Genomic DNA, 110,371 nt, shown 5'->3' on the forward strand with positions numbered 1-110,371 from the left:
AGCCCAGCCCGGCCAGTGCCACCGCGTGGGCGGCCACCGCGAGCGGCGCCGGGGCCGGCAGGGCGAGCGCGAGCAGTGGCAGCCCGTACAGCGCGAGGGCGAGGTTGCCGGCCAGCACCGGGCGGCGGGGCCGCAGCCGTCCGGCGACCAGCGAGCCGGCCAGCAGGCCCACCGCGCCCGCCTGGGTCAGCGCCACCCAGACGCCGTCGCCGCCGAGCCGGGTGGCGGCGATCAGCGGGCCGAGGGTGAGCAGCACGGAGTTCGCGGCGTTCCACATCCCGTGGGCGATCAGGCTGGTCCAGTACCAGTTCCGGGAGCGCACCTCGCTCCAGCCCTCGGCGAGGTTGCGGCGCAGCGAGCGCGGTTCGACGGGGACGCGGTCGACCCGGAGCCGGGTGAGCAGGGCGGCGCTCAGCACGAAGGTGGCGCCGTCCAGCACGAACGCCCAGCCGGGACCGGCGGTGTACACCAGCAGTCCGGCGAGCGCCGGGCCGCCGAACCGGGCCGCGGCGGTCGCGGAGCCGAGCAGGGCGTTGGCGCGCAGCCGCAGCTCGCCCTGGACGGTGGCCGCGACCAGCGGCGCGGCGGTGGGCATGGCGAAGGCGGAGGCGATGCCGCCGACCGCCGAGGCGAGAGCGATGTGCGGCAGGCTCGGGTCCCCGCCGAGCAGTTCCAGGCCGACCAGCAGCTGGGCGACGGCCCGGACCAGGTCGGTGGCGAGGGCGACCAGGCGCGGGTCGAAGCGGTCGCCGACCACGCCGCCGAGCGGCAGCAGGACCAGCCTCGGCACCATCGCGCAGCCCAGGACGAGGCCGAGCGCGCCGGCGGAACCGGTGGCGCGGGTGATGGCGATGGCCAGGGCGGCCGGGACGACGGCGTCGCCGAGGGTGGAGAGCGTGCGGCCGATGAAGAGCAGGCGGAAGCCGCTCAGGCTCAAGGGGTGTCGTGTCACGGGCCGCCACGTTATTTCGGTGGCGAAATTTTGGCAACGAATATTTTGGTGCCGTCGTTTCTGCTTCGGGTTTGTACACTTCTCCCATGGCCGAGCACCCTTCCGAGCAGCGCACTCCGTCCCGCGACCGGACGGAGCGCCGCGGTCGGACGGAGCCTCGTGACTGGACGGACGGCCACGTCGACCGCTGGCAACCGGCGCTGCCCGGGCTCGACCCCGACATCGAGGCCTCCGTCACCCGGATGTCCCGGCTCACCCGCCACCTCGGCCGGGTCCGCGAACAGGGCGTCGCCGACTACGGCCTGCACAAGCACGAGTTCGACACCCTGCACGTGCTCGCCGGCCGCGGCGGCCACGCCGCCCCCTCCGACCTCCGGGCCGACCTCAACCTCGCCCCGGCCTCGGTCACCGGCCGGCTGGAGACCCTGGAGCGGCGCGGCTTCGTCCTGCGCACGCCGTCCACGGAGGACCGCCGGAAGGTCGACATCGTGCTGACCGAGGCCGGGCGCGCCGCGTGGCGCGAGGCCCTGGACGTGGTCGGCCGGGAGGAGCGGCGGCTGCTGGGCGTGCTGTCCGCGGACGAGCGGCGCACGCTGGCCGACCTGCTGCGGAAGGTGATGCTCGCTCAGGAGGCCGAGGGATAGCCTGCCCGTCCCGGCGGCCGGGGTCGACCCGTGGTGCCCGTCCCTGGTATCGATAGGGACGTGCGATTCGAACTTGTGCCGGTGCCGGACGGCGTGGGGGCGCGGCCCCGGGACGGCCGGGGCTACCCGGTGCCGGCGATCACCCCGTGGCAGGACGACGTCCCGCAGTTCGCGCTGACCGACCACGGGCGCAGCGCCGACTGCGCGCTGGAACGCCGGTGCTCGGTGTGCGGGCGGTTCATGGAGCGCGGGCCGGTGTGGCGGGTGGTCGGCGCCGCCGAGAGCGCGGCGATCGCCGGGGCGCTCGCGGCCGGGCAGCCGTACCGCAACCTCGCGCCCACCATGGAGGGCCCCGGCCACCGGGCCTGCATGCTCTACGCCGCCATGGTCTGCCCGTACCTGGCGCGCCCCAACGCCCGGCGGCGGGCGAGCGCCGGGGACGCGGCCGACGAGCTGACCTCGGCCGCCGTCCGGGGTGCGGCGCGCGGCGGTACGGGCGCGGTGGTCGGGTTCGGCGACTACGAGTACGCGGTCACCGAGACCCGGGTGCTGTTCCGTTTCCTGGACGTGGTCGAGTTCCTTCCGCACGAGTCGGCCGACGAGCACCTGGCGGAGCTGCGCGCCGAGTTGGCGAGGACCTGCTAGCACTCCCGCAGGGCTTCGACGTTTTGCCTGTTCGGCGGCTGTGTGCGGTGAGTGTGGCGGGCTGATGGCCCATCGGGGGCGGCTGGTGCCAACGCCGTGCGGACAGCGGCTCTGGCGGCTGTGTCGTACCGGCGTCGACCCCGACCGGGCCGGCTTCACCGTCGGCCTGAACGCCGCCCGCGACCCGGCCATCCCGGGCCGCGGGCGTCGTCGCGGACACCGTCATCGACCTCGTCGGCCATCTCCGGCATTCAAGCGCTTGGCGTGCTTGGCACGCGGCCCTGAGTCCGCCGACAGCCCATGTCGAACGAAAATTTGATTCATCGAAACGTTTGTCGAACGGGAAGGTGCCTCGCTAGCCTCGCAACTGGTCGAAGCGCTTCGACACTTCCGTGAGGAAAGGCCCACCGCAGGGGGGCCAATGCCTCTGCCTCGAGATCCGACGCCGATCCGGCCACACCGGGCGGGCATCGGCCGGCAGTGCCACCAGTAACCAGATCCGCACGCTGGAGGAAGCATGGGCAGACAACGATGTCGATCCGCGGTCGCGACGGCCGGCCTGGAGCGGGCGGCACGCGTCGGCAGGAGGGGAGGATGGATGAGGAAGGCGGCCACGGCGGCGGTCATGGCCCTGAGCGTCATGGCGGGCAGCACGGCGTTGGCATCACCGGCGTCCGCGGCGACGTTGACCCGGGTCGACGACTTCGGCTACAACCCCACGAACATCGAGATGTACGAGTACGTGCCGGCCAAGCTGCCCCGTCATCCGGCGGTGCTCGTGGCCGCGCACTGGTGCACCGGATCCGGCCCCGACATGTTCAACGGCTCCGAATTCGCGTCACTGGCAGACCAGTACGGATTCATCGTGGTCTACCCCTCGATCACCGGCGACATCAAGTGCTGGGACGTCGCGTCGGACGCCGCACTGAAGCACGACGGCTCCAGCGACCCGGCCGGCGTGATGTCCATGGTGCGATGGGAGATCGCGAACCGCGGCGCCGACCCGCATCGGGTCTACATGACCGGCATCTCCTCCGGCGCGATGCTGACCAATGTCATGCTCGCCGACTACCCGGACGTGTTCAGAGCCGGGTCGGTGTTCATGGGCGTGCCGTACCACTGCTTCTACACCGGCACCTTCCGCGGCTGGAACAGTGACTGCTCCACCGGCAAGATCACCAAGACCCCGCAGGAGTGGGGCGACCTGGTCCGCGCCGCCTATCCCGGCTACCGCGGGCCACGGCCGCGTATCCAGCTGTGGCACGGCACCGAGGACAACGCCCTCGACCACCACAACCTGGGCGAAGAGATCAAACAGTGGACCGACGTCCACGATGTCGGCCGGACCCCGGTCTTCACAGACCAGCCCCAGTCGACCTGGACAAGGACCCGCTACGGCAACGCGAGCACGAGGCCACCGGTCGAGGCCAACAGCTTCCAGGGGTACGGCCACGAGCTGCCCAAGCCCGGTATGGCACTGCTGGCCCTGAGGTTCATGGGCCTGGCACCCTAGGTCTGGTCCGGTCCAGGACCGGTACTCCAGCAGGGCTTCGACGTTCTGCCTGTTCAGAGGCTGTGTGCGGTGGGTGTGGCGGGCTGATGTCCGATCAGGGGCGGCCTTCGTGAGGCCGCCCCTCGATCGTGTGCGGCCGACGCTGGTAGTGGCGGTGGCGGGCGACGGCCTGGCGTTGTCGGCGCCAGGTGGACCAGTTCGACGCGTGAGTGCGGGGCCGGGGTCGTCGATGACCAGGACCCCGTCGTCGGCGCCGAGGCGTTCGGCCACGTCGTGCTGGAGCCCGTCGAGGTGGAACGTCGAAGTCCTCTGGAGTGCTGGGGCCTGTGGCCGACGTGGTCCCCGGCGACCCGGCCGGGTCGAAGCGCCCGGGTCAGACCGGGCGGGTCTGCGCCCAGTCGTGGAGGCGGTGGGCGCTGTCACCGAGGCGGGTGGCGTACAGGGTGCCCGCCGGGCCGCCGGCGAGCTCGTCGGTCGTGGTGGTGACGCCGACGACGGTGCCGGTCCCGGTGGCGGGGTCGAAGCGGGCGAAGTGGGGGCCGCCGCTGGCCCCGTGCGACATGTCGCAGGGGCCGCCCCACAGCAGCGGGGCCTTGGGCCCGGGCCGGGCCGGGCCGGCGCAGTGGATCATGCGCGAGCCGGTGTACCTGCCGCGGGGATCGTTCAGCCGGTCCTTGGGATACCCGAAGGCGTGGGTGAACTCGCCCTCGACGGGCGGGGTGAACGCGATCCGCTGGCTCCCGGTGACGTCCGCGACCCGTCGCCCGTCGGCCGACCGGTTCGCCACCAGGACCCCGGTGTCGTAGCCGGCCACGGCGACGTCGTCCGACCCGGTCCCGCCCGGATCGGCGTCCCAGCGGGAGGAGGTGGCCATGGACCTGATGGTGAAGCCGCCGAGGGGCTTGGTGCCGTTGCGGTAGCCGGGCACGAAGTAGAGGTTGTGGTTCCAGGTGTCGTCGGTCGAGGGCGCCCCGACGCCCCGCAGGCAGTGCGCCGCCGTGATGAGGGTGCTGCGGTTCGCGCCGGTGACGACCGTCGCGGTGCAGCTGCCGTCGTAGCCGTCGGAGAAGGTGAAGAAGAGCCGGCCGACGGTCCGGTCCACCGCTCCGCCGTGGGTCCAGACGGCCCCCGGGTCCGGGGTGTCGGCAGGCAGCGGCCGGGGGTCGTCGGGCGTGTCGTCGTCCTCGGGCACGGGGGTGATCTCGGGGACCAGGGCGCCCGCCAGCTTCATCCGGACGGGCGTCCAGTAGGCGTCGATCCGGCTGCGCTCCTGCGCGGTGGTCGCGCCGGAGTGCGTCGTGACGGTGTCCCGCTCCGCGGCGACGGCCGCGTTCGGCGGCAGCACCGCCGCCGTGGTCGCACTCAGCAGGAGGGCTCCCACGGCGGCGAGCCTGCGGGGCAGGGCGCGGTCGGTGGCTGGTGTTCCAGGTGTCTTCGGCATGTGCGGCACGGTAGGCGCGGGACGTCAGGATCGCGTGTGGACCGCGTCTCGGCCCGCCGTCGGAAGGATCAGGTTCCGGTAACGGCGTCTCGGCCGTGTATCGGTCGCCGCCGCCGTGGCCGCCCGGCCGATCGCCCGTCAGGGGCGGTACGAGGGAAGGCCCTTGATGGTGGAGACCTGGGTCGGCGCGGCCGAGCCGTCGGCGGGCAGGGTGCTGACGCCGTCCGGGGTGCGGACCGCGATGGTCTTCCCGTCGGGGGACCAGGCGGGCTGGGTGTAGTCGGTGGCGGCCGCCGGGGTGAGGTCCTTCTCGGCCTTCTGGTCGCCCTGGGTGGAGCGGGTGAACAGGTGGTCGTGCCCGTTCACCGAGCGGACGAAGACGACGTGCTCGCCGTCCGGGGAGAGGGCCGGCTGGGAGCCCTTGCCCAGGTCCCGGGTCACCGGCCGGATGTAGTCGTCGTAGAGGTACACCTCGTTGGCCGGGGTGTTGGCGTAGACGATCTCGCCCCGGTGGCCGCCCGCGTTGGCCCAGGTGTTGCCGGTCTGCGGCGGCTGCGGCACCGGATCGCCGCCGCCGTCGGAGGTGCCCGGGGTGAGCACCTGGGGGGCGGCGCCGGGGGACTTGGTGAGCGCCTTCGCCAGTCGCAGCGTGCCGCCCTTCTCGGAGGTGAAGACGACGGCCGCGTAGCGCTCCAGCGCCTCGGCTCCGGCGGTGACGCTCGGGTCCGCGGTGGCGTGCTGCCAGGTGGGGTGGGACCAGGTCTCGCCGCCGGGGTTCTTGGCGAGGACGACCTTGCCGGTGCCGTCCGGGTTGGCGGTCATCAGGTCGCCGTTGCCGCTGACGAAGGCGGCCTTCTTGCCGTCGGGGGACCAGGCCAGGTCGCGGACGACGGTGCCGAAGTCGACGGTGGTGCCGTTCAGCGCGACGGTCTTCGTGCCGGTGGAGATGGTCAGGTGGTTGGCGGCCGAGGTGCCGTTGACCTCCTTGCCGCCGGGCGCGGCGCTGCCGGATGGGGCGGGGGCGCCGGGCGCGGCCGTGCCCGGCGCCGCCCCGGGCGCGGTGCCGGCCGGGGCGGCCGTGGGGGCCGCGGTGGGAGCGGAGTCGCCGTTCTCCGGTCCGCAGGCGGAGACCAGGACGGCGCCGACGCTGACCATCAGGGCGATCGCCGCGGTGGTGCCGAACCGGTTTCGCACGGAGCTGTTGCGCACGGTCATCTTCCAGGTCCCCCTCTGGTGCTGTTCGCTTCCGAGAAGGAGCCTCGCAGCGCGAGGTCAGCGGCGGATGCGTGCCGTGTCACAGCCGTGGAACAGCACGGGCGGGCCATGCCCCGGGGGCGGTTCGGGATCAGAGCCCGGGATCAGAGCCCGAGGTCGGTGAGGCCGGGGTGGTCGTCGGGGCGACGGCCGAGCGGCCAGTGGAACAGCCGCTCGTCGGGGGCGATCGGCAGGTCGTTGATGGAGGCGTGCCGGTGGGCCATCAGGCCGTCGCGGTCGAACTCCCAGTTCTCGTTGCCGTAGGAGCGGAACCAGCGGCCGGCCTCGTCGTGCCACTCGTAGGCGAAGCGGACCGCGATGCGGTCGCCGCCGTACGCCCAGAGCTCCTTGATCAGGCGGTAGTCCAGCTCGCGCTGCCACTTGCGGGTGAGGAAGTCCGCGATCCGCTCGCGGCCGGTGAGGAACTCCGAGCGGTTGCGCCAGCGGCTGTCCGGTGTGTAGGCGAGGGCGACCCGCCGGGGGTCGCGGGTGTTCCAGGCGTCCTCGGCGGCCCGGACCTTCAGGCGGGCGGTCTCGTCGGTGAACGGGGGCAGGGGCGGGCGCTGCTCGGTGCCGGTCTCGGGCATGGGTGCTCCTCGGAATGGGTGTTCCGTCGGTGAGAACGATCGTTCTCACCGCTGTGGCTACGATAGGAGAACCATCGTTCTCACGCAAAGGGCAAGGAAGATGGAGCAGGAAGACCCCCGGACCCGGATCCTCGACGCGGCCGAGGAGCTGTTCTACGGCCAGGGCATCCAGGCCGTCGGCATGGACGCCGTCCGGGCCGCCTCCGGCATGACCATGCGCCGCCTCTACCAGCACTTCCCGTCCAAGGGCGAGCTCGTCGAGGCCTACCTGCTGCGCCGCGACGGCCGCTGGCGGGCGAGCCTCGCCGGGTACGTCTCGCGCGCCGGGGGCTCCCCCCGGGAGCAGCTGCTCGCGGTCTTCGACTGGCTCGGCCGGTGGTTCGCCGAACCCGGCTTCCGGGGCTGCGCCTTCGTCAACTCGCTCGGCGAACTGGGCGCCGTCAGTCCCGCGGTGGTGGCCGCCGCCCGGCACCACAAGTCGGAGTTCGGCGGCTACCTCGCGGCCCTGGCCGAAGCCGCCGGAGCCCCGCCCGCCACGGCCGTCCACCTGACCCTGCTGGCCGAGGGCGCGATCACCAGCGCCGCCGTGCACGGCGATCCGACGGCGGCGGCCGACGCCCGGGAGGCCGCCCGGGTGCTGCTGGACGCGTTGCCCGCCCGGTAGCCCGGTAGCCCGGTAGCCCGGTAACCCGGTAGCCCGGTAGCGCGGGAGCCAGGGAGCCCCGGCATAACTGACGAGGCGTCATGAGGCTCGAACGTCGCGGGCCGAACCGCAGGCGGCACGTGCTTTCCGCCCGAACACGCGTTTATCGCCCATTGATCGACAGCGCCTAGCCTCGGGCGCATGGACGAGAGAGCGGCCGAGCGGCCGGGGGCGTTGCCCGAGGGGCGGATGACGGAGCAGGACACCGAGCGGTTCCGGCAGTTGCTGGCGCGGCTGGAGGACTCGCTGGTGGTGGACCGGAAGGCGGCGCGGCGTGATGCCTGAGTGCGCCGAGCTGTGCCCGCCGGCGGTGCTGCCGGTTCCGGTGCTGCCGCTGTGGCAGCGCGGCGAGGCCGAGGGGTACCTGGACGCGGACCGGCCCGGGGTGCTGCGGGGGCACCCCGGGCCGGTGGTGGCCGGTCGGGTCGGTCGGCCCGGTCAGGACGGGAGGGCCGGAGCGGAGCCGGCGGGCTGACCGGTCAGCCGCCGCAGTCGCAGCAGCAGCCGTCGCAACAGTCGCACCCGTCGCAGCAACTGCAGCAGTCACCGCAACCGGAGCAGTCGCAGCAGTCGGGGCAGTCCACGTCGTGCCGCTCGCAGAAGCCCTTGCGGGGCTCGCGGGTGAACGGGTGGTTGTGGTCGCAGCAGAGCAGCTGGCAGGTGCAGGCCATCAGCGCCCACACCGCGCACCCGGCGAGCAGGTTGCGCGGGTTCGGCGGCTTCTGGCCGGGCGGGGTGAAGCCGGGGCCCTGCGGCACCCACGGCGGGATCGGCGCCTGGCCCGGCGGAGCCTCCTGAGGCGGCGCCTGGTGCGGGTGCTCGCCGGTGGCGGTGCCCGGCGCGTCCGGGCGGCGGCAGCTCGCGGTGTGCCGGGCCTGGCCGAAGACCCGGTCGACGGCCCGCTCGGTCTCGTGCGCGAGCAGCACGTGCACCAGGGCGCGGTCGGTCAGCTCGACCTCGCGCAGCGCGAGCCGGATGCCGTGGACGGCGTCGCGGCAGAGCCGCTCGGCCTCGGCGCGGTCGGTGCCGGTGGCGGTCAGCGGGTTCCAGGCGCCCGAGGCCGCGTCGGCGGCCTGGTCCTCGGCGGCGTCGAGGAGGTGGGCGAGCCGGCCGAACAGTCGCCCGGCCTCGGCGAGCGGGGCGGCGTTGCCGGGGCGCCCGGCGATCACGGCGGTGTGCGCGAAGGCGGCCGAGGTGGCGGTCTCGGTGGGCTCGGTCACCAGCAGGACGGACCCGCCGGGCCGCAGCGAGCGCTCCAACTCGCCCTGCCGGGAGGCCGCGTCGAGCAGCACGGCGGTGTCGAAGCCGATGGTCGAGGCGCTGCCCGCGCTCTGCCGGTCCCAGCGCCGGGTGACGGCCCGGGCCCCGGCGGCGACCGGGCGGCGGGCGAAGACGCCGTCGCGGTCCTCGACGTGGTCGCGGATCTTGACCGAGGCGAGCGCCAGCGAGACGGCGGCGGCGAGCCGGGCGCCCTCGCCCTTGGCGACGGAGGCGGTCCGCATGCCGCGCAGCGGGCACGGCCCGGCGGTGCGGCGCCAGGAGGAGTCCTCCTGGGCGGCCTGGGCCTCGACCAGCACCGAGATGATCAGGCCGTCGTAGTTGGTCGCCGTCCGGGCGAGCTGTCCGTGGTCGTCCCGCAGTGCGAGGCAGAGCCCGCACAGGTGGGCCATCCAGGAGGTCTGCAAGCGCTCGGACAATCGGTGCCTGCACGGTTTGATGATGCCGAACATGCGGGTCCCCCTCGCCTCACGGGCCGCCGACCGGCCCCGATTCGCCGCACATCATATGATCAGCGCCCCTTTGGGGCCGAGCGCCCGTCGAACCGCGACCCGGCCGGCGGCGGGAGCCCGCGGCGGGCGCGCGCCCCGGCTCGGGCTGCCGCGTACGCCGGGGTACGGCAGCCCGAGGGAGGCTTCCGGTGGTCCGGAGTCCCGCGCCCGACCCCGGTGAGGGGATCTCATATCCGGGATAGCATCGCGAATATGGGAAACGAAACGGCCGCCGACGAGCGGCTGGCGCAGAGGCTCGCCGAGCTGAGGCTGGAACGGGGATGGACCCTGGAGGAGCTGGCGCGGCTGGCGGACGTCAGCCGGTCGACGCTGTCCCGGGTGGAGCGGGCCGAGGTCAGCCCGACGGCCGCGCTGCTCGGGAGGCTGTGCGCCGTGTACGGGCGGACCATGTCGCGGCTGCTCGCCGAGGTGGAGTCCGGTCCGGCCCGGCTGGTGCGGGCCGGGGAGCAGCAGGTCTGGCGGGACGGGACGACCGGGTTCGTCCGTCGCTCGGTGTCGCCGCCGCACGGTTCGCTGCGGGCGGAGATCATCGAGGGCCGGCTGCCGGCCGGTGCGGACATCGCCTACGACCGCGCCTGCACGCCCGGCCGGGAGCACCACCTCTGGCTGTTCGAGGGGAACCTGGAACTGACCGTGGACGGCGAGCCGCAGCCGCTCGGCCCCGGCGACTGCCTGCGTTACGCCGGCGGCACCAGCCGCTTCCGCAGCCTCGGCCCGGACCAGGCCCGCTACGCGCTGGTGGTGGTCGAGCCGTGAGCGCCGCCACCGGGCCGATAGCCGACGAGCCCGAGGAGGCCAAGGGGCCCGAGGGGCCCCGGGAGCCGGGGAAGCCCGAGGAGGCCAAGGGGCCCAAGGAGCGCTTCGACGCCGCCGGGCGCCGGGTCCTGCTGGTCTGCGTCGCGGGCGGCTTCACCACCCTGCTCGACCAGTCCGTCCTCAACACCTCCATCCCCGCCCTGCGCGAGACCCTGCACGCCGGGCCCGCCGACCTCCAGTGGATCGTCGCCGGCTACTCGCTCGCCTTCGGCCTCGCGCTGATCCCCGGCGGGCGGCTGGGCGACGTCAAGGGCCGCAAGTGGTTCTTCGTCACCGGCCTCGCCCTGTTCACCCTGGTCAGCCTGGTCTCGGCGACCGCCACCGAGCCCGGGGTGCTGATCGCCGCCCGGCTGCTCCAGGGCGCGGGCGCCGGCCTGGTCAACTCCCAGATGATCGGCACCCTCCAGGACGTCTTCGACGGACAGCTGCGGGCCCGCGCCCTCGGCATGTACGCCGTCACCGGCGGCCTCGCCTTCGCCCTCGGCCCGCCGATCGGCGGCGCGGTGCTGGCCCTGGCCGGCCCCGAGCACGGCTGGCGGCTGACCTTCCTGCTCAACGTCCCGTTCGGCCTGGCCACCGTCGCCCTGGCGGCCCGTCACCTGCCGAAGCCCCGTCCCAGTGCCCGGCACGCCGACCTCGACATCCTCGGCCTGCTGCTGGTCGGGGCACTCACCCTCGCCCTGATGCTGCCCTTCGTCCGGCCGCCCGGCTGGGCCGGCTGGCTCGCCTTCGCGGCCGCCGCCCTGCTGCTGCTCGGCGCGCTCGCCTGGTGGCAGCGCCGCTACGCCCGCACCGGCGGCCACCCGCTGATCCACCCGGCCCTCACCCGCTCCGCGCCGTACGCGCTCGGGACGGCCACCGCGATGGCCCAGTTCGGCTCCTCGCTCGCCGCCTCGCTGGTCCTGACCATGTTCCTCCAGGACGGCCTGGGCCTCTCCCCGATGGGCGCCGCCCTGGTCGCGCTGCCCTCCGCCGTGGCCATGGGCGTGGCCTCCGCGCTCGCCTGGCGGGTGGTCCAGCGCTTCGGCCGACGCACCGTCACCGCGGGGACGGTCGGCTCCGCGCTCGCCATGCTGCTCAGCGGACTGCTCGCGCACTGGGCGCCCGCCGCCGTCCTGCCCTGGCTGCTGGCGCTGCTGCAACTGCTCGCCGGCGCCTCGGTCGGCCTGATGGGCTCCACCAACCAGGCGTACGTGCTGCGCCACGCGCCCGCCGAGGCGGCCGGGGTGGGCGGGGCGATCCTGCAGATGGCCCAGCGGATCGCGGCGGCCGTCGCGATCTCGGCCCTGTCCGGGGTCTACCTGCGGGAGACCGCCGCGGGCGGCGGGCACCGCTCCGCCTATCTGGCGGCGAGCGCGGTGTGCGCCGCGGTGGCCGGACTGGCCGTCCTGGCCTCGGTGTTCGCAGGCCGGGCCACGGCGCGGGAGCAGCACGAGGGCGAGCCGGCCGCGATGAGCCGAGGGCGAACGCCGGTCCGCTAGCCGGTGGTCGGTGCGTACCGTGGCGGGCATGACCGACGACGTACGGAACCTGACCGTGGACCTGCCCGAGGTGACGCTCGCCTACCGCGAGAGCGGCCGGACCGGCGGCCCGCCGCTGGTCCTGCTGCACGCCCTCGGCGAACGCGCCGCCGACTGGGACACCGTCCTGCCCGACCTCGCCCCCGGACACCACGTGTACGCGCTCGACCTGCGCGGCCACGGCGACAGCGCCCGCACCGCCTCCTACTCGGTGGAGGCGATGCGGGACGACGTGCTGGCCTTCCTCGACGCCCTCGGGCTCGCCCGCGTCGACCTGGTCGGCCACTCGATGGGCGGCGTCGTCGCCTACTTGCTCGCCCAGGCCGCGCCGGAGCGGATCGACCGGCTGGTCCTGGAGGACATCGCGGCGCTGTACCCGCGCCCGGCCGGCGCGCTGCCCGAGGATCCGGACCCGGAGGTGCACTTCGACTGGGCGATGGTCCGGGCGGTCAAGGCCCAGCTCGACGACCCCGACCCGGCCTGGCGGGAGGGGCTGGCCCGGATCACCGCCCGCACCCTGGCGGTGGCCGGCGGCCCGGCCAGCCACATACCGCAGGAGCGGATCGCCGAACTCGCCCGGCGGATCCCGGACTGCCGCCTGGTCACCGTCGAGGCCGGGCACCTGGTGCACGGTGCCCGGCCCGCCGAGTTCGTCGCCGCGGTGGCGCCGTTCCTGGCCCGTTGAGAGCCGCGAGCCGCCGGGCGGGTCAGACGCCGTGCTCGGCCGGCAGTCGCCCGTTGCGCACGGCCGTCAGCAGGTCGGCGTGGTCGGCCTCGGTGCGGTCCGCGTAGGCCACCGCGAAGGCGGCGACCGCCTCGTCCAGGGCCTCGCCCTTGCCGCAGTACCCGGCCAGCAGGCTCGGGTCGGCGGTGTGCGAGTGCGCCCGGGCCAGCAGGGCGCCGGTGATCCGGGCGTAGTCGTCCAGCTGGGACGGTTGCAGCGCGGCCGGGTCGACGCTGCCCTTGCGGTTGCGGAACTGCCGCACCTGGTACGGGAGTCCGTCGACGGTGGTCCAGCCCAGCAGGGTGTCGCTGACCACCTGCATGTGCTTCTGGCCGAGCACCACCCGGCGGCCCTCGTGCCCGTCCGCCGCCGGCCGCGACCCGCTCGGCAGGTACGGCAGCAGCGCGGACGGACGGGCCTCCTTCACCTGGAGCACCAGTGGCTGGTCGCGGTGGTCGGTGAGCAGCACCACGTACGAGCGGGTGCCCACGCTGCCGGTGCCGACCACCCGGAACGCCACGTCCTGCACCCGGTAGCGGGACAGCAGGGTGCGCACCTCGGCCGGCACTGTCTCGACGTACGGGCCGAGCGCGTGGGCGACGGCGCGGGCGGTCGCGTCGGTCACCTCGGTGAGCACCGGGGGCGCGGCCCTGAAGCGCCAACCGCCGTCCGCGGTACGGTCGGTGCTGCGGGCGGCGAACCGCGCACTGGTGTTGCCGAGCGCCTTCGCGCCGACCTTGCGCAGCACCTCGGTGAGGTCGTGGGCCTCGGCGAAGGAGACCAGCTGCTCGTCCGCGATGGCGTTCCAGGCGTCCAGCGAGGGCAGCTTGGCCAGCGTGCGCACGGTCCGGCGGTAGGAGCCGGCCGCGTGCTGGGCGGCCTCGCGCGCGATGGACTCGCTCGCGCCGGCCTCCCGGGCTGCCAGCACCAGGCTGGCGGCGAGCCGCTTGAGGTCCCACTCCCAGGGGCCGGGGACGGTCTCGTCGAAGTCGTTGATGTCCAGCACGATCTGGCCGCGGGCATCGCCGTACAGGCCGAAGTTCGCGGCGTGCGCGTCCCCGCACAGCTGTGCGCCCACCCCGGTCACCGGGGTGCCCGCGAGGTCGGCGGCCATCAGGCCGGCCGAACCGCGCAGGAACGCGAACGGGCCGGCCGCCATCCGGCCGACCCGGATCGGCACCAGCCGGGCTATTCGGCCGGTGTTGGAGGCCTCCAGCGCGGTCACGGCCGTCGGCCGGTCGGGCGCGGGCGTGAACTCCGCGTGCCGCTCCCGGGGCACCCGCGTCCGCAGCTCCTTGCCGCGCTCCCGCGCCCGCCCGTCCTGCGCCGAGGCGAAGCCGGCCACCGCGAACCCGCGCCGGGTCCGCCCGTCCCGCCCCGCCGCCGACTCCGGCCGCGCCTCGGCCACTCCGGCCCCACCCACGTGCGCCACTCGTCCCGCCCGTCCCTTCCGGTCCTCACTCCGCCGCGACCTGCGCGGACGTTCGTCGGGGGAGTGACGATACGGCGTGGCGCGGTGGTTCCGGGGGCCGGGGGTCCGCTTGCGGGAGGGGCGGGCGGCCTCGGGGAGCGTTCCACAGGGCCGGAGCGGCGCCCGTGGGGCGAACGGGTACCGTGGGCCGGATGAACGATCTCGGGGGGAACGGCCGTCGGGCACGCCCGCGGACGCGCCCGGCGGCCGCGGTGGCGGCGGCGCTGACCGTGGCGGCCGGGCTGGGGGTGCGGGCGGTGCTGGGCGGGGACCTCGCCAAGTACGCCGGGGACGCGCTCTACACCGTCCTGCTGTACGCCCTGCTGGTGCTGGCCGCGCCGAGGGTCCGCCCCGGCCGCGCCGCCGTCCTGGCCGCCGCGCTCAGCTGGGCCGTGGAGCTGTTCCAGCTCACCGGCCTGCCGGACGACTGGGGGCGGCACAGCACCCTGGCCCGGCTGGTGCTGGGCTCCACCTTCAATGCGCCGGACCTGCTCTGGTACCTGGTCGGCGCGGGCTGCGCCGGGGTGCTCCACCGGTCGCTGCGGACCTCCCGAGTCGCAGCGACCGGCGGAGCACCCCGGCGCGGACCGAGCTGACGCTCCGTCAGAGCGGGAGCAGGTCCGGCCGCTTGGGCTCGACATGGTCGCCCGAGGACTCCCCGCGCAGCCGTCGGCCGACCCAGGGCAGCAGGTGCTCGCGGGCCCACTGGATGTTCTCCCGCCGCTGGTCGGCGGGGGTGAGCACGCGGGCGTCCGGCCAGGGGGCCTCCGGGTCCTGCTCGGTGCGCAGGCCCAGCGAGCGGGCGGCCAGCAGGGCGACCCGCTGGTGGCCCTCGCCGGACAGGTGCAGGCGGTCCTCGCTCCACGCGCGGCGGTCCTGCACCGCGCGCAGCGACCACAGGTCGGCCACCTTGCAGCCGTTGCGGTCGGCGACGGCGCGCATGTGCCCGTTGTAGGTGGCGATCTTGCCGCGCAGGTGCTTCAGCAGCGGCACGTCCTTGGTGTCGAAGCCGGTGCAGATCAGCACCGTCCCGGCGTTCTCGGCGAGTTGGACGACGGCGGCCTCGAAGCGCTCGGCCACCTCGTCCGGGTCGCTGCCCGGTCGGAGGATGTCGTTGCCGCCCGCGCAGAAGGTGACCAGGTCGGGCTGGAGGCGCCGGACCTCCGGCACCTGCTCGGCGGAGATCTGGTCCAGCAGTCGTCCGCGCACCGCGAGGTTGGCGTAGCGGAAGGCGCCCGGCGGGCGCCCGTCGGCGAGGAGCCCGGCGAGGCGGTCGGCCCAACCGGCGAACCTGCCGTCGATGCCAGGGTCGTTCAGACCCTCGGTGAAGCTGTCCCCGAGGGCGGCATACGAATCGAGGTCAAGGGTCTCCTGGAGATTCGGCATGAAAGAGATAGTTCACCCAATCAAGTGACCTACGCCACCGTAGGTGCCCCCGGCGGCACGTGAGATGGGCCACGTGCGGCCACGTACCCTCGTCGGCCGCCGCGCCCGCAGAGGGCCGGCCCCCGGAAAGCACAAGATCCCCTCCCCCTTCCGCTTTCCGGCCCGTCCGGCGGATGCTCGAAGGGAGCGGCCGCCGCGGCCGCCGTCCGCCTGGGGAGGACATCCATGACCACCGACCTGCGCGCCGACCCGTCCGAGAACTGGTCCATCGACGACCGGTGCACCAACTGCGACGTGGCCCGGCAGCTCGCGCCCGACCTGGTCCGCGAGCACGAGGGCCGCTCCGAGCTGGTCCGCCAGCCGCGCGACGCGGCCGAACGCGGGCAGCTGCTCGCCGCCGCCCACACCTGCCCGACCCGCTCCATCCGTCCCGGCACCGGGCCGCTGGACCCGGCCGAGGACCCGTTCCCGCTGGCCCTCGCCGACGACCTGCTGCTGCTCGGCCACAACTCCCGCCACCTCGCGGGCGCCAACTCCTACCTCTGCCGCCGTCCGACCGGCTGGGTGATGGTCGACACACCGCGCTACAGCGAGGCCCTCGCCGCCCGGTACGCCGAGCTGGGCCCGGTCACCGACGTCCTGCTCACGCACCGCGACCACGCCGCGCACGGCCGGGCGTACGCCGACCGGTTCGGCGCCCGGCTCTGGATCCACGAGGGCGATCTGGACGCCGCGCCCGACGCCGACCGGGTGCTGCGCGGCACCGCGCCGACGGAGATCTCGCCCGGCCTGGTCGCCCACCCGTTCCCCGGCCACACCCGGGGCAGTGTGCTCTACCTCGCGGACGAGCGGTACTGCTTCAGCGGCGACAGCCTGTACTGGTCCCGCACCGCCGGCGACCTCGAGGTGGCGGAGTCGGTGACCTGGTACTCGATCGAGGAGCTCGCCGCCTCGCTGCGGCGCGGCGTCGGCGTGCTGCGCTTCGAGTGGCTGCTGCCCGGCCACGGCGGCCGGCGCCGGATGTCCGCGGAGGAGGCGGACCGCCGGCTGCGGGCGCTGGCCGAGCGGTGCGGGGAGCTGCGGCCGAGGCCCGTGGACTTCGGCGCGGTCCGCTGGTAGCGGACGGGGCCGGTCCGTCGACGGTGGAGGGGCGGTGCGCCGGTTCCTGCGACGGGTGCGCGGGAGCGTGCGACCGCTGAGGGCGCCCGCCCGGGTGTGCGCATGGTCCCGCCGGGGCAACCGCCTTGGGAACGAAGGTGTTCGGCCCTGCGAACCCTGAAGCTCCGTGCGACGAACTCCCCGCGATCCAAGGATGGTTGAGCCATGCTCACGCAGACTCCGGAGCGCCACGCCCGGCCGCGGCGCTACCTGATGTGCCGGCCGACGCACTTCACCGTGGACTACGCGATCAACCCGTGGATGGACCCCTCCCAGCCCACCGACACCGCGCTCGCCCTGCGCCAGTGGGAGCAGCTCTACTGGACGTACCGCCGGCTCGGCCACACCGTCGAGCTGATCGACCCGGTGCCCGGCCTGCCCGACATGGTGTACACCGCCAACGGCGCCACCGTGCTGGACGGCAAGGCCCTGGTCGCCTCCTTCCGCCACGCGGAGCGGGCCGCCGAGTCGGCGGCGTACCAGACGTGGTTCCGCGAGCGCGGCTACCGCGAGGTGCGCCTGGCCGGGCACGTCAACGAGGGCGAGGGCGACCACCTGCTGGTGGGCGGCCGGGTGCTCGCCGGGGCGGGCATCCGCACCTCGCGCGCCGCGCACGCCGAGGTCGGGGAGCTGTTCGGCGTCCCGGTGGTCAGCCTGACCCTGGTCGACCCGCGCTTCTACCACCTGGACACCGCGCTGGCGGTGCTCGCCGACGACCACATCATGTACTACCCGGAGGCCTTCGACGCCGACAGCCGCTCGGTGCTGCGTGCGCTCCACCCGGACGCGATCCTCGCGGACCGGGCCGACGCCGAGGTGTTCGGGCTGAACGCGGTCTCGGACGGCCGGCGGGTCCTGCTGCCGGAGGCCGCCAAGAACCTGGCCGGCCGGCTGGCCGAGCAGGGCTACCAGCCGGTCCCGGTGGACGTCTCGGAGCTGCTGAAGGGCGGCGGCGGGGCGAAGTGCTGCACCCTGGAGCTCAGGCCCTAAGGCGTGTCTGACAATTCCCGCCGGGTGCGCGACGCCGGGGCACGCACCTCGCCGCGTTGTCGTCGGTCACCAATGGCCCCCAGCCTTCGGCCGGGAGGTGCCCCCACCGCAGTGGCTCCCTCCTCCGCCTTGCGATGCACGCACCCCAACGCCGCGCCCTGATCCGACGCGAATTGTCAGACACGCCTTAGCCGGCAGAGCTCTCGGGACCCTGCGCGCCCGCGGCCGTGACCAGCAGCACCTCCAGGGTGCGCGGGCCGTGCACGCCCTCCACCCGGTCCAGCTCGATGTCGCTGGTGGCGGACGGCCCCGAGATCCAGGTCTGCGGCCGGAGCGGATCGAGCCGGGGCAGGGCGAGCGGCACCGAGGCGACGACCTGCTCCGGTGCCCGCACCACGCAGACGTGGTGGTCGGGCACGAGCGAGAGCAGTCGCCGCCCCTGGCCGGGGCCGGCGTCCAGCACGATCGTCCCGGTCTCGGCGACGGCCAGCGCGCAGCCGGTCACCACGCTGTCCGCGGCGTCCAGCCGGGCGGCGGTCAACGTCCCGTCGTCCGGGAGGAGTCCGACTCCCGCGGCCTCGGCCGCGGTGAGCCAGGCGGGCGGCAGTCCAGCCGGCACCACGACCGTCCGGCTGCCCCGACCGACCAGCGACCCGGCGATCCGCCGGGGCAGTTCGTCCTCGGCGCAGCGGTGCACCACGGCCCGGTAGTCGGCCAGGTTGCGGTGCAGCAGGTCGAGCAGCGCCGCCCGGTCGTCGGTCGGGACGTGCGCCGTCAGGTAGTCGCGGGGCAGCGGCTGTTCGGCCGCCCCGGCGGTGTCGCCGAGCGCGGCCCGGATCCGGCCGAGGACCAACTCCCGGGAGCCGCCGGGGCGGTGGGGGACGTGGGGGCGGGCGTCCGGCCCGGTGCGGTCGGCTGCGGTCATGTGCGGTTCCTCCGCCACCAGTCGCGGAACGGTTCGGCGGGTACCTCCGGCAGGTCCCGGGTGTCGGTCCAGGCCCGCCCGGGCCCGGGCAGCCGGCGCGGGTGCAGCGACCGGGTGCGGCCGGCCAGCCGCTCGGCGGCGGTGAGCGCCGCCGGGTGGTCCAGGACGAATCCGGCGGCCGCCATCGCCGCCCGTTCCAGCGGGTGCCCGCCCTGCTCGGCGACCCGCTCGCGCAGGTGCACCAGCACCTCGGGGATGTCGATCGCCACCGGGCAGACCTCGTAGCAGGCCCCGCAGAGCGACGAGGCGTACGGCAGCGAGGCGTCCACCGGGCTGGCGGTGCCGCGCAGTTGGGGCGTCAGGACGGCGCCGATCGGCCCCGGGTAGACCGAGCCGTAGGCGTGTCCGCCGGCCCGCTCGTACACCGGGCAGACGTTGAGGCAGGCCGAGCAGCGGATGCAGCGCAGCGCCTGGCGGCCGACCCGGTCGGCGAGCGCGGCGGTACGGCCGTTGTCCAGCAGCACCAGGTGGAACTCGGACGGGCCGTCGCCCTCCGTCGTTCCGGTCCAGAGCGAGGTGTACGGGTTCATCCGCTCGGCGGTGGAGGAGCGGGGCAGCAGTTGGAGGAAGACCTCCAGGTCCCGCCAGGTCGGCACGACCTTCTCGATCCCGACCACCGAGATCAGGGTGCGCGGCAGGGTGAGGCACATCCGGCCGTTGCCCTCGGACTCCACCACCACCAGGGTGCCGGTCTCGGCGACCATGAAGTTGGCTCCGGAGACGGCGACTTCGGCGCGCAGGAACTTCTCCCGCAGGTGCAGCCGGGCCGCCTCGGCGAGTTCGGCGGGGGAGTCGGTGAGGTCCTCGGGCGCGGGGCGGCCCCAGGCGGCCATCCGGTCGGCGAAGATCTCCCGGATCTCCGCCCGGTTGCGGTGGATCGCCGGCACCAGGATGTGCGAGGGCCGGTCGTCGCCCAACTGCACGATCAGCTCGGCGAGATCGGTCTCGTAGGCGGTGATCCCCTCGGCGGCCAGCGCCTCGTTGAGCTCGATCTCCTGGGTGGCCATCGACTTGACCTTGACCACCTCCGTCGCTCCGGCGGCCCTGACCAGCCCGGCGACGATCCGGTTGGCCTCCTCGGCGTCGGCGGCCCAGTGCACGGTGCCGCCGGCCGCGGTGACGGACTCCTCCAACCGGACCAGGTAGCGGTCGAGATGGCGCAGCGTGTGGTCCTTGATCGCCTTGCCGGCGGCGCGCAGCTCCGCCCAGTCGGAGAGTTCGGCGACGGCCCGGGCCCGCTTGTCGCGGATGGTGTGGGTGGCGTGCCGCAGGTTGGCGCGCAGCCGCCCGTCCCGTACGGCCTCGGCGGCGGCCCGCGGGAAGGCGGGCATGCCGAGGAAGGTACCGGCCGGGTCTCCGGTGCGCTCGCTCCGCTCGCTCATGCGGACGGCCTCCAGGGGTGCTCCTCGGTGCTGGCCAGGATCTCCGCCAGGTGCAGTGGCCGCAGCGGCGCGCCCTGGCGGCGCAGGGTGCCGCCGAGGTGCAGCAGGCAGGAGTTGTCGGCGGCGCACAGGATCCGGGCGCCGGTGCCGAGGGCGTTGGCGATCTTGTCCTCGGCCATGGCCGCCGAGACCGCCGCGTTCTTGACCGCGAAGGTGCCGCCGAAGCCGCAGCACTCCTCGGCCCCGGGCAGCTCGACCAGCTCCAGGCCCCGGACGGCGCCCAGCAGCCGGCGCGGGCGCCCGCCGAGGCCGAGCAGGCGCAGGCCGTGGCAGGACGGGTGGTAGGTGACGGTGTGCGGGAAGTGCGCGCCGACGTCCTCGACGCCGAGCACGTCGGTCAGGAACTCGGTCAGCTCGACCACTCGGGGCACCAGACCGGTGGCCAGGTCGGCGAGTTCGGTGCCCCGGCCCTCGGCGGCGGCCCGGGCGCCGATCCGGGGGTAGTTGTCCCGGACCATCGCCACGCAGGAGCCCGAGGGCGTCACCACGTGGTCGTACCCGGCGAAGGCCTTCGCCGTCCGCCGGACCAGCGGCTCGCAGGCCCTGCGGTAGCCGGTGTTGTACTGGGGCTGCCCGCAACAGGTCTGCCCGGCGGGGAAGTCCACCGTCACGCCCAGCCGTTCCAGCAGCCGGACGGTGGCCACCGCCGTGGCGGGGAACAGCGCGTCGTTGACACAGGTGGCGAACAGCGCGACCCGCATCCGGGCTCCCTTCTGCCGAACTCCCGCGAACGGGCTCCGGCGGACCCGACTCCGGCGGACGGGATTCCCGCGAACCGGGCTCCGACCGAACGGCACCGGGCCGCTCGTGATCGTACCGAGCGGCCCGGTGCCGTGGGGGGACTTCAGCGGCGGGACCTCACGCCCCGGGAGCTCAGGCGCCGAGCCAGAGGTCCGGGCCGAACACCTCGTAGTGGATGTCGGCCGCCGGGACGCCCGCGGTCAGCAGCTGCTCGCGGACGGCGCGCAGGAAGGGGAGCGGGCCGCAGAGGTAGGCGGTGGTGCCGGCCGGGACCTCGACGGTGGAGAGGTCCACCAGGCCGGTGCGCTCGGCCGGCCACTCGCCGAGCGGCTGCTCGTAGAAGACGTGCGCGGTGGCGTTCGGCAGCGTGGCGGTGAGCCGCGCGAGCTCGGCCCGGAAGGCGTGGCTGAGCTGGTCGCGGTCGCCGTGCACGGCGACGACCCGCCGGGTGGAGCCGGTGGCGGCCAGGTGGTCGAGCATGGCGGTCATCGGGGTGTTGCCGATGCCGGCGGAGGCGAGCAGCACCGGGCCGTCGCCGTCGGCGAGGGCGATGTCGCCCAGCGGGGGCGCCAGTTCGACGGGGTCGCCGGCCTTCAGGTGGTCGTGCAGGTGGCCGGAGACCTCGCCGCCGTCCTCGCGCTTGACGCTGAAGCGCAGCGCGCCGTCGGCACCGCCGGAGAGGCTGTACTGGCGGATCTGGTGGGCGCCGTCGGCCAGTTCGGTGCGCACCGAGACGTACTGGCCGGGGCGGAAGGCCGGCACCGGGCCGCCGTCGGTCGGGCGGACCAGGTAGGTGGTGACGGTCTCGGTCTCCTGGACGCGGGCGACGACGGTGTAGCCGCGCCACAGGTCGGCCGGGTCGCCGCCGGCGGCGACCTCGGCGCGCAGCCGGTCCTCGACGGCGATCAGCGCGTTGGCCATCAGCCAGTAGACCTCGTCCCAGGCGGCGGCGACCTCGGGGGTGACGGCGTCGCCGAGCACCTCCACGATGGCGGCGAACAGGTGCTCGTGGACGATCTTGTACTGGTCGTTGCTGATGCCGACCGAGACGTGCTTGTGGGCGATGCGGGCGAGCATCGCGTCCGGCCGCTGGTCCGGGTTGGCGACCAGAGCGGTGGCGAAGGCGGCTATCGAGCCGGCCAGGGCCTCACGCTGGCTGCCGTTGGCCTGGTTGCCCCGGTTGAAGAGGTCGCGCAGCAGCTCCGGGTGCGCGGCGAAGAGCCGGTCGTAGAAGCGCGGGGTGATGTCCCCGATGGCGGCGCCCACGACGGGCAGGGTGGCCTCGATGACCTCGGCGGACTTCGCGGACAGCATCAGTGGGGCTCCTAACTGGAATCTGAGATTCGCATTAAAGGCCGCGAAGTGGCGCGCGGCCCCGGGTGGGCTGATCAGCCGGCGGGTCCGGCGGGTCCGGCGGGATCGGTGGCGCGGGCGGTGCCGGAGGTGTCGGCGCTGCGGGCGGTGTCGGCGGGTCCGGCGGTGAGGCTGAGCAGCACCGGTCCGGTGGGCGAGGCCACCAGGTCGGCGACGGAGAGGTGGTCGAGCGCGGCGAAGAACGCCTCCTGGGCGCCCCGCAGCACCCCGCGCAGCCGGCACGCGGCCCGCAGCGGGCACGGCGGGTCGTCCTCGCAGCCGACCACGTCGCCGACCCCCTCCAGCTCCCGCAGCAGCAGCCCGAGCGAACCGGTCCGCCCGGCGAAGGTGAGCATCAGCCCGCCGCCGCGACCGCGCCGGGCCTCCACCACCCCCAGGTGCTGCAGTCGGCTGACCACCTTCGCCGCGTGGGTGTACGGCACGCCGACCGACTCGGCCACCTCGCGGGTGGTCGGGTTGTCGCCCTCGCCCAGGACCGCCAGTCGCATGGCGATCCGCAGGGCGATGTCGGTGCTCTTGGTCAGCCTCACGTTCGGAACGCTATCGAATGCGACTCTGCAACTCCAATTTCCTGCACGACTTCGATCGAGACGCTGGTCACGTCCCCCGGGAGCCCTCGACCGGGCGGGTCCGAGCGCCCCCGGGTCGGGCTCCGGCCGGTGTGCACCGCCGCGCCCGGCCCCGGCGGAGGGTCGTCCCGTGGTCGGAACCGAACAGTTGGCGACATTAACCGCCACTACCTGACGTCACATCAGGGCTGCTTCTACGCTTCCCCCGGCTCCGAACCCACCACGCACCACCACCACATGTCCGGACGTGCCGAGCAGCTGGAGAGACCCGTGAGCAGAACCCGCACCCCCCGTCGTGCCCGGACGGCCGTGGTCGCGATAGCCGCGACCACGGCCGCCCTGTTGTCGCTGCCCGTGACGGCGGAGGCCGTCACGCCGCCGCCGGCCGTCGCCGCGCACCTGGCGGTGGCGCCGTACCCGGCGGGCGTCGCGCTGACACCGGACGGCGGCCACGCCTATGTGACCAGCCAGAGCAGCGGCGCGGTCAGCGTGCTGGACACCGCGACCGACACCGTGTCCGGCACCTTCACCGCCGGGACCGGCTCGTACGCCGTGGCCGTTTCGCCCGACGGGCACCGGGCCTACCTGACGCACCACCTGGACAACACCGTCAGCGTCGTGGACACCGCCACCGGAGCCGTCACCGCGACCGTCCCGGTCGGTGCCCAGCCCTGGGGCCTGGCCCTCGCGCCGGACGGCTCGCGCGCCTACGTGGCCAACGCCGGGGCCGGCACCGTGAGCGTGCTGGACACCTCGTCCGCCACCGTGACCGCCACCGTCCCGGTCGGCGCCGAACCGCATGGGCTGGCCGTCTCCGCGGACGGCACCCGGCTGTACGTCGCCGCCTCCGGCGACAAGGCGGTCACCGTGGTCGACACCGCGACCGGCACGGTGAGCGGCACCGTCGCGGTCGGCCACGGCGCCTTCGGCCTCGCGCTCAGCCCGGACGGCACCCGGCTGTGGGCCGCCGACGGCGACGACGGCACCGCCGCCGTGATCGACACGGCGGCCGGCACCGTCCTCGGCACCGTCGCGGTCGGCTCCGGCCCCTACGCCGTGACCCTCTCCCCGGACGGCACGGCGGCCTACGTCTCCAACTACTCGGACGACACCCTGAGCGTGGTGGACACCGCGAGCCGGACGGTCACCGCGACCGTGCCGGTGGGCGCCGGCCCCTACAGCCTGGCCCTGACCGCCGACGGGCGGCACGGCTACCTCGCCGACTTCACCGGCGGTGCCGTCGACCTGGTGGACTTCCCGCTGCCGGTGCCGGACGTCACCGCGATCAGCCCGAACAGCGGCTCCGGCGCGGGCGGCACCACGGTGACCGTCACCGGCACCGACCTGGCCGGCGCCACCGCGGTGACCTTCGGCGCGGCCGGCGCCGCCACCTCGTTCAGCTGCACCAGCACCGCCTGCACCGCGACCGCCCCCGCCACCACCGTCACCGGGCCGGTGGACGTACGGGTCACCGCGCCCGGCGGCACCAGTGCGGCCGTCGCCGCCGACCGCTTCACCTACACCGCCCCCGCCGCCCACCTGGGCGTCGCGCTCACCGCGACCCCGGTGGCCGGGCTGTTCTCCAGCCGGGTCGACTACACCGTCACCCTCACCGGCCAGGGCCCGGACCCGGTCGCCTCGGCCACCGTCGCCGCCGACCTGCCCGCCGGGCTGACCGCCACCTCCGGCGACTGCACCGTCTCCGCCGGGAAGCTCGGCTGCGCGCTGACCGCGCCGCTGGCCAAGGGCGCGAGCACCACCCGGCACTTCTCGATCGGGGTCGGCCTGTTCTCGCTGGTCCGCAGCTGGGACGTCACGGTGGCCCGCACCGGCGGAGCGCCCGCCGACCCGTCGCCCGCCACCAGCCGGGCGACCCGCGGCTGCACCGCGGTGCTCGGGCTGCTGATCACCTGCAAGTAGCCCCCGCCCAGCCGCGGGCGTGGCAGCGGCCCCGGGCCCCGCCGAAACCTTTCGGCGGGGCCCGGGGCCGTCCGTCACGGCTGCTGCCGGGAGTGCGCGGGCTCGCTCAGTGCCGGCTCAGCGCCTGCTCAGTGCCCGCACGGCGGCTGCTCAGAGCTTCTGCCAGACCGGCTTGGCCGCGTAGGTGTCGCGGAAGTAGTCGGCGAGCTTGAGGCGGGAGGCGGCCGCCTCGTCCACCACCACGGTGGCGTGCGGGTGCAGCTGGAGCGCCGAGGCGGGGACGACCGCGGACAGCGGGCCCTCGACGGCGAGCGCGACGGCCTCGGCCTTGGCCTCACCGGTGGCGAGCAGGACCAGGTGGCGGGCCTCCAGGATGGTGCCGATGCCCTGGGTGATGACGTGGTGCGGGACCTCGTCGATGCTGTCGAAGAAGCGGGCGTTGTCCACCCGGGTCTGCCGGGTGAGGGTCTTGATCCGGGTCCGGGAGGAGAGCGAGGAGCAGGGCTCGTTGAAGCCGATGTGGCCGTCCGTGCCGATGCCGAGCAGCTGGAGGTCGACGCCGCCGGCCTCGGCCAGCGCACGGTCGTAGGCGGTGGCGGCCGCGGCGATGTCGGACGCGTTGCCGTCCGGGCCCAGGAAGGACTCCTCGGTCAGGCCGAGCGGCTCCACGACCTCGCGCAGCACCACCGAGCGGTAGGACTCCGGGTGGCCGGCGGGCAGGCCGACGTACTCGTCCAGCTGGCAGACGCGCGCCCTGGTGGCGTCCAGCCGGCCGTCGCGGACCCGCTCGGCGAGCGCCTGGTAGATCGGCAGCGGGGTCGAGCCGGTCGCCACGCCGAGCAGGGCGTCGGGCTTGTCGGTCAGCAGATCGGTGATCGCCGCGGCGATGAGTTCGCCGGCCGCACGGGCGTCAGGGACGATCACGATTTCCATACTGGGTCCACCGTTCTGAGGCGAGGCTGAGGTCTAGACCTCCGAGGTCTAGACCAGTTTGCCGTGAAGGGGCGCCCCAGGTCCACCCGGGTCCGGTGCCCGGACGATCTTCCGTCCGCCGCCCCCGGCCGCCCTCCTGCCTGGTGGAGCGGTCGGGTCCTGGTGGAGCGGTCGGGGCCGGCCGTCGGGACGGGATGTCCCGGCGGCCGGCCCCGGTGGTGGTGCCCGCTACTGCTTCCCGCTCCCCGGCCGTCCGGACGGCTGCCCGGTCGTACGGACGGTGTGGGGGTGGCGGGTGCGGCGCTTCGGTCGCCCCGCGGTCAGAACGGCCTGGTGCAGGTGGTGACCTGCTGGGAGACGTCCAGCGCCGGGCCGGCGGTCGCGCAGATCAGGCGGGGCGCGGTGGCGGTCACCCGCGGCGTGACCGCCGTCGCGGAGCCGAACCGCACGGTGGTCGCGGAGGCGACCGTCTCCCACGGGCTGCCCCAGGCTTCCTGGGTGCGGATCTCGACCCGAACCACCGTCAACTGCCCGGGATCGGCGCTGACCTGGGCGACGCCCACGATGCCCCCGCCGTCGGCCTGGTGCGAGATGCAGGGCTGGTTGAGCACCGCGGCGCAGGCCACGGCGTCGGTGTCGGGCGTCGCCGTGGCCGCTATGGCCGGAGCCGCCGTCAGGCCGGTGATCCCTGCCGCCGCCAGCGCAAGAGCTGCGATCCGAGCGCGCATAATGCGAACCTCCTTGGAAATTAAGGGAATCTCACTCCTTGAGATGAGTCTTGCACACATCGTGGATGTCATGCTGTGTGCGTTGCGTCACACCCATGGTGACCGTTCAACTACATCCTGCAACCATTCGCCCTCCGTTCAGCACGCGGACAACTCCCGTCCTGACGGGCGATCAGTTCATGGGCGGCAGCACCATCCGTCGCCCGGCCGTCGCCCCGCCGTCCACCGGCACCGAGGCCCCGGACTGGTAGGCGAAGTCGTCCGAGGCCAGCGCCAGGATCGCCCGGGCGATCTCCGCCGGCTCGGCCATCCGCTCCAACCCCTCGACGTTCAACGGGCCGTAGGCCTGCTTGAACCGCGCCCAGGCCGCGTCCGGGACGCCCGGCGGCCGGACGAAGGCGGTGTCCGTGGTGCCGGGGAGGATCGCGTTGACCCGGATCCCCCGCGTCCCGTACGCCAGCGCCGCCGCCTTGACCAGTCCTTGAACCGCCCTTTTGCTCGCCGTGTACGCGCCGCCGTTCGGCCGGGCCTGCTCGGCGGCGGAGGAGGCGGTGCAGACGATCACCCCGTGACCGGCCTTCAGCATGTGCGGGATCTGGTACCTGAGCGCCAGGAACACCCCGCGGGCATTGGTGTCCAGCACGTCGTCCCATTCGGCCACGCTCAGCTCGTGCAGCAGCTTGGAGCTGCCGACGCCCGCGTTGTTGACGGCGACGTCCAGCCCGCCGTACCGGGCCACGACCTGCTCGGTGAACCGCTCGACCTGGGCCGGGTCGCGCACGTCGGCCGGGAAGTACGAGGCCTCGCCGCCCAGTTGACGGACCTCCTGCTCGACCTGGCGCCCGAGCGCCGCGCGCCGCCCGCAGAAGCCGACCAGGGCGCCCTCCGCGGCGAAGGCGAGCGCGGCCGCCCGGCCGATGCCCGAGGTGGCGCCGGTGATCAGCACGGTACGGCCCTCGAAGCGCGCCCCGGAGCGCCCGCCCGAACGCGCCGCGGACCCGGCCGGGGTCGTGGGTTCGGCCCGGGCCCGCCCGGAGCCCAGGGCGGTGGCCGCCCCGGCGAGGCCGAGGGCGGAGGCGCCGAGCAGCGCCCGCCGGGCCGGTCCGGCGGTGGAAGTCGAGGGGGAGGAGGAGTCGGTGTCCATGCGGCGAGCCTGGCAGCGCTCGCCCGGGGCCGCTTCGGCCGACCGGCCGGACCTCCCGGCCGGAAGGAGGACCCCGCTCCTCCCCGGGGAGGACGGCAACCCCGGCCCCGCCGGGCGGGGTTGGCCGCGCCCTCACTCGTCCGGGTGGTGGTGCGCCTGCGGAGCGGATCGGACGGATACCATCGGCCCGATCCCACGGAGGTGCCGCGTGGACACGGTCATCGTGCAACTTCCCTGCCCAGGGCCCGAGATGGCGCCCGGAGACGCCCCCGGCCTGCTGCGGATGGGCCCGGGCGAGGCCGCGGTGTTCGGTCGCGGGGAGCCCGGCCGCCCGGTCCCCATCCCGCTGCCCGACCAGGGCGTCTCCCGCCGGGCGGGGGAGGTGGTCGCGGCCGAGGACTACTGGCGGCTGTCCAACTTCAGCACCTCGGCCACCTATGTGGTGGAGAACCTGGAGGGCGCGGGCGAGCACGTCAAGGTGGCGCCCGGCCGGCTCGGCGCGCCCGTCCCGTTCGAGCTCTCCCGGGTCCTGCTGCCCGCCCTCGGCGAACCCGCCGCCTTCAAGGTCTTCGCCCCGCAGCACGCCTACCTCGACGGACCGCCCGGCCGCCCCGACGGCGAGCGCACCGTCAGCCCGTTCGCGCTGGACCCGACCGCCAAGTACTTCCTGGTCCTGCTCGCGCTCTGCGAGCCCCGGCTGCGCTCGCCCTCCGCCGCGGCCGTCCCCGGGGTGGCCGAGGTGCTCGCCCGGCTGCGCGCCCTGCCCGGTTGCCGCGGGCTGAGCCGGTCGGCGGTGAACTACCACATCGACTACCTGGTGGAGACCAAGCTGCGGCTGCGCGAGCCGTACGAGGAGGGGGCGGGCGGCGGCAAGCGCGAGGAACTGGTCGCGCTGGCGCTGAGGTTCGACCTCGTCCGGGAGGAGCACCTGGCGCTGCTCCCGTCCCGGCGCGCGGTCGCCCGGCCGTGACGCCCGCCGCCCCGCCCGGGCCCGAACCGGCGTCGCCCGGGTCGGCCTCGCCCGAGCCGACGGCGCCCCGGTCCGCGTTGCCAGGCGGTCCGCCCTGCGAGATTCCGGAGGGCTACCCGATCGCCGGCTACCGGCTCGGCGCCCTCCTCGGCGCGGGCGCCTGGGGCAGCGTGCACGCCGCCGAGGGCCCCGACGGCAGCCAGGTCGCCGTCAAGCTCCTCGGCGCGGCCCGGTTCAGCCCCGGCCAGCGCCGGACGGTGGCCCGGATGGCCCGCAGCGAGCAGCGCTTCAGCCGCAGCGCCGACCACCCCCACCTGATCCGCACCCTCGCCGTGGTCACCGTCGAGGACCCGGACCATCCGGCGCTGGACGGCGCCGTCGCCCTGGTGATGGAACGCGCCGCCCGCAGCCTCCAGGACCTGCTGGCCGAGGCCCGCCCCGGTACGGCGGTGCCGGGGGCCGAGCGCATCCTCACCGAGGTCTGCGCCGGGCTGACCCACATGCACCGGGCCGGCTGGGTGCACGGGGACCTGAAACCGGCCAATGTCCTGCTGATGCCCGACGGCACCGCCAAGATCGCCGACTTCGGCCTCACCGCCGAGCTGGAGGGCACCCACGCCTACGCGCCGCCGCTGGGCTCGCCCGACCACGTCCCGCCCGAGTGGTGGTCCGAGCGCACCGGTGCCCGGGGCGTCGCGGTGCGCCCCAGCGCCGACGTCTGGGCCTTCGGCGTGATCGCCCACCAGCTGCTCACCGGCGGCCTGCACCCCTTCCTCGGCGCCACCGCCCGGGCCCGCTCGCTGGCCGCCCAGGCGTACGCCCGGGGCGCCGCGCCGCTGCGGCTGGACGAGGCGCTGCCGGTGCGCTGGCGGGCCGTGGTGACCGCCTGTCTCGCCCGCGGACGGGAGGAGCGCTCCCGGACCGAGCCGGCCGTTCTGGTGGCCCGGGCCGTCGCCCGGCCGGCCCGGCGCCGCCGTGCCGCCGTCCGGGCGGGGGCGGGCCTGGCCGCCTGCGGGCTGGCCGTCCTCGCCCTGGTGGGCGGGCCGGAGCCCGGCGGGCCGGGGGCCGCCCACCGCGCGGCGCCCCGGCCGCCCGGGGCGATCCCGGCCGGCTCGGACGTCCCGACGGCCTACCGGGGCATGATCGAGACCGCGGCGCGGCGCTGCCCGGAGCCGGAGGTCACCCCGGCGCTGCTGGCCGCCATGCTGAAGGCCGAGAGCGGCTTCGACCCGAACGCCGCCCGCCCGGAGACCGGCGAGTACGGCATCGCCATGTGGACGCCGTCCGTCTTCGAGGCCTGGGGCAGGGCCGCCACCCACCCCGGCCCCAGGTCCTACTGGGACCCGGGCGACGCGATCGCCGCGATGGGCAACTACGCCTGCTGGCTCGACCAGCGGATGAGGCGCCACGGCTTCTCCCGCGACCTGCCCGCCCTGGTCGCGGCGGCGTACCGGACCAGTGACAAGACCGTGACGGCCGAGGGAGGCGTCCCGGAACGCGTTCGGAAACATGTCGACAAAGTGCTTCTGTACCTCCGCGACTACGGCGGGTGAACGGCTAAACAGGATGAGTTATGCCACATCGGCACGTATCCGGCGCGGGCAACCGGGTGACGGGCCTCCGGTCTGGGATCCTCGGCGGCATGATCACGAAGCTCCGCTCCGCTGCCGCGCAATGGACCGTCGTCGTCCCGGTGGTGTCGTTCGTCGTCCTCGCCCTGACCTGGCACAAGGAACTGCCCGGCTGGGTGGTGGCGGTGGTCGCCTGCTTCCTGGTGGGCGCCGTGCTGTCCGCCGTGCACCACGCCGAGGTCATCGCGCACTGGTCGGGGGAGCCCTTCGGATCTTTGGTCCTGGCGGTGGCGGTCACCGTGATCGAGGTCGCGCTGATCGTGACGCTGATGGCCGACGGCGGGGACAAGTCCTCCACGCTGGCCCGGGACACCGTCTTCGCCGCCGTGATGATCACCTGCAACGGCATCCTCGGACTGTCCATCCTGGTCGCCGCCGTCAAGTACCGCACCGCCGTGTTCAACGCCGAGGGCACCGGCGCCGCGCTCGCCTGCATCGCCACCCTGGCGACCCTCAGCCTGGTCCTGCCGACCTTCACCACCAGCTCGCCCGGCCCGCAGTTCTCGACCACCCAGCTCACCTTCGCGGCCACCGCCTCGCTGGTGGTCTACGGACTGTTCGTCGCCACCCAGACCATCCGGCACCGGGACTACTTCCTGCCCGTCACCCCCGAGGGCCGGGTGCTGGACGAGGAGGAGCACGCCTCCCCGCCCACCCTCCGGGCCGCCGGGGTCAGCCTGCTGCTGCTCGCCGTCGCCCTGGTGGCGGTGGTGGGCCTGGCCAAGGGCGTGTCGCCGACCATCGAGAAGGCGGTGGACGACGCCGGGCTCCCGCACGCCGTGGTCGGCGTGGTGATCGCCATGATGGTCCTGCTGCCGGAGACCATCGCGGCGCTGCGCGCGGCCGTCCGCAACCGGGTGCAGACCAGCCTCAACCTCGCCCTGGGCTCGGCGCTCGCCAGCATCGGCCTGACGATTCCGGCGGTCGCGATCGCCTCCAGCTGGCTCTCCGGCCCCCTCGTCCTCGGCCTCGACCCGGCGCACCTGGTGCTGCTGACCCTGACGATCGTGCTGCTCACCCTCACGGTCATCCCGCGCCGGGCGACCCCGTTGCAGGGGGCGGTGCACCTGGCGGTGCTGGCGGGATACGTGGTGCTGGCGCTGAACCCGTGAGCGCCCGCCGGCCGTGGTCGGGAGTGGAAGCCCCTGGCCCGTTCCCCCGTGCCGGCCAGGGGCTTCCGGCGTACCCGGGTCCGGGCCGGGCGGACGGACGGTGCCGGTGGGGCCGGCGCGTCCGACGGGGCCGACGGTGAACCCGGGAGGGGGCGGCGGCCGTGGTTCCGGGTGAGGGCCCTGGCTCACCCCCGTGGCCAGGGCCCCTCGTCGAGCCCGGTGCGACCGCCGGTGAACCCCCGAGGGGGTGCGCGCCGTGGAACGACAGGGAGCCCCTGGTCCCGCAGCTGCTCGCGGGCCAGGGGCTCAGTGGCGCCGCGGCTCAGTCGCGGCGCGCTGCCCGGGACGCGCCCGGGCGGGTACTTCAGCTGGTGCGGCGACGGCGGGCGTAGACCACCGCGCCCGCGCCGCCCAGCAGCAGCACGGTGCCGGCGCCCGCGTAGAGCAGGGTGCCGTCGCTGCCGGTGGTGGCCAGCTTCTTGCCGTCCGAGGGGGCGCCCGGGATCGGGGTGGGGACGCTGACCTTGTCGGGCATGACCAGCGGCTGCTCCGGGTTGACCGGGGTCTCGGTGGTCGGGACGTGGACCGGCACGGTCGCGGTCGGCGCGTCCGACGGGGCCGGGCTCGGGGCGGCGGTGGTGGTCGGGTTCCCGGTGGCCGGAGCGGTGGGCTTCTCGGTGGCCGGGGCGGTGGCCGGAGGCGTCACCGGGGCGGTCGCCGCCGGGGTGGTCGGAGTGGCGGTCGGCGTCACCGGGGGCTTCGGCGTCTCGGTGGGCTTCGTGCTCGCGCTCGGGGAGGCCGGGGTGGTGGCGGGAGGCGTGGCCGGGACCGACGGGGTGTGCGAGGGCACCGCGGTCGGGCTGGTCGGCGGGGTCTTCACCGGGGTCGGCGTCACGCTCGGAGAGGGCTTGCCGGTCGGGGCCGGGGTCTGGCCGCCGCAGTCGACCTTGAAGACCTTGTGCTTGGGGTTGTTGAGCTTGGGCTCCTTCGGCAGCTTGCCGTCCACCAGCTCGACCGACTGCCAGTAGAGCTTGTAGTGGCCGTCCGGCAGGTGGATGTCCTCGGTGCGCACGTGGCCGTGCGGGTCGACCGGGATGTCGCCGAACGCGGCGAGCGTCTCGCCCTTGGGGCCGACGGTGGCGATCGCCCAGACGACGTCCTGGTTGGCGTCGAAGCCGAAGGAGTCCAGGTAGAAGGTGCAGACCTTGGGCTCGTTGCGCACGTCCTCCTGGCCGGTGCCGGCGTCGTGGATCTTGACGGTGCCGTTGTTGCCGGGGGCGCCGCCCTTGCCGCCCGCGACGGCGTGCGCGGCGGGGGCGAGCAGCAGGAGCGCGGCGGCGGTCGGGACGGCCACCAGGGAGCGCGCGGCGGTGGAACGGAGGTGCATCTGACTTCCATCGGGTACGGCAGGCCGGGACGGGCCCGCGCGGCGGGAGGGAGCCTCTGGTCGGCCGTTCGGCGGGAGCCGGTGTCGTGCGACGGGAGGGGCACAAAAGTTCCCGCAGCCGGGAACGTGACGCAAGGGGGGTTTGGTCGAAATGCATCGCTCCAGGTGATTGGTCCGACTAGTCCATTACAACGATCTGATTACCCGGTTGTCAGGGCTTCGGGTGCCTTCGAGCCGGTTGGCCGGTCAACTCCGGGACACGGCCCGGCGGGTGAACCCGCGCCGCCCTGGTGGCCGGTATTGACCGGTTCGCGGCGGCGGCCTGCGTGTCGGGGCGGCGGGCGGGTGCCGGGGTTCTCTATCGTCCGTCCGGAACCGCCCAGTCCGAGGCTTCCGTCGCGTGGACAGCCGATCCGACCCGTGGGAGAGTGCGATGCCCGGTCCAGAGCAGACCGTCCGGCCCGAGCAGACGGCCCGGCCCGAGGAGGCCGCGGGGGGCGAGGAGACCGTCCGGGCCGCGGAGAGCGCCGACGTGATCGTGGTCGGCGCCGGTCCGGCGGGCTCCACCGCCGCCGCCCACCTGGCCCGGACCGGCCTGGACGTCCTGCTGCTGGAGAAGTCCGCCTTCCCGCGCGAGAAGGTCTGCGGGGACGGCCTCACCCCCCGCGTCGTCAAACAGCTCGTGGACCTCGGCATCGACGTCTCGGAGGAGGCCGGCTGGCTGCACAACCGGGGCCTGCGGCTGATCTCCGGGCGCCGCTCGATCGAGTTCGACTGGCCCGAGCTCTCCGCCTACCCCGGGTACGGACTGGTCCGGCGCCGCGCCGACTTCGACGAACTGCTCGCCCGCAGGGCCGCCTCGTCCGGTGCCAGGGTGATCGAACGCGCCAATGTGACGGGCCCGTTGCTGGACGAGCGGACCGGCCGGATCACCGGCGTCACCGCCAAGCTGGGCGAGGAGCGCCGACCGGTCGCCTACCGGGCCCCGGTCGTGGTCGCCGCCGACGGCAACTCCACCCGGCTGTCGGTGGCGATGAAGCGCTACCGACGCACCGACCGCGCGATGGGCGTCGCGTACCGGACGTACTTCACCACCCCGCGGCACGACGACCGCTACCTGGAGGCCTGGCTCGACCTGCGCGACCCCCGGGACCCGGCCCGGCGCCTGCTGCCCGGCTACGCCTGGGTGTTCGGCATGGGCGACGGCACCGCCAACGTCGGACTCGGGGTCCTGGACACCGCCAAGACCGAGGTGGACTGGCGGGAGCTGCTGCGCCACTGGTGCGACGGCCTGCCGCCGGAGTACGGCTACAGCCCCGACGCGGTCACCGAGCCGATCCGCGGCGCCGCCCTGCCGATGGGCCTCAACCGCCGACCCCACTACGCCGACGGCCTGCTGCTGGTCGGCGACGCGGGCGGCACGGTCAGCCCGGGCACCGGCGAGGGCATCGCCTACGCGATGGAGTCCGGCCGCTACGCCGCCGAGACGATCGTCCAGGCCCTCGCCCGCCGCACCGACCGCGGCCGCGAACTCGCCCTGCGCGCCTATCCGCAGGCGCTGCGCTCCGCCTACGCGGGCTACTTCGCGCTCGGCCGGCTGGCCGCCGACCTGCTGGGCCGCCCGAAGCTGCTCGGCGCGGCCGGGGCCGTCGGGCTCGGCCACCCGGCGCTGCTGAAGGTGGCGTTCCGGCTGATGGTCAACCTGACCGAGCCGAACTCCAAGGACGCCCTCGACCGGCTGCTCCACCTGATCGGCCGGGTCGCCCCGGGGCGGTGAGCCGGCGGCACCGGACCGCTCATCCTCGCGGGTGGGCGGGCCCGGCGTCCCGGGTTCGGCCGAATCCGCAGCGTCGAACGCCCAGCTGCACGAATCATGTTGACGAATGATCAGATGATCCGATTGCCTGGTGTCGAACCAGCCACGGAGGGTGAGGACACCACCCCTCCGTGGCTCCCTTTCGACCGCTGACCCGTCCGACGGAGACACCGTGCGCTTTCGCCTTCGCCTGTTCGTCGCGCCGCTCGCCGCGGCCGCCGCCCTCACCGCCGTGAGCACCCCCGCCGCCGTCGCGGCCCCGGCGGCCACCCCCTCCGACCAGTGCTCCGCCGCCTTCCGCGACGACGACGCCCGCCTCGGGCCCGCCGACCTCCCGACCACCGGCCCGGTCGGCCGCCAACTCGTCGGCTACCAGCGCACCGGCGGCGCGAGCGACCAGGACTTCCTGGCCGAGTACTACGACCCGGCTGGCAACGGCGGCAAGGGCGGCTGGACGTACCCGCCGGCCGACGGCTACGTCACCCTGCCCGACGGCACCCCGATCGAGTTCGACCTCACGCTCCACCCGAACCAGAACATCGACCGCTACGGCAGCGAGTACGGCGCCTTCCTCGCCCCCGAGGGCCTGCCCTACGCCAACCGCGCCATCCCGCCGCAGAGCCTGGACGGCAACCCGCCGGCCGCCTGCAACTACCACGACTACAAGGTGGTCAAGGCCTTCACGGTGCACGCCGGCCCGATCGCGCCGTGGTTCAACCAGCCCGGCTGGGGCCTCCAGTACCAGCTCGACGGCGCTCTGCTGCCCGGCGGCCCGGCCAGGCTGAACGTGCTCTGGCTGGTGGAGAACGGCTACCTGGCCCGGATCTGACCCCGCTCCGCCGCCGTACGGCGGCGTCCGATGCCCGAGCCGGGCGCCGGGCGCCGCCGGGACGCCGGGTTATTCGCTGGCGGACGCCGGGCGGCGGGGGATAGGAAGACCGGATGACCACCACCGATCCCGTCACCGACCGGCGGGTCTTCCGCCCCACCGTCCTCGACCTGGGCGACGCCCTGCTGCGCCCGTGGGGACGCGCCCTCGACGTGCCCGGCGGCGTCGTGCCCGCCCTGATCGCCGCCTCGGAGGACCCGGCCGTCGCCCGCTGGAGCCCGCTCAGCGGCATCGGCCCGGTGGCCGCCGAGACCTACCTCGACCGCTGCGACGAGCGCTGGGCCGCCGGGACAGCGGCCTCCTTCGCCATCCTCGACGCCGCCGACGGCAGCCTGTGCGGCAACGTCTACCTGGGGTGGACCGACCGGGACGACGGGGTGGCCATGATCGGCTACTGGCTGGTCGCCGCCGCCCGCGGCCGGGGCCTGGCCTCCCGGGCCGCCACCGCCGTCACCCGCTGGGCCGTGGAGCACGCCGACGTCCGCCGCGTCGAGCTCTACCACGCCGTCGCCAACGAGGACTCCTGCCGGGTCGCCGAGCGGTCCGGCTTCCCCTACGAGGGCACCCTGCGCGGCTCCTACACCTACGGCGGGGGCGTCTACGTCGACGAACACCTCCACGCCCGGCTGGCGTCCGACCCGTTCACGGACTGAGGGCCCGCCCCCGGGTCCCTCGGCCCGCAGGCTGCGCGCGAGGCGGGGGAGCGACCTAACCTGGAAGGGAGCGTTCGGTGCGTCGCCCGCGAACGGAATCGGTGATCATGACGGTGGTCTCGGCGGCTCTCTTCGGTACCGACTGGTGGCAGCCCGCGCTGCCCGGCGGTGCGGAGCTGCTGCGCGAGTGCGCCGCCCGGGGGTGGACGGTGGTGCTGACCGGCCCCGGGCCCGCGGGGGCTCCGGCCCTCACCGTGGCCGACCCCGGAGGCGACCCGGTGCGGGCCGCGCTGGACCTGGTGGACGGCAGGCCCTCGCACGCCGTGGCCGTCGCCGGGAGCGTGCGCGAGGTCCGGGCGGCGCGGCGGGCCGGGGTGCCGTGCGTCGCCCTGGCGGCGGGCCGGGAGACCGGCCCGGACCTGCGGGCGGCGGGTGCGGCCGAGGTCCACCGCGACGCCGCCGCGCTGCTGAGCGTCCTGGACGACAGCCTGCTCGCCCGCCCCCGGGCCTTCGGGCCCGTCGGCGCCGGAACAGGCGGCGCCGCGAACGGTTAGCGCCGGCCCGTACCGGGCAACCGCCGGGTGCGAGCACGTCACCGGAGGTGTCGGAGGTGACCGAGATGGACGGCCCCGCGTTGAGCGGATGGGAGCGGCGGCTCCTCGAGGAGATCGAGTCCGATCTGCGCCAGGACACACGGCTCGACCGGAAGTTGAGCACGATGGGCGCCAAACCGCCCAGCCGGGTCCGGGGCGTGCTGCGCGCGATCGGCCGCAGGATCTCGGCGGGGGTGGTGCTGACCGCCCTGGTGATGACGGCGATCTGCCTCGGGGTGGGCGTACGGGCCCCGGTCGCCGCCGTGCTGGTCGCGCTCGGCGTGGTCTGGGTGGCCACGGTGGCGGCCGCGGTCGCCACCGCGGAGCTGCTGCGCCGCCGGAGGGCGGGCCGCGCCGGCACCGTGACCCTGGACCCGGCGGAGGCCCGGGAACGCCGGGAGCGCCGGGAGCGGCGCCCCTGGGACCGTCCGGAGGCGTGACGCGATGACCACCGACCTGTGGGAGTACCGCCCGGGCTCCCATCCCGCCGCCGACCCCGCGCTGGTCGGGTACGAGGTGCACGCCACCGACGGCCCGGTCGGCCGGGTCGAGCAGGACGCCGGGGACCACCTGCTGGTCGACGCCGGGCCCTGGGTGCCGGGCACCCGGGTGCTCGTCCCGGCCGGGCAGATCGCCCGGCTCGACCACCTGGACCGCGCCGTCCACCTCGACTGCCCGCGCGCGAGGCTGAGTTCCGCCCCGCCCGCCGCCGTCGACCTGACCGCCCCGCATCCGCGCTGAGCGACCGCACCATGGGCTGGCCCGCCACCACGCTCACCGGCCGGACGATCGCCTTCCTGGTCGCGCCGTACGGGGCCGAGCAGGTCGAGCTGACCGACCCCTGGCAGGCGGTCGCCGAGTCCGGCGGCACCCCGCGGCTGCTCTCCACCGCCGAGGGCCGGGTCCAGGCCGTCCGGCACGGCGCCCCGGGCGACACCTTCGCCGTGGACGCCCTGGTCGCCGAGGCGGACCCGGCCGACTACGACGGGCTGGTCCTGCCCGGCGGCGTCGCCAACCCCGACCGGCTGCGCCTGGACCGGCCGGCGGTCGCCTTCGTGCACGCCTGCTGCGCCACCGGCCGTCCGGTCGCGGCGATCTGCCACGCGGCCTGGACGCTCATCGAGGCCGACGCCGTACGTGGGCGCACCCTCACCTCCTGGCCCAGCCTGCGCACCGACCTGGTCAACGCCGGCGCGCAGTGGGTGGACGAGCCGGTGCACGTCTGCCACGACGGCCCCGGCCCGCTCGTCACCAGCCGCAAGCCGGGCGACCTGCCGCTGTTCGACGACGCCTTCGTGACGGAGTTCGCCCACGCGGCGGCGAAGCGGCGGCGGTGACGGCAGCGGTGACGGCGGGGGCGCACAGGACGACCGCGCCCCCGCCGGCTCCGGTCAGCCTCCCGTCAGTCCCCCCGGAGCCGGACGAAGGTGGCGACGGGCGGCCGGCCCGTGAGGGTGAGTTCGGCGCGCAGGGGGGAGGTCAACGGGTGCACCGGGCCGTGGTCGGGGTCGGTGGCGGGCGGGCCGAGCAGCGGGCGGACGACCTCGGCGACCTCGCGGGACTGGACCGGGGTGAGCCGCGGGGCGGTCAGGAACACCCGGCCGTCGTCGAGCTGGAGGACCAGCGCGTGCGGGTGGGCGGCCGGGCCGGTGACGGCGCGGACGGTGGCGTCGAGGGTGTCGCTGCGGCGGTACTTGACCCAGACGCGGCCGGCGCCACGCGGGCGGTAGGGGGAGGCGGCGGCCTTGCAGACCAAGCCCTCCACCCCGGTGTCGGCGAGCCGCTCCATCCACTCCAGCGCCTCCGCCCGGTCGGTGGTGGCCATCACCGGCTGGACCGGCGGCGGGACGTCGGCGAGGGCGGCGAGCAGCAGCCGGCGCCGGTCGGTGAGCGGTAGCCGGCGGACGTCACGGCCGGGGAGCGCCAGCACGTCGAAGGCGATCAGGCCGAGCGCCACCTCGGGCGCGGCCGCGCGGGCCTGGCGGGTGCGCAGCAGCTCGCCGAAGGCGAACCGGCCGCCGCGCCAGGCGACCAGCTCGGCGTCCAGCACCAGCCCCTCGGGCAGCCGGGCGACGGCCGCGGCGATCGGCGGGAACTCGGGGGCGAGGTCGCGGCCGCTGCGGGACTGGAGGTAGGCGGGCTGGTCGCCGCGGGCGAAGGCGACGCAGCGGAAGCCGTCCAGCTTCAGCTCGTACAGCACGCCCCCGCCGCCCAGGCCGTCGGCGGGCGGGACGGCGGTCACGGCGGCCGGGCGCATCACCTCGACGGGCGGGTGCAGCACCTGGCGCGCCTGCTCCGCCCGGCGCGGCCGCGGTGGCGGTTCCGCTCCGGACGCAGAGGACGCCGGGGACGCGGTGGGCAGCGGCCGGGCCCGCTCCCGGTCCAGCAGCGGGGCGAGCAGGTCGCCGTGCGCGGCCAGCCGGTCCGGCACCTCGGCGAGGGTGAAGACCAGGTCCCGCTCGGCGGCGGCCCGCTCCAGCTCCGCCCAGTCCAGCGGGGTGGAGACGGTCGGCAGCGGCCGGGCCCGCAGGGTGTACGGCGCGGCGGTGGTCTTCTTGGCGTTGTTCTGCGACCAGTCGACCAGCACCCGGCCCCGCCGGCGGGCCTTGGCCATGGTGTGCACCACCAGCTCCGGGTGCTCGGCCTCCAGGGCGGCGGCCAGCGCCTTCGCGTACGCGGAGACCCGGGCGCTCGGCGTGGGCTCGAGCGGGACCAGCAGGTGCAGGCCCTTGGAGCCGGAGGTCTTCACCCAGGCCGCCAGTCCGTCCGCGGCGAGCCGTTCGCGCAGCAGCAGCGCGACCGTACGGCAGGTCAGCACGTCGGCGCCCTCGCCGGGGTCGAGGTCCAGCACCAGCCGGTCGGCGAGGGCGGGCGCGGCCGCGTGCCACTGCGGGACGTGCAGTTCCAGGCAGCCCAGGTTGGCGACCGCCAGCAGGGCCGCGCCGTCCTCCAGCACCACCTGGCGCAGCTCGCCGGTGCTGCTCGGCACGTCGACCGTGCGCACCCAGTCCGGGGTGCCGGGTGGCGGGTTCTTGGCGACGAACACCTCCGCCTCGACCCCGTCCGGGCAGCGCAGGAAGGAGACCGGGCGGTCGCGCAGGTGCGGGAGCAGCGCGGTGTGCACGGCGGCGTAGTAGCGCAGCACCTCGCCCTTGGGGGTGCCGGTGCGCGGGTAGTACACCTTGTCGAGGTGGGAGAGGGCGAGGGTGCGCCCGTCCACCGTCATCTGCGGCACGGTCCGCCTCCGGTGCGTCGGGTGGGGTGGCCCCCGCGGCCGTGGCGCACCCGCGTCACCCCCGGGGGCGGGCGACCGGCCGGGGCGCGCCCGGGTAGGTGCCGAAGTACCAGTGGTTGCCCTCCGGGTCGGCGGCGGCGAAGTCGCGCGAGCCGTAGTCCGTCTCGTACAGCCCGGTGGTGATCCGCGCCCCGGCGGCCACCGCGCGGGCGTGCACGCCGTCCGGGTCGGCGGTGACCACGTACGCGGAGAAGCCGCCGGGCCGGCCCGGCCAGGGCTCGGCGCCCTCGGGCGGCTCGCGGTCGGAGCCGAGCATCACGCCGCCGCCCTCGGGCCAGGCGAGTTCGGCGTGCGCGACGAAGTCGCCCTCCCCGTAGGTGACGACCTCCTGGAAGCCGAAGGCGTCGACCAGGAAGCGGATCAGGGCCCGGGCGTCGGTGGCGCGCAGGCTGGGCCAGACCTGCGGGGCGGGGGTCTCGGTGGCGTCCATGGCTCACTCCTCGGGAAGCGCGGGTCGTCCTGCCTCCCACTCTGCGGCCGTCCCCCGCGCCCCGCCCTCGGACGTCCCGGGCCGCGCTGCTCCGGCCCCTGCGCCGTGGGCCAGAGGTCGCGGGCGGCGGCGGGGTTGCTTATGGTGATGGCGCGGTCACACCGCTTCCGCTCGGACGGCGGGAGCCCGGGAGCACCGCCGGGGGGACGCGGGGGGACCAGCGGGGGGAACCATCGACGAAGGAGTCCCCGTGACCACTGCCCGAGACATCATGCACACCGGCGCCCAGTGCATCGGCGCCCACCAGACCCTGGCCGAGGCCGCGCAGATGATGCGCGACAAGAACGTGGGCGCGTTGCCGATCTGCGGCGACGACCAGAAGCTGAAGGGCATCATCACCGACCGCGACATCGTGCTGCGATGTGTCGCGGAGGGCAAGGACCCGGCCCGGATGACGGCGATGGAGCTCTCCGGCCACCTGCACTGCGTGCGCGCCGAGGACAGCATGGAAACGGTGCTGCGCAAGATGGAGCAGCACCAGATCCGGCGCATCCCGGTGATCGACGGGGACCGGCTGGTGGGCATGATCAGCGAGGCCGACCTGGCGATGGGGCACCGCGACGGCCAGCGGCTGACCGACCAGCAGATCATCGAGTTCATGGACAGCGTCTACATGATGCGGTGACCGGCCGGCGCCCGCGCGCCCGTCCCGGCCCCGCTCGTGACCGGCCGGTCCCCGGACCGGCCGGTCCGGGCGTCCGTCGTGCGGGCGTCCGTCGTGCGGGCCGAGCCGTCCAGGGGTCGGATCCTCCTTTCCCACCTGTCGGGATGCGGGCACAATTCCGCCCATGGGAAAGCAGTACGAAAGCATCGACGGCCGGTTGCGCCGGTTCATCGAGCGCCAGCCGGTCTACTTCGTGGCCACCGCTCCGCTGGCCGCCGACGGACACGTCAACCTCTCGCCCAAGGGCCGCTCCGGGACGCTCGTGGTGATCGACGAACTCACCCTCGCCTACCTGGACTTCGGCGGTTCGCAGGCCGAGACCGTCGCCCACCTGCGGGAGAACGGCCGGATCACCCTGATGTGGTGCTCCTTCGAGGGCCCGCCGACCGTGGTGCGGGTGCACGGGCGCGGCGAGCCGGTGTTCCGCGACGACCCGCGGTTCGCCGAACTGCTCGGCCGCTTCGACCCGGCCGCGGACGGCTCCGGCCTGCGGGCGATCGTGCTGGTCAGGGCCGAGCGGGTGAGCGACTCCTGCGGGTACGCGGTGCCGTTCATGGACTACCGCGCCGACCGCGACCTGCACGCCCAGTACTTCGACCGCAAGGACGAGGAGGAGTTCGGCGCCTACTGCGAGCGCAAGCCGCTGGTCGGCACCAGCCTCGACGGCCTGCCGGCCGTCCCGCTGCCGCTGCCGCCCCGGCCGTCCTGAGGCGTCGGGCTCCGGAACGCGACGAGGCCGCCGCACCCCGGACGGGGTGCGGCGGCCTCGTGGCACGCGGTCCTACTTGGTCAGACCGGCCTTGACGGAGCAGACCGGCCAGGCGCCGGGGCCCTGGGCGGCGAGGACCTTCTCGCCGATGGCGATCTGCTGCGCCTTGCTGGCCTGGTGGGCCTGCGGGGCGTACGCGGTGCCACCGAAGGCGGCCCAGGTGCTGGAGGTGAACTGCAGGCCGCCGTAGAAGCCGTTGCCGGAGTTGATGGCCCAGTTGCCGGTCGCCTCGCAGGCGGCGACCTTGTCCCAGACCGACGCCGGCGCGGCGGAGGCGCTGGTGGCCGTGACGAGGCCGGCCACCGGCAGGGCGGTGAGCGCCCCGGCCATCAGAGCCATCCGGACGCGGTTGCGGCGCTTCGGGGTGGCAGTGGTGGTGGCAGCGGCAGTCTCGTTACGGAAGGTCATGGATTTCCTTTCGGAGGGGGTCTGCGAGCGCGCGGAACCAGGCCCTCGGAAGGCCGTCGGTTTCGGGGACACGTCACTCGCGTGGTCCTGCACCGTCCTGCCCGGGGGCGGTCGGCCCGGCCGGAGCGGATCGCTCGGTGCAACGGGTTCGAAGTTACGGGGGTGGCCGTGGCGGTTTCAAGGATTTGAAGGTTTAGCCACGTCAGAGGGCTGTTACCGGGCGTAAGGATCAAGGAAATGTGGCGATTTCGCCCGATTCGCCCCCATTTCCAAGATCAAATCGGCCCGGGAAGTGGCCCGCGCCACTCCGAACCCGCCCGAAAACCGCTGTGAGGCCGCCCACACGGTCGACGGTGCGTGACGACCGGCCAGCCGCCGGTGCGGATTTCGCGGCCCCGGCCGCCGGGCCGGGTGGCCCGCACCACAGCCCTCACCCGGGGCGCCCCCTGTCGTCACTCCGCGTGGCGGGCATAGCCTCGGCCCATGAGCAACGAGAGCGATGCGGCGGACACGGCGGACGCGGGAGAGGCGGCCGGCGGTGCGGGTGGGGCGGCGGGCGCAGGAAGGGGAGGGGCGGGGGCGGCCGGGGTGCCGATCGGCGCCCGGGACCACGAGGCCGCGGCCGCGCCCGCCGGTTTCGAGCTGGGCACCGACGGCCCCAGCGTGGTCCTGGCCGGCCTGGACGGCTCCGACTCCTCCTGGCGCGCCACCGCCTACGCCGCCGGGCTGGCCCGCCGGCAGGGCGCCGTCCTCGCCGTGGCGTACATCCAGCCGATCCTCGGCGCCGCGACCGCCCTGGCCGGGGCCGCGGTGGAGGAGACCACCCAGGAGATCGCCGAGGAACTGCTGGCCGCGCTCCGCGAGGCCGAGCAGCGGGTGCGCGAGGTGTGGAAGGTGGAGTGGCGCTTCCTGACCAGGCGCGGCGACCCGTACAGCGGCCTCGCCAAGCTCGCGGACGAGCTGCGCGCGGACGCCGTGGTGGTCGGCGCCTCCGAGCAGGCCGGGCACCGGGTGATCGGTTCGGTGGCGGTCCGGCTGGTGAAGGCCGGCCGCTGGCCGGTCACCGTCGTGCCGTAGCCGTAGCCGTAGCCGTAGCCGTGGCCGTGGCCGTGGCCGTGGCCGTGGCCGTAGCCGTAGCCGTAGCCGGGAGTCCTGAGGGGTGCGGCCGCGTGGGCGGTGCTTCGTGAGCGGGCAGCCGCCCGAAGGGGGCCGCAGGGGCGGCCGGTAGGGTGCGTGACCATGACGGACACGCGGGGCACGCACCCCTCCGAGCCCGCCCACCCGACCGGCAACGACCTGCACCTCGACCTCCCCGCCGCCGGCGGCCGCCGTGCCGCACTGATGGCGGCCCTGCGCGAGGCGATCCGCAGCGGCAGACTGGCCCCCGGCACCCGGCTGCCCCCCTACCGCGCCCTCGCCGCCGACCTCGGCCTGGCCCGCAACACCGCCGCCGAGGCCTACGCCGAACTCGTCGCCGAGGGCTGGCTCACCGCCCGCCAGGGCTCCGGCACCACCGTCGCCGAACGCGCCGAACCCGTCCCGCGCGCCCGGGCCCGCCGGCCCTCCCGTCGCCCCGGCCCCACCCACGACCTGCGCCAGGGCCAGCCCGACGCCTCCTCCTTCCCGCGCACCGGCTGGCTCGCCGCCGCCCGCCGGGCCCTCACCGCCGCCCCCAACGAGGCCTTCGGCCCCGGCGATCCCCAGGGCCGGCGCGAACTGCGCACCGTCCTCGCCGACTACCTCGCGCGCGCCCGAGGGGTGCGCACCGACCCCGACCGGATCGTGGTCTGCTCCGGCTTCGCCCACGCGCTGCGGCTGCTCTTCGACGGCGCCTCGCCCGTCCTGCCGCCCGCCGAGCACGGCCCGCTGGCCGTCGAGGCGTACGGGCTGGGCTTCCACCGCGGGCTGCTGGCCGCCGCGGGGGTCACCACCGTGCCGCTGCCGATCGACGAACGAGGCGCCCGCACCGGCGAGTTGGCGCGGCACCCGGACGTCCGGACGGCCCTGCTCACCCCCGCCCACCAGTTCCCGACCGGCGGACCGCTGGACCCGGGCCGCCGCGCCGCCGTGGTCGACTGGGCGCGCGGGCGCGGCGGGCTGGTCCTGGAGGACGACTACGACGGGGAGTTCCGCTACGACCGCCAGCCGGTCGGCGCCCTCCAGGGGCTCGACCCCGAACGGGTGGTCTACCTCGGCAGCACCAGCAAGAGCCTGACCCCCGCGCTGCGGCTCGGCTGGATGGTGCTGCCCGACCACCTGGTGGACCGGGTGCTCGCGGCCAAGGGGGAACGCGAGGGCTGGGCCAGCGCCCTGGACCAGCTCACCCTCGCCGAGTTCATCGACTCCGGCGGCTACGACCGGCACGTGCGCCGGATGCGCCGCCGCTACCGGGAGCGCCGCGACCAGCTGGTGGCCGAGCTCGCCGCCCGCGCCCCGCACGTCGAGGTGTCCGGCATCGCGGCCGGCCTGCACGCGGTGCTGCGCCTGGAGCCGGGCACCGAGCGCTCGGTGCTCAAGGCCGCCGCCTACCGGGGCCTGGCCGTCGAGGGCCTCGCCGACTACCGCCACCCGGCGGTGAGCGAGGAGGCGATGCCCGCCGTCGACGGCCTGGTGGTCGGCTACGCCACACCGCCGGACCACGCCTACCCGGCGGCGGTCGGCGCGCTCTGCGACATCCTGCCGCCGTGCGGGTGAGGACGGCGGCAGGGCCCCGGGAGGGCGGCGAAGCATAGGCCCCCGGGCGCACCGGTGGGGGCGGAACGCGGGCGGCGTGGTGCCCGGTGTCCGCTCGCCGCTCCTGCGTCGGTACGGACCGGGGCCGAGGAGCGGAAGCCCGGCGGACGCGGGGCCTACGCTCCATGGTCATGCGCAGAACACATCCGCGTCGCATCGCGCTCGCCGCGTGTCCGGCCCTCGTGGCCGGGCTGCTCCTCTCCGCCGCCCCCGCCGCCAGAGCCGACAGCCGACTGCCCCTCACGGCCGTCTCCGACCGGCAGACGACCGTCCGGGGCGGCGAGTTCACGCTCACCCTGACGCTCACCAACCCGCACGACACCCCGATCCAGTTCGTCTTCCAGAGCGTCCAGGAGACCTACGGCACCAGTCTGGAGGCCGGTCTCAAGTTCACCGCGACCGCCTGCGGAACCCAGACCAACGGGTGCAGCGACAACGTCCACGGCGGCATCGCCCGCTACAGCGTGCCGCTCGCCCCGGGCGCCGGCAGCGCCTTCACGGTGACGTACACCGTGGCCCCCGATTCGGCCTGCGGCCCGGACACCCGGATCGACTTCTACTCCTACCTGTACTACGAGTACCAGGGCGGTGAGTCGAACAACTCGGGCATCGTCGGCGTCCCCGGCACCCAGGTCGCCTGCGCCTGACCTGCCTGACCCGGCGGCACCGGCGGTGTCGTCGCCGGGTCGCCGCGGCCGCGCGAACCTCCCGGTGCAGAGCCCCGACCGCGCGCCCCCCGTTCACCCGTCAGGTGCCGGCCTCCCCCGTGTCGGCACCTGACGGGCCGTTCGCGTTTCCCCGGGTCGGCGTTTCCCGGGGGTTCGCGCTCTCGGCGGCCGGGCCGCCGGAGGCCGGGCGCCGCGCTGCGGGGTGCCGCGCCGCTGCCGGGGCGGTGTGCCGGGTTGACGCCGGGCGACGGCTCCGGGCCGGGCCGGCCGGGCGGCGGCCGGGATGGGAAGGCCGTTGGCAGTACGGGGATCGCAGTGGCGAACGGATGTTCCTGGAGTTTGCGGGGGCATGGGGGCGGACCGGGCGAGATTCACCCTATCGGGGGGTAGTGGGCCTTCGTGCGGGATCCGCCGGGCTTTGGTGATCTAGGGTTCCGGATGGGTCGCCGTGAGACGGTGGCCGATCCTTCGCGAAATTCGCCAACGCCCCCACCGGTATGCGGATCTGATGGTCCGTCACACCATGCGCCAGGGCGGACCGGTATGCCCCTGGACGCGGGACCCGATCACAGGAATGGAGAGCCCTGCCGATGACCGTGGACACGAGCCCGGAGGCAGTGCAGGCCAAGCAGCAGAGCCTTGCGACGGCTGCTGCCCGGAACCTTGCCACCACGACCAAGTCCGCACCGCAGATGCAGGAGATCACCTCCCGCTGGCTGCTCAAGGTGCTCCCCTGGGTCCAGGCGGCCGGTGGCGCCTACCGCGTCAACCGCCGACTCACCTACGCCGTCGGCAACGGGGTGGTGGAGTTCATCAAGACCGGCTCCCAGGTCCGGGTGATCCCGGCCGAGCTGGGCGAGCTGGCCCTGCTGCGCGGTTACGAGGACGAGGATGTCCTCACCGCCCTGGCCGACCGTTGCCAGCAGCGGGACTTCGGCCCCGGCGAGGTGCTCACCACCCGGGGCGACGCCGCCGACAGGATCTTCCTGATCGCCCACGGCAAGGTCAACAAGATCGGCACCGGCAAGTACGGTGACGAGACCGAGGTCGGCGTGGCCGGCGACGGCGACCGCTTCGGCGAGGACGCGCTGCTGAACCCCGACGCCGTCTGGGAGTTCACGGCCAAGACCGCCACCGCCGGTGTCGCCCTGACGCTGAGCCGGGCGGACTTCGCCGCCGTCCGGGACAACGCGCCCGGCCTCCAGGAGCACCTCCAGGCCTTCCTGGCCCTGCCGCTCCAGGCGCAGAACGAGCGCGGCGAGGCCGAGATCGCCATGTCGGCCGGCCACCACGGCGAGTACGAGCTGCCCGGCGCCTTCGTGGACTACGAGCTCAAGCCCCGTGAGTACGAGCTGAGCGTCGCGCAGACCGTCCTGAAGGTCCACACCCGGGTCGCGGACCTGTACAACCAGCCGATGAACCAGACCGAGCACCAGCTGCGGCTGACGATCGAGGCCCTGCGCGAGCGCCAGGAGCACGAGCTCGTCAACAACCCGGAGTTCGGCCTGCTCAACAACGCCGACTTCGACCAGCGCATCCAGACCCACTCCGGCCCGCCCACCCCGGACGACCTGGACGAGCTGCTCAACCGCCGCCGCGACCCCGACTACCTGCTCGCCCACCCGCGGACCATCGCCGCGATCGGCCGGGAGCTGAACGCCCGCGGGCTGTACCCCACCCACGTCGACCTCGGCGGGCAGCAGGTGCCGGCCTGGCGCGGGGTACCGATCCTGCCGTGCAACAAGATCCCGATCACCAAGGAGAACACGAGCTCGATCCTCGTGATCCGTACCGGTGAGGACAACCAGGGCGTCATCGGCCTGCACCAGACCGGCATCCCGGACGAGTACCAGCCGTCGCTCTCGGTCCGCTTCATGGGCATCGACGAGAAGGCGATCATCTCGTACCTGGTCAGCGCCTACTACTCGGCCGCCATCCTGGTGCCGGACGCGGTCGGCGTGCTGGAGAACGTGGAGATCGCGCACACCCGCCGCTGAGCGCGCGAACCGGCGAGCGCGGGCGTAACCGGTCGACTCGAAGATCGTTTGACCTGATGACGGACGGCCTGCCCCCGAGGGCGGGCCGTCCGCCTGACCGTGTCTGATCACTTCTGGTCGTGCCCGATGGAGATTCTGTCACTGCTGCGACCGAATTCGACCGTTCTGCTCGTTCTACCCCTGCTGTCCGTTCCTTCGCGGCCGGTCGGCCCGAGCCCGTTCCGTCCTCCCCGAACGACCCGAGAGGTGTGTGGAGCCCATGCCCCAGCGTCGGCAGATCCGCCGGATACCGCCCGGCGGCGGTGGGGGAGCGGCGCCCGGGCGGCGGGCGCGGCTGACCGGCGCGGCGGCCGGCGTGGTCGCGGTCTGCGCGCTGGTCGGCGGTGCGACCGCCTCCGGCGCCGGGAACTCCGGCGGGTACTCGCACGGCCCGGTGGTGGACGTCTGCGTGTGCGACGAGACCGACGTGTCGATGTCGGTACGGCCGGGCGGACAGGTGACGGTCGGCGTGGACGTGGACGTCCAGGTCGGGGTCAGCGTCGCGCCGAGCATCGGTCCGGGGCACCCCGGGCCCTGGCCCCCGCACGGGCACCACCCCTGCCCCACACCCAAGCCCACGCCGAAGCCCACCGGGTCACCGAAGCCGACCGTGCCGCCGAAGCCCACCGGGCCTTCGAAGCCGACCGTGCCGCCGAAGCCCACCGGGCCGCCGCTCCATTCGCCGTCCTTCTCGTCGCCCTCCGTCCCCTCGCCGCCGTTCTCCTCGCCCTCGCGTCCGTCGGGCCTGCGCGGTGGGACCGGGCAGCCGGTCGCGGCGCAGACCGGGCCCGGGCAGGCGGGGCCGGGCCACGGCGAGGACGACAAGGACGACGACTGGTACGACGACGACTGGTACGGCGGCCACGGCTGGCATCACCACCATCACCACCACCCGCGCCCCTGCCCGAGTCCGAGTCCGAGCCCGAAGCCCACACCCACCCATACGCCGTCGCCGACTCCGACCCCGACACCCACCCCGACTCCCACTCCGACCCCGACTCCCACGCCGACGCCGACGCCCACTCCGACCCCGACTCCCACGCCGACGCCCACTCCGACCCCGACTCCCACGCCGACGCCGACTCCCACTCCGACCCCGACCCCCACCGCGACGCCCAGCCCCACCCCGAGCCCGACTCCCACCCCGACGCCGTCGCCGACCGTGCCGTCCCCCAGCCCGACCGCGGCCCCCACCCCGGCGCCCGCGACACCCGCGCCCCCGGCGTCGCCCGCACCCGCACCGCCGCCGGCACCCGCTCCGGCGCCCGCACTGGCGGCACCGGCCCCCGCGGCGCCCGCCCCCGCACCGGCTGTACCTGTCCCGGCCCCGGCGGCCCCCGCGCCCGCGGCCCCGAGTGCGTCCGCGCCCAGCCAGGCGGCCCCCAGCCCCGCGGCGTCGCCGAGCCCGGCGCGTCCGAGTCCGCTGTGGCCGACCCCGTCGGCGCGACCGGTCTTCCACGCCCCGGCGGCGAAGCCCGCGCCGATGGCCCGGCACCCCCAGGGCCTCTCGATGACCACCACGATGCTGCTGATCATGGTCCCCGCCGTGATCGCGGCGGCGGCCCTGCGACCGGGCCGCGGTGGCCGGGGACGCGGCGGCCGCTCGGGTCCGCTCTGACCGTCCCCTGACGACCCGCCGCCCGGCCCGGGCGGCGGTACGGGGCGGAGCCGGCCCGGACCGGCCGGGGCTCGCCCTCCTCGACCTATCACGTTCCGTCACAAGTCAAGCCAGAGAAGGGAGTTGCCATGTCCGAGTGGGTGGCGTTGATCATCGCCATGGCGTCGGCCTGTGCCGTCGTGGTGGCCGTGGTGGTGCTCAGGCAGCGCCGACCGATCGAGGAGAGCACCGACGAGACCCCGGACGTCATCGAGTACATCACGATGATGATCGGAGTGGTCTACGCGATCGTCCTCGGTCTCGCCATCGCGGGTGTCTGGGAGGGCCGCGGCGCCGCACAGGACGACCTGTTCCGCGAGGCGCAGTCGCTGCGCGAGGTGAGCGACCGCGCGGTGGTCTACCCGGTGGAGTTCCGGGACCAGGTCCGGGCCGACGTGGACGCCTACGTCTCGTACGTGGTGAACACCGAGTGGGACTACATGAAGAAGAACGGTGCGATCACCGAGAAGGGCGACCAGCTGCTCGAGAAGCTCCAGAACGACGTCGCCACCCGGCCGCCCGCCTCCGACCTGGAGGCGCAGTCCTACCAGCCGATGATGGACCGGATCAGCCAGACCTCCGAGGCCCGCGACTCGCGCGGGCAGAACGCCGGGCCGACGATGCCCGGGGTGGTCTGGTTCGGCCTGATCGGCGGTGCGGTGGTGACCGTCGGCATGCTGTTCGCGCTCCAGATCCGGCGTACGCCGAGGGAGTTGGCCCTGGCGCTCTGCTTCAGCGTGCTGATCGCCTTCCTGTTGTTCATGATCTGGGACTTCGACAATCCGTTCTCCCGGAGCGTGTCGGTGACCACCCAGCCGTTCGAGGACCTCTTCCCCTCGCTCAACCTCGGCGACTGAGCGGGTCGGCGGATCGGCGACCGCCGTGCTGCCGGCCCGCAGGTCCGCTGGCCCGCTCAGCCATCGGCCCGCAGGACGGATCCGGGCAGATGGTCTTCGGATAATCTTGCCCGGATCGTCGGGGGCCGGTCCCCGGCGGAGCCAACGAGGGGATCGTCAGCAGTGTCCGACCAGACGCCGGATCCCGGCGCCCACTTTCCGCCGGCCCGCCCCGAGCGCGCCTGGTGGTGGCTGCCCGCCTCGGAGCGGATCCGGCGGAAGAAGCAGCGCCGGGCCTGGGAGGAGTACCGGGAGCGCTACCGCAAGGAGGAGCACGTCAAGGCCAAGCGGCGCAAGCGCCTTCGGAACGAGGGGATCGACTGCTGCGGCGACGGCTGCTGCGAGATCGCCGACCCCTGCATGATCGCCCTGATCCCCGTGATGATGGTCTCCGGTGTCCGCTTCGCCCTCACCGGGGCGCGCAGGCGCCGGACGGCCGACCCCTCCGCCCCCGCCCCGCGCGGGTTCGCGGCCGGGGTGCTGTACGGCGCGGTGCGCTACTACCGCACCGAGGTCAGCCCCCGCCGTCCGGCCTGCTGCCCGTACACGCCGTCCTGCTCGACCTACGCGGTGCAGGCACTGCACCGGCACGGCGCGCTGCGCGGGGCCCGGCTGACGGCCGGACGGCTGCTGCGCTGCCGCCCGGGCGCGGGCGGGGCGGACCCGGTGCCGCCGCGCTGAGCCGCCGCCGAGTCAGGGCGGCTCCCTGCCGAGTCGCGGACGGCCCGCGCGGAGGTTCCGCGCGGGCCGTCGCTCTTTTCCGACGATGCGTCAGCGTAGGCTGCTGTCCATCGAGTTGAGCATCGTGCCGGAGGCGTCGTCGTTCTCCAGGGAGAAGGCGAACAGGCCGCCCAGGCCCTTGTTCTTGGCGTAGGCCCCGCGCGCCTGGACGGCCTGCGGGGTGTCACCGGTCCAGAAGTTGGTGCCGTCGTAGACCCAGCTGCTCTCGGTGACCGGGTCCCAGTGGGTCTGCGCCGCGGTCGGGTTGAGCTCCTTCCAGGCGGCCAGGCCGGCCTCCTGGCTCAGCGGCTTCTTCGCCGTCGGGCCGGTCGCGCTCTGGTACAGGCCGTAGTCGGAGCCGGCCGGGACGCCGGTCCAGCCGCGCCAGTAGAACGGGATGCCCAGCACGATCTTGTTCGCCGGGAAGCCGCCGGGGATGCCGTACTCGGGCAGGCCGGTGGTGTAGGCGGCGAGCGTGGTGTCCACGTTGTACTTGCGGGTGCCCGGGGTGATCGGCGTGGTCGGATCGGCCGGGCTGTCGTGCAGCGGGTCCTGGTGGTTGGTCGGGCCCTTGGCGTCCCACGCGCCGTGCATGTCGTAGGACATCACGTCGGCGAAGTCCAGGTAGGCGCCGATCTTGTCGGTCTCCAGCTGGGCGACCTTGTCCTGGCCGCTGGGCAGCGCGGCGGTCAGCAGGTAGCGCTTGCCCTGGGCGGTGCCGAGGGCGTCCAGCTGGGTGCGGAACTCCTTGAGCAGCAGGGTGAAGTTCTGCTTGTCGGCCGCGGAGTAGTGGTTGCCGGCGTGGCCGCCGGCCGAGCCCGGGTACTCCCAGTCGAGGTCGATGCCGTCGAAGAGGCCCGCCGCCGAGGCCGGACCGCCGGAGGCGTCACCGGCCACGCCGGTCGGCAGGTTCCCCTTGAGGAACATGTCGACGCAGGAGGAGACGAAGGCCTTCCGGGAGCTGTCGGTGGCCGCCGCGTCGGAGAAGTACTTGGAGTACGTCCAGCCGCCGATCGAAATGGTGAAGCGCAGGTTCGGGTACTTGGCCTTCAGCTGGCGCAGCTGGTTGAAGTTGCCCTTGAGCGGCTGCTCCCAGGTGTCGCCGGTGCCGTCCACGCTGGTGCCGGAGTTGTAGTCGGCCTGGTAGTCGGCGTAGGCGTCGCCCGCCCCGTCACCGGCGTTCGGGTTGGACTCGTTGGCCGAGTCGGAGGCCTTCACCGCCTGGAAGCAGGTGAACCTGGTGGGGTCGATGTTGGCGAACGCGTAGTGGATGACGTCCAGCTTGGCCGCCGCGCCGCTGGTGTCGACGTTCTTCGCGTGGTACGCGTTCTCGTAGACGCCCCACTGGTCGAAGTAGGCCGAGCGGATCGGCTTCTGTGCGGGGGCGGCCGCGGTGGTGGTGCTCACCGGTGCGGACTGGGCGGAGGCGTGGCTGCCGGAGTAGCCCTGGACGCTGAAGGTGTAGCTCCTGCCCGGCAGCAGCGAGCTGACCGCGACCGAGGTGCCCATCGAGGTGGCGACCAGCTGGCCGTTGGACCACACCTTGTAGGCGACCGGGCCGTCACCGCTGGTGAGGGTGGACGGCTGCCAGGTGAGCACCACCGCGTTGGACGTCGTCCTGGTGACCGCGAAGCCGGTCGGGGTGGTGACCTTGCCGTCGCCGGCCGGGCCGGTCGCGGTGGCCGTCGGGGTCGGGGTGCTGCTCGTGGGGGTGCCCGTCGGGGTGCCGGTGGCGGTGGGGCTGCCGGTCGCGGTGGGGCTGGCGGTGGCCGTCGGGCTGGCGGTGGGGCTCGCGGTGGCCGTCGGGCTGGCGGTCGAGGTGGGGCCGGCCGGGCCGGTCAGCGTGAGGTCGTCCGCGTAGTAGGCGCCGGTGCCGTACCAGCCGTGGGTGAAGACCGTGACGGAGGTCGTGGCGGCCCCCGTGGTGAAGGTGGTGCTCAGCTGGTTCCAGCCGGTCCCGCCCGGCGTCCAGGCCGAGGAGTTGACCCCGGTGCCGGTGGCGCCCAGGTAGACGTAGCTGCCCTGGACCCAGCCCGCCAGGGTGTATGTGGTGTTCGGCTGGACGGTGACGGTCTGCTGGCACTGCGCGGTGTCGGCGGCCGAGGCGGCGCCGCTGAGCGCGCGGCTCCCGCCGTGCACCGGGGAGGTGACGACGGACCCGTTGGCGCAGCTCCAGCCGGCCAGGGTGCCGGTCTCGAAGTCGCCGTTGGCCAGCAGGTTGACCGGGGCGGCCGACGCGGAGCCGAAGGTCAGGGCGAGGGCCGCGCCGCTGGTGGTCAGGGTGGCGGCCAGGGCCAGTGCGGTGGCCCTTCTGCGGTGGGCGGCCCGGCGGCCGGCGCGCTCCCCGGAGGGGTGAGCGGGCCGCGAGGGCAGGACACGGTCGTGCATGCGGTGGGTCCTCCGGATGTGTGGGGGTTCCGGCGGTGCGGTGGCCCGGGTGGGCCGAGGGAGCCGGCCCGGGCGCGGTGGGGGCGCGCGGGCTGGTAACGCGTGCTGACGAACGGTGCGCGGACCTGCCGGGCCGTCGGCCCGGGCACGTCACGACTGAACAGATTGGACTGGACCAATATTCGCCGTCAAGGGTGTCCGCCCGCTGGACCGTTCCGGGCCGGGGCGGCGGCGGCCCGGTAGGTTGGCCGGTACGAGCAGGCCGCCGAACGGAGGAGGCGCGATGGACAGCCAGGACTGGGACGACCGCTACGCCGCGAGCGAGCTGGTGTGGGGCTCCGCGCCCAACCGGTGGGTGGTCCGCGAACTGACCGGCCGCACCCCCGGCCACGCCCTCGACCTGGCCGCCGGAGAGGGCCGCAACGCCATCTGGCTGGCCGCCCAGGGCTGGGAGGTCACCGGACTGGACTTCTCCGCCGTCGCCCTGGAACGCGCCGAACGGCTGACCGCGGAGCTGCCCGACGAGGTCGCCGACCGGCTCACCTGGCGCCACGGCGACGCCCGCACCCTGGAGGCCGCCGCCGGCGGCTACGACCTCGTCCTGGTCGCCTACCTGCACCTCCCCGCCGCGGACCGCCGGGTGGCGCTGCGCCGCGCCGCCGACGCGCTCGCCCCCGGCGGCATCCTGCTGGTCATCGGGCACGACCTGAGCAACCTCACCGAGGGCGTCGGCGGCCCCCAGGACCCGGCCGTGCTCTTCACCCCGGAGGACGTCCTGGCCGACCTCGCCGACCGCGGGCTGCGCACCGTCCGGGCCGAGCGGGTGCACCGTACGGTCGGCGGCGATCCCGGCCACCGGCGTGACGACGGCGACCAGCGCGGCCGGGTCGCGGTGGACGCGCTGGTGCGGCTGGAGCGGAGCGCGGGCTGACGGTCCCCGGACTCGCCGCGGGTCCGTCGGCACCCGCTGGACGGCGGCGCCGGATCCGCGGGGCGGGCTGATGAGGCCGGGCGGCCCCGAGCGGGTGACCAGCCACACCGACGGCAGCGGCTACCGGGAGCCGGGCTTCTCCCCGGACGGCGAGTGGATCGTCTTCCAGCGGCGCGGGCCGGGAGGACTGGTCGCCTGCTTCACGCGGTACTTGAGCCAGTCGGAGCGGTGTCCCGCCCGGTCCGGGGACGTGCGTGCTCGTGGGGCCGGGACACGAGGTCACGCAGGGCCGAGCATGCTGCTCGGGTTCGCCTGGCCGGTTCGGCAAGATCAACGGACGAAACCACAGACCTTGGCGGGCGGGCACGGCCTGCCACCGCCGGGGTGTGTGGTGAGCGCGATCAGGAAGCACACCGCCACCATCAGCAAAAAGCCGCCTATGGTGACCCACAGCGCATTGCGGCCCCACCAAGCCGTCATCCTCTCGCGCCGGATGCGGCGAGCCGGGCCGGTCGCGTCGTGACGGTCACCCGTCATGATCCCCCCAGGATTGCTCACTCTGTGGACATGAGTACCCGGGCTATTCCCACCTCTGCCAGACGGCATGCGGATCGCCTAGGACAGTACCCCCTGACGCGCCGACGTCAGTACTCGACGGTGATCGTCACCACCGAGTACTGCGCGACGGTCAGCGGCACGCTGACCGTACCGGCGGTGACGGTGTACGGGACGGCCTTGGGCGCCGGGTCGGTGCCGTCCGGGCTGGCGACGGTCACGGCGGTGACGCCCGCGCCGGCCGGGAGGGCGTACGAGAGCGTGCAGTTGGCGGGTGTGCTGCGGAACGCCGCCGGGGTGTCGCCGAAGTTGGTGAAGTTCACCAGGTGGACGACGGTGTCGGCGCCGAGCCGCCGGGCGTCCAGGAAGATCCGGCGGTCCCCGGCCAGGGTGACCGCGGGTGGGGCGGACTGCCGGACGGGGCCGAGCAGTTGGTCCGCCGATGCCTGGTCGGTCCTGGTGAGGTAGCTCAGCCCGGGCAGCCCCTTGACGTACCGACAGCTGCCGCTGCCGTAGGAGTTCTGCCTGCTGGCGGGCAGCGGGTCGGCCCTGCGCAGGCCGAGCACGTCGGAGAGTGCGAACTCGGCGCGCTGGCCGCCCAGTTCGTCCAGCGCGGTGGGCGCCGGGCCGGTGATCACGATCGTCCCGCCGGCCGAGACGAAGCCGCGCAGCAGCGCCGCCTCGGCGTCCGAGACCGCCTGGAGGTTGGGCAGCAGCAGAACCTTGAAGCGGGCCAGGTCCTCGGCGGTCAGGCCGGGGCTGGGCACGGTGTCGAACGGGACGTGGGCGTAGACCAGCGCCTTGACGGTGCCCCGGAACTCGCCGAGCCAGGGGATCGAGGCGCAGCTCATCTCCGGGTCGTCGCCGCCCCACCAGTCGGTGATCCCGGCCGGCGCCGTGGCGTTGACGTACATCCCGTTGCCCTCGCCCGGGGCCACGTAGTCCCGGGACGGCGCCGAGTGGTAGACGCCCACCTGGGCGATCGGGGCCGGGTCGTAGAGCTTCGCCTGGTTGGTGCGCACGAAGCGGTACATCCGGGTGCGCATCGCGGCGTCCACGGTGTCGTTCTTGAACGGGGTCTTCACCTCGTACGGGTTGCAGCCGGCCGCGATCAGCTGCGACATCACCAGCGAGGCGTCGTCGGCCTGCCAGCCGTACGAGAAGGCCCAGGCCGGCTTGGTGCCGCTGGCGGCTCGGGCGTACTTGTACATGGAGATCAGGCAGACCCAGTCGGAGGCGGTGGCGTGCCGCATGCCGTCGTAGTTGCCGAGGATGTCCACCTCCCAGACCTGGCTGACGGCGCCGGGGGCCTGGCGCAGGTAACCGCCGTCCAGGCCGATCGAGGTGGCGTAGCGGTAGTCCATCGAGACGGTCTCGACGAAGGTGACCAGGTCGGGGTTGACCGAGCGGCCCGCGTCGGCGATGTCCAGCTGGAACCCGAGCAGGTTGCGGTGGCGCCACTCCACGTAGCGGCGGAAGACCGGGTCGGCGAAGTTCGCGGCCTTCGGCAGGGCCAGGCCGGTGTCGGCCTTGAACGCGGCCGCGCCCCAGGTGGAGGCGTCGCACCAGGAGAGCACGCCGTCGAAGTAGATCGGGACGTCCGGCCAGATGCCGTCCACGCCGGTCGCGGCCACGCCCTTGATCCGCTTGAGGTAGTAGTCCCGCCAGGGCGAGTTGGGGCTGAGCCAGACGCTCTCGTCGCCCGGGTCGACCCAGACCACCACGCTGCCGTAGAACACGTTGGGCTTCCCGGCGAGGTCGCGCTGGACCCAGTTCCTGCCCTGGTCGTCCTTGTAGAAGGAGCGGCCCTTCTCGCCGCCGGGGGAGATCAGCTCCAGGGACGGGTAGTACATGACGACCTTGAGGCCGGCGGCGTGGGCCAGACCGGTGAACGTCCTCACCTCGGCCATGTGGGCGGCGAACTGAGCGTCGGTGAGCCAGTCGGAGAGCAGGGTGTCCAGCTCGATGACGCTCACCTCCTGCGCCTTGAGGGCGTCCACGTAGCTCTGCATGTCGGCGGGCTCGTTGAAGGTGCCGTCGGCGATGCGGGCGTAGCGGGCCCAGTCCGGCCAGACCTGGGCGGCGGTGGCGGCGCGGGTGCCGGCGCGCAGGCCGGCGTTCCGTGCGGCCGGCCGGCTGCCGTCGTACCGAGCGGTGCCGTGGTCGGTGTCCGGCGTCGTGGCGGCCCGGGCCGTGCCGCCGGGCAGCAGCCGTACGGTGGCCAGGGCGCCGCCCGCGCCGAGGCCGGCCCGGAGCAGCCGGCGGCGGCCGAGGCGGGATCCCCCGGGTCGCTCCGGTGTTGCGTGCCGTTCGGTTCCTTCGTGCTGCTCGGGCATGGTGGTCCCCCCAGCGTGAGCGGGCCGGCGCGGGTCGGCGCGGCCCGGGAACGGTCGTGAGCACGGCGAGTCGTGAGCACCGAGATCGGCGCGCGGGCGGCGCGTCGTCGCCGCCGGGCGCCGTCCCGGGGCCGACCCTAGACCGTGTGCTGCCCCGGTCGTCCGGTCGCGGTCCACGGCTACGCCAGACGTCGGACCGCCGGTTCCCTCAGTGTGCGGACCGTTGTCGGGGTGAGGTCCGGGGGAGTTCGGGGTACAGGTGCTCGCAGGCGCCGTCGATGATCATAAATTCTCTACAGTGCTGTAGATTCGCGGCACGGGCGGTGGCAGAACGAGGAGGACGCGATGAGCGTTTCGCTGGCCAAGGGACAGAAGATCAGCCTGGAGAAGCCGGGAGGTGGGCAGCTGAGCGTGGTCCGGATGGGCCTCGGCTGGAAGGCCGTGCAGCGCAAGGGCTTCATGGCCAAGCTGCTCGCGGCCGGACGGGAGATCGACCTGGACGCGTCGGCGGTGCTGTTCGCCCAGGGGCGCCCGGTGGACGTGGTCTTCTTCCAGCACCTCAACAGCGACGACGGCTCGGTCCGGCACAGCGGGGACAACCTGGTCGGCGGCTCGGGCGACGCGACCGACGACGAGTCGATCACGGTCGACCTGACCGGCGTCGCGGCCGAGGTCGACCAGATCCTCTTCACGGTCAACTCCTTCACGGGGCAGACCTTCCAGGAGGTCGAGGCGGCCTTCTGCCGGCTCGTGGACGAGACCACCGGCGTCGAGCTGGCGCGCTACACGCTCACCGGCGGCGGCCCGTACACCGCCCAGATCATGGCCAAGGTGCAGCGCACGGCGACCGGTTGGCAGATGGCCGCGATCGGCCAGCCGGCCAGTGGGCGGACCTTCCAGGACCTGATGCCGGAGCTGGTCAAGCACCTCTGATTCCCCGTCCGGTTCGAGTCTCTGACCCGGCGCGACGAGATCATGCTGTGCTGGATCCGGGTGCTGCGCCAGGGCGAGGCCACCGTCGGCGTCGGCGCCGTGGCGGGGGCTACTGGGCCGCCGGCGCGAGCACCGCGCGGCCATGCGCGGTAGAGGTCCGCAGGCTGCGCGGAGGGAACGCGTCGTCGACGCCTCCGGGCGGTCGGGCCGGACGGCGCCAGGAGGCGTGACGAGGGGTGGGGCGAGCGGTGGGGCGCGGCTCCCGGTGCGGGAACCGCGCCCCTGGGCTCACTTCGTCGGGGCGGCCGACGGCGAGAACGCCGCGCTGGGCGTGGTGCCGGGTGCGCCGCTCGGGGTGGTGGCCGCGCTCGGGGTGGTGGTGGCCGTCGGGGTGGGGCAGCCCGGGAGCGGCGTCGCCGTCGGGGTGCCGGTGGGCGTGGCGGCCGGGGACGGGGAGCCCGTCGGGGTGGGTGTGCCGGTGGGCGTGGCCGTCGGGTCCGGGCAGGTGGTGGGCGTACCGGTCGGGGTGCCCGTCGGGGTCGCCGTCGGGGTCGCCGTCGGGGAGGTGCCGCCGCTCGGGGTGGTCGTCGGCGTCGCGGACGGTGAGGTCGAACCGCCGGGCGTGGGCGAGGCGGTGGGGCTCGGGGTCGTCGTCGGCCGGGCGCTCGGTGACTGGTCCGGAGTCGGGGTGACCGGGGTGGTCGGCTGCGGCTCCGTGGTGGGCGTGCCGCCGGTGCCCGCACCCGAACCGCCGGCCGGCGGGGCCGGGAGGTACGGCGTGGTCGGCGAGGTGGGCGGGACCGGGGAGCCGGGACGGTTCGGGACGGTGGTCACCGTGCCGCTGCCGAAGTGCGCCATCCAGTTGCGCACCGTCCGCAGGTACTCGCCCGAGTTGTTGTAGCTGAGCACCGCCCGGTCGAGCTGGGCCGGGTCGGCGAGGTCGCGGCCGCCCGCGCACAGGTAGCGGCCGGCGCTCTCGGTGGCGTCGAAGACGTTGTTCGGGTCGGCCTTGCCGTCGCTGTTGGCGTCCACGCCCCAGGAGGCCCAGGTGGACGGGATGAACTGCATCGGCCCGACGGCGCGGTCCCAACGGGCGTCGCCGTCGTAGCGGCCGCCGTCGGTGTCGGATATCGCGGCGAAGCCGTTGCCGTCCAGGGCCGGGCCGAGGATCGGGGTGAGGGTCGTGCCCGTGGCGTCCACCTGGCCGCCGTTGGCCTGGCCGGACTCGACCTGGCCGATCGCGGCGAGCAGCTGCCAGGGCAGGTGGCAGCCCGGCGAGCGCTGCGCCAGCGCGGCCTCCGCCTGCCGGTAGGCGGCGAGCACGGTGGCGGGCAGCGCGGGCCCGGTGGCCGCGAACGGGCCGGCCGAGGGCAGGCCGGGCAGCGCGCCGGGCGGCTGCGGGAACTGGACGGTGCCGCCGCCGTCGGCCGGGACTCCGGTGCCGAAGGTGCCGGGGAGGTCGGTCGAGGGGCCGCCGGTGGGCAGGACGCGGCCGGTGCCCTGGCCCGCGGCGCCGTTCGCCGGGCCTGCGTCGGCGGCCGCGACCGGGGTGAGCCCGATGCCCGTCACCTGAGAGCCGGTCAGTGCGGCCAGTGCGGCGAAGGCCGCCGCCGTGCCCGTGAGCCGCTTGCCGATCCGGAGCTTGCGCCCGCCCCTGGCCGTGCCGATCCGCGCCGTCATCCGCTACCCCTCCCCGTCGCCGCCCGGACCCTCCCGGAACGGTTGAACTGCCGTCATCGTGCCCGTCCCACCGAGGGCTGGACCCACCACCGGGACGATTAGTATCACGACGATCTGACAGGGACAGGGTGACCGGGAGGCGGACCGGAGCTCGCCGAGGGGATGACCCGGCACTTCGGCGGGGGTGCGGCCGGGTTCGTGGAGTCCCGAGGCCTCCGCCGCCTGCTGCTTCCCCGACCGTGGCCGGCCACAACTGCCTTTCAGGTACGGAAAGTTGACCAAGAGGCCAACTGTGGTGGGACGGGCGCTCCCCAGCGCCGGACCGGCGGTTCGGAGCGCGGGGGTGGTGCGTGCGCGGTGTTCCGGGCCCCCGGCGCCGCCTGCGGCCCACCCTCCTGACCTGCCGAAACATCGGGCACCCCGGCCGGCGCCCTCTACCAGGGCGGGCGCCGGGACGCCAGGGGGTGGCCCCGAGTCCGCCCTGGACGGGTGACGTTCTGGTGAAAATGGGCATGCCAGGAATCACCGCCCGGCATGCTGTGCCGCGTGATGATGCGGATGGAGGGCCGGACCGTGAGCGCGAACCTGCCGGAGACCGTCGCCGAGGGAGCGGTCGTCCTGCCGGCTCCCCCTCGGGTGGTGGACGACCTGGCCCGTGACCTGACCCAGGCCGCCGCGGCCGTCCGGGCGGTGTCGCGCACCTGCCGCTCCGGCGGGGACGTCGCGGTCGCCGCCTACACCGCCGTGGTCTGCACCGCACGGTCGGCCGCCGGCGCCCTGGAGGAGGCCGCCGCCTGGTGCCGGCAGGCCCCCGAGGCCGAGGTGCACTCGCTGGCCTGGGCGCGGGTGCCGGGGCACCGGGAGGACGTCCACGAGTACCGCGTCACCATGGCCGTCAGCTTTCCCGACGGCGACACCGGCGAGCACCTCGGTGACACCCACCACGCCAGGCGCTGAAGTCGTATCATCACCCCCATGGTTGAGGGGGGTACGAACGAGATGGTGAACGGTCCGACCACCGATCCGGACGGCACGGGCACCGGGGAGCGGACCGACGGCCCGCAGGAGCTCTCGCGGGCCGCCGCCGTCCTGGTCACCGTGCTCGCGGCGGCGTTCGGGGCCGCGGTGCTGCTGGCGGTGTTCCACTGGCTGGGGTGGTCCGTGCCGTGGATCGGCTGGATCGTCGCCAAGGCCGGGATCAAGCTCGCCGTCGGCGGCTTCGCCGGGCTGGCCGTCGCTGCGGCCTGGCTCCGGGCCAGGCTCCGGGCGAGGCAGTGGAGTTGACCTCCTCGGTGGTCAACCACCCTGCGGGGAGGGGCAGACGAGGTCGCGCTCGGGTGCCTGGTCCGCCAGCAGGTAGCGCTCGACCACCTCGGTGACGCAGGAGTTGGAGCCTGGGTACTGGCCGTGGTCGCCGTTGCCGGTGACGGTGACCAGCCTGGAGCCGTGCAGCGCGCGGTGGGCGCCGAGCGCCGCCTCGTAGTAGGTCGCCGGATCGTGCACCGAGTTGAGCATCAGCGTCGTCGGCAGGTGGGCGCCGGTCACCTTGACCCTGGGCGCCGGGGCGGTCGGCCAGGCGGCGCAGACCGCGCTGAAGGCGAGCGTCCGGGCGCCGGCCAGCGGCCAGCGGGCGGTGTTCTCGGCGCCGCGCTCGATCCAGGTGTCCAGGTCCCTGGTCCACGGGGTGTCATTGCAGGTCACCGCGAAGTACTCGGCGAGGAACTCCGGGCTGAGGTAGCTGTCGAAGGCCTTCGCGGCCGCCGCGCGGGTGGCCGGATCCGCGGCCTGCCAGTTGTCGACGGTGGCCAGGATCCGGGCCAGGTCGGGGAAGTTGGACGCCCGGTAGATCGCCGACATGGCGAGGCTGTCCAGCTGGTTCGGGGCGATCGTCACCGAGCCCTCGACGATGGGTGAGTCGTGCAGCGCGGCGCGCCGCCGCTCCCAGTGGGCCCGTACCTGCTCCGGCGTGGCGCCCCAGTGGTAGGTGGCGTCCCGGGCCGCGAGCCAGGGCACGAAGTCCTCGTCGAAGCGGCGCTGGAAGCTCATCGGCTGGCCCAGCTCGTACCTCTCCCAGGTGCCGTCGAAGCCGATGTTGCTGTCCAGCACCATCCGTTCGACCCGGTGGGGGAAGAGCGTCCCGTAGTAGGCGCCGATCATCGAGGCGTAGGACGGGCCGTAGTAGCTGAGCCTGCGCTCGCCGAGCAGGCCGCGGAACAGGTCGATGTCGTGGGCGGTCTGCTCGGTGTTCAGATAGGGCAGCAGGTCGCCGCTGCGCTCCTGGCAACTCGCGGCCAGCTTCTTGGAGTTGGCGATCACCCGGTCGATCGCAGCGGGGGACCGGTCGCGGTAGTCGCCGGCCAGGAACTCCCGGAACTCCTCCTGGGTCTGGCAGACCGCCCGGGTGCTCTCGCCGACCCCGCGCTGGTCGAAGCCGACGATGTCGTACGCGGCGGCGACCGCCGGGGCGCCGGCGGCCAGATTGGCCGGGCGCAGCAGCCCGGTGCCGCCGGGGCCGCCGGCCGCCATCAGCAGGGTGCCCTTGCGCCGGGCCTGGTCGGTGGCGCGGTGCCGGGAGACGGCGATGGTCAGGTCCGCGCCGACGCCGGGGTGGTGCCAGTCGCGCGGGGCGGCCATGGTGGCGCAGTCCAGGGCGGGCTGCCGGTCGCAGGGCTGCCAGTCCAGGATCTGGCGGGTGTAGCGGGCGGGCGCCGGGTCGGCGTCGCCCGGGTCGCGGCCGGTGGCGGCGTCGGCGGTGGCGGGCGCGGCCAGGCCGGCCAGCACGGCGGCGGCGACGGCCAGGGCGGCGCGCCGGGCGCGGGGCGCGCGCCCGACGGCCGGGGTCCGCCGGGCCGACGTGCGGTCGGCCGAGGCGTGGTGGGCTGCGGTCTGCTGGGCTGCGGCGCTCTGGGCCGGGGGCGTGGTCGTGGTCGTGGTCACGGGCACGATCCTTTCCGAGCCCGGCCCGGTGATCGATCATGCCCACTGCCGTCTTCGGGGTGGTGCTGGGTACACCCCCGCCGGGGCGGGGGCCCAGGGCCTGTCCTCAGTAGCCGGCGGTGAAGCGGGCCCGGCGGTGGGCGGGCCGCTCGACCTCGTCGAGGAGCGCGACGGCGAGGTCCTCCATGGAGATCGCCGAGTTGCCCTCGGCGTCGACCAGCAGCTCGTCGCGGCCGGTCCGGAACCGGCCGGTGCGCACGCCCGGCTCCAGCAGCGCGGCCGGGCTCAGGTACGTCCAGTCGACGTCCGGGCCGGCGGCGCGGTACTGGTCGAGCTGCTCGCCGCAGGCCAGGGCGATCGGCCGGATCTCGTCGGGGAAGCCGGGGCTGTCGACCAGGACGGTCCCGTCGCCGCCCGGGACGAGGAGGCTGCCCGCGCCGCCGACGGCCAGCAGCCGCACACCGGTGCCGGCGACCCCGGCGAGCAGGCCCTTGGTGGCGACGGCCAGTTCGTGCTCGCTGCCGGGCACCGGCCGGGTGGCGGTGACCACCACGTCCTGTCCGGCCGCGATCCGGGCGACGTCTTCGGGGTCGCGGGCGTCGCCGACGACCACGGCGACGGTGGACGGCAGGCCGTGCGGCTTCGCCGGGTTCCGGACGACGGCGGTGACCTGGTGGCCGCGGGCCACGGCCTCGGCCACGACCCGGCTGCCGACGTTGCCGGTGGCGCCGAACACGGTGATGCGCATGGGGTACTCCCTGAAGGTGGTGGAGACGGTGTGGTGGGACGGGGTCAGACGTTCTCGCGGACGGACCGCGCGGTGGCCGTCGGATCGGCCTCGGGCGCCGCTCCGGCTTCGGCCTCGGGCGCCGCTCCGGCTTCGGCCTCGGGCGCCGACTGCGGTGCGGTGCGCGGCCGTTGGGTCTGGGCGGCGACCAACGAGCCGAGCACGACCAGTGCGCCGAACGCCTGGAGCGGGCTGAGGTCCTGGCCGAGCGCCAGCCAGCCGAGCAGGGTGGCGACCACGGGGCTGAGCAGGGAGAGGAAGGAGACCGAGGTCGGCGGCAGCTCGCGCAGCCCCCGGAACCAGAGCGCGTAGGTGACGGCCGCGCCGATCAGGCAGAGGTAGGTGTAGCCCAGCACGTTGGCGAGGGTGTAGTGGGACGGCGGTGCGCCCTCGCCGAGCAGCGTGACCGGGACCAGCAGCAGTCCGCCGGCGGTGAGCTGCCAGCCGGTGGTGGCGAGCATCGGCGCGGGGGAGACCCAGCGCTTGGAGAGCACGATGCCGACGGCCATCACCACGGCGCCGCCGAGCGCGGCGAGCACCCCGACCGCGTCCAGCTCGGCGTTGGCCCGCAGCACCAGCAGGCTGACGCCCGCGACGCCCGCGATGCCGGACAGCACGGTGCGCAGGGTGAGCCGGTCGCCGAGGACGAGGGCCGAGAGCCCGGCGGTGACCAGCGGCCCGACGGCGCCGACGGTGGCCGCGATGCCGCCGGGCAGACGGTAGGCGGCGATGAAGAGCAGCGCCTGGAACACCCCGATGTTGAGTGCGCCGAGGACCAGCGAGCGCCACCACCAACTGCCCTGCGGCAGACGGCGGGTGAGCGCGATCAGGAGCAGCCCGGCGGGCAGGCAGCGGATGACGGCGGCGAGCAGCGGGCGGCCGGGCGGCAGCAACTCGGTGGTGACCAGGTAGGTCGTGCCCCAGACCGCCGGGGCGAGGGCCGTCAGCAGGACGAGGGCGAGGCGATTTCTTAGCACTAAGGCAATGTATCTCAGCGCTAAGGCATTCTTCACCGGATCAGCGGAGTGATGTGGCCCACAGTTACCTCATCGCTAAGGGATCCGATCGGGATCGCCTACCCTGAACCCGTGGCAGATCACGTGGACCGCATCGTCGCGCAGTGGGGCGCCGAGCGCCCCGACCTGGACGTCTCCCCGATGGAGGTGTTCGGTCGGCTCAAGCGCCTCTACCGGCTGGTGGACGCGGCGCTCAACCGCACCTTCGCCGAGCACGGCCTGGACGCCGCCTCCTTCGACGTCCTCGCCACCCTCAAGCGCAGCGGCCCGCCCTACCGGCTCACCCCCACCGGTCTGATGCGGTCCGCGATGGTTACCTCCGGCGCCATCACCCAGCGCCTGGACCGGCTGGAGGCCCGCGGCCTGGTCACCCGCACCCGCAGTGACCAGGACGGCCGCAGCCGCGAGGTCGTCCTCACCCCCGAGGGCCACGCCCTGATCGACCGGGCGCTGCCCGACCACCTCGCCACCGAGACCCGCATGCTGGCGGGCCTCGACGAGGCGCAGCGGACCGCGCTCGTCGAGGTGATGCGCACCCTGCTGGTGGACCTCGGGGACAGTCCGGAGTAGCCCGGCCCGCCGGGCGGTGCGGCCCGCGGGCGCGGTCGAGACCCCCGTCCACGACCCCGTCCACGACCCCGCCCACGATCCCGTCCGCCGGCCCCGGCCCTGCTGCCGCCGCTTCCGCGGCCCGTCCGGGACCGGCTCGCGCTACGGCCTGACCGCCACCGCCTTGAAGAAGGTGTAGTGGAACGTCCCGCCCGGCTCGGCCGCGCGGCGCAGCTCCGTGATGCCCCGGTCGAAGTCCTCCGGGGCGGTCAGCCCGGCGGCCAGCGCCTCCGCCCGGACGGCCTCGACCATCGCGACGAAGGTCCGCCGGGTGAAGCCCTCCACCAGGGCCGGGCGGGCGTCGTCGGCGTAGACCGTGCGCGGGCGGACCGCCACCCGGGCGAAGCCGGCCTCCGTCAGCAGCGGGTGGAGGCGGCGGCCGAGCAGGCCGTCCCCGCCCGCCCGGGCCTGCAACCGGACCAGGTGGTCGACGGCGCGGCGGGCCGCCGGGGTCTCCGGGTGGAAGAACGCCGAGCCGTGGTCGCCCTCGATCACCGTGATCGTCCCGCCCGGCCGCAGCACCCGGCGCAGCGCCGCCAGCCCGGCCGCCGGATCGGGCAGGTGCTCCAGTACGAAGCACAGGAAGACGTGGTCGAAGGAGCCGTCCGGGAACGGTAGTCGGTGCAGGTCGCCGTGGTGCCAGGTGACGTCCGCGGCGGGCGCCTGCGCGGCCACCCGGGCGCGGGCCTGGGCCAGCGACGGCGCCGAGAGGTCCGCCGCCGTCAGCCGCACGCCCGGGCTGGCGGCCAGCAGGTGCACGGTCTGCGCCCCCACCCCGCAGCCGGCCTCCAGCACCCGGCTGCCCGCCGGGTACGCCGTGCCCGCGTGCAGCAGCTCGGCGAGGGTGTCGGCCTGGTCGCCGAGGCGTCGCGCCTCGGTGTCCGAGTAGCCGTGGACGTAGTCGTCGCGGTGGATCGGTTCCGCCGCTTCCGTGCTCGTGGGCGTCTCTGTGGTCATGGCCCCACCCTCGCCGCCAGTATGGTCCGGTGAACAGGTCCAAAGCAGGGGCATCAGACCGGTCCAAAGAGCGATCCGACGAGCAGCCCGCAGGGCGATCCGAAGGGTGGGCCGACGAGCGGCCCGTGGAGAGCGGCGCCGACTTCCTCCAGCTCGACACCGTCGACGCCCCGCCCGGCGGCCTCACCGACTGGCTCGCCCGCCGGCTGCGCGAGGCCGTCGCCGACGGACGGCTGCCGGTCGGCGCCAGGCTGCCCGCCAGCCGGGTGCTGGCGGCCGAACTCGGCGTCTCCCGCGGGGTGGTGACCGACGCCTACCAACGCCTCGCCGAGGAGGGCCAGGTGGCGGGCCGCGGGCGGGGCGGCACGGTCGTGGTCGCGGCCCCCGCCGTCCCCGAGGAGACGCCGGTCGCGGACGCCCCCCGCCCGGCACCCGCGCTGTTCCCGGACGACCCCGACCCCGAGGTGTTCGACCTGCTGCGCGGCACCCCCGCCCGGATCGACCTCACCCCCGGCGTGCCCGACCTCGCCGCCTTCCCCCGCGCGGCCTGGCTGCGCGCCGAACGCGCCGTCCTCGACGGCCTCGCCGCGTCGGACCTCGGCTACGGGGACGTGCGCGGCACCCCGGCCCTGCGCCGGGCCGTCGCCCACTGGCTGGCCCGCAACCGGGGCATCCGCGCCGACCCGGACGAGGTGCTGATCGTCGCCGGTACGGCCCAGGCCCTCGCCCTGCTCGGCCGCGCCCTCGGGCAGGCGGGCATCCGCGAGGTCGCGGTCGAGGACCCGGGCTCGCTCGGTGCCCGCCAGCACCTCGCCCACTGGCTCGCCGCCACCCCGCCCGTGCCGGTCGACGCCGAGGGCATCCGGGTGGACGCACTGCGCGCCACCGGCGCCCCGGCCGTCCTGCTCACCCCCGCCCACCAGTACCCGACCGGCGTGGTGCTCGGCGGCGACCGGCGGCGCGAACTGCTGCGCTGGGCGGGCGCGGGCGGCCTGGTCGTCGAGGACGACTACGACGCCGAGCACCGCTACGACCGTCCGCCCGTCCCGGCCCTGCGCGCCGCCCTGCCGGACCGGGTCTGCTACGCGGGCAGCGTCTCCAAGCTGCTCGCGCCCGCGCTGCGCACCGGCTGGCTGCTCGTCCCGGCCCGGCTGCGGCCCGCCGTCCTGGACGCCAAGCGCTTCGCCGACCTCGGCAACCCGGTGCTGCCCCAACTGGTCCTCGCCCGGCTGATGGAGTCCGGCGACCTCGACCGCCACCTGCGGCTGCTGCGCCGGCGCCACCGCCGCCGCCGGGACGCCATGATCGCCGCCATCCGCACCCACCTGCCGGACGCCACCGTGCACGGGGCGGCGGCGGGCCTCCACCTGATGCTGACGCTCCCGGAGGAACCCGGCCGCACCGACACCGGGCTGGCCGCCGCCGCACTGGCGGAGGGGGTGAAGGTGCAGCCGCTGTCCTGGCACGCCCGGCTCCCGTACCCGCCCGGGCTGGTGCTCGGCTACGCGGCGGGCTCGGTGGCGGAGATCACCGAGGGGGTGGCGGTCCTGGGCCGGCTGGTCCGCCGCGCGTCCTCGTCCCGGTGACGCGGCGTCGGGACATCGGATGAATCCGGCGCGGGGGAGAGTGCCGGGCCGCCCCCACGGGTAGGTTGACATGCTGAAGTCAAAGGTCGACCCGGGAGGCGTGATGGCCCCGTTCCGAAGTATCGCCCAGCTCGGGGTGGTGCTGGCCGTCATGGGGGCCGCGCTCGGGCCGGTGCCGCTCGGCTCGCCCGCCCCGCCGAACGGTGCGTCGAGCGCCTCGGGCCCGGGTGTTTCGGGTGCTCCGACTGCGTCGGGCGCTACGGGCGCGCCGGAGGTTCCGGACGTTCCGGGCGCTCCGGACGGGAGGAGCGCGGCGATGGCCGGCCAGGAGCAGGAGGACTCCCGGGAGCTCGCCGGGCGGCGGATCGTGCTGTCGTACCCCGGGCCGACACCGCCGGCCGGGGTACTCCGGACGCTCCGGGAGGGGCGGGCCGCCGGGGTGATCTTCTTCGGCGAGAACGTCACCGGCCCGGAGCAGTTCGCCCGGGCGGTCGCCGAGCTGCGGCAGGCCGCGGCCGAGGCGCCGCACCCGCGCACCCTGCTGCTGATGACGGACCAGGAGGGCGGCAGGATCCGCCGGCTGCCCGGTGCGCCCGAACTCTCCGCCCGCCGCGTCGGGTCGGCGGCGGACCCGGTCGGCGCGGCGGCCGAGTCCGGGGCCGGCGCCGCCCGGACCCTCGCCGACGCCGGGCTGAACCTCAACCTCGCCCCGGTGCTCGACGTCTACGACGAGCCGGACAACTTCATCGACCACTACGAGCGCTCCTACAGCCAGGACCCGGCCGAGGTGGCCGAGCTGGGCACCGCCTTCCTCACCACTCAGCAGGGCCTCGGCGTGGCCGCGACCGCCAAGCACTTCCCGGGCCTCGGCGCCGCACCCCGGGGCGAGAACACCGACGAGCGCCCGGTCACCCTGAACGTCCCGCTGTCGCAGCTCCGCGCCCGCGGCGAGGCCCCGTACCGGGCGGCCGTCGCGGCGGGCGTGCGGCTGGTGATGGCCTCCTGGGCGGTCTATCCCGCGCTGGACCCGGACCGCCCGGCCGGGTTCTCGCCCGCGATCATCCAGGGCGAGCTGCGCGGCCGGCTCGGCTTCCGCGGGGTGACCGTCACCGACGCCATGGAGGCCAAGGCGCTCGCCCCGTACGGCGGCACCGGCGACCGGGCGCTGGCCGCCGCCGGCGCCGGGATGGACCTGCTGCTCTGCTCCGCGCGCGACCCCCGGCAGGCGGAGGAGGCCACCGAGGCGCTGGCCGCCGCCCTGGACGACGGCCGCCTGGGCCGGCCGGAGTTCACCGACGCCGTCGCCCGGGTCGACGCCCTGCGCGGCTCGCTGGGCTGAGCCGACGACCCGGACTGTCGGTGCCGTCCGGCACAGTGCCGCCCATGGACACCGACGAATTCTGGGCCCTGATCGACTCCGCGCGCGCCGCCACCCGCCCGGACCGCCCCTTCCACCAGGTCCTGACCGACCGCCTGGCCGGTCTCGGCGCGCCCGGCATCGTGGCCTTCGAGGAGCGCTTCCAGCACCTGCACGAGCGGCTGTACCGCTGGGACGTCTGGGCGGCGGCCTACCTGATCGGCGGCGGGTGCTCGGACGACGGCTTCGTCGACTTCCGGGCCGGCCTGATGGCCCTGGGCCGGGAGTGGTACGACCGGGCGGTCGTCGACCCCGACGGCCTGGCGGACCACCCGGCGGCGGCCGACGATGAGGAGTCCTTCTGCTACGAGGAGGCCGGTTACGCGGCGTACTACGCCTACGCCCGCCTGCTGGGCGAGGACGCGAACCTCTACGAGGCCCTCGACCGTGCCCCCGAGGAGAGCGAGCCCGAGATGGGCGAGGACTTCGACTTCGACGACGACGCGGAGATGCACCGCCGCCTGCCCCGCCTCGCCGCGCTGATCCTCGGACCGGTCACCGGCTGAGCAAGCAGCGCGCGGTTCACCTGGGTTCGACCTGGGCGTTGCCGACAGGGGGCCGGAAGTTCAGCCGGTCGAGAGTGATTGCGCCATCGAAGGTCTGGTTTCGGTCGAGGGTTCGATTCAGAGGGTAGATCGCGGCCCTGGCACAGGAATCGCATGGCAGAGTTCCTGACGTGGCCCTGTGAAATGTCATATGTGCCACGCCACCTGTCACCAGTCCGTCCTCGTCCCCCGTCCAGGAGGAACCCCGTGAACCGGATCGCCCGGATCGCCACCGGCACCGTCGGTGCCGTCGCCCTGCTCTCGGCCCCCGTCCCCGCGTTCGCCGCGGCTCCGGCCGCCACCGCCACCGTCACCACCTGCGGCAGCTCCAGCCTCCAGGCGGGCCTGGCCACCTACGCCTGCGCCGACGTGACCGGTGGCAGCGTCGCGATCTTCGGGAAGATCGGCCTGGCCGGCCCGCCGTCCCCCGGCAGCCCCTGGCCGCCGGCGCCGAAGGAGCTGGTCACCCACCTGTCTGCCGACGTGGCCGGCGGGACCTCGCTCGGCGCCGTGAGCGGGCGCACCGTGTTCCAGGTGTCCACCGTGCGGGTCGACGGCATCTCGGCCACCGTGCCGTGCGGATCCACCGTGCACGTGTCCTTCGTGGTCGAGGGCTTCTGGAGCGGCCAGGTGCCGGCCACGGCGGATGTGCCTGTAGTCTGCTGACGTCTCGTCATCATGACTGCCGAGCCCGGGAGTTGGCAGCATCCCGGGCTCGGCGTTCGCATGCCCCGGCACGGTCGGGGCCGAACGGCGGACCGCCCGGCCGGGCGACGGCCGAGGGGCGGCGCACTGTGACGACTTGAAGAAATCTTCATCTGTCGCGATGATGCCTACCGGCCGCGGCATCGATTCCTGCCCGGCCGGACGACCACCGAGCCGGAACCGAGGGAGAGCACGGGCGATGCCGGTACCGCTGTACCAGGCCAAGGCGGAGTTCTTCCGCACTCTCGGCCACCCTGTCCGGATCCGGGTCCTGGAGCTGCTCCAGGACGGCCCCCGGCCGGTGCGCGAGCTGCTGGCGGAGATCGAGGTCGAGCCGTCCAACCTCTCCCAGCAGCTCGCGGTGCTGCGCCGCACCCAGCTGGTCACGGCGACCCGTGAGGGCAACACCGTGGTGTACGCGCTCAGCACGCCGGACGTCGCCGACCTGCTGCGCGCGGCCCGCCGGATCCTGACCGAGCTGATCACCGACCAGGGCGCGCTGCTCACCGAGCTGCGCGCCTCCGGCGGTCGGACCCGCTGAGCCACGCCCGGTCCGTCCGCCAGATCCGAGGAGAAGCACCACCATGAGCGACAGCACCAGCGGGGACAGCACGAACGAGGAGAAGCGGCGCCGCAAGGCGATGCTGATCCGCGCGGGCATCTACATCTTCGCCACGCACCTGTTCGCCGGTTTCGTGCTGCTGCTGTTCGCGCTCGGCGACCGGAAGTAGCGGGCCGGGGGCGGGCCGCTCACCCGCGCTGCTCACGGCGGCTGCTCACCGGCGCTGCTCATCGGGGTCCTCACCGGCGCCGCGTGCCGTTCGGCACCAGGTAGCGGTCGCTGGTGCTGGTCCAGGCCTGCACCCCGGCGACCAGCTCCCGGGTGCCGTCCAGGTACCAGCGCCCGGCCGGGTGGCGGTGCAGCAGCTCGCGGCGCAGTTCCTCGCTCTCCTGCCGCAGCCGTGCGACCCGGGCGCGCACCGCGTGGACCGCCCGCAGCCGGGTGCAGCCGTGGACCCGCTGGAGGGTGAGCACGGTGTTGAACGCGGCCCCGGCCTGCCGTTCCTCGCGCTTCAGCGAGTAGAGGTCGTTGATCAGTGTGGCGGCGTCGGCGGTGTTGGCGCGCAGCCGGTGCAGCGCGGGCTCCGCGTGCAGCGCGGCCGGGGCGTCGGCGCCGTGGACCCGTTCCAGTATGTTCATGAACGGGTACAGGCAACTGCCGTGCCGGCGCAGCAGCATGGTGTCCGTCAGGTCGAGGCCGAGGGCGGGGACGGTGCCGCGGGCGCGGTGGTCGGCCTCGGCGGGGAAGGTGGCCAGGCAGGCCCGCCACTCCCGGGCCGCCCGGGCGCGCCACTCGGGGGACATCGACGCGGTCTGCCGGTTCCACAACTCGCGCCAGGCGAGCAGGAGTCGGCTCTCGGAGTGGCTGCCGCCCGGAGATCCGTCGAGGACCGCGACCAGTGGGTCGACCAGGGCGTGGGCCTCCCCGGGGTGGCGACCGGGTGGGCCGTCGAAGCGGTCGTCCAGGATGGTGAACCAGCCCAGCACGTCCACCAGGAGGTCGAGGTCGGCGCCCCGCGCGCGGGGGAAGGCGTGGCCGATCAGCTCGTGCAGTGCGTAGGCCCGGTAGCGGGGCAGTTCCGACGGGGTGAGCAGGCCGCGGCGGACCACCCAGTCGGCGTGCCGGTCGGCGGCGAGCCGCAGGTCCTCGCGCGGCCGGGGGCCCGCCGGCCCGGTGGGGGCCGTGGCGGCGGCGCGGGCGGTCGCGGGGGTGCTCGGGTGGGTGGCGCCGGTGAACGGGCACCGGCCCGGCGTCGGCGCGCTGGGCGAGGAGGGCGTGCTGAGCGAGGCGGGCGCCGCGCCCCTGGGTGAGGAGGCGGAATCGCCCTCGGGGGAGGCCGCCGAGGCGCCCCCGCGCGGGGAGCGCGCGCCGCGCGGCGCGAGCCGTACCCGCAGGCCCTGTGCCTGGACCGTCGTCCACACCACCTCGCGGGCCCTGGCGCCCGGCACCGCCACCGGCCGCCAGCGGCGCAGGATCGCCGCGGCCGCGACGGTCAGCTCCGCCCAGGCGAAGGCCTCGCCGATGCACTTGTGCTTGCCCGCCCCGAACGGCAGGAAGGACGGCCGTCCGGTGCCGCCGCCGTCCTGCCAGCGCTCGGGCCGGAAGCTCATCGGCTCCGGGTAGCGCACCGGGTCGCGGTGCAGCGCGGTGAGGCTGTACAGCAGCTCGGTGCCGGCCGGGACGCGGTACGGGCCGAGCTCGACGGGCACCTGGGCGGTGCGCATCAGGAAGGCGTTCGGCGCGTGCAGCCGCACCACCTCCTGGGTCACGCTGCGGGTGTACGTGAGCCGGGCCAGCGCCTCGGGGGTGGGGACGCTGCCCGCGGGCAGGTGCTCGTCCAGCTCGGCGAGGATCCGGGCCTCCGCCTCGGGGTGGCGCAGCAGCTCGTCCAGCAGCCAGGTGAGGGTGGTCGAGACGGTCTCGGTGCCCGCGCCGAACATGGTGATCGCCTCGGACCGCACGTCGGCCTCGGTGAGCGGGCAGCCGGTGGCCGGGTCGGTCGCGGCGCGCAGCAGGGCGGGCAGGGTGCGCCGTCCGGCCCCGGCGCCCGAGGTGGCGGCACGGCCGTTGACGGCCTGGTCGACCACCCGGTTGAGCACCCGTACGGCGTCGTCGAAGCGCCGGTTGACGGGCAGCGGCAGCCGGGCGAGCGCCGGGTTCGGGTAGAGGGACTGGACGATCTGGCCCTTCACCAGGTCCGGCAGCGCCCGGTGGAAGGCGACGGTGGCGTCCTCGCTGAGCCGGGCGTCGAACAGCGAGCGGGTCACGATCTCCAGTGCCAGGTGGTTCATCTCCTTGGCCACGTCGAGGACCTGGCCGGGGCGCCACCGCGCGGCCCGCTCCTCGGTGACCTGCTGCATCACGGTCAGGTACTCGCCCATCCGGTCCGGTCCGAAGGCCGGCTGGATGATCCGGCGGCGGTCGCGGTGGGCCTGCCCCTCGGACATCAGCAGGCCGTCGCCGAAGGCCGTCCGGAGCGTGTCCTGGACGGCGCCGCGCGGGCAGTCGTGGGCCAGTGCGACGAGCAGGGTGTGGACCAGCCGGGCGTCGGTGACCACGCAGACGGTGCGTGGTCCGAGCCGGATCCGGACCACCCCGCCGTGGCGGGCGAGCGAGCCGAGGAAGCCGAGCGGGTCGCGCAGCAGGGCACCGGCGTGCCCGAGGCCGGGCAGGGCTCCGGGGGCCAGCGGGGGCACGGCGGCGCGGGCCAGCGGGGACGGACCGGGTGCGGTTCTCGGGGGGACGATCAGCTTCCGGGTTTCGGTCAGCAGGGACATGACACTACCTCTCACCAGAGTGGCCGGTGCGGGCGATGCCGGGTGGCAGCGGCGGGTCGGCCCGGGGACGGGGGACCGCCCAGCGCGGGCCCCGCGCGCGCCCCCGGCGGGAGGGCGCACGTTTGGCAAACGCGCCGGTTTCCCGAGCGTTGCGCCGAACGTGCGTGGATCACTCCAACGGCCGAGTGGATCGACCCTTTCGTGAGTGCTCGAAACCCCGTGTTGACCTGCGTGGATGTGTCCGTCCGGGTGGCGCCCGACCGGCCCTTGGGGCAGGGCCTTTGGACCCTCGCCGTACGGCCGTGCGAGGGACAGCATGGTGGCGGAGAAGGAGGAACCTGATGACCCGTCTGCGCCACCGGCCGGCCCTCGACCTCCGGGTGGAGATCCGCGGCGAGCTGCCGCGCGCGGAGGCCGAGTACGCCCGGGCCCGGGCGCTGGCCACCGCCGCGGCGCTCGGCCCCGACGCCCGCGCGCTGCGACTGCGGCTGACCCGCTCGCGGAACCGGTCGGTGACCAGGCCCGCGCTGGCCCGGGCGGACGTCGAACTGGCCGGGTTCGGGCCGGTCCGGGTGCAACTGGCCACCGGCAGCGCCCGGGAATCCGTCGACCTGGTCCTCGGCACGCTGGCCGGGAGGGCCGTCCGGCTGCGCGAGCAGGGCGACATCGGCTTCGCCGCCTCGTACGAGAGCGCCTACCGCCCGCAGTTCGCCGACCGTCCGCTCGCCCAGCGGCGGATCGCCCGGCACAAGGCGGTGGTGCCCGCCCGCCGCACCTTCGAGCAGGCGGTGCTCGAACTGCTCGCCCTCGACCGGCGGTTCCACCTCTTCGCGGACGCCGCGACCGGGCGGGACGGCTTGGTCCACCGCTGCTCGCCGGACGGCACGGTGGAGCTGTGCGCCGCGGGCACCGGCGCGATGCCGACGCTCGACCTCGCCGAGGCGGCCCGCCGGCTCTGGCTCACTGGCCGCCCGTTCGTCGGCTGGACCGATCCCGGCGACCACCGGGCGCGGGTGCTCTACCGCCGGTTCGACGGCCACTACGGCCTGATGGTGCCGGTATCGGACGGCCGGATCGGGGCAGGAACCCCCTCGGCACAGGACTGACACCGCGACGCGACCACCACACCACGAACTCTCCACGACAGGGGCCGGAACCATGGACTGCGACGAGGTCATGCTGACCGTCCGGATCACCGCCGCCGAGCGCGCGCTGCTGCGCGAACTCGCCCGCGGGCACGGCGGCGACGTCTCCGACGTGGCGGTGGACGGGCTGCTGGAGGTCATCCCCGCGCTGCATGACGACGCCTGCGTCCTGCCGCTGCTGCGCGTGCTGGCCAGACCGGCGCCCTTCGCGCTCACCCTCTGGCTGCCCGCCCCGGTCGCGGACCTGCTGCCGCTGCTCGGTGAGCGGCTCGTGCGGACCGGCGGTCCCGCGGCCGGGCCGGCCAGTGCCGCGCTCTCGGCGGCCCTGCGGCTGTGGCTCGCCGGGGACCGGGTCGCCCTGGCAGCCGGGCTGGCGCGGCTGCACGGGGGCTGCGGCGCGGGCGTGGTGACGGTGGCGGGGCCCGGAGCGCGCCCGGCGGCCGCCCGGGCGGAGTCGGTGAAGCTCGCGGCCTGATCCTCCGGCATAGTCTGACGGTCCGTCATATGCCGTGCCGTGATGGCATGTCCGGGACCGAAAGTCTCCTGGTCGGGGCACTGGTCAGCGCCCCTCGACCGGGTCTAGCATTCCGTCACGGCCGACGGAGTCACCTGCCCCGGGACTCCGGCCGGGTGGCCGCCACCACCCCTGCCGGGGAGCGCGCACCCCCCGATCGCGCTCCCCGGCTCCTCCCTGCCCGCAGCCGTTCCGCCGGCCTCGGCGGGCCGCCCGCCCGTGCTCCCTGTGCCGCGGCCCGGTCGAACAGCCGGGGGAATTCCGCAAGAGGTTTCTGTTATTCCCGGCCACCCCTCCCGCTCTCCGGAGTGTCGGAAGGCCCGAGCCCCCTCCACCACAGGGACACGGGCCGTCGCACGAGGAGAGGAACGCGATGGGACACCGGAGCAGCGGGCTTCGGCGGCGCAGGCGCCGCAGGCTCACCCGCAGGAGCGCCCTGGTGGCGGTGGCGGTGGCGGCCGGGCTGGTGGCCGGGACGCTCGGCATCCGCACCGCGCTGGAGCCGGCCGCCGTGCACGGCGCCGCCACGGCCGCGGACGCCGTGGCCGGCCGTACGGGCTCGCAGGCCGGGCTGGTCGAGGACGACGGGTCGGGGGAGACCGGCACCGCCGAGGGGGCCACTCGGGCGCCCGCCCCGAAGCGGGACGAGAAGGCCGCCCCGCTCACGGCGATACCCAAGGACCAGCCCGAACGCGGGCTGGTCTATGCGGGGTTGAGCCTGCCGAGCGGCGACCGCTGCGGCGGCACCCTGGAGGTCACCGGCAGCACCCAGTGCAGCCACGGGCCGGACGTGCCGCCCAAGGGCGTGGACATCCGCCAGGACGTCCCGCCGGTCGCGGCCCCGGCCGGCCAGGCACCCGCGCCCACTCCCGCCGCCGGTGCACAGGCGCCTGCCGCCGCCGACCTGTTGAAGGGCGCCCCGCCCGTCCTCGACGTCACACAGCGGGCCCTGCTGGACGGCACCGGTACCGGCACCGGCAGCGCCGCCGCCGACCCCGCACCGGCCGTGCCCGCCGGGACGAAGCTGGTCTGCGAGGGCGACGGCAGCGGCGGCAACCGGGTCCAGGTGGTGTATGTGCACGGCCCGGGCAACGACCGCTACGACCGGTACCTGCCCTCGTTCAAGAAGTGGGCCGCCGACGTCGACGTCATCTACAACGCCAGTGCCGCCGAGACCGGCGGGGAGCGGCACGTCCGCTTCGTCACCGAACCCGACTGCACGGCCTCGGTGTTGAACGTGCAGATCTCCGACGCCGAGATCCAGGACTTCAATGCGGGCAACCGCGCCCTGGCCGCACAGGGGTTCAACCGCAAGGACCGCAAGTACATGATGTTCACCGACGCCAAGGTGTACTGCGGCATCGGAACCTTCGCCGGCGACGAGCGCCCCGGCCAGGACAACCTCAGCAACTTCGGCCCCTCGTACGGCCGGACCGACGCCGGCTGCTGGGGCGGCAGTACCGCCGCGCACGAACTCGGGCACAACCTCGGTGCGGTGAACAACAGCTCGCCCAACTCCAGCAAGGCCGGGCACTGCACCGACGAGTGGGACGTCATGTGCTACTCGGACGCCCCGAACTACCCGCCGATGCGGACCGTCTGCCCGGACCGCGCCCAGGACGAACGGCTGGACTGCCACCACGACGACTACTACAACACCGTGCCCGCGCCCGGCAGTTACCTGGCGACCCACTGGAACGTCGCGAGCAACCGCTTCCTCATCGCCGGCGGCGGGAACGGCGGGAACGGCGGCGGCACCGGGCCGGGCCCGACGCCCACCCCCGGCGGCACGGCCACGCCGACCCGCACGCCCACGGCCTCCCCGACGCCCACCGGCGGCCCCACCGCCACCCCGACCGCCACGCCCACCGGCACCCCGTCGCCGACCGCGACCCCGACCCGGGGGAACGGCGGCCCCGAGGTGGCCGTCAGCCAGATCACGCCGAATTCCGTCGTCCTGAGCTGGCCGGCCGCACCCGCCGCCGCGGGCTACGACGTCCTGCTGAACGGCCAGGTGATCGGCACCGTCCGGACCACCGTGGTCCGCCTGGTCCACCTCGCGCCCGCCACCTCGTACACCGTGGCCGTCGCCGTCCGCGACGCCGCCGGAGCGGTGGGCCGGCCGGGCGGCCCCGCCGCCTTCCGCACCGCCGCGGACCCCGGGCGCCCGCAGCCGGACGCGCGCTACACCCTGGTCAACGGTCTCACCGGCCAGGCCGCCGACCTGTGGGGCAGCTCGCTGAACGACGGCACGGTCGCCATCGCTTACCAGCGCACCGGCTACGCCAACCAGAAGTGGCGCTTCGAGGACGCCGGGAACGGCGCGGTGCGGATCAGGTCCGCGCGCTCCGACAAGTGCCTCCAGCCCGGCGGCGCGGCCGTCCCGGGCCAGTACGTCGCCCAGCAGCCGTGCTCCGACACGGCCGCGCAGAAGTGGCAACTCACCGCCGTCGGCGGCGGGTTCACCCTCACCGCGGACGGCGGCGCGCTGGTGCTCGGGATCGGCGAGCGGTGGTACTACGGCGGCCGGCTGCTGGAGCTGCAACAGCCGAACGGCGCGCCTTACCAGAACTGGTCGTTGTTGAAGACCTCGTGAGCGGTTCGGGGTAAGGCTGTTCCTGTGAGTCCGTGAAACCGGTCGGCCCGTACGCCGGCCGACCCTTCGACCCGAGCCGCCGATGCCCGCGGGCCCCAGGACCCGCGGGCCTCCAGGTCCGTCGCGTCGGGAACGGCCGCCGCCCACCCAGTGGCGGCCGTTCCCGGCGTCCCTGCCCCCACACCGCCCCGAGGACCCTCCCCCATGCGAACCCGCCCCCACCTCACCGCCCTCGCCCTCACCGCCGCGGCGCTGCTGTCGGCCGCCACACCCGCCGCCGCCCACGGCGACAGCGTCCGTCTGGACGTCACCGGCCAGCAGAACGGCCGCGTCAGCACCGTCGCCACCTGGGAGAACGACCACGACCCGGTGACCGGGGAGTTCGCCGGGACGCTCTCCGCGACCGCCGCCGACGGCCGAGCCGTCGGCCCCTGGCGGCTGGTCACCGTCCCCGGCCGGCCCGGGACGTACACCACCCGGGAGATCCTGCCCGTCGGGCACTGGCGGGTCACGGTGGACTGCGCCTTCCCCGCCCTCGGGCACGGCGAGCGCGAGCTCGACGTCGACACCGTCGTGATCGACGACCCGGTGCCCCAGGGGACGGCGGCCTCGCCGCCGCTCGAGACGCCGCGGTCCGTCGAGGTGACCCCCGCCCCGCTCCGCGACACCGCCGACGGGACGGGGACCACCGCCGCGCCCGTCGCCGCCCGGGCGGCCTCGTCCGGCCGCGCCCACGCGACCACCTCCGACGCCACCACCTGGGCGGCCATCGGCACCGCCGCGGCGGCCGTCGTCCTGGTCGCCACCGGGCTCTGGATGCGCCGCCACCGCGGCTGAGCCGTCCGGAACCGGCCGCCGGGTGCGCGGGAACGACCCCGGCGCGGAACCGGCCGGGTGCGAACCGACGTCCCTTCCGGTCACCGGGCGCCACCGGGCGCCCGGCCGATCGCGAGGGAGCAGCCGCGCATGAAGAAGGTCCTGATCACCGGTGGCGCGGGATTCATCGGCAGCACCGTGGCGTCCGCCCTGCTCGACCGGGGGATCACCCCGGTCGTGCTGGACGACCTCTCCCGGGGACGCGCCGAGTTCGTCGCGGACCGGGTCTTCTACCGGGGCGACATCGCCGACGCCGCCCTGCTCGACCGGATCTTCGCCGAACACCCCGACATCGACGCCACCGTCCACTGCGCCGCGAAGATCGTCGTACCGGAGTCGGTGGCCAAGCCGCTGTACTACTACCGGGAGAACGTCGCCAAGACCGTCGAACTGCTGGACGCCCTCCAGCGCCACGGCTGCACCCGGGTCGTCTTCAGCAGCTCGGCCTCGATCTACGCCCCCACCCCCGACGCCCGGGTGGACGAGAGCAGCCCGGTCGACGCCGGCAGCCCGTACGCGCGCACCAAGCAGATGATGGAGCAGGTCCTCCAGGACTGGACGCGGGGGGAGGGCGCCGAGCGGCAGCGCGTCATCGCCCTGCGCTACTTCAACCCGATCGGCGCCGACCCACAGCTGCGCACCGGCCTCCAGGACCTCCGCCCCACCCACGCGCTCGGCAAGCTGATCGAGGCGCACACCACCGGCACCCCGTTCACCGTGACCGGCACCGACTGGGCGACCCGCGACGGCTCCGGCATCCGCGACTACGTCCACGTCCAGGACCTCGCCGAGGCGCACGTCGCGGCGCTGCTCCGGTTCGACGAGGTGATCGCCCCGGGCGTGGCGGACCGCTACCGGGTGATCAACGTCGGCACCGGCGACGGGACCACCGTGCGGGAGCTGATCGCCGCCTTCGAACAGGCCGTCGGCACCAGCCTGGACGTCCGGGAGGCCGGACCGCGGCCCGGGGACGTGATCGGCTGCTACGCCGTCGTGGACACCACGCGGGACCTGCTCGGCTGGCAGCCGCGGCGCGGCATCGCGGAGGGGGTCGCCGACGCGCTGGCCTGGCGGCGGGTCTGGTCCGCCCGGATCGGCGTCAGCTGATCCGCCGGGCGGCGTCGGTTCACGGCTCCGCCGGACGGCGTCACTTCACGGCCTCGCCGGACTTCGACCAGTTGTCGCGCAGCCGGTCGAGGTAGGACTGCGCCTGGGAGCCGATCCTGACGCCCCGGGCGAAGGCCAGCATGTTGCCCGCGCCCGCGTTGTAGCCGAGCGCGACCAGCTCGTCCCGGCTGAGCGACACGCCCGGGCGCGCGGGCAGTTGCGCGGCGAGGTCGTGCAGGTGCCAGGCGGCCGCCTGGATCGCCAGGTTCCGGTCGTCCGGGAGCTCCTCCCACTGCCGGGAGGCGAAGGGGCGGCCGGGCCTGGTGTCGTCGAAGGCCGCCCGGTGCATGTTGGCGATCCCGAAGGAGGCGTCCGGCTTGCCGCGCTGCCAGGCGCGTTCGAGTTCGGGGTCGTGCGGCTTGTACGCCTCGTTGTAGAGGATCGCCATCAGCAGCTGCGGGTTGACCCCGGCCTCGGCGGCGTACTGGCGCACTGGCGCCGCGTAGTCGGCCGGGTCGTAGCGGCCCGAGGGCTTCGACGCCTTCGGCGGGTTCGACGGGTTCGCGGAGGAACCGGCCGAGGGCGCGGCGCCCGAGCCGGACGGGGCGGTGGCGGTCGGGGAGGGGCCGGCGGAGGCCGCGCCGTCGTGGCCGTTGCCGCGGACGAGGCCCAGTCCGGCCACCACCACGACGCCGATCACCAGCCAGCGTCCCGGACCGGACCCCTTCTTCTCCTCGCTCACCGCTGCCGCCCCTCCCCGTTCGCCCGTGCGCTCGTTCGACCGCCGTGCGGCTGATCGTCCCCTGCGGCAGGTTACTCGGCGGGCTTCCGGTCGCCGTCGAGGTTGCGCAGGAAGTCCTTCGCCTTCTCGACGCCGGTGTCGATCTGCCCGCTGTACTTGCCGTCCGTGCGGCCGTCGATCGCGTCGCCGACCTTGTCCAGGCCCTGCCCGATCACGTCGCCGTGCTCGCGGGCGAGGTCGGTGGCCTTGTCCGCGAGGTTCTTCAGACTCTCAAACATGGTGACGCTCTGCTCCTCTGATGCGTTCCTGATGGTGTGCCGACGTGGGCGGGGGATCACGAACCATCCTAACGACGGCCCACCGGGCGGTTCGTCGCTGCCGGGTGGCAGCGGATGACTTTGCTGAAATGGGTTGTATGCTCCAGCCCATCTTCTACAGCAATGTAGAGGTCGATCGAGGGAAGTGCGCATGGCCGGTCAGCGGGCGAGAACTCCGTACCAGGACGCGGGACCGCGCACCGAGGACCGCGCCCTGCCCATCCAGCGCTCCCGGGCGGCCGGCGGTGCCCCCGGGAACCCGGTCGGCATCCCCGGGAACGCCGCCGGTGCCCCGGCGGCGCCCCGGCAGGCCCGGGGGCCGCGCCCCGGAGCCGTCCGCCGCCACCAGCAGGCGCGCCGGCGCGGCGCGGCCGCGGCCGCGCTCTCGGCGGTCGGACTGCCGCTGCTCGGGGCGGTCGCGGACGAACTCGACGGGCCGGGCGTCGGCCTCCTCTTCACGGTGGGCTCGGTGCTCGGGACGGCGGCCGCGGCGCTGCTGTGCAGCCGCCCCGGCCGGTGGTGGGTGGTGACGGCCGCTCCGGTCGTGGTGCTGCTCACCGCCTCGGGCGTCGAGTACCTGGCGCACCCCGGGAAGTACCAGGGGAAGAACCTCGGCACCGGCGCCCTGCGCTGGGTGGTCGGGGCGTTCCCGGTGATGGCCGCCGCCGTGGCGGTGGCGCTCGCGGTGGTCGCGCTCCGCGCCGTACCGGCCCGCCGCCGGCGGGCGCCGGAGCGGCGACGAACCGGCAGGACGTCTGCCCCGGCCGGGAGGGGCCGCCGTGGCTGAGCGCGGCAGCAGCCGTACCGGCGGCCGCCGTCTGCGCGGCCGCGCCCCGCGCCCCGGCACCGACCCGCTGACCGTCGCCGGACGCACCCTGGCCTGCACCGTCTCGGCCGCCGTGCTCGGCGCCAGCGGCTTCACCTGGTACGAGTACCGCAGCCTGGACGACGGCATGACCAAGTCCAGCGCGCTGAGCGAGGCCAGGAAGAACGCCCCGCCGCACCTCGACAAGTCCGTCAACCTGCTGCTGATCGGCCTGGACAGCCGCAAGGACATGGACGGCAACGACCTGCCCAAGCAGTTCGTGGAGGCCGAACTCCACGCCGGCTCCAGCGGGATCGGCGGCTACAACACCAACGCCCTGATCGTGCTGCACATCCCGGCCAACGGCGGCAAGGTCACCGCGCTCTCCGTCCCGCGCGACGACTACGTGCAGACCGTCGGCGCGGACGGGAGGATGCACAAGATCAAGGAGGCGTACGGCATCGCGAAGGAGGCCGCCGAGCAGAAACTGGCGGGCAAAGGGCTCTCCAAGGCGGCGGTGGAACGGCGCAGCCGCGAGGCCGGCCGCTCGGCCACCATCCGGACCGTGCAGAGCCTCCTGGACGTCCCGATCGACCACTTCGCGGAGGTGAACCTGATCGGCTTCTACGACATCGCCAAGGCCGTCGAGCCGATCCAGGTCTGCCTCAACCACCCGGTGGACGACCCGATCATCGCCCGGACCGCCACCCACGAGGGCGGCGGCACCGGCCTCAGGCTCCCGGCCGGGATCAGCTCCCTCAACGCCGCCCAGGCGCTCTCCTTCGTCCGCCAGCGCCACCACCTCGCCAACGGCGACCTCGACCGCACCCACCGGCAGCAGGCCTTCCTCTCCTCCGTCGAGTACAAGCTCAAGCAGCAGGGCATCCTGAACGACCTCGGGCAGATGCAGAAGCTGTTCGCGGCGGTGAAGAAGGACGTGGTCATCGACAACGAGTGGAACATCCTCGACTTCGCCCAGCAGGCGCCCAACCTGACCGGCGGGAACGTGGAGTTCAACACCCTGCCGATCAGCGGCTTCAGAACGGTCGGCGGGCAGGAGGTCAACACCGTCAACCCGGACCTGATCCGGAAGATCGTCCGGCAGCTCTTCAACCACGAGCCCGTGCCGCCCGTGCCGCCCGCCACACCCGGCGACGCGTCGGGCGAACCGGCCCCGTCGCCCACCGCCACCCCGAGCGCGGCTGCCAGGGCGGTGGTGGTCGACGTCAACGCGGCCGCGGGCGCGGGCGCGGCGGCCGACGAGTCCAGGGCGCTGGCCGAACTCGGCTACCGGGCGGGCCGGATCGGCGACGCCCCGGCCAGGACCCGGGCCACCACGGTGGCGTACGGATCCGGGGCCAGGGCCGACGCGCAGCACCTCGCCGCCCGCTACGGGGTGAACGCCGTCTTCTCGACGGCCGTCCCCGCCGGCCGCATCCTGCTCACCCTGGCCGTCTCCCGCACCCCGAGCCCGACGGCAGTCCCGTCGGCGGCGGCGTCGACCTCGCCGTCGACCGCGTCTACCGCGTCGACCGCGGCGACCGTGGGCGACCCTTCCGCCGATCCGGCGGCGGGGCTGCCGATGCAGGGGCCGGCCGTGAAGGCGGGCGGGATCCCGTGCGTGGACTGATCCGCCGCGGCGCGCGGTGAAATTCGGGTGCGGCCGGCCGTCGCGGTGGGGTGGGATTCGGGGACATGACGATCGTTTTGAACGAACCCGGTGTCGACGGGCTGACCGGGGCCGTGGACGCGCTTCGCGCATGGCAGGACGACCGGACGCCGCTGCAACTCCATCCGGGGGACCTCGGCTGGGCCTGGGCGCTGGGCGCGGAGAGGCTGGCCGCGGCCGTCCGCACCTGGAGCGCGGACGGGCGGATCGTCGCCGTCGGATACCTGGACGGCCCCGATGTGCTGCGCCTGACGACCGCGCCGGACCTGCGACAGGACGAGGAGCTGGCCCGCCGGTTGGCGGCGGACCTCGATGATCCGGAGCGCGGGGTACTGCCGCCGGGGAAGGTCGGCCTCGAGATCCCCGACGGCGCGCGGCTCCGCGAGGTCCTCCTGGAGGCGGGCTGGCATCCGGACGAGTCGTGGACGCCGCTGCGCCGCGACCTCTCCGAGCCCGTGGAGGACCCCGGCCTGCGGATCGAGGTGGCCGGTCCCGAGACGGCGGAGGTACGGACCGCGGTGCACCGCTCGGCGTTCGGCAGCCCGAGGTTCACCGAGGACGTCTGGCACGTCCTCGCCGCCGGACCGCTCTACGCCGACGCCCGCTGCCTGATCGGCTACGACGGCCGGCACCACGCGGTGGCCGCTGTGACGGTCTGGTCGGCCGGCCCCGGCAGGCCCGGCCTGCTGGAGCCGATGGGCGTCCACGCCGACCATCGCGGACACGGCCACGGCGCCGCGATCTGCGTCGCCGCCGCTGCCGTGCTGCGGGGCATGGGGGCGTCGAGCGCGCTCGTCTGCACCCCGAGTTCGAACGCCGCCGCCGTCGCCACCTACCGGGCGGCAGGATTCGAACCGTCGCCCGAACGCCTGGACCTCGGCCGACCCGCCTGAAGACGTTCGGGCGGCGGTACCGCACAGGGCCGCGTCGCTGACCTGGCTGGGGCCGAACGCCCTTCGGCGGGTGCGTGGCGTCATCGCCACGCACCCGCCGGCGTCAGGGCGGCGGTCGCCGGAACAGGGTGGCACGCCGATCAGGGTGGACGGCCGATCAGGGCGGACCGCCGGGACCGGACTCGTCGTCAGGCCCGGTAGGCGGCCCAGGCGCTGGACATCCGGGCGACCTGACCCGGGGTGAACTGGGTCATGCAGGAGTCGTAGGTGTAGTCCATGAAGTTGTGGATCGGGTCGACGCCGGTAGCGGTGCAGGTGTCCCGGCCGGCCGGGCACTGGTAGGCGGCGCTCTTCTCGGCCGGGGTGTCGGAGACGTAGTCGCCCTGGCCGCCGCAGCCGCCCTGGAAGGTGTGGTACAGCCCGAGCCAGTGGCCGACCTCGTGGGTGGCGGTGTCGCCCTCGTTGTAGTTGGCGGACGAGCCGCCGGGGAACGAGCTGTCGAGGATGACCACGCCGTCGTCGGTCGGGTTGGACTGGTAGCTGCTCGGGAACGTCGCCCAGCCGAGCAGCGACTGCCCGAGCTTGGCCGTGTAGATGTTGAGGGCGTTGGCACCGCCCTTGCGCAGCGTGCTCTTCATCGACTTCTCGGCGGTGGAGCCCGGCGTGACGCCGCTGTACCAGGTCGCGTTGTCGGTGTAGTCGGTGGAGACCAGCTGGAACTGGAACTGGCTGGGGGTGTTGCCCGCGCCCTGGCCGCCGTAGGCCGCGTTGAGGACCGCGATCTGCTTGGTGATGTCGGTGGCCGTGAGCTTGCCGGTGGTCCCGGAGTGGACGACGTGCATGTACACCGGGATGGTGGTGGCCGTCAGCGTGCCGGGGGCGAGGTTGCCGCCTTGGGCGGAGTTCGCCAGCTGGGCGACGCGGGCCTTGAGGTCCGCGTCCATCGCCTTGGCCTGCGCGTCGGTGACGGCGTTGGGCTCTTGGCCGCCGGGGCTGCCGGCGGGCTTGCGGGCCGCGGCGTCGTCGTGGCCCGCCGCCTCGACGCACTCCGTGGAGGCCGCGGTGGTGGAGGCCGCGGCGGTGGTGGCCGTGGCGGTGGTGGCCGTGGTAGGGGCGGCGAACTGGGTGAGGCCGAGGGCCGCGACCAGCGCCGCGGCGCTGAGGAGTCTGCCGGCGGCACGCGAGGGGACGCGAACGGAACGACGCATCTGCGCTCCTGGGGGATCGTGGGGGACGGCGGCCGAGGGGGACCGCCGGGGCAAGGCTACGCAGGGGCGCGTGTACGCGTCAGACGCGTTCCGGCCTGGAAGTTCTGACGGCAAATCGGACATAATCCGGAGGTTTTGGCGCCCGGGACCGGCTGTACATGGAGCATCTCCCGTCGTGGGCGCGCACAGGACCGGCTCCGGACTGTCCGAAATTCGTCGCCCCGTTTGCTCCCTGCCCGTCCGCCCCGCCCGTCGCCCGGCCGGATGAACCGGACGCCGTCGGCATCCGCGAGCCGAGCGGCGGTAGCGGTTGCCACTGGTCCGGCCGTGGGCGCGTGCGGTCGCACATGTGAGGTCGTATCCGAACTAGATGCGATTTCCGCGCCCGTTCCCCGTCACACACACCGGTGAACGTGCCCCGAAGCGGCGGCGTGGACGAGCGGTTGCCGCTCTCCTGGGGGTCCTGTCCGGATCGGGCGTTCGCCCGTCGATCACGAGAGTGGGGCCCAGGTGGGGATGAGAAGACGGAGGACGGGCGTCGCGCGGGCCGCGGTGCTCGCCGCCGTGCTGACCGGCAGCGGGTTGCTGTCGGCGCCGGAGGCGTTCCCGCAGAGCGCGGACGGGACGGTGACGGTGCGGGTGGTCCGGGCGGTGGACGCCTCGGGTACGTGGACGCCCGCGCTGGAGCCGGGGCTGCCGGGGGTGAAGGTGACGCTCACCGGCGGGGGCCGGGTCCACGTCGAGGGCATCACGGCGGCCGACGGGACGGTGACGCTCGCGCCGCCGCCGCGGAGCCGGGAGCGCGGCGGCGACTACCGGGTGCGGGTGGTGAATCCGAAGCCGGGCGTGCTGTTCCCCGCCTTCGCCTCGCGGCAGGGGCTGGACGGCGCGCCCGGACTGCTGAGCTCGAACGACGAGTTCGTCGACCTCTCCGACGGTGCGAAGGTCTCGTACACCACGGGGCTGTGGAGCCCCGGCGACTACTGCCAGCAGAACGCACCCGTGGTGACGACCTGCCAGAACACCGCGTGGCAGGGCGGTGCGCAGCGCACGCTGGTGTCGTTCCCGTACGGCGCGCACGGCCAGGCCGGCGTGGACGTGGACGTCACGGACATCGCCACCACGGCGCAGACCGGCACGCTGTTCGGCGTCGCGTGGAACAGGGCCGACCGGCGGGTGTTCTCCTCGGCGGCGGCCAGGCGCACCACGGCCTACGGCCCGGGCGGCTCCGGCGGGATCTACGTGACCGACCCGGCGCAGCGCGGGACCACGCTGTTCACCACCGTCCCGGACGCCGGAGGCACGGCGCACGGGCCGGGGACGGACGAGGCGTTCCTGGCGGTGCCCGGCAAGGAGAGCCTCGGCGGGCTCAAGGTGACGGACGACGGCCGGGACCTGTTCGTCGTCAACCTCAACGACCGCCGGCTGTACCGCTACGACGCCACGGTGGCGAGCGCGTCGGCGCCGAAGGCCGTCTACCCCGTCCCGGATCCGGGCTGCCCGTCGGCCGGGGACTGGCGCCCCTTCGGTCTGGGCCTCCAGGACGGGACCGGCTACCTGGGCGGTGTCTGCTCGGGCGAGTCGACGGGCCGGGCGGCGGACCTGCGGGCGGTCGTGCTGCCCTTCGACCCGGCCACCGGCCGGTTCGGCCCGGCCGTGCTGGACCAGCCGCTGGACTACCCGCGCGGGTCGACGGTCGGTGCGGGCCCGTGCGACGGTGCGGGCTGGTTCCCGTGGACGGACACCTATCCGGCCGTGCAGAACGGCCAGGCCTGTTCCGGCTACCGTGCCCAGCCGGAGCCGGAGTTGGCCGAGGTCGGCTTCGAGACGGACGGCTCGATGCTGCTGGCCTTCCGCGACCGCCTCGCCGACCGGGCGGCGGGCCAGGCGGCGGCGGGCGGCGCGGTCGGTGAGGTCATTTCGGGCGGTGATCTGAACAAGGCCTGCCCGGCGGCGGACGGCGGCTACGTGCTGGACACCAACGGCGGCTGCGGGCTCCCGCCCCGGGGCACCCGCTTCTTCGACACCAGCCGGATGGGCTTCCACCACAACGCGGCCTACGCCGGGATGGCGCTGTCCAAGGTGGAGACCACCGTCGGGATCTCCGGGTTCGACCCGAACAGCACGGCGTTCGGCTACGGCACGTCGTTCCTGCGGCGGGCGGACGGCGGACAGGCCCCGGTGTCCGGGCTGCGGCTCAACCCGGCGGACGTCCCCGCACCGTTCGGCAAGGGCGCCTCGATGGGCGACCTCGAGGTGCTCTGCGACCGGGCGCCGCTGCAGATCGGCAACCGGGTCTGGTACGACCCCGGGCGTACGGGCGTCCAGCAGCCGGGCCAGAGCCCGGTGCCGGGCGCGACCGTCCACCTGTACGACGGGGCGGGCACGCTCGTCGGGACGGCGCGGACGACGGCGCGCGGCGAGTACTACTTCGACGACTCGAACGTGGACGGCGGCCTCAGGCCGTACACGGCGTACACGATCCGGCTGGACGAGCCGTCCGACTACGCCGAGGGCGGTCCGCTGCACCGGTGGGTGCCCACCAGGCGCGGCGTCGGCGGCGATCCCTTCATCGACTCCGACGGTGCCGCCCCGCCGGGCGGACGGTATCCCGAGCGGTCGCTGACCACCGGCGGGCCGGGAGAGAACGACCACACCCTCGACTTCGGGTTCCGGCGCTGCGGGTGCGGGCACTGACGCAGGTCCTGCGCGGCTGGGGCACCGGGGGCGGCGTGATCCTGTGAGCCCCTGCGCCTTCTGGCCGGCCCTGGCGGAGCCGACGGCCTCGCGAGCGGTCGGCCGGTCGGTCGCGGGGCGGCCTCGGCCGAGTGCGATCAGATCCAGCCCCGGCGCTCCGAAAGCCAGTTGAGGACGACCTCGCCGGACCAGGTCTGGTGCCCGCGCAGCGCCGGCGAGCCGGGCGGCGGGGGCTGGGCGCCGGAGCGCAGGAAGAGCCCGGCGAGGGCCGCGAGCACGGCGTCCAGCTGTTCGGGGGCGACGCCACGGGCGGTGGGGTGCTCGGCGAACAGCCGGGAGGCGTCGTGGCCGTCCGCGTGGGCGGTACCGAGCAGTACCGTGAGGTCGAGCCAACTCGGGCCGAGGCAGGGCCAGTTCCAGTCGCAGACCCAGGTACGGCCGCGCCCGTCGAACAACACGTTGTCGCGGCGCAGGTCGAAGTGGAGGACGGAGCCGCCGACGGCGGCCGACACCCAGCCGCTCTCCAGCTCGGCCAGCGGTTCGATCAGGCTCCTGGGGAACCACCGAGGCAGGTCGTCGGCCCGCTCCCCGGAGGACAGTTGGCGCCAGCCGTCGAGCGACCGCTCCTCGGTGAGCGGCTTGAGCCCGATGCCGAGCAGGGCACGGTTCGGGTGCTCCAGCTCCTGCGCGATCGCCGCCCAGGTGTCGAGGACGGCGGCGAGTTCGGCGGGGCGCCACGGGTCGGCGGGCATCCGCGCGGCGGCGACCGCGTCCAGTCCGAGGACCACCCAGCCGTCCTCCTCGTCCATCCAGCGCAGGCGGGGCGCGGGCACGGCGGTGGGCAGCGCCCGGTTGATCAGGGCCTCCCGCCGATAGCAGTCGGCGATGACCGGATCGCTCGCGCTGTCGGCGGCCTTCACGAACCGCGGCCCCCGCGGGCCGTACAGGACGGCCGCGAAACCCGGTGTGAACCCGCTGCCCGCGCTCGGCCCGGCCGTCACCCGGCCGCCGAGCCGCCGCTCGACGGACGAGCGGACACCGTCCGGCAACTGTGACCAACTCGGCCGGACGGCGGTGGCGCCGGCGGGCGGCTTCGGCGTGCGGGTGCTGGGCATGCGCAGCATGTTGCCGCGCCCGCGTGGCGTCCTGCCACCGATATTTCACGTGGCGCCGCGAGAGCACGATGCCCTGCACTTCGTGGCAGATGTCCCCGGCCGCCCGGTCCCGATCCGTCCGCATCAGGAGCCGCTGCTCCCCGAGCACGACGTCCAGTCCGGTGACCGAACCCTCGCGCCCGGCCACCCGTTCCGCGACGAAACGGTTGCGCTTGACCCGCACGGCGCCTGGCGGAAGCGGGTCCGGTGTGTATGAGCTCGGCGAAGTCCCGGCCGCCGAGGTGTGCGGTGAAGGGCAGGCGCGGACGGATTCGCCAGCGGGACCGGACGGCGGTGCCCGGCGCGGTCAACTCCGGACCCCGCCGGGAACCCGTCGACCCGCGGCTTCACCCCGACGATCCCGTCGTTGATGCCCGCAGCCGCCGAGCGTGTGGCACTCGGCGACCGCTCGGCCGTCGCCGGCCTGCGCGCCGCGTACAGCGCCTTCACCAACGGCGAGAAGGACGAATCCGACACCGAGGACGGTGCCTTCGCGCCGTCTGTGGCCGACCACGCGCCGGGGCAGCCCCAGACGCCGGTGTACCCGATGTTGAAGACGGCCGTGCCGAGCACCTGCCCGACCGGATCGAACCCGACGCCCTTGATCGCCGTGAACTCCTCGGGCGACAGCGCAGAGCCCCAGGTGTTGCTACGCCGCCGGCGAGAGCAATGAGGTCTCCCCCTTCCCGCTCGACCGCAACACCGGCGTGAGACCGTGGTCCGCTACACGTGAGGGTCAGTTCGAGCCGGTCGCGAGGATGCCCGGCGCGATGTCCAGCACCAGGAGCGCCGCCGCCACGTGGGTCGGGTTGTCCTCGACCTTGACCGTCGAGAGCTCGTTCGCGCGCGAGACCCGCCGCTCGACGGTGTTGCGGTGCGCGTAGAGGCCCGCGGCGGCGCGGGTGGTGTTGAAGCCGCACTGCACGTAGGTGAGGAGCGTCCGCCGCAGTGCCGGGTCGGCTTCGACCAGCGGACCGAGGGTGTTGATGACGAACCGTCGAGCGCCGGCCCGGTCCTTGGTGAGCGCGTCGATCAGCTCGACGTCGGCGTAGGCGGTGAACTGCCGGTCGGATGCGAGCCGGACGACCAGCGCCTGCGCCGCCAGAGCGTCCTGGTGGCTGGACCTGAACCCTTCGAGCCCGTGGCCGGGCCTGCCCACCGCGCCGCGGACCCCGGGCGCCGTCGTCATGACCTTCTCCACGGGGTGCAGGTCCGGGACGCCCGCACCGGAGAGCCAGATCCAACGCGAGGTGGCGCTGGCACGCGCCACCAGGGCGCTGCGGTCCGAGACGGCGGCGCCCACCGCCGCGACCGCCTGGTCCAGGGCGTCGACGTGCCGGGGGTCGTCGACCCACAGCACGAGACCGGTGTGCCAGCGCCCCATCCGGTAGTGCAGACGCCCCTCTGCGAGGTCCTGCGCCATCGGCGCCCCACTGGCGATCAGCTGGATCAACGCGATCGCCTCGGCGTCCGCGTTGCCCATCGCCGCGGCGAGGCCGGCTTCGCGCAGCGCCAGGACGGAGTCGAGGGCGTACTGCACCAGCGACTTCGCCGACACGTCCAGGACGTCCACCAGGAGGTCGCGGTCGGTACAGCGCGCCGCGCACTCCTCCAGCCACCGCCGCCAGCCGATGCCCAAGGCCACGCGCCAGGCGCCGACGAAGTCCGGAGCGATGCCGCGGGACACGAGGTCGTTGATGTAGGCCGTGGCCCGCGGGCCGACGTACGGCTCCACCCGCCGCCCCGGCTGCTGAACGTTCGCCGTCAACCACTGCACGAGATCGGAGCGGTTGAGCTCGCGATCCTCCTCGACCAGGGAGGCGTCCGCGAGCAGGGCGGGGTCGTTCTGGGCCACGAGAGTGGGCGGGGTGAGGACGTCGATCATGGCGTCCGTCTCCCTCAACAGGCGCTGGCACAGGGACCTGATCGCGTCGGCGACCTCGGGGGAAGGCGGGGGCCACAGCTCGTCCATGTCTGAAGTCTGCTCCTGATCTCGAGAAGCCAGTGCACCCGGCGTGCGCCGCGGCACCGGCGGTGGGGGAGTCGGGCGAGCCGGGGGAGGCCCGTACATCGCCCTGCCGCCGTCACCGCGCGGGGTCCCGGAAATGGCCCCGTCCGAGGGACAGCGCCCAACATGACCTAGCCTCGTGCTACGGAGGGGCTCGCCGGAGTCGGCCGCCGGCCACCCGCCGGCCGGGCGGCCCCGGCTCTGGGACAGGCGGTGAACGGACATCGACAGCAGCAGGACGACCGACGGGGCGCCGGAGGGCTCGCCCGCCCCCGAAGGCTCCGCAGGTCCGCGGCTGAGGGAGATCAGGGCCGGTCGAGGGTTGTCGTTGACGGAGGCCGCACACCGCGCGGGCGTCACCAAGGGCTTTCTGAGTCAGTTGGAGCGTGGTCTCACCAGCGTGTCCGTCCCGACGCTGCTGCGGATCTGCGAGGTGCTGCGGATCGGGGTGGGGGAGCTGTTCGACTACCCGGACGAACCGGTCGTGCAGGGCGGGAGCCGGATCGACATGGGCGGTGAGGGCGTCGTCGAGTACCTGCTGACGCCTGCCGACACTACGGCGTTCCAGGTCTTCCGCTCGGTGATCGAGCCGGGTGGTGGCACGGGCGGCCCCTATCGGCTCGGCCCGGGAACAGTCTTCGCGCTGGGGCTGAGCGGCTCCACCCGTCTGATCGTCGGTGGCGAGACCCGGATGCTGTCGGCCGGCGTGTCCACTTCGTTCTCCGGCGAGGTGCTGCACCAGTTCGACAACCCGGGGCCGATGATGAGTGAGGTCCTGTGGGTGGTGTCGCCCCCGCTCCTGCGCGCCGCCCGAGGGCAGGCCTAGTCCCGTTTGCGCAGCTCCTGGCGGCGGATCTTCCGCGCCCCGCCGTGGGCGGACGGCGTGTGCCCGGCGCGCGGCGGGGTGCGCAGCACCCAGGCCGACGTACCGTCGGTGAGCCGGTAGGTGAGGTTGGAGCGTCCTCAGGCGATCAGCTCCGTCCGCAGGGGGCCGGCCGGCGCCGTGCCGTACTCACTCACGGGGGACCTTCGCATCGAGTCGTTGGCAGGCGGTCGGGAGGCACGTCCGCTTCCGCCGGACGAGCGCGTGCGCCGGGCCGGCTGTGGCCGAGCGAGCGCGACGGAGTCGGCGACCACCGAACGGACCGGACCCGCCGGGCCGGGGACCGCGAGGCTGTCGTTCACGGCGAAGGCGACGGGCGCCGAACCGGCCACCGTTCCGAACGGTGCCGCTGCGGTGACGGTCATGCACACGATCCGCGGGATACCGAGCCTGCGGCACAGCGGGCCGGCTGGTCCTGCGATGTCTCCGGCAGGTTCGACGTGCCCTCCGGAGTGGAGATCGGCCATGCGGCCACCTTTCGGCTGACAGGCGGTGCGGGCTCGCCGGGAGGGTTTAGTAGCAGTAAACGACGCAAAGCTCTATCACGCCGGCGGGGGCGCCACAAGGGTGGCGGCATCGCACGGCCGGCTTGTGCGTGGTGCACCAAGTCTGGCGCAAGGAGGGTGCGCACTGCCGTTCCCGCTCGTGGCCACGGTTGGCGACAGTGAGGTCACGACACCGGGAACAGCGAGGAAACGCCATGACAACCAAGGTGCTCGACACCGTCGAGGAGTTCGACGTGGTCATCATCGGAGCGGGCATCTCCGGAATCGGTGCGGCCAGCTACTTCAGCCGGGAACTCCCCGGCAAGTCTCTGCTCGTACTCGAGGGCCGCGACAACATCGGCGGCACCTGGGACCTCTTCCGCTATCCGGGCATCCGCTCGGACTCGGACCTCCACACCTTCGGCTACGCGTTCAAGCCGTGGCGCCACGAAGCAGCGATCGCCGACGCGCCGCTGATCCGCGACTACCTCCGGGAGACGGCCGAGGAGAACCGGCTGGAGCCCCTCATCAGGTTGCGCCACCGGGTCGTCCGGGCCGAATGGTCCTCGCTCGACCGCCGGTGGACCCTCACGGTGGAGGTGGCCGACTCCGCCGGCGGGCCGAGCGCGACGAAGACCGTCCGCGCCGGATGGGTGTTCGCGGCCACCGGCTACTACCGGTACGACGAGGGCTTCTCTCCCCGTTTCCCCGGGCAGGAGGACTTCGAGGGCACGGTCGTCCATCCCCAGCACTGGCCCGAGGACCTGGACTACGGCGGCAAGAAGGTCGTCGTCATCGGCAGCGGCGCGACCGCGATCACCCTGGTGCCGTCGATGGCCACCGGGCCGGGGGCCGCCCGGCACGTGACGATGCTTCAGCGGACCCCGACGTACGTGCTGGCCCTGCCGCGCGTCGACAAGCTCGCCCTGACGCTCACCAAGGTGCTCGGCGAGGAACGCGGGTACGCCGCGACGCGGTTCAAGAACATCTGGCTCGACCGCGCGGTCGTCAAGGGACTGCGCACGTTCCCGAAGGCCGGGCGACGGCTGATCCGGCACGAGAACCGCAAGCGGCTGCCCAAGGGGTTCGACGTCGACAAGCACTTCAACCCGCCGTACGACCCGTGGGACCAGCGGCTGTGCCTGGCCCCGGACGGCGACTTCTTCGACGCGATCAAGAACGGTCACGCGAGTGTCGTCACCGACACGATCACGCGGTTCAGCAGGCGCGGCATCGTGCTCGGCTCGGGCGAGGAGCTGGAAGCCGACGTCGTCGTCACCGCGACGGGGCTGAACCTGCAGCTCTTCGGCGGCATGCCGATCGTGGTCGACGGCCGCGAGGTCGACCTCGCGGACGCGGTCTGTTACCGCGGGATGCTGCTGAGCGGGATCCCCAACTGGGCGATGGCGATCGGCTACACCACGTCGTCGTGGACGCTCAAGGTGAGCCTGATGTGCCGCTACTTCATCGACCTCGTCCGGCACATGGACGCCCACGGGTACGACCGGGTGGTCCCGGTCGCCCAGCCCGGGATGGAACGCAGGCCGGTGATGGATCTGAAGGCCGGCTACGCCAAGCGCGCCGAGAGCACGCTCCCCAAGCAGGGCCTCGAGAAGCCCTGGCGGATGGCGTTGTCCTACCCCGAGGACGCCAAGGCGCTGCGCGGACCGGTCGCCGACAACAACCTCGTGTTCGGCAGCGCCCGCGGGGTCGCGCACCCGTCCGACGGGGGGCGAGCGACCCGTGCCTGACTCCAGCGGCGTGGCCGGCGCGGACCAGTTCGCGGCCCTGCCCTCCGGGCTGACGATCTGCTTCCGCGACCACGGCGACCGGACCGACCCCGCCATCCTGCTCATCGCCGGCATGGGCGAGGACCTCACCTTCTGGACCGAACCGTTCTTCGGCGCGCTCGTCGTCCGCGGCTTCCGGGTCGTGGCGATCGACAACCGCGACGTCGGCCGGTCGACGTTCGTCGCCGCACCGCCTCCCGCGCTCTGGCGGCAGATCGCCGCCCGCCCGCGCGGCGACGCCTACGCGCTGGCCGCCATGGCCCAGGACGCCGTCGGCGTCCTCGACCACCTGGGGATCGCCCGGGCCCACGTGGTGGGGCGGTCGATGGGCGGGATGATCGCGCAGACCGTCGCGGCCACGGCGCCCGAGCGCGTGCTGTCGCTGACGTCCCTCTACTCGACGACCGGGGCGCGGAAGGTCGGCCGGCCGGCGCTCTCGACGATCCGGCTGCTCGCCGCCCCGCCGGCCCGGAACAGGACCGACGCGGTCCGGGCCCACCTGCGGCTCACCAGGCACATCGCGGGAGCGGGGTACCCCATCGACGACGCGGCAGAGGCGGCCATCGCGGCGCGCGGCTGGGATCGCAGCGCCGGTGACCCGGCGGCCGGCGTGGCGCGCCAGATCCAGGCCATCCAGCGCTCCGGGGACCGGACGGCCCAGTTGAGCACGATCACCGCACCGACGCTGGTCATCAACGGTGACCGGGACCTGCTGGTCGACCCGAGCGGCGGCGCCGCGACCGTGAAGGCGATCCGCTCGGCCCAGCAGGTGGTCATCCCCGGCATGGGGCACCACGTCCCCGAGGCCCTCGTCGGCCCCATCACCCAGTACATCGCGCAGCACGCGGCCCGCGTGGGCGAAGGAGGAGACCATGTCCGCATCCCTTGAGCGCGACTCCCGGGACGCCACGGTCGACGTCGTGGTCGTCGGCGCCGGCTTCGCCGGCCTGAGCGCCGCCGAACGATTGACGAGCGAGGGCCGCTCGGTCCTGGTCGTGGAAGCCCGCGACCGGGTCGGCGGCCGATCGTTCTCCGGCGAGGTGGCAGGCGTCAAGGTCGACCTCGGAGCGACGTGGGTGTCACGACGCCACACCGCCATCCGGGACCTCGCGAACCGGATGGGGTGTACCACGACCGGCCAGTTCGACCAGGGTCGCAACGTGCTGTGGTTGGCAGGCCGGCGCCGCACCTACAGCGGCACCATCCCCAAGGTCTCCCCCGCGACCCTGGTGGACATGGCCCGCATGCGGACGGCGGTGGACAAGCTGGTCGCGACCATCGACGTGAGCACCCCGTGGGAGACGCCCGGGGCGGGCCGGCTCGACGCCGTCTCGTTCGGCGAGTGGCTCGACCGGAAGAACGCGCTGCCCAGCACCCGGGCGCTGATGACCATCGTCAGCAAGGTGCAGTGGGGCTGTACCCCGGGCGACGTCTCCCTGCTGCACGTCCTGCGCTACATCCGTGCAGCGGGCGGGCTCGACCACATGCTGGACGTCGAGGACGGAGCGAACGAGGACCGGTTCGTCGAAACCACCCAGGAGATCGCCAAGCGGGTGGCGGAGCGGCTCGGCGACCGCGTGCGGCTGGCGACACCGGTGCGCCGCATCACCCAGGACGGCAACGGCGTCACCGTCCACACCGACTCCGGCGAGATCCGCGCCGGGTACGCGATCGTCACGGCCGCCCCGGCGCACCGCGCCACCATCGAGTACGAACCCGCTCTGCCCGAGCAGGCCGAGGGGCTCACGCGGACCTGGCGCATGGGCGTCCTCAGCAAGGCGTTCGTGGCCTACGACAAGCCTTTCTGGCGGGCCGACGGCTGCTCCGGTGAGGCAGTGACCGACACCGGGACCGTGTTCATCACCTTCGACGTGTCCCCCACCCCTGCCGGACCGGGCGTCCTGATGGCCTTCTGCGACCCTCGCGTCTTCGACGGCTTCAGCCCCGAGACCCGACGCGACCTGGTCGTCCGGCAACTCGTCGACCTCTACGGTCCGCAGGCCAGCACCCCGATCGACTACCTGGACCACCGCTGGGGAGCGGAGCCGTTCGCCCCGGGCGGCCCCCACCCGGTCGCCGGCCCCCACGCGACCGTGAGCTACGGCCGGGCGCTCACCGAGCCCCACGGGCGCATCCACTGGGCCGGCACCGAAACCGCCGGTGAGTGGGCCGGCACCATGAACGGCGCGGTCCTGACGGGCCAGCGCACCGCCGAGCGCGTCACCGCGCTGCTGTCCCGCGACGTGCGCGAGGGGGCGTCGAGATGAAGGTGGCGCTGTTCCTGCTGGCCGACCTGTGGATGATCTTCGCCGGCTACTTCTACGGCTTCACGTTCATCCGCCGGTACGGCAACTACCTCCTCGGTCTCGAGGCGATGGTGGTCGCGACGTCGGGCAGCAACTTCCTGGTCTGGTCACTGCTGGGCGCCGACCCGGGCAGCGTCCTGTACGCCGTGGCCTACTTCTTCGACGCCTTCTCCAGGTCCGTCGGCATCACGGTCATCCTGATCATGGGTCTGATGACGGTCACCCACCGCTACCGGCCAAGCCGAGGCGTCGACATCGCCGTGTTCGGAGCCGCGGTCGTGGCCGGCCTGTTCCTCCGGCCGTTCCACGGCGCGGACCTCCACACCGACCGCGCCGCGTTCTCGGTCGCCGTGTTCTACGTCGTCGTCAACCTCCTCACGGCGGTCTTCCTCGGGTACTTCGTCAAGCGGCTCTGGCAGGCAGGCGCGAGGCGGCCGGCGATCCGGACGGCGCTGGTCACGGCCGCCGGGACCACCATCGCGCTCGTCTACGACTTCTTCCCCCTGCCGTTCGACGACGCCGACCGCACGGTCTTCTACACCGCCGCGCTGGCGACCTGGGGCACCCAGATGTTCGTCTACTTCCGCGCCTACCGCGTGCTGCACGACCGCACCGCCGCCTCGGACGCGAACCCGGCCCGCGCAGTCGGAGCCCCCGCATGAACCCCGGACACGAAGAAGGAGTCAGGATGGCGAACAGGCATGTGTACGCGGTGGTGGACCCCGCCGACGGCACGGTGGTCGAGGAGTACCCCACCGCGACGGACCAGGCCGTCGACGGGGCGCTCGACGCGGCGGCGAAGGCCTACCCGCACTGGTCGAAGCAGACCTCCGTCGCCCAGCGCGCCTGGCTGTTGAGCGCCGTCGCCGACCTGCACGAGGAGCGCGGCGCGCAGCTCGCCGCGATCATCCGGCGGGAGATGGGCAAGCCGCTGGACCAGGCCCTCGCGGAGGTCGAGTTCAGCGCCTCCATCTACCGGTACTACGCCGAGAACGCGGAGGCGTTCCTCGCCGACGAGCCGATCGAGCTCCTGGGGGGAGAGGGCACCGCTCTCGTCCGCCGCCAGCCGATCGGCGTGCTCCTGGGGATCATGCCCTGGAACTACCCGTACTACCAGGTGGCCCGGTTCGCCGCACCGAACCTCGCACTGGGCAACACCATCGTGCTCAAGCACGCGTCGCAGTGTCCGGAGTCGTCCGCTGCCCTCCAGCGGCTGTTCGCGGATGCGGGCGCTCCCGAGGGCTGCTACGTCAACGTCTACGCCACCCGCGAGCAGATCGCCGTCGCCATCGCGGACCCCCGGGTGCAGGGGGTCTCCTTCACCGGTTCGGAGCGGGCCGGCGCGGAGGTGGCCGCGCAGGCCGGGCGCAGCCTCAAGAAGGTGGTGCTCGAACTGGGCGGCTCGGACCCCTTCGTCGTGCTGTCGACCGACGACCTCGACGCCACGGTCCGAGCGGCGGTCGAGGCCCGGTTCGAGAACACCGGGCAGGCGTGCAACGGCGCGAAGCGGTTCATCGTCGCCGACGACCTCTACGACGCCTTCCTCGACGCGTTCATCCACAAGGTGCTCGCCATGACCGACGGCCTGGCGCCGCTGTCCTCGGTCGCCGCCGCCGAGTACTTGGAGGAGCAGGTCGGGCGAGCCGTCGACCACGGAGCGACTTTCGTCTCCGCACGGCAGCGCGAAGGGGCGCACTTCCCGCCCGGCGTCCTGACGGACGTGTCGCCGACCTCGCCCACGGCCGCCGAGGAGCTCTTCGGCCCCGTCGCGATCCTCCACCGGGCCCGGTCCGAGGACGAGGCGGTCGAACTGGCGAACGCCACACCGTACGGACTGGGCTCCTACCTGTTCACGACCGACGCCGACCAGGCGGCACGCGTCGCCGACCGGATCGACGCGGGCATGGTCTTCGTCAACGGCGTCGGCCTCGAAGGCGCCGAACTGCCCTTCGGCGGGGTCAAGCGGTCCGGCTTCGGCCGGGAACTGGGCCGGGCCGGAATCGACGAGTTCGCCAACCGCAAGCTCATCCGCACCGCTGCGACCCGTCCGGCGCAGCCCACGGGAGGAAACCCGTCATGACCATCGAGTTCGACGCCGCCGTCCTCCGGGCCCCGGGCGCGCCGCTGACCATCGAGCGGGTCTCCCTCCCCTCGACACCCCCGCCCGGCGAGGTGCTCGTGCGGCTCGGAGCGAGCGGGCTCTGCCACAGCGACCTCCACGCGCTGGTCGGCGAGTGGGAGGTGCCGTCGCCGATGATCCTCGGCCACGAAGGGGCCGGGACGGTCGAGCGCGTCGGCGAAGGCGTCACGACCCTCAAGCAGGGCGACCACGTGGTGCTGTCGTGGACGCCGTCGTGCCGGCGCTGCCGCCACTGCGTCGGCGGCAGGCCGGTCCTGTGCGACATGGTCAGCCGGCACTCGGCGAACCACCTGTCGTTCGACGGCCGGTCCCGCGTCACGTCCGCGGACGGGGGCGACGTCTACAGTTTCGCGGGCCTGGGAACGTTCGGGCAGTACGCCATGGTGCCCGAGTCGGCGGCGATCGCCGTCCGCCAGGACGCGCCGTTCCCCCAGGCCGCCCTGGTCGGATGCGCCGTCACCACCGGTGTCGGCGCGGCCGTCAACACCGCCAAGGTGCGTCCGAGCGACACCGTGCTGGTCCTCGGCTGCGGCGGCGTCGGCCTCAACGCGATCCAGGGCGCCCGACTCGTCGGCGCCCGGAAGATCATCGCCGCCGACGTCTCCGACGACAAGCTCGAGCAGGCCCGCCGCTTCGGCGCCACCCACGTGATCGACAACCGCGGCGAGGACCTCGCCGAGCGGATCTCCCAGCTCACCGACGGACGCGGCGTGGAGGTGGCCATCGAGGCCATCGGGCTGCCGCGCACCATCGAGGCTGCCTACGCGGTCCTCGCCCGGGGCGGCACGGCGGTGGTCGCCGGGCAGGTGGCGGACGGTGTGCGGATCTCCATCGACCCGTTCGTCATGTCCGACCAGGAGCTCTCCCTCATCGGGTCGAACTACGGCTCCAGCACGCCGGATTCGGACTTCCCCCTGTTGATCGACCACTACCTGGAGGGCCGGATCGACCTCGACTCCCTCGTGACGCGAGTGATCGACCTGAAGGACGTCAACGAAGGCTTCGACCGACTGAAGGCCGGCATCGGCATCCGCTCGGTGATCACGTACTGAAAGGCGGTGGCCATCGCATGGCCCTGGAATCGTCCCGACTGGCCTTCGAGCGGGCCCGCCGCAGCCTCGGCGGCGGTGTGGGGTCCGGCCTGCGCGCCGCGATGCCTCCTCACCCGCTCTTCGTGCGGGAGGCACACGGCGCCCACGTGTGGGACCTCGACGGCGACCGGTACACCGACTACGTGATGGCCTGGGGGCCGCTCCTGCTCGGTCACGGTGACTCGCGGGTGGTGTCCGCGGTGTCCGACGTCGTGACCAGGATGCAGGTCGTCGGCACCGGCCACCCCTTGGAGTACCTCGCGGCGGAGGCGGTCCTGGAGGCCGTCCCGCACGGCGAGCGACTGCTGTGGAGCAATACGGGGACGGAGGCGGTGCAGGTCGCGCTCCGCCTCGCGCGCGCCGCCACCGGGCGGCGTCGCGTCCTCAAGTTCGCCAAGAGCTATCACGGCTGGCACGACACCGTGTACGCCGGCATGTCCGAGGACGACTGCGACCGCCCCGCATCACCCGGCGGCCCGGGACAGTCGACCAGCGTGCTGGACGACCTGGTCGTGGCGCGCTTCAACGACGTACACCTGGCCGAGCGCCTGCTGGGCGAGGCCGCCGAGCGCGACATCGCCGCCGTGCTCGTCGACCCGGTGATGAGCAACGCCGGCGTCGAAGCGCCCGCACCGCGGTTCCTGTCGACGCTGCGCACTCTCTGCGACCGGCACGGCGTCGTCCTGGTCTTCGACGAGGTGATCGCCGGGTTCCGGATCGCACGGGGCGGGGCGGCCGAGAAGTACGGCGTGCCACCCGACCTGTCCGTCTTCGGAAAGGCGATGGCCGGAGGCTTCACCCAGAGCGCCGTCGTCGGCCGAGCAGAGCTGGTCGATCAGGTGACCGCCGGTGTGGTTCACGCCGGCACCTTCAACGCCAACCCGATCGCCCTGGCAGCCGTCGAGGCGACGATGCGCGTCCTGGCCGATCCCGCCGTCTACGAGCAACTCGAAAGGACCTCGTCCGAGTTCGAAGCCCTCGTCGGCGGCGCTCTCGGCGCGTCCTCCGACTTCGGCCGCTTCAACCGGGTCGGCTCGCTCCTCCAGTACGTCCCCGCGGGCGGGGCCACCGGCCTCCACGGGACCGGCGGCCTCTGGGCCGTGATCCTCGAAGGGATGCTGCGTCAAGGCTTCCTGTTCATGCCGTCCGGCAAGGTCTTCCTCAGCACGGCGCACACCACCGCCGACATCGAGGCGACGGCTGAGGCCCTCGACCAGCTCCTGAGGAGGGTGTGACGTCCGGCCCGAGCCGGTGCGCGGCCCGCGTGGGCGAGCGAGGAAGCCACGTCCGGATCTCGTGAACCGAGTTCCGCAGCCGAGTTCTGCGGCTACCGTGCGAGCTCCCGCAACGGGGGCCGGATCGCCTCCGTCCCAGGCGGCGACCTGCGGCTCCTGAGCCTCTCCACCTCCGGATGGTGTCCGGCATGGTGCGGGTGGCCGAGAACTCGGCGCGCTTCGCGGAAGACCTCATCGATCTCGAAGACCAGGAGGGGCCGCTCACACCTTTCCGGGCGTGAGCGGCACCAGCACGCGCGACCGGTCGGTCACTTCGGGGCCGGCGCCGCCGGCCCGGGTCGACACCTGTCGGGAGTGGTCAGCGGGCCGGCGTCAGCGGTAGTCGGCGGTGCTCCGCACCTCGCCGAAGCGCGGGAAGATCCGTTCCACGGCGAACTCGTGCTCGTCCGCGGCCAGTCCGGACATCGCGTCGGCCACGAACTCCAGTTGGTAGCCGTGGTCCGCGGCGGCCCGTGCGGTGGACTCGACGCCCATCGTGGTGACCAGTCCGGCGATCACCAGGGTGTCCGCACCCAGTCCGCGCAACTGCTCGTCCAGGTCGGTGCCGTAGAACGCGCCGATGGTGCGCTTGACCACCACGACGTCGCCGCCGTGCACCAGGCCGTCGGCGAAGTCGCTGCCCGGCGGCTGCTCGGCGACGTTCGGGCGCTCCACCCGGACCAGCACCACCGGCCGCCCGCTCGCCCGGAACGTCTCGGCCAACTGGCGGCAGCGCGCGAGCACTTCGTCACCGGTGTGCGGGGCGAGCGGGAGGTCGATGATGCGCGGCATCAGGTCGATGAGGATCAGTGCGGAGGTCATGACGAACGATCGTAGGGCCTACCGCGGACCGGGAACCGGGGTCGCCCGTCGCCGTCCGGTGGGTGCTCGGCGGCGCGGACGGCGCCGCCGCCTCGGGTCATGCCGAAAGGGATCCGCACCGGTGCTCCGGCTCGAAACGCGACCCCTCGGGCGGGTCGTCAGCGGTGAGACCGGTACGGGTCGTCGGCGGTCGGGGGCGCGACCTGCGGGGTGACGGTGCCTACGGTGGCTTCGAGGGCGTTCTGGACGCTGTCCCGGGCCTTCCCGGTGTCCGTCACGGGCGGGGTGCCTTCACGCCGTGGACGGCGGCGTATTCGGCGGCGAGCCAGGGGCCGAGGTCGTCGATGAGGACGGCCAGGGCGGCGCGGTCGGCGCTGGCGGTGCGGGCGGTGTCGGCGGCCAGGCGCAACTGGGCGGCGCGGTCCGGGTAGTAGCCGGCGAAGGCCTCGGCGGAGGTGGCGAGATCGCTCGTCCAGCCGCCCCAGCGGGGCATGACCAGGGTGAAGCCGGTGCGGACCAGGCGGCGGGAGACGACGCGGGCGAGGCGGCGCAGGTCGGCCTCGGTGCCGGCGGCGGCCAGGCGTTCGCGCCAGCTCGGGAGGACCAGGGCGAGGTCGCCGTTGGTCTCCCGGGCGAGCAGTGAGGTGGGGCGGTAGCGGGGCAGCCGGGTGGCGAGGTCCTCGCCGAGCAGCGGGGTGCAGAGGCAGGCGACGAACCAGCCCAGGTCGTGGCGCTCCGGTTCGCTGAGCAGTGTGCCGGTGCTGGAGAGCAGCACGCCGACGCCGTCCACCTGGGCGAACTCGGCGTCGAGCGAGGCTTCGAGGGCGTCGGCGGCCGCCCGGTCCGCGGCGGTGGGCTCGTGGTGCAGGGCGAGCAGCAGGTCGAGGTCCGAGACGCCGGGCGTCGCGGTGCCGCGCGGGATGCTGCCGTAGAGGTAGGCGCTGTGCAGGTGGACCGGGGCGAAGGCCTCGGTGATCCGCTCGCGGGCGGCGGTGACCACCGGCGCGAACGCCGGCGGCACCCGGTCGAGCGAGCCCTCCCGTGCGATGTACCCGTCCCGGTCGAGCCCCTGAGTGGTGGTCATGACCGTACGATGCCCCATCGTTGCCGCGCTGACCAGCGAATATCCGTCGGCCCGGCGAATTGTCAGTGGGGTGTGCAAGCATCCGTCGCATACGAACACGAGTGGCGTGAGGGGATGGGCATGGGTACCTGGGACATCGGGCACTTCGACAACGACTCGGCGGCGGACTTCGGCGGCGGCCTGGACGACGCGGCGCCGGGGGAGCGTGAGGCGCTGCTGCGGTCGGCGCTGCTGCGCGCCGTCCGGGCGGAGGAGTTCCTGGACTCCGACGAGGCGGTCGAGGCGGTCGCCGCCGCCGCGCTGGTGGCGGCGCAGTGCCCGGGCGGGGCGGCGGTGACCACGGCCTACGGCCCCAAGGAGCCGCTGCCGCCGCTCGCCGCAGAGCTGCGTCCGCTCGCGGTGCAGGCGCTCGACCGGGTGGTCGCGGAGGAGTCCGAGCTCGCCGAGCTGTGGGACGAGACGGCGGAGGGTCCGGCGTGGCGGGAGGGCATACGGGTGCTGCGCGAGGTCCTCGCCACGGCCGTGCCGGCGGCGAGTTGAGCGGTCCGGAGCCGAGCGGCCGTCACCGGCGGGCCGCCGCCCACCAGTAGCCGAGCGCGGTGAGGCTGGTGGCGGCGCCGAGCAGGCAGACGGCCGTCCAGCCGCCGTGGTCGTAGACGACGGTGGACAGGATCGCGCCCGCGCCGCACCCGGCGGAGTAGAGCAGCATGTAGCCGGCGGTCAGACGGCTCTGCGCCTCGGGGCGGACTTGGTAGAGGAGGTGCTGGTTGGCGACGTGGACGGACTGCAGGCCGTAGTCGATCACCACCATGGCGAGCACCAGCCACCAGACCGAGTGCGGCAGCAGGGCGGCCGGGAGCCAGCCGACCAGCATGGCCGACAGGCCGATTCCGGCGGTTCGTTCGGCCCGGCCGCGGTCGGCCTGGCGGCCGGCGTACCCGGCGCCGAGGGCTCCGGCGGCGCCGGCGAGCCCGAAGAGCCCGATCTGGGTGTGGCTGAGGTCGAAGGGCGGTGCGGCGAGCGGCAGCACCATCGGGGTGAGCAGGACGGTGATGGAGGTGAAGCTGAGCAGCGCGAGGACGGCCCGGACCCGGAGCACGCGCTCCTGCGCGAAGAGCACGAACACCGAGCCGACCAGGCGCGGGTAGCCGATCCGTTCGGCCGCCCGGTGCCGCTCGGACGGGACGGCGGCCGCGACGGCCAGGGCCATGGCGGCGGTCGCGGCGGCGGAGGCGACGTAGACGGCGCGCCAGCCGGCCAGGTCGCCGATGGTTCCGGCGACGGTGCGGGCGAGCAGGATGCCGACCACGATGCCGCTGGTCACGGTGCCGACCACCCGGCCCTGGTCGCCCGGCGCGGCGAGTTGGGCGGAGTAGGCGACGACCACCTGGGCGACGACCGCGAGGACGCCGACGGCGGCCATCGCGGCGAGCAGCAGCGGAGCGGAGGGGGCGAGCGCGACGGCGAGGAGGGCGAGGACGGACAGCCCGAGCTGGGCGGTGATCAGGGTGCGGCGGTTGACGTGGTCGCCGAGCGGCACGAGCAGCAGCAGGCCCAGGGCGTAGCCCGTCTGGGTGAGGGTGCCGACCAGGCCGATGGTCGCCGGGTCGATGCCGTAGTCGCGGGCGATCAGGTCGAGCAGCGGTTGCGAGTAGTAGACGTTGGCGACGGCGAGGCCGCAGGCGACGGAGAGCAGCCAGGCGACGACGGGTGACAGGCCGCGCGGTGGGGCCCCGGAGGTGGCGGATGCGGCAGCCGGATCGGAGGTGGCCGATGTGGTGGTGCGGGCGGGAGAGGTCATGGGCGGGACTCCCTCGGAGGGCGCGGTGGTTTCAAAGTGCTACCGCAGCACCATGGCATATCCTGGTTTTAATAAGCAACCACGTCTGGATCGGTACGCTGGGCGCCGGCCGGTGACAGGCGACAGGCGGCAGCTGAGAGGTGGGAGAAGTGCCGAAACGCACCACGCACGAGGAATCGACCTGCCCGGTCGCCCGTCCGCTCGATGTCGTCGGCGACGGGTGGACGCTGCTGATCGTCCGGGACGCCTTCGACGGGCTGCGCCGCTTCGGACAGTTCCAGAAGAACCTCGGCCTGGCCAAGAACATCCTGTCCTCGCGCCTGGCCAACCTGGTCGCCAACGGCGTGTTCGACCTCGCCCCGGCCGCCGACGGCAGCCCGTACCAGGAGTACGTGCTCACCGAGAAGGGCCGCGCGCTGTTCCCGGTGATCACGGCGCTGCGGCAGTGGGGTGACCAGTGGTTCTTCCAGGAGGGCGAGCCCCGGGCGCGCCTGGTGGACCGCGAGTCCGGCACGCCCGTCGCGCCGGTCGAGGTGCGCTCGGCGGACGGCCGCGTCCTCGGGCCCGAGGACGCGCAGGTGCTGCTTCCCTGAGGCGTGCCGCTGCCACCGGCCGGTGGCGGCCGGTGGCAGCGGGGGTGGGGCGCGTCAGGTCGGCCCGTGCCGGGGCGGCCCCAGCGGGTCAGCTCTGCGTGGCGGCCGGGGTGGTCGGGCAGGGCGGCAGGGTGGACGGCGCGGTGGTCGCGCAGGTCGCGGTCGGCGTGTTCGGGCCGGTGGCGGTGGTGGTCGTACCGGTGGTCGTCGTGCCCGCGCTGGTCGTGCCGGTGCCGGTCGCCGTCGGGGCGCTCGAGGTGGTGCCGGTCGGTGACCGGGTGGCCGTCGAGGTGCCGGTCGAGGCGGAGGGCGTGCCCGTCGTGGCGGTCGACCCGGACGGCTGGCCCGAACCGGTCGAGGACGTGGCTCCGGAGCTGGTCGCGCCCGAGGAACTCGGTCCGGACGAGGTGGCCCCGGAGCTGGTCGCACCCGAGGAGCTGGGGCCGGACTTCGTGGCTCCGGAGGTGGTGGCGCCGGAGGCCGTCGCCGAACCCGAGGGCGTGGACGGCTTCCAGGGGCCCGGCGCCGGGATGCCGGGCACCAGCGGCCCCTTCGGCGGCTCGACGTGCCGGTCCACGATCTCGATCCGCCCGGTCGCCCGGGCGAACCACCCGCCGGTCTCGACGTTCACCAGGATGATCTCGGTCACCGGCCGCGGTGCGGGCACGACCACGATCAGCGTGGTCGGTTGGAAGCCCGTCCAGGGCTTCCCGGTGTACTTGGCGTTGCTCACCAGCTTCGGCGGCTTCAGCGGGTTGCCGCAGGAGCAGCGCACCCGGGGCACGCCCTGGGAGTCCACCAGGACGGCGGTTCCCGCCTGGAGCGCGGACTGGTACTCGACCACCGCGCCGCTCTTGTAGTTGTGGTTGGTCACCCGGGTGTCCACCCGCAGGTAGGCGGAGGTCAGCGAGCGCAGATAGCCGGGGATGTCGGCCTGCGCGATGCCGGCCGCCGAGGCCCAGGCACGTCCGGCGTCCCCGGTCGAGACCATCCCGATCAGGCGCTCGGTGTCGCAGCTCGGCTTGTTCATCGTCCCGGCGTACAGCCCGGCGGAGCCGCCCTCGACGCTGTGGAGCGCCGCCGGCGACGTGCTCTTGGGTGAGGTGCCGCCCGGCTGCTGCGCCGTCGGGGTGACGGGGGCGGGTGCGGGCGCGCTCACCCCCTGGGTCTCCACCGACGGGGTGAACGGGTCCGGCCCGGGATCGGCCGGGGTCTGCAGGGCGACCTCGTTCGCGGTCGGCACGGTCGTGTCGTGACCACCCTTGTTGGTGGTGATCAGTACGGTGGCCACCACGGCCACCGCCACCGTGCCCGCGGCCAGGGCCAGCCCCTTCCGGGAGCGCCACCACGGTGTGTGCGCGCCGGGGCCGCCGGACGACGGCCCGCCGGGCCCGCCCGCACCCCCGCCGCCGCCTGACCCGGAGGCGCCGGAGCCCCCGAACGGACCTGAGGGCGGCGGGGGCGTGGACGCCGGTCCGGACGTACCCCCGCCGGACGGTGGACCGGCCAGCGGCCCGGAGGGGGGACCGGACGGGGGGCCGTGTGGGGGCTCGCCGGCCGAGCCGGACGGAGGCGGTTGGGACGTCATCGATGCTCCGTTTCGCAGGTGGCCGGCCGAACGGCCGACCCGGGAAGCTCCTGCCACTGGCTTCCCTTTCTCCCCCGCCGGACCCTTCGTCGCAACAGCAGGTGTCCGGAGCGTCGCCGAGCGTGGCCGCCGTCCGTCGGCCACCCTGGAACCCACCGGAGGCCGGCCGGGACCCGGCCGGCGGCCGATCGAGCCGTCCGGGCCGCCCTGACCGATCGAGCCTGGGCCCGGCCGGACCCCGGGCACCCGACGAGCGACGAGGAGGCGGCATGCAGCAGCCCACCACCCGGGCCGCGGGCCCGCCCGGCGCCGTGCGCGGCTGGCTGGACGCGCTCGCCGTCGTGCTGGCCGGGCTGGTCGCGATGGCGGCGGTGGCCGCGCTGGGCCTCTGGCTGGCCGGCGCCGACGACCTCCCGGACGGCGGCTTCCCCGCCGTACTGGCCGCGACGCTCGCGCTCGCCGTCGGCGGAACCGTCCGACTCGACGGCGGGGCGGGGAACTTCGCGGCCCTCGAGGCCGGGGTCACCGCGATGCCGCTGAGCGTCTCGGTGGTCGGCGCGGTCGTGATGGCCGAGGTGTTCCTGCGTCAGCTGCGCTTCCGCGCGGTCGCGGGCGGCGGTGAACTGCTCGGGCGGATCGCCCGGACGGTGCTGCTCTGGTTGCTCGCCCTGGTGCTGCTCACCGTCGGCGCCCAGCACAGCTTCGTCGTCCCGCTCGGCGGCGACCTCGCGCAGTCGCTCAGCGGCGCGCTCGGGCTCACCCCGGAGGTCGGCTTCCACGCGGACGGCCCGACCACCGTCGGCATCGGACTGGCCTGGCTGCTGCTGGTCCTCGCGGCCACCTTCGCGGTGTCCCGGCGCGCCCCGCTGCCGGCCGCCCTGGTGCGCTACCAACTCGCAGTCCGACCAGCCGCGTTCGCGCTCTGGACGGTCCTGCTGGCGTACCTGGCGATCGGTGCGGTGGCCGGGGTGCTGACCGCGGTCGTGCACGGCAACGCCCGGCAGACCCTGGCCGTGGTCCTGCTCGCGCTGCCCGACCTGGCCTGGCTCGCCTTCGGCGTCGGGCTCGGCGCCGAGTGGCACGGCCGGCTGGTCGGCGCGCTCGGCCTGCCCGTCCCCAAACCGCTCAGCGCCGTGCTGCGCGCCCCCGGGGGCGGCCAGGCGACCATCGACCTCGGCACCCTCGCGGAGCAGGACGCGCGCAGCTGGTGGCTGCTGCCGCTGGCCGCCGTACTGCTGCTGGCGGCCGCCTTCCTGGCGGCCCGCCGCTCGCCGCGTACCGTCCGGCTCTGGCAGCACGCCGTCCGGTTCGGGCTCGCCACCGCCGTCACCGTGCTGCTGGTCGGCCTGTGGACCCGGGTGGACGCCGACTACGGGCTCTCCGTGCTCGGCGTCGGCCTCGGCCAGGGCGGCCTGGGCGACCTGCTGGGTGCCGTGCTCGGCGGCGCCAACCCGCTGACGGGGCTGGGCAGTGGCAGCCTCACCCTGCGCCCGGTGCTCTGGACGGCGGTGCCGCTCGCGGCGGGCTGGGGGCTGCTGACCGGCGCGCTCGGCGCCCTGCTCGCCACCCGGGTGCGGCACCGCGGCGAGGTGCCCGCGGATGAGGCGCCGGCGGATGCGGGTGACGGACACCGGGCGACCGGCGCGAGCTGACGGGGCGCTGAGTGACGGACACGGGCTGACAGGCGGCGCGGCCCGGCTCAGAACAGCCGGTGGCCCTGCACCCATCTGGTCTTGCGGCCGTCCGTCCGGATGAGCCGGAGCTTCCCGACCCCGTCGTGCATGCTCGCCCCGAACAGCAGCGACGGGCCGACGATCACGCCCGCGGCCGCCAGGCCGAAGAGCAGGCCGATGTTGTCGACCGCCTGGTCGTCGCCCTCCTCGACGGTTCGGCCGCCCAGCTGGATCAGCAGGGGGACGGTGGCCAGCAGCGAGAGCACCAGCAGCCAGCCCACCAGCCGCTGGACCCGCTGCTTGACCCGCGCCCTGGTGGCGGTCTCCACCCGGACCGAGAAGGACCGCAGGCAGCGCGGGCAGATCAGGCCGATCTCCTGGTTGCCGCCGGTGGGCCGCGATGAGCCGCCCTCCGGCAGGTGCGCGACGTGCCAGTTCACCTTCGTCACGGTGGGCCCGTGTTCGACGCTCACTCGGCAACCGAGACCGACGACGTACCGGTCGGTGATCGGGATCTTGACCACTGCTGTCTGCCACCCCCAGCCTCCGCGACCTTCGCGGGGTAGGCGGAGTGTAGCCCCGCCGGACGGCGGTGAAACCGATGATGCGGAGTCAGAAAACCTCGGCCAGAAGGATGATGGCCGCCGGGACGGCTTGACCGAGCGCCCCGCGCCACAGCCTCGGTTCCGAGACGAACAGTGTGGTCCCGCCCGCGACCATGAACGCGGCGATGTAGAGCACCATCGCCCGCCCCGCACCCGGGTGCCCGGTGTGCAGCAGGACCAGGCCGGTGACCAGGCCCAGCGCCAGGAACAGGTTGTAGAAGCCCACGTTGACGCGCCACAGCCGGACCTCCGGGGCGTCCGCCGTGCTGCCGGTCAGCAGGCGGCGCACCCCTGGATGCCCGTACAGGAAGCTCTCCAGCGGCCAGACGATCAGGTGGACCGCCGCGGCGACCACCGCGAAGACCTGACTCAGGGCGTTCATGGCGGACGGCTCCCTCCGGGCGGCGACGGTGGCGGCGGGTGGACGACCGCCGCAGCCCAGGCGGGCGGCCGCGGCACCGCCGGAGGGTCGGCGGCGAGCGCCGGGACCACCCGGGTGGGCGGTCCGTCCGCGCGCCACGGCTCCGGCGCCTCGGCGGTGCTCGCCGCGCGCAGGGCGGCGACGAACCCCAGGCAGCTCGGATAGCGCTCCCCGGGCGTCTTGGCCAGCGCCCGGGCCACCACCGCCTCGACGGCGGGCGGCAGCTCGGGCCGGTGCTCGCGCACCCCGGGCGGCGGGTCGTTGAGGTGCGCCCAGAGCAGCGCGAGGTCGCTCTCCCGGCGGAACGGCGGGGCGCCCGCGAGCATCTCGAACACCACGCAGCCCAGGCCGTACTGGTCGCAGCGCCCGTCCAGCGGCTTGCCGGAGATCTGCTCGGGGGCCGCGTAGTCGAGCGTGCCGACGATCTGGCCGACGCTGGTCAGGCCGCTGAGCGAGAGGGACTTCTTGGTCAGGCCGAAGTCCGCCAGGTACAGGTGCTCCGGGTGCTCGCTGTCCGTTCCGGCGGCGACCAGTACGTTGCCCGGC

At 74.3% G+C, this 110,371-nt stretch carries 103 protein-coding genes and 1 pseudogene (2 of these 104 only partly in view); 63 read left to right on the forward strand and 41 right to left on the reverse strand.

The features are described 5' to 3' along the window. A protein-coding gene (locus tag ACZ7RU_RS14825; RefSeq protein ID WP_470341324.1) for an MFS transporter crosses the window boundary here: on the reverse strand, positions 1 to 952 show its 5' portion. It extends 404 nt beyond the left edge of the window; the window shows 952 of its 1,356 coding nt (coding positions 1–952); it begins with the start codon at positions 950 to 952; its stop codon lies beyond the left edge, outside the window. An 86-nt stretch (positions 953 to 1,038) separates the two neighbouring features. Between ACZ7RU_RS14825 and ACZ7RU_RS14830 the strand changes: the two genes are divergently transcribed. The 3 genes from ACZ7RU_RS14830 (at position 1,039) to ACZ7RU_RS14840 (ending at position 3,754) form a co-directional block, all read left to right on the forward strand. Then, positions 1,039 to 1,596, forward strand: a complete 558-nt coding sequence (locus ACZ7RU_RS14830) for a MarR family winged helix-turn-helix transcriptional regulator (protein ID WP_470341325.1) — start codon at positions 1,039 to 1,041, stop codon at positions 1,594 to 1,596. A gap of 60 nt (positions 1,597 to 1,656) precedes the next feature. Then, entirely contained in the window at positions 1,657 to 2,241 is a 585-nt protein-coding gene (locus tag ACZ7RU_RS14835) for a hypothetical protein (protein ID WP_470341326.1), read from the forward strand. Positions 2,242 to 2,839: 598 nt separating this feature from the next. Next, on the forward strand, positions 2,840 to 3,754 hold the full coding sequence (locus ACZ7RU_RS14840) for an extracellular catalytic domain type 1 short-chain-length polyhydroxyalkanoate depolymerase (protein ID WP_470341327.1): 915 nt from the start codon (positions 2,840 to 2,842) through the stop codon (positions 3,752 to 3,754). Between the two features lie 373 nt (positions 3,755 to 4,127). Here the strand turns inward: ACZ7RU_RS14840 and ACZ7RU_RS14845 are convergent, their stop codons facing one another. The 3 genes from ACZ7RU_RS14845 to ACZ7RU_RS14855 form a co-directional block, all read right to left on the reverse strand. Further along, on the reverse strand, positions 4,128 to 5,195 hold the full coding sequence (locus tag ACZ7RU_RS14845) for a trypsin-like serine peptidase (RefSeq protein ID WP_470341328.1): 1,068 nt from the start codon (positions 5,193 to 5,195) through the stop codon (positions 4,128 to 4,130). A 138-nt stretch (positions 5,196 to 5,333) separates the two neighbouring features. After that, positions 5,334 to 6,410, reverse strand: a complete 1,077-nt coding sequence (locus ACZ7RU_RS14850; protein WP_470341329.1) for a TolB family protein — start codon at positions 6,408 to 6,410, stop codon at positions 5,334 to 5,336. 143 nt (positions 6,411 to 6,553) lie between these two features. Next, positions 6,554 to 7,036, reverse strand: a complete 483-nt coding sequence (locus tag ACZ7RU_RS14855) for a nuclear transport factor 2 family protein (protein WP_470341330.1) — start codon at positions 7,034 to 7,036, stop codon at positions 6,554 to 6,556. Between the two features lie 100 nt (positions 7,037 to 7,136). Here ACZ7RU_RS14855 and ACZ7RU_RS14860 point away from each other — a divergent pair, with 100 nt between their 5' ends. From ACZ7RU_RS14860 to ACZ7RU_RS14870, 3 genes are all read left to right on the forward strand, one after another. After that, on the forward strand, positions 7,137 to 7,700 hold the full coding sequence (locus ACZ7RU_RS14860; RefSeq protein WP_470341331.1) for a TetR/AcrR family transcriptional regulator: 564 nt from the start codon (positions 7,137 to 7,139) through the stop codon (positions 7,698 to 7,700). 180 nt (positions 7,701 to 7,880) lie between these two features. Then, positions 7,881 to 8,024: a hypothetical protein gene (locus ACZ7RU_RS14865; protein WP_470341332.1), complete on the forward strand. Its 144-nt coding sequence runs from the start codon at positions 7,881 to 7,883 to the stop codon at positions 8,022 to 8,024. Further along, positions 8,017 to 8,214: a hypothetical protein gene (locus tag ACZ7RU_RS14870; RefSeq protein ID WP_470341333.1), complete on the forward strand. Its 198-nt coding sequence runs from the start codon at positions 8,017 to 8,019 to the stop codon at positions 8,212 to 8,214. Before ACZ7RU_RS14865 ends, ACZ7RU_RS14870 begins: the two co-directional genes overlap by 8 nt. Positions 8,215 to 8,218: 4 nt before the next feature. Here the strand turns inward: ACZ7RU_RS14870 and ACZ7RU_RS14875 are convergent, their stop codons facing one another. Next, positions 8,219 to 9,469 carry a DUF5685 family protein gene (locus ACZ7RU_RS14875; RefSeq protein ID WP_470341334.1) on the reverse strand — a complete coding sequence of 417 codons (1,251 nt, stop codon included), beginning with the start codon at positions 9,467 to 9,469 and terminating at the stop codon, positions 8,219 to 8,221. Between the two features lie 252 nt (positions 9,470 to 9,721). Between ACZ7RU_RS14875 and ACZ7RU_RS14880 the strand changes: the two genes are divergently transcribed. Genes ACZ7RU_RS14880 through ACZ7RU_RS14890 form a run of 3 tightly spaced genes read left to right on the forward strand, consistent with a single transcriptional unit; the run spans position 9,722 to position 12,550 of the window. Further along, positions 9,722 to 10,285 carry a helix-turn-helix domain-containing protein gene (locus tag ACZ7RU_RS14880; protein WP_470341335.1) on the forward strand — a complete coding sequence of 188 codons (564 nt, stop codon included), beginning with the start codon at positions 9,722 to 9,724 and terminating at the stop codon, positions 10,283 to 10,285. Continuing rightward, positions 10,282 to 11,826 (forward strand): MFS transporter, encoded by a 1,545-nt coding sequence (locus tag ACZ7RU_RS14885; protein ID WP_470341336.1) that lies wholly within the window; start codon positions 10,282 to 10,284, stop codon positions 11,824 to 11,826. The genes ACZ7RU_RS14880 and ACZ7RU_RS14885 overlap by 4 nt, the downstream gene beginning before the upstream one ends. A gap of 28 nt (positions 11,827 to 11,854) precedes the next feature. Continuing rightward, positions 11,855 to 12,550 (forward strand): alpha/beta fold hydrolase, encoded by a 696-nt coding sequence (locus ACZ7RU_RS14890; RefSeq protein WP_470341337.1) that lies wholly within the window; start codon positions 11,855 to 11,857, stop codon positions 12,548 to 12,550. Positions 12,551 to 12,572: 22 nt separating this feature from the next. Here the strand turns inward: ACZ7RU_RS14890 and ACZ7RU_RS14895 are convergent, their stop codons facing one another. Beyond that, positions 12,573 to 13,997, reverse strand: a complete 1,425-nt coding sequence (locus ACZ7RU_RS14895) for a DUF2252 domain-containing protein (RefSeq protein WP_470341338.1) — start codon at positions 13,995 to 13,997, stop codon at positions 12,573 to 12,575. A gap of 215 nt (positions 13,998 to 14,212) precedes the next feature. Here ACZ7RU_RS14895 and ACZ7RU_RS14900 point away from each other — a divergent pair, with 215 nt between their 5' ends. Next, the gene (locus tag ACZ7RU_RS14900) at positions 14,213 to 14,656 is read left to right on the forward strand and encodes a ribosomal maturation YjgA family protein (protein ID WP_470341339.1); all 444 of its coding nucleotides are present in this window, start codon (positions 14,213 to 14,215) and stop codon (positions 14,654 to 14,656) included. Positions 14,657 to 14,663: 7 nt separating this feature from the next. On the opposite strand, the gene ACZ7RU_RS14905 is transcribed toward ACZ7RU_RS14900, so the two are convergent. Next, positions 14,664 to 15,446, reverse strand: coding sequence for an SGNH/GDSL hydrolase family protein (locus ACZ7RU_RS14905; RefSeq protein WP_470341340.1), 783 nt, complete (start codon positions 15,444 to 15,446; stop codon positions 14,664 to 14,666). A gap of 225 nt (positions 15,447 to 15,671) precedes the next feature. On the opposite strand from ACZ7RU_RS14905, the gene ACZ7RU_RS14910 reads away from it, so the two are divergent. Next, complete coding sequence (locus tag ACZ7RU_RS14910) at positions 15,672 to 16,565, forward strand: 4Fe-4S domain-containing protein (RefSeq protein ID WP_470341341.1); 894 nt, start codon at positions 15,672 to 15,674, stop codon at positions 16,563 to 16,565. Positions 16,566 to 16,769: 204 nt separating this feature from the next. After that, complete coding sequence (ddaH, locus tag ACZ7RU_RS14915) at positions 16,770 to 17,594, forward strand: dimethylargininase (RefSeq protein WP_470341342.1); 825 nt, start codon at positions 16,770 to 16,772, stop codon at positions 17,592 to 17,594. A 187-nt stretch (positions 17,595 to 17,781) separates the two neighbouring features. On the opposite strand, the gene ACZ7RU_RS14920 is transcribed toward ddaH, so the two are convergent. From ACZ7RU_RS14920 to ACZ7RU_RS14940, 5 genes are all read right to left on the reverse strand, one after another. Beyond that, the gene (locus tag ACZ7RU_RS14920) at positions 17,782 to 18,519 is read right to left on the reverse strand and encodes a LutC/YkgG family protein (RefSeq protein ID WP_470341343.1); all 738 of its coding nucleotides are present in this window, start codon (positions 18,517 to 18,519) and stop codon (positions 17,782 to 17,784) included. Then, the gene (locus ACZ7RU_RS14925; protein ID WP_470341344.1) at positions 18,516 to 19,961 is read right to left on the reverse strand and encodes a lactate utilization protein B; all 1,446 of its coding nucleotides are present in this window, start codon (positions 19,959 to 19,961) and stop codon (positions 18,516 to 18,518) included. Before ACZ7RU_RS14925 ends, ACZ7RU_RS14920 begins: the two co-directional genes overlap by 4 nt. Beyond that, on the reverse strand, positions 19,958 to 20,722 hold the full coding sequence (locus tag ACZ7RU_RS14930; RefSeq protein WP_470341345.1) for a (Fe-S)-binding protein: 765 nt from the start codon (positions 20,720 to 20,722) through the stop codon (positions 19,958 to 19,960). The genes ACZ7RU_RS14925 and ACZ7RU_RS14930 overlap by 4 nt, the downstream gene beginning before the upstream one ends. A gap of 172 nt (positions 20,723 to 20,894) precedes the next feature. Next, complete coding sequence (locus ACZ7RU_RS14935) at positions 20,895 to 22,076, reverse strand: globin domain-containing protein (protein ID WP_470341346.1); 1,182 nt, start codon at positions 22,074 to 22,076, stop codon at positions 20,895 to 20,897. Between the two features lie 74 nt (positions 22,077 to 22,150). Next, on the reverse strand, positions 22,151 to 22,666 hold the full coding sequence (locus ACZ7RU_RS14940) for an RrF2 family transcriptional regulator (RefSeq protein ID WP_470341347.1): 516 nt from the start codon (positions 22,664 to 22,666) through the stop codon (positions 22,151 to 22,153). Positions 22,667 to 22,975: 309 nt separating this feature from the next. Here ACZ7RU_RS14940 and ACZ7RU_RS14945 point away from each other — a divergent pair, with 309 nt between their 5' ends. After that, positions 22,976 to 24,625 carry a YVTN family beta-propeller repeat protein gene (locus tag ACZ7RU_RS14945; RefSeq protein ID WP_470341348.1) on the forward strand — a complete coding sequence of 550 codons (1,650 nt, stop codon included), beginning with the start codon at positions 22,976 to 22,978 and terminating at the stop codon, positions 24,623 to 24,625. A 150-nt stretch (positions 24,626 to 24,775) separates the two neighbouring features. On the opposite strand, the gene nagB is transcribed toward ACZ7RU_RS14945, so the two are convergent. From nagB to ACZ7RU_RS14960, 3 genes are all read right to left on the reverse strand, one after another. After that, the gene (gene nagB, locus ACZ7RU_RS14950; RefSeq protein ID WP_470341349.1) at positions 24,776 to 25,558 is read right to left on the reverse strand and encodes a glucosamine-6-phosphate deaminase; all 783 of its coding nucleotides are present in this window, start codon (positions 25,556 to 25,558) and stop codon (positions 24,776 to 24,778) included. A gap of 320 nt (positions 25,559 to 25,878) precedes the next feature. Next, a complete protein-coding gene (locus tag ACZ7RU_RS14955; RefSeq protein ID WP_470341350.1) occupies positions 25,879 to 26,286 on the reverse strand; it encodes a hypothetical protein in 408 nt (135 codons plus the stop codon). Positions 26,287 to 26,458: 172 nt separating this feature from the next. Continuing rightward, positions 26,459 to 27,430 (reverse strand): SDR family NAD(P)-dependent oxidoreductase, encoded by a 972-nt coding sequence (locus ACZ7RU_RS14960; RefSeq protein ID WP_470341351.1) that lies wholly within the window; start codon positions 27,428 to 27,430, stop codon positions 26,459 to 26,461. A 208-nt stretch (positions 27,431 to 27,638) separates the two neighbouring features. On the opposite strand from ACZ7RU_RS14960, the gene ACZ7RU_RS14965 reads away from it, so the two are divergent. The 3 genes from ACZ7RU_RS14965 (at position 27,639) to ACZ7RU_RS14975 (ending at position 31,143) form a co-directional block, all read left to right on the forward strand. Then, positions 27,639 to 28,400 (forward strand): serine/threonine protein kinase, encoded by a 762-nt coding sequence (locus ACZ7RU_RS14965; RefSeq protein ID WP_470341352.1) that lies wholly within the window; start codon positions 27,639 to 27,641, stop codon positions 28,398 to 28,400. Between the two features lie 77 nt (positions 28,401 to 28,477). Next, entirely contained in the window at positions 28,478 to 29,953 is a 1,476-nt protein-coding gene (locus ACZ7RU_RS14970; protein WP_470341353.1) for a serine/threonine-protein kinase, read from the forward strand. A gap of 89 nt (positions 29,954 to 30,042) precedes the next feature. Continuing rightward, positions 30,043 to 31,143, forward strand: a complete 1,101-nt coding sequence (locus tag ACZ7RU_RS14975; protein ID WP_470341354.1) for a calcium:cation antiporter — start codon at positions 30,043 to 30,045, stop codon at positions 31,141 to 31,143. A 364-nt stretch (positions 31,144 to 31,507) separates the two neighbouring features. On the opposite strand, the gene ACZ7RU_RS14980 is transcribed toward ACZ7RU_RS14975, so the two are convergent. Then, positions 31,508 to 32,530, reverse strand: a complete 1,023-nt coding sequence (locus tag ACZ7RU_RS14980) for an LPXTG cell wall anchor domain-containing protein (protein WP_470341355.1) — start codon at positions 32,528 to 32,530, stop codon at positions 31,508 to 31,510. Positions 32,531 to 32,963: 433 nt separating this feature from the next. Between ACZ7RU_RS14980 and ACZ7RU_RS14985 the strand changes: the two genes are divergently transcribed. The 7 genes from ACZ7RU_RS14985 (at position 32,964) to ACZ7RU_RS15015 (ending at position 37,818) form a co-directional block, all read left to right on the forward strand. Further along, positions 32,964 to 34,307, forward strand: a complete 1,344-nt coding sequence (locus ACZ7RU_RS14985; protein WP_470341356.1) for a geranylgeranyl reductase family protein — start codon at positions 32,964 to 32,966, stop codon at positions 34,305 to 34,307. Positions 34,308 to 34,518: 211 nt separating this feature from the next. Next, the gene (locus tag ACZ7RU_RS14990; protein WP_470341357.1) at positions 34,519 to 35,175 is read left to right on the forward strand and encodes a TNT domain-containing protein; all 657 of its coding nucleotides are present in this window, start codon (positions 34,519 to 34,521) and stop codon (positions 35,173 to 35,175) included. Positions 35,176 to 35,288: 113 nt separating this feature from the next. Then, positions 35,289 to 35,888 (forward strand): GNAT family N-acetyltransferase, encoded by a 600-nt coding sequence (locus ACZ7RU_RS14995; RefSeq protein ID WP_470341358.1) that lies wholly within the window; start codon positions 35,289 to 35,291, stop codon positions 35,886 to 35,888. Positions 35,889 to 35,965: 77 nt separating this feature from the next. Next, complete coding sequence (locus ACZ7RU_RS15000) at positions 35,966 to 36,442, forward strand: HAD family hydrolase (RefSeq protein WP_470341359.1); 477 nt, start codon at positions 35,966 to 35,968, stop codon at positions 36,440 to 36,442. A gap of 65 nt (positions 36,443 to 36,507) precedes the next feature. Continuing rightward, on the forward strand, positions 36,508 to 36,921 hold the full coding sequence (locus tag ACZ7RU_RS15005; RefSeq protein ID WP_470341565.1) for a hypothetical protein: 414 nt from the start codon (positions 36,508 to 36,510) through the stop codon (positions 36,919 to 36,921). Positions 36,922 to 36,925: 4 nt separating this feature from the next. After that, positions 36,926 to 37,222, forward strand: coding sequence for a PRC-barrel domain containing protein (locus ACZ7RU_RS15010; protein WP_470341360.1), 297 nt, complete (start codon positions 36,926 to 36,928; stop codon positions 37,220 to 37,222). Between the two features lie 11 nt (positions 37,223 to 37,233). Continuing rightward, positions 37,234 to 37,818: a type 1 glutamine amidotransferase domain-containing protein gene (locus ACZ7RU_RS15015; RefSeq protein ID WP_470341361.1), complete on the forward strand. Its 585-nt coding sequence runs from the start codon at positions 37,234 to 37,236 to the stop codon at positions 37,816 to 37,818. 65 nt (positions 37,819 to 37,883) lie between these two features. Here ACZ7RU_RS15015 and ACZ7RU_RS15020 read toward each other — a convergent pair whose 3' ends face one another. From ACZ7RU_RS15020 to ACZ7RU_RS15030, 3 genes and pseudogenes are all read right to left on the reverse strand, one after another. Beyond that, positions 37,884 to 38,738: an ATP-dependent DNA ligase gene (locus ACZ7RU_RS15020; protein ID WP_470341566.1), complete on the reverse strand. Its 855-nt coding sequence runs from the start codon at positions 38,736 to 38,738 to the stop codon at positions 37,884 to 37,886. Between the two features lie 99 nt (positions 38,739 to 38,837). Further along, a pseudogene (gene ligD, locus ACZ7RU_RS15025) lies at positions 38,838 to 39,707 on the reverse strand (non-homologous end-joining DNA ligase); the annotation flags it as partial. Between the two features lie 64 nt (positions 39,708 to 39,771). Beyond that, positions 39,772 to 40,206, reverse strand: coding sequence for a VOC family protein (locus tag ACZ7RU_RS15030; RefSeq protein WP_470341362.1), 435 nt, complete (start codon positions 40,204 to 40,206; stop codon positions 39,772 to 39,774). A 250-nt stretch (positions 40,207 to 40,456) separates the two neighbouring features. Between ACZ7RU_RS15030 and ACZ7RU_RS15035 the strand changes: the two genes are divergently transcribed. Beyond that, on the forward strand, positions 40,457 to 40,891 hold the full coding sequence (locus tag ACZ7RU_RS15035) for a CBS domain-containing protein (protein WP_470341363.1): 435 nt from the start codon (positions 40,457 to 40,459) through the stop codon (positions 40,889 to 40,891). 163 nt (positions 40,892 to 41,054) lie between these two features. Continuing rightward, positions 41,055 to 41,639 carry a pyridoxamine 5'-phosphate oxidase family protein gene (locus tag ACZ7RU_RS15040; RefSeq protein ID WP_470341364.1) on the forward strand — a complete coding sequence of 195 codons (585 nt, stop codon included), beginning with the start codon at positions 41,055 to 41,057 and terminating at the stop codon, positions 41,637 to 41,639. 72 nt (positions 41,640 to 41,711) lie between these two features. Here ACZ7RU_RS15040 and ACZ7RU_RS15045 read toward each other — a convergent pair whose 3' ends face one another. Beyond that, entirely contained in the window at positions 41,712 to 42,107 is a 396-nt protein-coding gene (locus ACZ7RU_RS15045; protein WP_470341365.1) for a transglycosylase family protein, read from the reverse strand. 594 nt (positions 42,108 to 42,701) lie between these two features. Between ACZ7RU_RS15045 and ACZ7RU_RS15050 the strand changes: the two genes are divergently transcribed. From ACZ7RU_RS15050 to yidD, 6 genes are all read left to right on the forward strand, one after another. Continuing rightward, on the forward strand, positions 42,702 to 43,184 hold the full coding sequence (locus ACZ7RU_RS15050; RefSeq protein ID WP_470341567.1) for a universal stress protein: 483 nt from the start codon (positions 42,702 to 42,704) through the stop codon (positions 43,182 to 43,184). 162 nt (positions 43,185 to 43,346) lie between these two features. Continuing rightward, positions 43,347 to 44,801, forward strand: a complete 1,455-nt coding sequence (gene pdxR, locus ACZ7RU_RS15055) for a MocR-like pyridoxine biosynthesis transcription factor PdxR (protein WP_470341366.1) — start codon at positions 43,347 to 43,349, stop codon at positions 44,799 to 44,801. A 170-nt stretch (positions 44,802 to 44,971) separates the two neighbouring features. After that, entirely contained in the window at positions 44,972 to 45,487 is a 516-nt protein-coding gene (locus tag ACZ7RU_RS15060) for a hypothetical protein (RefSeq protein ID WP_470341367.1), read from the forward strand. A gap of 611 nt (positions 45,488 to 46,098) precedes the next feature. After that, a complete protein-coding gene (locus ACZ7RU_RS15065; protein WP_470341368.1) occupies positions 46,099 to 47,505 on the forward strand; it encodes a family 2B encapsulin nanocompartment shell protein in 1,407 nt (468 codons plus the stop codon). Between the two features lie 1,785 nt (positions 47,506 to 49,290). Further along, entirely contained in the window at positions 49,291 to 50,058 is a 768-nt protein-coding gene (locus tag ACZ7RU_RS15070; RefSeq protein WP_470341369.1) for a bestrophin-like domain, read from the forward strand. Between the two features lie 162 nt (positions 50,059 to 50,220). Beyond that, positions 50,221 to 50,778 (forward strand): membrane protein insertion efficiency factor YidD, encoded by a 558-nt coding sequence (gene yidD / locus ACZ7RU_RS15075; RefSeq protein WP_470341370.1) that lies wholly within the window; start codon positions 50,221 to 50,223, stop codon positions 50,776 to 50,778. A gap of 90 nt (positions 50,779 to 50,868) precedes the next feature. Here yidD and ACZ7RU_RS15080 read toward each other — a convergent pair whose 3' ends face one another. Continuing rightward, positions 50,869 to 53,205, reverse strand: a complete 2,337-nt coding sequence (locus tag ACZ7RU_RS15080; RefSeq protein ID WP_470341371.1) for a glycosyl hydrolase family 18 protein — start codon at positions 53,203 to 53,205, stop codon at positions 50,869 to 50,871. A gap of 283 nt (positions 53,206 to 53,488) precedes the next feature. Here ACZ7RU_RS15080 and ACZ7RU_RS15085 point away from each other — a divergent pair, with 283 nt between their 5' ends. Then, positions 53,489 to 54,136, forward strand: a complete 648-nt coding sequence (locus tag ACZ7RU_RS15085) for a class I SAM-dependent methyltransferase (RefSeq protein ID WP_470341372.1) — start codon at positions 53,489 to 53,491, stop codon at positions 54,134 to 54,136. A gap of 330 nt (positions 54,137 to 54,466) precedes the next feature. On the opposite strand, the gene ACZ7RU_RS15090 is transcribed toward ACZ7RU_RS15085, so the two are convergent. Then, positions 54,467 to 54,673, reverse strand: coding sequence for a hypothetical protein (locus ACZ7RU_RS15090; RefSeq protein WP_470341373.1), 207 nt, complete (start codon positions 54,671 to 54,673; stop codon positions 54,467 to 54,469). 107 nt (positions 54,674 to 54,780) lie between these two features. Beyond that, positions 54,781 to 57,027, reverse strand: coding sequence for a hypothetical protein (locus ACZ7RU_RS15095; RefSeq protein WP_470341374.1), 2,247 nt, complete (start codon positions 57,025 to 57,027; stop codon positions 54,781 to 54,783). A 345-nt stretch (positions 57,028 to 57,372) separates the two neighbouring features. Here ACZ7RU_RS15095 and ACZ7RU_RS15100 point away from each other — a divergent pair, with 345 nt between their 5' ends. Next, entirely contained in the window at positions 57,373 to 57,960 is a 588-nt protein-coding gene (locus ACZ7RU_RS15100; RefSeq protein ID WP_470341375.1) for a TerD family protein, read from the forward strand. A 288-nt stretch (positions 57,961 to 58,248) separates the two neighbouring features. On the opposite strand, the gene ACZ7RU_RS15105 is transcribed toward ACZ7RU_RS15100, so the two are convergent. Beyond that, complete coding sequence (locus ACZ7RU_RS15105) at positions 58,249 to 59,640, reverse strand: lytic transglycosylase domain-containing protein (protein ID WP_470341376.1); 1,392 nt, start codon at positions 59,638 to 59,640, stop codon at positions 58,249 to 58,251. 573 nt (positions 59,641 to 60,213) lie between these two features. Here ACZ7RU_RS15105 and ACZ7RU_RS15110 point away from each other — a divergent pair. Beyond that, positions 60,214 to 60,597: a hypothetical protein gene (locus ACZ7RU_RS15110; protein WP_470341377.1), complete on the forward strand. Its 384-nt coding sequence runs from the start codon at positions 60,214 to 60,216 to the stop codon at positions 60,595 to 60,597. Between the two features lie 18 nt (positions 60,598 to 60,615). Continuing rightward, a complete protein-coding gene (locus ACZ7RU_RS15115) occupies positions 60,616 to 60,924 on the forward strand; it encodes a hypothetical protein (RefSeq protein ID WP_470341378.1) in 309 nt (102 codons plus the stop codon). A 12-nt stretch (positions 60,925 to 60,936) separates the two neighbouring features. On the opposite strand, the gene ACZ7RU_RS15120 is transcribed toward ACZ7RU_RS15115, so the two are convergent. From ACZ7RU_RS15120 to ACZ7RU_RS15130, 3 genes are all read right to left on the reverse strand, one after another. Beyond that, positions 60,937 to 62,577, reverse strand: a complete 1,641-nt coding sequence (locus tag ACZ7RU_RS15120; protein WP_470341379.1) for an alpha/beta hydrolase — start codon at positions 62,575 to 62,577, stop codon at positions 60,937 to 60,939. 106 nt (positions 62,578 to 62,683) lie between these two features. Next, positions 62,684 to 63,325: an NAD(P)-dependent oxidoreductase gene (locus ACZ7RU_RS15125; RefSeq protein ID WP_470341380.1), complete on the reverse strand. Its 642-nt coding sequence runs from the start codon at positions 63,323 to 63,325 to the stop codon at positions 62,684 to 62,686. Between the two features lie 44 nt (positions 63,326 to 63,369). Continuing rightward, positions 63,370 to 64,341 carry an EamA family transporter gene (locus ACZ7RU_RS15130; RefSeq protein WP_470341381.1) on the reverse strand — a complete coding sequence of 324 codons (972 nt, stop codon included), beginning with the start codon at positions 64,339 to 64,341 and terminating at the stop codon, positions 63,370 to 63,372. A gap of 111 nt (positions 64,342 to 64,452) precedes the next feature. On the opposite strand from ACZ7RU_RS15130, the gene ACZ7RU_RS15135 reads away from it, so the two are divergent. Beyond that, positions 64,453 to 64,950, forward strand: coding sequence for a MarR family winged helix-turn-helix transcriptional regulator (locus tag ACZ7RU_RS15135; protein WP_470341382.1), 498 nt, complete (start codon positions 64,453 to 64,455; stop codon positions 64,948 to 64,950). Positions 64,951 to 65,091: 141 nt separating this feature from the next. Here ACZ7RU_RS15135 and ACZ7RU_RS15140 read toward each other — a convergent pair whose 3' ends face one another. Continuing rightward, positions 65,092 to 65,946: a methyltransferase domain-containing protein gene (locus ACZ7RU_RS15140; RefSeq protein ID WP_470341383.1), complete on the reverse strand. Its 855-nt coding sequence runs from the start codon at positions 65,944 to 65,946 to the stop codon at positions 65,092 to 65,094. Between the two features lie 125 nt (positions 65,947 to 66,071). Here ACZ7RU_RS15140 and pdxR (ACZ7RU_RS15145) point away from each other — a divergent pair, with 125 nt between their 5' ends. From pdxR (ACZ7RU_RS15145) to ACZ7RU_RS15170, 6 genes are all read left to right on the forward strand, one after another. Then, positions 66,072 to 67,532, forward strand: a complete 1,461-nt coding sequence (pdxR, locus tag ACZ7RU_RS15145) for a MocR-like pyridoxine biosynthesis transcription factor PdxR (RefSeq protein WP_470341384.1) — start codon at positions 66,072 to 66,074, stop codon at positions 67,530 to 67,532. Positions 67,533 to 67,848: 316 nt separating this feature from the next. Beyond that, entirely contained in the window at positions 67,849 to 68,871 is a 1,023-nt protein-coding gene (locus ACZ7RU_RS15150) for a glycoside hydrolase family 3 N-terminal domain-containing protein (protein WP_470341385.1), read from the forward strand. 44 nt (positions 68,872 to 68,915) lie between these two features. Continuing rightward, positions 68,916 to 69,455: a DUF4240 domain-containing protein gene (locus tag ACZ7RU_RS15155; protein WP_470341386.1), complete on the forward strand. Its 540-nt coding sequence runs from the start codon at positions 68,916 to 68,918 to the stop codon at positions 69,453 to 69,455. 246 nt (positions 69,456 to 69,701) lie between these two features. After that, entirely contained in the window at positions 69,702 to 70,160 is a 459-nt protein-coding gene (locus ACZ7RU_RS15160; protein WP_470341387.1) for a hypothetical protein, read from the forward strand. 238 nt (positions 70,161 to 70,398) lie between these two features. Next, on the forward strand, positions 70,399 to 70,740 hold the full coding sequence (locus ACZ7RU_RS15165) for an ArsR/SmtB family transcription factor (protein WP_470341388.1): 342 nt from the start codon (positions 70,399 to 70,401) through the stop codon (positions 70,738 to 70,740). Between the two features lie 43 nt (positions 70,741 to 70,783). Continuing rightward, positions 70,784 to 70,930 carry a DUF6126 family protein gene (locus tag ACZ7RU_RS15170; RefSeq protein ID WP_470341389.1) on the forward strand — a complete coding sequence of 49 codons (147 nt, stop codon included), beginning with the start codon at positions 70,784 to 70,786 and terminating at the stop codon, positions 70,928 to 70,930. Positions 70,931 to 71,000: 70 nt separating this feature from the next. Here the strand turns inward: ACZ7RU_RS15170 and ACZ7RU_RS15175 are convergent, their stop codons facing one another. Next, positions 71,001 to 73,538 (reverse strand): cytochrome P450, encoded by a 2,538-nt coding sequence (locus ACZ7RU_RS15175; RefSeq protein ID WP_470341390.1) that lies wholly within the window; start codon positions 73,536 to 73,538, stop codon positions 71,001 to 71,003. 341 nt (positions 73,539 to 73,879) lie between these two features. Here ACZ7RU_RS15175 and ACZ7RU_RS15180 point away from each other — a divergent pair, with 341 nt between their 5' ends. From ACZ7RU_RS15180 to galE, 5 genes are all read left to right on the forward strand, one after another. Next, positions 73,880 to 74,644 carry a sigma 54 modulation/S30EA ribosomal C-terminal domain-containing protein gene (locus tag ACZ7RU_RS15180; protein WP_470341391.1) on the forward strand — a complete coding sequence of 255 codons (765 nt, stop codon included), beginning with the start codon at positions 73,880 to 73,882 and terminating at the stop codon, positions 74,642 to 74,644. Positions 74,645 to 74,696: 52 nt separating this feature from the next. Continuing rightward, entirely contained in the window at positions 74,697 to 75,158 is a 462-nt protein-coding gene (locus ACZ7RU_RS15185) for a hypothetical protein (protein ID WP_470341392.1), read from the forward strand. Positions 75,159 to 75,570: 412 nt separating this feature from the next. Then, on the forward strand, positions 75,571 to 77,793 hold the full coding sequence (locus tag ACZ7RU_RS15190; protein ID WP_470341393.1) for an RICIN domain-containing protein: 2,223 nt from the start codon (positions 75,571 to 75,573) through the stop codon (positions 77,791 to 77,793). 204 nt (positions 77,794 to 77,997) lie between these two features. Next, a complete protein-coding gene (locus tag ACZ7RU_RS15195) occupies positions 77,998 to 78,630 on the forward strand; it encodes a hypothetical protein (protein ID WP_470341394.1) in 633 nt (210 codons plus the stop codon). 129 nt (positions 78,631 to 78,759) lie between these two features. Next, positions 78,760 to 79,776: a UDP-glucose 4-epimerase GalE gene (gene galE / locus ACZ7RU_RS15200; protein ID WP_470341395.1), complete on the forward strand. Its 1,017-nt coding sequence runs from the start codon at positions 78,760 to 78,762 to the stop codon at positions 79,774 to 79,776. 40 nt (positions 79,777 to 79,816) lie between these two features. Here galE and ACZ7RU_RS15205 read toward each other — a convergent pair whose 3' ends face one another. After that, complete coding sequence (locus ACZ7RU_RS15205) at positions 79,817 to 80,518, reverse strand: lytic transglycosylase domain-containing protein (protein ID WP_470341396.1); 702 nt, start codon at positions 80,516 to 80,518, stop codon at positions 79,817 to 79,819. A 71-nt stretch (positions 80,519 to 80,589) separates the two neighbouring features. Continuing rightward, positions 80,590 to 80,796 carry an antitoxin gene (locus ACZ7RU_RS15210; protein ID WP_355258067.1) on the reverse strand — a complete coding sequence of 69 codons (207 nt, stop codon included), beginning with the start codon at positions 80,794 to 80,796 and terminating at the stop codon, positions 80,590 to 80,592. Positions 80,797 to 80,986: 190 nt separating this feature from the next. Here ACZ7RU_RS15210 and ACZ7RU_RS15215 point away from each other — a divergent pair, with 190 nt between their 5' ends. The 3 genes from ACZ7RU_RS15215 (at position 80,987) to ACZ7RU_RS15225 (ending at position 84,202) form a co-directional block, all read left to right on the forward strand. Beyond that, a complete protein-coding gene (locus ACZ7RU_RS15215; protein WP_470341397.1) occupies positions 80,987 to 81,622 on the forward strand; it encodes a DUF6542 domain-containing protein in 636 nt (211 codons plus the stop codon). Next, the gene (locus ACZ7RU_RS15220; protein WP_470341398.1) at positions 81,615 to 83,270 is read left to right on the forward strand and encodes an LCP family protein; all 1,656 of its coding nucleotides are present in this window, start codon (positions 81,615 to 81,617) and stop codon (positions 83,268 to 83,270) included. The genes ACZ7RU_RS15215 and ACZ7RU_RS15220 overlap by 8 nt, the downstream gene beginning before the upstream one ends. 65 nt (positions 83,271 to 83,335) lie before the next feature. After that, positions 83,336 to 84,202, forward strand: a complete 867-nt coding sequence (locus tag ACZ7RU_RS15225) for a GNAT family N-acetyltransferase (protein ID WP_470341399.1) — start codon at positions 83,336 to 83,338, stop codon at positions 84,200 to 84,202. Positions 84,203 to 84,390: 188 nt separating this feature from the next. Here the strand turns inward: ACZ7RU_RS15225 and ACZ7RU_RS15230 are convergent, their stop codons facing one another. Next, positions 84,391 to 85,410, reverse strand: coding sequence for a zinc metalloprotease (locus ACZ7RU_RS15230; RefSeq protein WP_470341400.1), 1,020 nt, complete (start codon positions 85,408 to 85,410; stop codon positions 84,391 to 84,393). A 516-nt stretch (positions 85,411 to 85,926) separates the two neighbouring features. Here ACZ7RU_RS15230 and ACZ7RU_RS15235 point away from each other — a divergent pair. Continuing rightward, positions 85,927 to 88,107, forward strand: coding sequence for an SdrD B-like domain-containing protein (locus ACZ7RU_RS15235; RefSeq protein WP_470341401.1), 2,181 nt, complete (start codon positions 85,927 to 85,929; stop codon positions 88,105 to 88,107). A 137-nt stretch (positions 88,108 to 88,244) separates the two neighbouring features. On the opposite strand, the gene ACZ7RU_RS15240 is transcribed toward ACZ7RU_RS15235, so the two are convergent. Beyond that, positions 88,245 to 89,222: a phosphotransferase family protein gene (locus ACZ7RU_RS15240; protein WP_470341402.1), complete on the reverse strand. Its 978-nt coding sequence runs from the start codon at positions 89,220 to 89,222 to the stop codon at positions 88,245 to 88,247. Between the two features lie 406 nt (positions 89,223 to 89,628). Between ACZ7RU_RS15240 and ACZ7RU_RS15245 the strand changes: the two genes are divergently transcribed. Then, the gene (locus ACZ7RU_RS15245) at positions 89,629 to 89,934 is read left to right on the forward strand and encodes a hypothetical protein (RefSeq protein ID WP_470341403.1); all 306 of its coding nucleotides are present in this window, start codon (positions 89,629 to 89,631) and stop codon (positions 89,932 to 89,934) included. A 63-nt stretch (positions 89,935 to 89,997) separates the two neighbouring features. Here ACZ7RU_RS15245 and ACZ7RU_RS15250 read toward each other — a convergent pair whose 3' ends face one another. Then, positions 89,998 to 91,233, reverse strand: coding sequence for a helix-turn-helix domain-containing protein (locus tag ACZ7RU_RS15250; RefSeq protein ID WP_470341404.1), 1,236 nt, complete (start codon positions 91,231 to 91,233; stop codon positions 89,998 to 90,000). Positions 91,234 to 91,564: 331 nt separating this feature from the next. On the opposite strand from ACZ7RU_RS15250, the gene ACZ7RU_RS15255 reads away from it, so the two are divergent. The 8 genes from ACZ7RU_RS15255 to ACZ7RU_RS15290 all read left to right on the forward strand — a co-directional run bounded on the left by ACZ7RU_RS15255 (position 91,565) and on the right by ACZ7RU_RS15290 (position 101,199). Further along, a complete protein-coding gene (locus ACZ7RU_RS15255; RefSeq protein ID WP_470341568.1) occupies positions 91,565 to 92,095 on the forward strand; it encodes a helix-turn-helix domain-containing protein in 531 nt (176 codons plus the stop codon). A 757-nt stretch (positions 92,096 to 92,852) separates the two neighbouring features. Continuing rightward, positions 92,853 to 94,388 carry a flavin-containing monooxygenase gene (locus ACZ7RU_RS15260; protein ID WP_470341405.1) on the forward strand — a complete coding sequence of 512 codons (1,536 nt, stop codon included), beginning with the start codon at positions 92,853 to 92,855 and terminating at the stop codon, positions 94,386 to 94,388. Further along, positions 94,381 to 95,316 (forward strand): alpha/beta fold hydrolase, encoded by a 936-nt coding sequence (locus tag ACZ7RU_RS15265; protein WP_470341406.1) that lies wholly within the window; start codon positions 94,381 to 94,383, stop codon positions 95,314 to 95,316. The genes ACZ7RU_RS15260 and ACZ7RU_RS15265 overlap by 8 nt, the downstream gene beginning before the upstream one ends. Beyond that, positions 95,300 to 96,694 carry a flavin monoamine oxidase family protein gene (locus ACZ7RU_RS15270; protein WP_470341407.1) on the forward strand — a complete coding sequence of 465 codons (1,395 nt, stop codon included), beginning with the start codon at positions 95,300 to 95,302 and terminating at the stop codon, positions 96,692 to 96,694. The genes ACZ7RU_RS15265 and ACZ7RU_RS15270 overlap by 17 nt, the downstream gene beginning before the upstream one ends. Beyond that, positions 96,691 to 97,395 (forward strand): transporter, encoded by a 705-nt coding sequence (locus ACZ7RU_RS15275; RefSeq protein WP_470341408.1) that lies wholly within the window; start codon positions 96,691 to 96,693, stop codon positions 97,393 to 97,395. The genes ACZ7RU_RS15270 and ACZ7RU_RS15275 overlap by 4 nt, the downstream gene beginning before the upstream one ends. 26 nt (positions 97,396 to 97,421) lie before the next feature. Further along, the gene (locus tag ACZ7RU_RS15280) at positions 97,422 to 98,813 is read left to right on the forward strand and encodes an NAD-dependent succinate-semialdehyde dehydrogenase (protein WP_470341409.1); all 1,392 of its coding nucleotides are present in this window, start codon (positions 97,422 to 97,424) and stop codon (positions 98,811 to 98,813) included. Next, the gene (locus tag ACZ7RU_RS15285; RefSeq protein WP_470341410.1) at positions 98,810 to 99,925 is read left to right on the forward strand and encodes a Zn-dependent alcohol dehydrogenase; all 1,116 of its coding nucleotides are present in this window, start codon (positions 98,810 to 98,812) and stop codon (positions 99,923 to 99,925) included. Before ACZ7RU_RS15280 ends, ACZ7RU_RS15285 begins: the two co-directional genes overlap by 4 nt. Positions 99,926 to 99,942: 17 nt before the next feature. Then, positions 99,943 to 101,199: an aspartate aminotransferase family protein gene (locus ACZ7RU_RS15290; RefSeq protein WP_470341411.1), complete on the forward strand. Its 1,257-nt coding sequence runs from the start codon at positions 99,943 to 99,945 to the stop codon at positions 101,197 to 101,199. Between the two features lie 372 nt (positions 101,200 to 101,571). On the opposite strand, the gene ACZ7RU_RS15295 is transcribed toward ACZ7RU_RS15290, so the two are convergent. Beyond that, on the reverse strand, positions 101,572 to 102,060 hold the full coding sequence (locus tag ACZ7RU_RS15295; protein ID WP_470341412.1) for an isochorismatase family protein: 489 nt from the start codon (positions 102,058 to 102,060) through the stop codon (positions 101,572 to 101,574). 274 nt (positions 102,061 to 102,334) lie between these two features. After that, positions 102,335 to 103,144 (reverse strand): nucleotidyltransferase domain-containing protein, encoded by an 810-nt coding sequence (locus ACZ7RU_RS15300; RefSeq protein WP_470341413.1) that lies wholly within the window; start codon positions 103,142 to 103,144, stop codon positions 102,335 to 102,337. A 120-nt stretch (positions 103,145 to 103,264) separates the two neighbouring features. Between ACZ7RU_RS15300 and ACZ7RU_RS15305 the strand changes: the two genes are divergently transcribed. Continuing rightward, positions 103,265 to 103,684 carry a DUF4259 domain-containing protein gene (locus tag ACZ7RU_RS15305; RefSeq protein WP_470341414.1) on the forward strand — a complete coding sequence of 140 codons (420 nt, stop codon included), beginning with the start codon at positions 103,265 to 103,267 and terminating at the stop codon, positions 103,682 to 103,684. A gap of 22 nt (positions 103,685 to 103,706) precedes the next feature. Here the strand turns inward: ACZ7RU_RS15305 and ACZ7RU_RS15310 are convergent, their stop codons facing one another. Then, positions 103,707 to 104,945: an MFS transporter gene (locus ACZ7RU_RS15310; RefSeq protein WP_470341415.1), complete on the reverse strand. Its 1,239-nt coding sequence runs from the start codon at positions 104,943 to 104,945 to the stop codon at positions 103,707 to 103,709. Positions 104,946 to 105,094: 149 nt separating this feature from the next. Between ACZ7RU_RS15310 and ACZ7RU_RS15315 the strand changes: the two genes are divergently transcribed. Continuing rightward, on the forward strand, positions 105,095 to 105,538 hold the full coding sequence (locus tag ACZ7RU_RS15315; RefSeq protein ID WP_470341416.1) for a winged helix-turn-helix transcriptional regulator: 444 nt from the start codon (positions 105,095 to 105,097) through the stop codon (positions 105,536 to 105,538). Between the two features lie 88 nt (positions 105,539 to 105,626). On the opposite strand, the gene ACZ7RU_RS15320 is transcribed toward ACZ7RU_RS15315, so the two are convergent. Then, positions 105,627 to 106,829: a DUF6777 domain-containing protein gene (locus ACZ7RU_RS15320; protein WP_470341417.1), complete on the reverse strand. Its 1,203-nt coding sequence runs from the start codon at positions 106,827 to 106,829 to the stop codon at positions 105,627 to 105,629. 566 nt (positions 106,830 to 107,395) lie between these two features. Between ACZ7RU_RS15320 and ACZ7RU_RS15325 the strand changes: the two genes are divergently transcribed. Continuing rightward, positions 107,396 to 108,778, forward strand: coding sequence for a streptophobe family protein (locus ACZ7RU_RS15325; protein WP_470341418.1), 1,383 nt, complete (start codon positions 107,396 to 107,398; stop codon positions 108,776 to 108,778). A gap of 47 nt (positions 108,779 to 108,825) precedes the next feature. On the opposite strand, the gene ACZ7RU_RS15330 is transcribed toward ACZ7RU_RS15325, so the two are convergent. From ACZ7RU_RS15330 to ACZ7RU_RS15340, 3 genes are all read right to left on the reverse strand, one after another. Beyond that, positions 108,826 to 109,239: a hypothetical protein gene (locus ACZ7RU_RS15330; protein WP_470341419.1), complete on the reverse strand. Its 414-nt coding sequence runs from the start codon at positions 109,237 to 109,239 to the stop codon at positions 108,826 to 108,828. Positions 109,240 to 109,411: 172 nt separating this feature from the next. Further along, entirely contained in the window at positions 109,412 to 109,786 is a 375-nt protein-coding gene (locus ACZ7RU_RS15335; protein WP_470341420.1) for a DUF1304 domain-containing protein, read from the reverse strand. Next, positions 109,783 to 110,371: the 3' portion of a serine/threonine-protein kinase gene (locus ACZ7RU_RS15340; RefSeq protein WP_470341569.1), read on the reverse strand. Its footprint extends 413 nt past the window's final position; the window shows 589 of its 1,002 coding nt (coding positions 414–1,002); its start codon lies beyond the right edge, outside the window — the gene reads right to left on this strand; it ends in the stop codon at positions 109,783 to 109,785. Before ACZ7RU_RS15340 ends, ACZ7RU_RS15335 begins: the two co-directional genes overlap by 4 nt.

It is taken from the genome of Kitasatospora sp. NPDC114501 (genome assembly GCF_055633695.1).

Coding starts and splice junctions, on each gene's coding strand:
- ACZ7RU_RS15045 (WP_470341365.1), bottom strand. CDS start 42,107: ATGACCTTCCGTAACGAGACTGCCGCTGCCACCACCACTGCCACCCCG.
- ACZ7RU_RS14985 (WP_470341356.1), top strand. CDS start 32,964: ATGCCCGGTCCAGAGCAGACCGTCCGGCCCGAGCAGACGGCCCGGCCC.
- ACZ7RU_RS15085 (WP_470341372.1), top strand. CDS start 53,489: ATGGACAGCCAGGACTGGGACGACCGCTACGCCGCGAGCGAGCTGGTG.
- ACZ7RU_RS15240 (WP_470341402.1), bottom strand. CDS start 89,222: ATGCCCAGCACCCGCACGCCGAAGCCGCCCGCCGGCGCCACCGCCGTC.
- ACZ7RU_RS15260 (WP_470341405.1), top strand. CDS start 92,853: ATGACAACCAAGGTGCTCGACACCGTCGAGGAGTTCGACGTGGTCATC.
- ACZ7RU_RS15230 (WP_470341400.1), bottom strand. CDS start 85,410: ATGCGTCGTTCCGTTCGCGTCCCCTCGCGTGCCGCCGGCAGACTCCTC.
- ACZ7RU_RS15235 (WP_470341401.1), top strand. CDS start 85,927: ATGAGAAGACGGAGGACGGGCGTCGCGCGGGCCGCGGTGCTCGCCGCC.
- ACZ7RU_RS15080 (WP_470341371.1), bottom strand. CDS start 53,205: ATGCACGACCGTGTCCTGCCCTCGCGGCCCGCTCACCCCTCCGGGGAG.
- ACZ7RU_RS15270 (WP_470341407.1), top strand. CDS start 95,300: ATGTCCGCATCCCTTGAGCGCGACTCCCGGGACGCCACGGTCGACGTC.
- ACZ7RU_RS14920 (WP_470341343.1), bottom strand. CDS start 18,519: ATGACCGCAGCCGACCGCACCGGGCCGGACGCCCGCCCCCACGTCCCC.
- ACZ7RU_RS14975 (WP_470341354.1), top strand. CDS start 30,043: ATGATCACGAAGCTCCGCTCCGCTGCCGCGCAATGGACCGTCGTCGTC.
- ACZ7RU_RS14960 (WP_470341351.1), bottom strand. CDS start 27,430: ATGGACACCGACTCCTCCTCCCCCTCGACTTCCACCGCCGGACCGGCC.
- ACZ7RU_RS14890 (WP_470341337.1), top strand. CDS start 11,855: ATGACCGACGACGTACGGAACCTGACCGTGGACCTGCCCGAGGTGACG.
- ACZ7RU_RS14865 (WP_470341332.1), top strand. CDS start 7,881: ATGGACGAGAGAGCGGCCGAGCGGCCGGGGGCGTTGCCCGAGGGGCGG.
- pdxR (WP_470341366.1), top strand. CDS start 43,347: ATGACGGACACGCGGGGCACGCACCCCTCCGAGCCCGCCCACCCGACC.
- ACZ7RU_RS15140 (WP_470341383.1), bottom strand. CDS start 65,946: ATGACCACAGAGACGCCCACGAGCACGGAAGCGGCGGAACCGATCCAC.
- ACZ7RU_RS14875 (WP_470341334.1), bottom strand. CDS start 9,469: ATGTTCGGCATCATCAAACCGTGCAGGCACCGATTGTCCGAGCGCTTG.
- galE (WP_470341395.1), top strand. CDS start 78,760: ATGAAGAAGGTCCTGATCACCGGTGGCGCGGGATTCATCGGCAGCACC.
- ACZ7RU_RS15290 (WP_470341411.1), top strand. CDS start 99,943: ATGGCCCTGGAATCGTCCCGACTGGCCTTCGAGCGGGCCCGCCGCAGC.
- ACZ7RU_RS15305 (WP_470341414.1), top strand. CDS start 103,265: ATGGGTACCTGGGACATCGGGCACTTCGACAACGACTCGGCGGCGGAC.
- ACZ7RU_RS15150 (WP_470341385.1), top strand. CDS start 67,849: ATGGCCGGCCAGGAGCAGGAGGACTCCCGGGAGCTCGCCGGGCGGCGG.
- ACZ7RU_RS14995 (WP_470341358.1), top strand. CDS start 35,289: ATGACCACCACCGATCCCGTCACCGACCGGCGGGTCTTCCGCCCCACC.
- ACZ7RU_RS14925 (WP_470341344.1), bottom strand. CDS start 19,961: ATGAGCGAGCGGAGCGAGCGCACCGGAGACCCGGCCGGTACCTTCCTC.
- ACZ7RU_RS15060 (WP_470341367.1), top strand. CDS start 44,972: ATGCGCAGAACACATCCGCGTCGCATCGCGCTCGCCGCGTGTCCGGCC.
- ACZ7RU_RS15335 (WP_470341420.1), bottom strand. CDS start 109,786: ATGAACGCCCTGAGTCAGGTCTTCGCGGTGGTCGCCGCGGCGGTCCAC.
- ACZ7RU_RS15125 (WP_470341380.1), bottom strand. CDS start 63,325: ATGCGCATCACCGTGTTCGGCGCCACCGGCAACGTCGGCAGCCGGGTC.
- ACZ7RU_RS15100 (WP_470341375.1), top strand. CDS start 57,373: ATGAGCGTTTCGCTGGCCAAGGGACAGAAGATCAGCCTGGAGAAGCCG.
- ACZ7RU_RS14905 (WP_470341340.1), bottom strand. CDS start 15,446: ATGCCGAATCTCCAGGAGACCCTTGACCTCGATTCGTATGCCGCCCTC.
- ACZ7RU_RS15190 (WP_470341393.1), top strand. CDS start 75,571: ATGGGACACCGGAGCAGCGGGCTTCGGCGGCGCAGGCGCCGCAGGCTC.
- ACZ7RU_RS14850 (WP_470341329.1), bottom strand. CDS start 6,410: ATGACCGTGCGCAACAGCTCCGTGCGAAACCGGTTCGGCACCACCGCG.
- ACZ7RU_RS14860 (WP_470341331.1), top strand. CDS start 7,137: ATGGAGCAGGAAGACCCCCGGACCCGGATCCTCGACGCGGCCGAGGAG.
- ACZ7RU_RS15015 (WP_470341361.1), top strand. CDS start 37,234: ATGGGCTGGCCCGCCACCACGCTCACCGGCCGGACGATCGCCTTCCTG.
- ACZ7RU_RS15155 (WP_470341386.1), top strand. CDS start 68,916: ATGGACACCGACGAATTCTGGGCCCTGATCGACTCCGCGCGCGCCGCC.
- ACZ7RU_RS15295 (WP_470341412.1), bottom strand. CDS start 102,060: ATGACCTCCGCACTGATCCTCATCGACCTGATGCCGCGCATCATCGAC.
- ACZ7RU_RS14830 (WP_470341325.1), top strand. CDS start 1,039: ATGGCCGAGCACCCTTCCGAGCAGCGCACTCCGTCCCGCGACCGGACG.
- nagB (WP_470341349.1), bottom strand. CDS start 25,558: ATGGAAATCGTGATCGTCCCTGACGCCCGTGCGGCCGGCGAACTCATC.
- ACZ7RU_RS15300 (WP_470341413.1), bottom strand. CDS start 103,144: ATGACCACCACTCAGGGGCTCGACCGGGACGGGTACATCGCACGGGAG.
- ACZ7RU_RS15225 (WP_470341399.1), top strand. CDS start 83,336: ATGACGATCGTTTTGAACGAACCCGGTGTCGACGGGCTGACCGGGGCC.
- ACZ7RU_RS15215 (WP_470341397.1), top strand. CDS start 80,987: ATGGCCGGTCAGCGGGCGAGAACTCCGTACCAGGACGCGGGACCGCGC.
- ACZ7RU_RS15175 (WP_470341390.1), bottom strand. CDS start 73,538: ATGTCCCTGCTGACCGAAACCCGGAAGCTGATCGTCCCCCCGAGAACC.
- ACZ7RU_RS15210 (WP_355258067.1), bottom strand. CDS start 80,796: ATGTTTGAGAGTCTGAAGAACCTCGCGGACAAGGCCACCGACCTCGCC.
- ACZ7RU_RS14910 (WP_470341341.1), top strand. CDS start 15,672: ATGACCACCGACCTGCGCGCCGACCCGTCCGAGAACTGGTCCATCGAC.
- ACZ7RU_RS14930 (WP_470341345.1), bottom strand. CDS start 20,722: ATGCGGGTCGCGCTGTTCGCCACCTGTGTCAACGACGCGCTGTTCCCC.
- ACZ7RU_RS14870 (WP_470341333.1), top strand. CDS start 8,017: ATGCCTGAGTGCGCCGAGCTGTGCCCGCCGGCGGTGCTGCCGGTTCCG.
- ACZ7RU_RS15165 (WP_470341388.1), top strand. CDS start 70,399: ATGCCGGTACCGCTGTACCAGGCCAAGGCGGAGTTCTTCCGCACTCTC.
- ACZ7RU_RS14880 (WP_470341335.1), top strand. CDS start 9,722: ATGGGAAACGAAACGGCCGCCGACGAGCGGCTGGCGCAGAGGCTCGCC.
- ACZ7RU_RS15010 (WP_470341360.1), top strand. CDS start 36,926: ATGACCACCGACCTGTGGGAGTACCGCCCGGGCTCCCATCCCGCCGCC.
- ACZ7RU_RS15105 (WP_470341376.1), bottom strand. CDS start 59,640: ATGACGGCGCGGATCGGCACGGCCAGGGGCGGGCGCAAGCTCCGGATC.
- ACZ7RU_RS15090 (WP_470341373.1), bottom strand. CDS start 54,673: ATGACGGGTGACCGTCACGACGCGACCGGCCCGGCTCGCCGCATCCGG.
- ACZ7RU_RS15325 (WP_470341418.1), top strand. CDS start 107,396: ATGCAGCAGCCCACCACCCGGGCCGCGGGCCCGCCCGGCGCCGTGCGC.
- ACZ7RU_RS14855 (WP_470341330.1), bottom strand. CDS start 7,036: ATGCCCGAGACCGGCACCGAGCAGCGCCCGCCCCTGCCCCCGTTCACC.
- ACZ7RU_RS14980 (WP_470341355.1), bottom strand. CDS start 32,530: ATGCACCTCCGTTCCACCGCCGCGCGCTCCCTGGTGGCCGTCCCGACC.
- ACZ7RU_RS15020 (WP_470341566.1), bottom strand. CDS start 38,738: ATGCGCCCGGCCGCCGTGACCGCCGTCCCGCCCGCCGACGGCCTGGGC.
- ACZ7RU_RS15280 (WP_470341409.1), top strand. CDS start 97,422: ATGGCGAACAGGCATGTGTACGCGGTGGTGGACCCCGCCGACGGCACG.
- ACZ7RU_RS15275 (WP_470341408.1), top strand. CDS start 96,691: ATGAAGGTGGCGCTGTTCCTGCTGGCCGACCTGTGGATGATCTTCGCC.
- ddaH (WP_470341342.1), top strand. CDS start 16,770: ATGCTCACGCAGACTCCGGAGCGCCACGCCCGGCCGCGGCGCTACCTG.
- ACZ7RU_RS15095 (WP_470341374.1), bottom strand. CDS start 57,027: ATGCCCGAGCAGCACGAAGGAACCGAACGGCACGCAACACCGGAGCGA.
- ACZ7RU_RS14840 (WP_470341327.1), top strand. CDS start 2,840: ATGAGGAAGGCGGCCACGGCGGCGGTCATGGCCCTGAGCGTCATGGCG.
- ACZ7RU_RS15185 (WP_470341392.1), top strand. CDS start 74,697: ATGGACTGCGACGAGGTCATGCTGACCGTCCGGATCACCGCCGCCGAG.
- ACZ7RU_RS15115 (WP_470341378.1), top strand. CDS start 60,616: ATGGTTGAGGGGGGTACGAACGAGATGGTGAACGGTCCGACCACCGAT.
- ACZ7RU_RS15005 (WP_470341565.1), top strand. CDS start 36,508: ATGGACGGCCCCGCGTTGAGCGGATGGGAGCGGCGGCTCCTCGAGGAG.
- ACZ7RU_RS15040 (WP_470341364.1), top strand. CDS start 41,055: ATGGGAAAGCAGTACGAAAGCATCGACGGCCGGTTGCGCCGGTTCATC.
- ACZ7RU_RS14845 (WP_470341328.1), bottom strand. CDS start 5,195: ATGCCGAAGACACCTGGAACACCAGCCACCGACCGCGCCCTGCCCCGC.
- ACZ7RU_RS15030 (WP_470341362.1), bottom strand. CDS start 40,206: ATGGACGCCACCGAGACCCCCGCCCCGCAGGTCTGGCCCAGCCTGCGC.
- ACZ7RU_RS14900 (WP_470341339.1), top strand. CDS start 14,213: ATGAACGATCTCGGGGGGAACGGCCGTCGGGCACGCCCGCGGACGCGC.
- ACZ7RU_RS15195 (WP_470341394.1), top strand. CDS start 77,998: ATGCGAACCCGCCCCCACCTCACCGCCCTCGCCCTCACCGCCGCGGCG.
- ACZ7RU_RS15310 (WP_470341415.1), bottom strand. CDS start 104,945: ATGACCTCTCCCGCCCGCACCACCACATCGGCCACCTCCGATCCGGCT.
- ACZ7RU_RS14955 (WP_470341350.1), bottom strand. CDS start 26,286: ATGCGCGCTCGGATCGCAGCTCTTGCGCTGGCGGCGGCAGGGATCACC.
- ACZ7RU_RS15065 (WP_470341368.1), top strand. CDS start 46,099: ATGACCGTGGACACGAGCCCGGAGGCAGTGCAGGCCAAGCAGCAGAGC.
- ACZ7RU_RS15070 (WP_470341369.1), top strand. CDS start 49,291: ATGTCCGAGTGGGTGGCGTTGATCATCGCCATGGCGTCGGCCTGTGCC.
- ACZ7RU_RS15180 (WP_470341391.1), top strand. CDS start 73,880: ATGACCCGTCTGCGCCACCGGCCGGCCCTCGACCTCCGGGTGGAGATC.
- ACZ7RU_RS15250 (WP_470341404.1), bottom strand. CDS start 91,233: ATGGACGAGCTGTGGCCCCCGCCTTCCCCCGAGGTCGCCGACGCGATC.
- ACZ7RU_RS14935 (WP_470341346.1), bottom strand. CDS start 22,076: ATGCTGTCCGCGAAGTCCGCCGAGGTCATCGAGGCCACCCTGCCCGTC.
- ACZ7RU_RS15170 (WP_470341389.1), top strand. CDS start 70,784: ATGAGCGACAGCACCAGCGGGGACAGCACGAACGAGGAGAAGCGGCGC.
- ACZ7RU_RS15285 (WP_470341410.1), top strand. CDS start 98,810: ATGACCATCGAGTTCGACGCCGCCGTCCTCCGGGCCCCGGGCGCGCCG.